The organism is Luteimonas aestuarii (assembly GCF_004357985.1).
In the GTDB taxonomy this organism is placed as follows: Bacteria; Pseudomonadota; Gammaproteobacteria; order Xanthomonadales; family Xanthomonadaceae; genus Luteimonas; species Luteimonas aestuarii.
In genome coordinates, this window is sequence record NZ_SMTF01000015.1 from 1 (window position 1) to 88772 (window position 88772).

Below are 88772 nucleotides of genomic sequence, written 5' to 3' on the forward strand. Positions count from 1 at the left end.
CGTGTCGAGGCCGAACGTGTCGAGGCCGAGGCGGCTTCCAGCGAACCCGTACCGGATGGGTCAGTCGACGAGGCAGTGGAGACCCTGCTGGCCACTGTCGCGGGGACGATCGACGATCCGGACGAGCCGCTCGATGTGACCGGCGTGGATACCGAACTGCTGGATATCTTCGTCGAGGAGAGCGGCGACCTGCTGGACCATTCGGATGGGCTGGTGGCATTGCTGCGCGAAGCGCCCGGCGAGCGCGAGCCGCTGGTGGGGCTGCAACGCGACCTGCACACCATCAAGGGCGGTGCGCGGATGACCGGCATGTTCGCCATTGGCGAGCTGGGCCATGCCATGGAAACCCTGCTCGAGGCGGTGGTGGACCAGCGCGTGGAGCTGGACCGTGCCGGCGTGAGTCTGCTCGAACAGGGTATCGATCGCCTGCACGCGATGGTGACCCGTGTCGGTGCGCGCCAGGCCGTGGGGATGCCACAGGCGCTGATCGACGGTTTCGACGCGCTGGCCGCGGGCCAGTCGCTTGCAGCCGAGGCGGCCCCGGAGGCGCATGCGGCCGCCGAGTCTGCGCCGGCACTGGCGTCGACGCCGAAGGTCCAGCTTGCACCGCTGTCCAGGCCGATCGAAGACAGCGCTGCGGACGATGACGATGTCGGGGTGCGCGCACCGCAGGAGCAGGTGCGCATCCGCGCCGACCTCCTTGACCGACTGGTCAACTACGCCGGCGAAGTGGCGATCTATCGCGCGCGCCTCGAACAGCAGCTCGGTGCGTTCCGCGCGGCGATGAACGAGATGGAGCAGACCAATGCGCGTCTGCGCGACCAGCTGCGTCGCCTCGATATCGAGACCGAGGCGCAGATCATCGCGCGCTACCAGCGCGAGCACGATACCGCCGACACCACGTTCGACCCGCTGGAACTCGATCGCTTCTCGACCCTGCAGCAGCTGTCGCGCGCGCTGGGCGAGTCCGCGGCCGACATGGGCAGCCTGCAGGGCACGCTTGACGACCTGACGCGCCAATACGAAACCCTGCTGTTGCAGCAGTCGCGCGTGAGTTCCGAGCTGCAGGAAGGCTTGATGCGCACGCGCATGGTGCCGTTCGATGCACTGGTGCCGCGCCTGCGCCGCGTCGTCCGCCAGGCCGCCTCCGAAACCGGCAAGCAGGTGCAACTGAAGCTCGATGGGGCGCAGGGCGAACTCGACCGCAACGTGCTCGAGCGCATGACCGCGCCGCTGGAACACATGCTGCGCAACGCCGTGGCGCATGGTGTGGAAGCACCGAGCGTGCGTCGCAAGGCGAAGAAGGCGGAGGAAGGGACGATCCACATCGCGGTGCGCCGCGAAGGCTCGGAAGTAGTGCTGGAAGTGGGTGACGACGGTGCCGGCCTGGACCGCGATGCGATCCGCAAGCGCGCCAGCGAGCGTGGACTGATCCGCCCCGGCGTTGCCTTGGGCGACAGCGATCTCGACCTGCTGATCTTCGAGCCGGGCTTCTCGACGGCGACCGAAGTCAGCCGACTGGCAGGTCGCGGTGTCGGTATGGACGTGGTGGCCAGCGAGGTCCGCCAGTTGGGCGGTTCGCTCGACATCAACAGCCGTGCGCAACAGGGCACGACTTTCACCTTGCGACTGCCGCAGACGCTTGCAGTCACGCAGGCGGTATTCGTGCGTATCGGCGATACCAGCTTTGCAGTTCCGATCGCATCGGTGCGCGGCGTCGGTCGCGCGGCACGCGAAGGCTTCGGCGTGGACGGTGCCAGCTACGAATATGGCGGCGAGCAGTACGCGCTGCACGACCTTGGTGAGTTGGTCGGCCAGCCACCGGCGAAGGCCGAAGGCCAACTGCAGATGCCGGTATTGCTGGTCCGTTCGGGCGACCTGCGCGTTGCGGTGGCGGTGGACGAGATCGTCGGCAACCGCGAGATCGTGGTGAAACCGGTTGGCCCCCAGGTGGCCTCGATCCCGGGCATTTTCGGCGCTACGGTCATGGGCGACGGCAGCGTGGTGGTGATCCTCGACGTTGCGCCGTTGGCGCGTCGCCATGCAGTGATGCCGCGCGATGAAACGCCGCAGCCGCAGCCAGAGCAGCGACGCGTGCCGCTGGTGATGGTGGTCGATGACTCGGTCACCATGCGCAAGGTCACCGGGCGTGTGCTGGAACGCCACAAATTCGAAGTAGTGACCGCGAAGGATGGCGTGGACGCGTTGGAGCGCCTCGAAGAACGCGTGCCCGACCTGATGCTGCTGGACATCGAGATGCCGCGCATGGACGGCTACGAACTGGCGACGCAGATGAAGGCCGATCCTCGCCTGCGCGACGTGCTGATCATGATGATCACCTCGCGCACCGGCGAGAAGCATCGCCAGCGCGCCTTCGACATCGGCGTCGAGCGTTACCTGGGCAAGCCATACCAGGAGAACGAACTGATCCGCAACGTCTACGAGTTGCTGAAGGTGGTGCCGGAAGATGAATGACGGCACGCTCCGAGTGGCGTTGCTGGCGCGTGCCGGCGATGCCTGCGACCGGATCGGGGAGGCGCTGCGTGGAGCGGGGGCTGATCTCGTACTGGTCGCGGACCCGGTCGATGCGGGTGAATCCGCAGTACGCGATGCCCGGCCGCAGGCGATCATGGTGGCGCTGGAGCCCGCCATCGAGGACGCGCTGGAAGCGTTCGACGACCTGCTGGCCGATCCTGCCTACCTCGTGATCTTCGAGGAAGCCGAACTGGCCGCGCAGCGCGCCGGCTGGGATGCGGCGCGCTGGATGCGACACCTGTCCGCGAAGCTGCATCGCCACGGCGACGTCCTGCCGCCAGGCGCAGAAGACGAGACGGATCTCCAGCCATCCCCCGGGCCGCTGCCCTCGCGTCGCGATGACGTGGACCTTGAGGAAGCGATCGTCGCGTTCGCCGACGAAGCGCAACAGCGCGCCGAGGAGGTGCCGCGTGACAGCGGTATCGAAGGCAGCGCGGCCAGCGGGGGTGTGGAGGCTGCGTCGCCGTTCGATCCACTGGCCTGGGAGACGGGTGGAGCGCCTGCAGAGGACCTCGGGACGACGATCGAGGCCAGTGCGGATACCGATGCCCCGCTACCCTTCGATCCCGTGGCGTTTGAACTGGCGGATGCCGATGCCGGCGCTCTGCCGCGCCCCCCGGCCGCGGAGCCGGCGGAGTTCGATCTGTCCGGTTTCTCGCTGGCCGGCGATGCATCCGGCGCAACGCCTGGAAACGATGCCGACGTCGACGGCATGGCGGAGGCTGGTGGCGCTGATGCCTCGGCGAACCCTGCTGTGGCGGATGCGGTCGAGTTCGATCTGTCCGGGTTCTCCCTGGTCGACGATGCGCCCGGGCCGTCCGCCGATGGCGAGAGTGATCGCGAGACGGGCGAAGCGGGGCAGTCCGAGGACGCCGGCGATGCCGCGGAAGTCGAGGAAGGCGCTTCGCAGGGTTTCGACACCGGCGGCCTGTCGCTGGCTGCGGATGAAGATATTCAGGTCGCCGCGCGCAACGATGGTGCGCCTGCGGTCGCCGAGCGGCTCGACGCGCGCATCTCCGGGCTGTCGCTGGCCGATCCGGAAAGCTATGGCCATGGTCCCGAGCGCGGCGCCGTGCTGGTGGATGCCGGACTGGGTGGACCGGATGCGGTGCGCCAGCTGCTGGCGGCGATGCCCCCGGGGTTCCCGCGCACGGTACTGGTGCGCCTGCAGCTCGATGGCGGGCGCTACGATCGGCTGGTCCGGCAGATGGAGCGCGCAGCCGCGCTGCCGGTGGAATTGGCCAGTGCCAACGCCGAAGCCGTGGCTGGACAGGTGTATTTCCTGCCGCCCGAGCTGGGCCTGCGCCGCGACAAGGGCCGCCTGTGGTTCGATGCAGACGCCGCGGGGCAGGCGCTGCCGGACGCACTGCCGGCCGGCGACAGCGCCCTGCTGCTGCTCAGCGGCGCGTCGCGCAGTCTCGCCGATGCCGCGGGCGCGGGCGAATGGTCCGCCGCGCTGGTGGCCGGCCAGGCGCCGGACGGCTCCTATGACCCGGACGCTTCGCTGGCGCTGATGGAACGCGGTGGCATCACCGGCACACCCGGCGAACTCGCGGCGATGCTGGCCGAACGCTGGCCACCGCCTGGCGCCGCCGGCCCCGATCTTGAAGAGCTGCAGCCATGAATACACCTTTGCGCGACATCCGTGGCGTGCTGATCCAGACTGAATCGGCGCGCTTGCTGCTGCCCAATGCCACCATTTCCGAGGTGCTGTCCTACGCCGACCCCGAGCCGGTGGAGAACGCGCCCGACTGGCTGCTGGGCCGCATCCGCTGGCGCGGTTGGCGCCTGCCGCTGGTGGCGTTCGCGCCGCTGGCCGGCCTGGGCAAGGAAGCCGGTGGCCTCGGCAGCAAGGTGATCGTGCTCAAGGCGCTGGGCGGCGAAGCGGCGATGCCGTATTTCGCCCTGCTGACCAAGGGCTTCCCGCGCCTGGTGACGGTATCCCGCGACGCGCTGCTGGAATCCCCGGGCGATGCGGATGCGGGCGATGATGGCAATGGTTTGCCGCAGGGCGTGAGCGCACGCGTGCGCTTCGGTGATGACGTGGCTTACGTGCCCGACATCGACGGTATCGAAGGCGCATTGCGCGAAGCACTCGCCGCCTGAACCTTCGCGCGCAAGGGCACGTCGCGCACTCGATCCCGGCTCACGTCGCCCCGCCCAGATCGCCGTGGATCGCCTGCAGCGCAGCGATCGCGGAGAGCCCTGCCGTTTCCGTGCGCAGGATGCGCGGGCCGAGGCGCAGGCCTTCGAAGCCGGCGGCTTCCAGGGCGGCGCGGTCGCGCGGCGACCAGCCGCCCTCGGGGCCAATCGCGACGGCAATCGTCGCCGGTGCACTGATCGAAAGTGCCGGCAGGCGATGCGTGCCCAGCGGGTCGAGCGTCAGTCGAAGCGATGCATCCGCCGCATTCGTGGCCACGTTGGTGATCGCCACCGGATCGTCGACGCCGGGTAGCCGCGCACGTCCGCACTGTTCGCAGGCCGAGGCGACCACGCTGTGCCAGTGCGCGACGCGCTTGCGCAGCCGCTCGCCCTCCAGCCGCACCTCGGTGCGTTCGGCGTCGACCGGGACGATGCGTGCCACGCCCAGTTCGGTCGCCTTCTGCAGGATCAGGTCCATCTTCTCGCCGCGCGCGATGCCCTGCAGCAACACGATGCGCAGCGGCGATTCGTTGTCCACCGCGCGTGATGTGCCGATCTCCGCCACCACGCCACGCTTGCCGGCCTCGACTAGGCGCGCGTCGTAGTCGTGGCCGTCGCCGTTGAACAGCACGCAGGGATCGCCCTCGCGCAGGCGCAGCACGCGTACCAGGTGGCCCGCGGCCGCCTCCGGCAGCGTCACGCGCGCGCCCGGCTCGAGCAGCAGGTCGACGTAGGCGCGGATCATGCGCACGCGGTGGCCTCCTCGATGGCGGCGGCGGTGGTTTCGGCCAGCAGCGCCAGCTGCGCGTCGTCGATGCGGTAGGGCGGCATCCAGTACAACACGTCGCCCAGTGGCCGCAGCAGCACGCCACGGTCCAGCGCGGCGCGATAGGCGCGCAGGCCGATGCGCAGCGATGGATCGAACGGCGTGGCCTTGTCGCCACCACGCGCCAGCTCGAAGGCGACGATCATGCCGGTCTGGCGCAGGTCGGCGACGTGGCGATGCGCGCCGATGGGCGCGGCCAGTGCGGCCATCTGCGCGGCGGTGTCGCGGTTGCGTGCCAACAGGTCGTCCTGGTCGAAGATGTCCAGCGAGGCCAGCGCCGCCGCACAGGCCAGCGGGTTGCCGGTGTAACTGTGCGAATGCAGGAAGGCGCGTTCGCGGGAATCGTCGAGGAAACCGTCGTAGATCGACTGCGTGGCCAGCACCGCCGCCAGCGGCAGGAAGCCGCCGGTGAGTCCTTTCGACAGGCACAGCAGGTCGGGCTGGATGCCGGCCTGCTCGCAGGCGAACAGCGTGCCGGTGCGACCAAAGCCCACGGCGATCTCGTCGGCGATCAGCAGGATGCCGTGCACGTCGCACAGTTCGCGCACGCGCCGCAGATAGACGGGATGGTGCATGCGCATGCCGCCGGCGCATTGCACCAACGGTTCCAGGATCAGCGCGCAGATCTCGCCGGCGTGTTCGTCCAGCAGGTGCGCCAGCGCATCGGCCGCTTCCTCGGCGCAGTCTTCGGCGGACTGCCCGTCGCGGGCGAGGTAGGCGTCGGGCGAGGGCGCGAACACCGGTTCCAGCAGCAACGGGGCATAGACGCGCCGGTACAGCGGGATGTCGCTGACCGAGAGCGCGCCGATGGTCTCGCCGTGGTAACCGTTGTGCAGGGCGACGAACTTCGTGCGCCGCGGCTCGTCGCCGCGGTTGCGGAACCAGTGGAAGGCCATCTTCAGCGCGACTTCAACGCCGGCCGAGCCGTTGTCGGCATAGAACACCTTGGCCAGCGGCGCTCGCCCGGCGTCGCGCGGCGCCAGTGCCAGCAGGCGTTCGGCCAGTTCGACGGCGGGCGGGTGCGAGCAGCCGGCCAGGATCACCTGTTCCAGCGTGCGCGCCTGCCGGGCGATGGCCTCGGCGATGCGCGGTTCGGCATGGCCATGCAGGGTGACCCACCAACTGCTGACGGCATCCAGGGTGCGGCGGCCATCGTGGCCGACCAGCCACGCGCCATCGCCGCGGGCGACCGGCAGCAGGGGCAGGGTATCGGGGTGCTCACGCATCTGCGTGCACGGGTGCCAGAGCACGGCGAGATCGCGCGAACGCCAATGGGCCGCGTCGTCTAGAATTGCGTCATCGTGACTTGCCATGCCGCCATTATCGCCCCTTGCGCGCCGGGAACCGTGCCGGCATGAGCCGTCGCCTGCCCACCATCCACGGCATCACCGAGCATGATGCCGGCCCGTACCGCATGGAGCGGCTGGACCTGGAGTTCGGCAACGGCGAGCGCCGCCTGTACGAGCGCCTGCACGGGCGCGGCCACGGCGCGGTGGCGGTGGTGCCGATGATCGACGACGACACGGTGCTGCTGGTGCGCGAGTACGCGGCCGGCGTGCATCGCTATGAGCTGGGCCTGGTGAAGGGCCGCATCGATGCCGGCGAAACCCCGCTGCAGGCGGCCGACCGCGAGCTGAAGGAAGAGGCCGGTTACGGCGCACGCCGGTTGGACATCGTGCGCACGCTGACGCTCGCGCCGACCTACATGAGCCACCTCACCACGGTGGTGCTGGCCCGCGACCTGTATCCAGAACGCCTGCCCGGCGACGAACCGGAGGAGCTGGAAGTGGTGCCATGGCGGCTCGATGCCCTGCACGAACTGGTGGAGCGCGAGGACTGCTCCGAGGGCCGTTCCATCGCCGCACTGTTCCTGGTGCGCGAGTACCTTGCCCGCCATGCCGGCTGATCGCGGGGTCGATGCCGCCTTGCGCGAAGGCGTGATCGCCATTGCGCGCGATGCCGCTGCGGCGATCCTTCGGGTGTACGAAAGCGATTTCGATGTCGAGCGCAAGGCCGACGCCAGCCCGCTGACCGAGGCCGACCTGGCCTCGCATCGCTGCATCGTCTCCGGCCTGGCCGCGTTGACGCCCGATATCCCGGTGTTGTCCGAGGAGTCCGCGCATGCCATCGCGGCATCCGAACGACGTGGCTGGCGGCGCCTGTGGGTGGTCGATCCGCTCGATGGCACCCGCGAGTTCGTCAAGCGCAACGGCGAGTTCTGCATCAACATCGCGCTGGTCGAGGATGGCGCGCCGGTCTTCGGGCTGATCCTGGCACCGGTGGGCGGTGCGCTGTGGCACGGCGCGCCAGGCGTGGGCGCATGGCGCCGCGATGGCGACGACGAACGCGCGATCGCTGCGCGGGTCCCTGCCACGTCGCCGCTGCGCGTGGCCGCCAGCCGCTCGCACCTCGATCCGCGCACGGCGGCGCTGATGCAGCGCATCGGCGACACGCAAGCCGTGGGCATGGGCTCGGCGCTCAAGTTCTGCCTGCTTGCCGAAGGCGGCATGGATGTGTATCCGCGCTTCGCGCCGACCAGCGAGTGGGACACCGCCGCGGGGCAGGCGATCGTGGTGGCGGCGGGCGGCGCGGTGCTCGACCCGCAGGGACGTCCCCTGCGCTACAACCAGCGCGACACGTTGCTCAACGGCGACTTCATCGCCCTGGGGGACGCATCGCTGCCGTGGACGACGTGGCTGTGAACGCGCGCGACGGCAACATGCCACGGCTGCTGGCGATCATGGCGCGCCTGCGCGACCCGGATGGCGGTTGCCCGTGGGACCTGGAACAGGATTTCTCGACCATTGCGCCGTACACCATCGAAGAGGCCTATGAGGTGGCCGATGCCATCGATCGCGGCGACCTGCCCGCGTTGAAGGACGAACTGGGCGACCTGCTGCTGCAGGTGGTGTTCCATGCGCAGATGGCCAGCGAGCAGGGCGCGTTCGCATTCGACGACGTGGCCGCCGCGATCTGCGAGAAGATGGAGCGGCGGCATCCGCATGTGTTCGGCGATGCCGCGGTCGCCGATGCCGACGCGCAGACCGAAAGCTGGGAAGCGATCAAGCGTGCCGAGCGCACGGCCGCGGGCGACCGGGACGACTCCGCACTGGCGGGCGTGTCGCGTGGCCTGCCGGAATGGCAGCGCGCGGTGAAGCTGCAGTCGCGTGCGGCGCGCGTCGGCTTCGACTGGCCCGGCCCGGCACCGGTCATCGAGAAGCTGCACGAAGAGATCGAGGAAGTGCGGGCCGAGTTTGCGGCGGTGGCGGAAAAGCCCGGCGATCCCGATGCGCAGCAGCGACTGCAGGAAGAAGTCGGCGACCTGCTGTTCGTCGCCGCCAACCTCGCGCGCCATGCCAGGGTCGACGTGGGCGCTGCCCTGCGCGGCGCCAACCTCAAGTTCGAGCGCCGCTTCCGCGCGATGGAAGCCATGGCGCAGGTCGACGGCGTGCGCCTGCAGGACCTGGCGCTGGACGCACAGGACCGCTACTGGGCGCGTGCCAAGGCCTTGGAGTGACGATTCACCCGGGGCGCAGCCCCTGTGCGAATTCCGACATGTCCAGGCCGATCCCGCGCGGCACCCGGCGCTTGGGAGCGTCGAACACGAACTGCAGGCGCAGCCGGCCACCCGGCCGGGTCAGGCGGATGAGGCATTGCACGAAGGCGCCGTGGCCATCGAAGACCAACGCGTCCCGCAAGTCGCGGGTCTTGCGCATCACATCGCCGGCCTCGTCCGGGGTGTCGGGGATGAAGTCGCCATCGGCCAGGTGGCGGAAGCCGGTCATCCTGCGCGTACCGCCTGACAGCGTCACCACCATGCCCAGTCCCACCCGGTCCGGTGGCTGGAACGCGGCATCGTCGGCAATCATCTCGCCGATCGTTGATGAGGGCGGCATGGGCTTCGGTCCCATATGCATCGTCCCGACGCGCCGTGCCTGACTCCGCATGTTCGCATGCGACGGTCCGGACGCGTGCAGACCGATCCTGCCAGGACCTGGCGGCGCCCGTCGTGGACCGTTGCGTTGGATGCCCTTCCGGAAAGCTGTGTACGCCCGGGCCGGCATTGCATGCCGATCACCGCAGGCGCGCAGTTGTACCGTGTCGGGATGACGGCCATCATGGCCCCGGGCAAGCAGGCATGGCGGAGGCCGGGCGATGAGCCGCTTCAACAGTTTTCGCGAGTTCTATCCGTTCTATCTCAGCGAGCACAGCCATCGCACCTCGCGCCGGCTGCATTTCATCGGCAGTTGCGTGGCGATCGTCTGCGTCATGCTTGCCGTCGCGCAGTCGAATGCATGGTGGGTGCTGGCGGCGCTGGTGTCCGGATATGCGTTCGCTTGGGTCGGGCACTTCTTCTTCGAGAAGAACCGGCCTGCGACCTTCAAGCACCCGTTCTATTCATTCGCGGGCGACTGGGTGATGTTCAAGGACATCCTGACGGGTCGAGTCAAGCTTTAGCGAGGCGCGTCAGCTTTGGTGTCAGTGCTGTTGGCCTCGATCCGCGATTGCGTCGTGGACGGGGTCCTGCCCGTCATTCGAGGAAGATCAGCCACGCCGCCACTGCAATCAGCGCGAACCCGGCCCAGTGGTTCCACTTCAACGCCTGGCCGAGGTAGCTCGTGGAGAACACGGCGAACACCAGCAACGTAATCACCTCCTGCATGCCCTTGAGCTGCGGCGCGGAGTAAAGGGCACTGCCGAGGCGGTTGGCGGGCACGGCCAGGCAGTATTCAAAGAACGCGATGCCCCAGCTGATCACGATCACGCCGATCAGCGGCGCCGACTTGAATTTCAGGTGCCCGTACCAGGCGAAAGTCATGAAGATGTTGGACGCCACCAGCAGGGCGACGGGGGTCAGGCGGTCGAGGAGGGTCGGCATGGCCGTGGCTCATGGGTGGTGGGCGAGCGAATTCTAGGCCCGTTCGGTGTGGTTTCGACGAAGTTGCGGCCGTTTGGCGCTGTTCCGGCGTCTTCACAAACCTTGCATGCGCTCCCCTGCAGTCTTCACAAAGTTGAAGATGACGCCCCGACGGGCAGGATTGATCGAATGCGCAGTGGACAGGAGACGGGTGGTCTGGTCCTCATCGTGGAGGACAACCGCAACATTTCGGAGATGGTGGGCGAGTACCTCGAAAGCCGCGGCTTCGAGGTGGACTACGCCCAGGACGGCCTGGATGGTTACCGGCTGGCCAGCGAGAACAGCTACGACGTCGTCGTGCTGGACCTGATGCTGCCGCGGCTGGACGGCATCGAGGTGTGCAAACGCCTGCGCCAGGAAGCGCGCAAGTCCACGCCGGTGCTGATGCTGACCGCGCGCGACACGTTGGATGAAAAGCTCACCGGCCTGTCGTCCGGCGCCGACGACTACCTCACCAAGCCGTTCGCGATCCAGGAGCTGGAAGCCCGGCTGCGTGCGCTGATCCGCCGCGAACGCCGGCAGGTGGGCTCGGAAGTGCTGAAGGTCGCCGACCTCGTGCTCGACCCGGCCAGCATGCGCGCCACCCGCAACGGGGACGAACTGCAGCTGTCGCCGATCGGCATGAAGCTGCTGACCATCCTGATGCGCGAATCGCCGCGCGTGGTGAACCGGCAGGAGATCGAGCGCGAGATCTGGGGCAATGGCTTGCCCGATTCCGACACCCTGCGCAGCCACCTGTACAACCTGCGCAAGATCATCGACAAGCCGTACGACAAGCAGCTGCTGCACACCGTGCAAAGCGCCGGCTACCGCATCGCCGACATCGAACAGTCGCCGGCCTGATGCGAAGCAGCGGGTAGTCGGGACATGCCACAGGGGTTGCCGAAGCGGATCCGCTTCGCTTTCGTCACGCAGGCGTTGCTGGCATCGGTCGCGATGGTGGTGGGCATCGTGGTCGTGGGCGCCTACGTCCGCGACACCCTGCTGGATCGATGGCTCGACACGGAAGCCGCCGCGTTCTGGGCCAACGGCGGGAACGCCGCGGAGCTGCCGCGATCGGCCTTGTTGCAAGCGTGGTTCGTCACGCCTGGCGACGACCCCGCGGCGGTGCCCCCCCGGATCCGGGAACTGGCCCCCGGCAAGCATGTTGCGCTTGGCGACGGCGAGCCACGCCACGTGTTGCTCGATCGTCGTGCCGAGGGGGATCTGTATCTCGCGATATCCACGCACATGGTGAACCGCATGGCCTGGCTGACGGCGCTGCTGCTCGGCGGGCTGGGCCTGCTGGGCATCGCCGTGATTTCCTGGCTGACCTATCGGCGCTCCAGGCTGATGGTGTTGCCGGTCAATCGCCTGTCCGACGTGGTGGCGCAGTGGAATCCCAACGACTGGGATGCGGCGATGCCGGTCGTGCTGCCGTATCCCCTGGCCGCCGATACCAGCAAGGAAATGCGTGCGCTTTCGAGTGCACTGGGTGGCCTGGCCACGCGCATGGCGGAGTTCGTGCAGCGCGAGCGCGACTTCACCCGCGATGCCAGCCACGAGTTGCGCACGCCGCTGACCGTGGTGCGGGTGGCCACCGACATGATGCTCGGCGATCCCGCTGTACCTGCGCACATGCAGCGATCGTTGTTGCGCATCCAGCGCGCCGTGCAGGACATGGAAACCCTGGTCGATGCCTTCCTGATCCTGGCGCGCGAGCGCCACGTGGCTCCCCAGACCGAGGAGTTCGCGCTGCGCGACCTGGTGGAAGAAGAAGTCGACAAGGCGCGTGCCCTGCTGCAGGACAAGCCGGTCGAGCTGCATCTTGTCGAGCATGCCTCGCCCCGCCTGCTGGCGCCGCCCCGGGTGCTGTCGGTGATGCTGGGGCACCTGCTCAGCAATGCCTGCACGTTCACCGAGCAGGGACGCATCGACGTGGAGATCGATACCGACGAGGTGCGCATCCGCGATACCGGCATCGGCATGTCCGAGGACACCCTGCGGCAGGCCTACGATCCGTTCTTCCGCGCGGACCAGTTCAACCCCATCGGCAAGGGGATCGGGCTGACCATCGTCCGCCGCCTGGGCGATCGCTTCGGCTGGCCGGTGACGCTGGAGAGCGAGCCGTCCCGCGGCACGCTGGCGACCATCCGTTTCGGCAACGCATCCGTCGCCTGAAGCCTGCCCGAGGGCGGGCCGTGGTCTGGTCCCATGGCTGTCAACTCGCGGCCGATCCATGCGTTAGCCTGATCCGAGTGAATCCATGAGCGACCGCATCCGCATGTCTTCCCCATCCAATGCCCCTGCATCTTCCAAGCCCACGTCCCGGCCAGGCGCCAAGCGGCGCCGCAGTCCGCTGCCGCGCATCGTGGTCGCGCTCGTCGTCGTTGCCGCGCTGGCGGCAGCTGGCTGGTACTGGACGCAGCGCGGCGCGGCCGACCAGGCCGGCGCATTCCGCACCACTGAAGTCGAGCGCGGCAACATCCGCGTCGCCATCTCCGCCACCGGCACGCTGAGCGCGATCTCGACGATCGTGGTCGGCAGCCAGATTTCCGGCCAGGTGACCGACGTGCTGGTGGACTTCAACAGCGAGGTCAAGCAGGGCGACGTGCTGGCGCGGATCGACCCGAGCACCTACGAGGCGCAGATCGAGCAGGGCAATGCGCAGGTGGCTGCGGCGCGCGCGTCGCAGGCGCAGGCGCAGGCCACCCTGCGCAACGCCGAGCTGGATTACCGCCGGAAGGCGGACCTGGGCACGCGGCAGCTGGTGGCGCAGGCCGACATCGACCAGGCGCGGGCCGCGTTCGAGCAGGCGCAGGCGCAGGTGAACTCCACGCAGGCGCAAATCCGCCAGCAGTCGGCATCCTTGCAGACCACGCAGGTCAATCTCGACCGCACCGTGATCCGTTCGCCGGTGGATGGCGTGGTGCTGACGCGCACGATCGAGCCGGGCCAGACCGTCGCCGCCAGCCTGCAGGCGCCGGAGTTGTTCACCATCGCCGAAGACCTGTCGAAGATGAAGATCGAGCTGGCGGTGGATGAGGCCGACATCGGCCAGATCCGCCCCGGCCAGACGGTGACGTTCAGTGCCGACGCGTTTTCGGACCGCCAGTTCCGCGGCGTGGTGGACCAGGTGCGGTTGGCCGCCACCACCACCAACAACGTGGTGACCTATCCGGTCGTGGTGAGCGTGGACAACGCCGATGGCACGCTGTTGCCGGGCCTGACCGTCAATGCCGAGATCGAGGTCAGCAACCGCGAGGGCGTGCTGAAGGTGTCCAATGCGGCCCTGCGCTACAAGCCGGTCGGCGACACCGCAATCGCTCCTGCTGCGGGCGGACGTGGCGGCGCGGGGATGTCCGAGGAATTCGAGCGCATCGCGTCCACGCTGGACCTCAACCCGGAGCAGCGCGCGGCGTTCGATGCCGCCGTCGCGGAGCAGCGCCAGCGCAGCGAGGCCGCGCGCCAGTCTATGGGCCAGCAGCAGCGGGGTGCGGCCGCCGGCGGTGGCGGACCGCCGCCGGGCGCGATGGTGATGCGCGCGGGTGGCGGCGGCGATGCCAACCTGCAGGCGCAGATCCGCCAGCGGATGCTGGAGCGCATGCAGCAGAACTTCGCCGACTTCACGCGTACGCTGGACGAGGGCCAGCGGCAGCGTTGGAACGCGGCGCTGGCGTCGTCGCTCAGTGCCACCCGTGCGACGCTGTACAGGCTGGTCGACGGGCGCCGCGAGCCGGTGCAGGTGCGCATCGGTGCCAGTGACGGCAGCAGCACCGAAGTCATCGGCAACCTGTCCGAAGGCGACGTGATCATCACCGGCGAGCGCGCGGCACGATGAGCGACGCCGCCTCCACTTCGGTGCCGGTCATCGAGACGCGGGCACTGCGCAAGGTCTATGCCGAGGGCAGCGAGGCGGAAGTCATCGCACTGCAGGGCGTGGACATGCGCGTCGACCGCGGCGAGTTCGTCGCCATCATGGGGCCGTCCGGATCGGGCAAATCGACGCTGATGAACCTGATCGGCTGCCTCGATACGCCCACCTCCGGCACTTACCACTGCGACGGCGTGGACGTGTCCACGCTGGACCGCGAGGAGCTGGCGGCACTGCGCCGCGACAAGATCGGGTTCGTGTTCCAGGGCTTCAACCTGCTGCCCCGGATGAGCGCCGAAGACAACGTGGCGATGCCGCTCGGCTACGCCCAGGTGCCGCCCGCCGAACGCAGCCGGCTGGCGATCGAGGCGCTGGAGGCGGTGGGCCTGGGCGGACGTACCTCGCATCGCCCGAGCGAGCTGTCGGGTGGCCAGCAGCAGCGCGTCGCGATCGCACGCGCGCTGATCAACCAGCCGCCGATCCTGCTGGCGGACGAACCTACCGGTGCGCTGGACTCGAAGACCGGCGAGGAGATCCTGGCGCTGTTCAAGCGCCTGCGCGACGACGGCCACACCGTCATCCTGATCACCCACGATGCCGAAGTGGCCGCGCACGCCGACCGCACCTACGTCATGCGCGATGGCGAGATGCATGAGGAAGGGGGCGAAGCATGAAGTTCTCCGACGTGTTGCGCACCGCCCTGTTCGCGCTGCGCGGCAACTGGATGCGCAGCGCGCTGACGTCGCTGGGCGTGATCATCGGCATCGCCTCGGTGATCGTGATGGTGTCGGTGGGGCAGGGTACGCAAGCGGAGATCGATCGCATGGTCTCGGGCCTGGGCTCGCAGCGGCTGGACATCTCCTCCAACGTGCCGCGCAGCAGCGGTGGCGTGCGCATGGCCGCCAGCAGTTTCTTCACCTTGAACACCGACGACATCGACGCGATCCGCGGCGAGGTGCCCGAGGTGCAGTACATCTCCGGTTCCCTGCGCGGCAACAGCCAGGTGGTGTTCGCCGAGCGCAACTGGAACGCCAGCTGGCAGGGCGTCGAACCCGATTACCTGACGATCTACGGCTGGGAGATCGCGGAAGGACAGGGCTTCGAGGAAGCCGGCGACGACATGGTGGTGCTGCTGGGTGAAACGGTGCGCCGCGAACTGTTCGGCGAAGAGACCGGCATCGGCGAAACCATCCGCATCGGCCGCGTGCCGCTGACCGTGATCGGTACGCTGGTACCCAAGGGGCAGAGCAGTTGGGGTCGCGACCAGGACGAGGTGGTGATGCTGCCGCTGGAGAACGCGCGGCGGCGGCTGATGGGTGCGATGGGCATGCCGCCAAAGGCGGTGATGGAGATCGCGCTGGCCGTGGGCAATCCCGACGACCTGACCTACGTGCAGGGCGAGATCGAATCGCTGCTCCGCCAGCGCCATCGCATCGCGCCGGGCGCCGAGGACGACTTCCGCGTGCGCAACATGTCCGAGATCGTGGCCACGCGTACCGCCACCACGCGCCTGATGTCCTGGCTGCTGGGCGCGGTGGCGACGATCTCGCTGATCGTCGGCGGCATCGGCATCATGAACATCATGCTGGTCTCGGTGACCGAGCGGATCCGCGAGATCGGCCTGCGCATGGCGGTCGGCGCGGGACCTTCCGATATCCGTCGCCAATTCCTGGCCGAGGCCATGCTGCTGTCGCTGGGCGGTGGCACGCTGGGCATCGTGATCGGGGTGATCGGGGCGCTGCTGGTGGGCCAGTTCAACAGCGAGCTGCCGGTACAGCTCAACGGCCAGGTGATCGGCCTTGCCGCGGGGTTCTCCATCGCCACCGGCCTGTTCTTCGGCTACTACCCGGCCAGCAAGGCCAGCCAGCTCGACCCGATCGAGGCGCTGCGCCAGCAGTAGGCGCGACTCGGACGCGAGACGTTTCCGGTTCGTGGCCCCGTCGAGGGAAAGAGGATCGGCCGGGGTTGCGCAGGTCCAATGCCACCGCAGGTCGCGGCCCGATATCCGCTTGGTTGCGGTGGCATCGGACCTGCGCGGACAGATCGTCGCAAGGTCGGTGGAAGCGCGAACGGCTTGTTCCCCGACTGGCCTTGTTGCCTGACGCATCGTCGATGTGGGGGGTGCCTGCCGGGGCCATGCCGACCAAGCGGATATCGGGCCGCGACTCGACATGGCCCCGGCAGGCGCGTCCGCGTATCGGGATCTGAAGAAGCACCGATCCCCAGGGTTGGTTTCTCGCGCTCCGTGCGAGGGTCGCGATACGCCCGTGATGGTGTGGGGCCAGTGCGGTCGGGCCATCGGTGTCCGGTCACGGGGTATCCTTGTGCTTTCCGCGCGGGGTTTGCTCGATGCGCTTGTTGATGACTCTGGTATTGGCAATGGTGGCCATGAACACGAATGCACAGGATGCAGCACATGAAGCGGGCGGCCGGTTCGCCCTGGTGATCCACGGTGGCGCGGGCGTGATCGAACGCGCCGACCTGTCCGCCGCCGACGAGCGCGAGATCCGCGCGGCGCTGGACGTGGCACTTGATGCCGGGCATGCCGTGCTGTCCGCCGGCGGCACCGCGCTCGACGCCGTGCAGGCCGCGGTGGTGGCGCTGGAGGAGTCCCCCCGGTTCAACGCCGGCAAGGGTGCGGTGTACAACGCCATCGGCCGGCACGAGCTGGATGCCTCGATCATGGAAGGCCATACCCGCCGTGCGGGCGCGGTGGCCGGCGTGACCACGGTGCGCAACCCCGTGACCCTGGCGCGCGTGGTGATGGAGCGCTCGCCGCACGTGATGCTGATGGGCGACGGCGCCGAGCAGTTCGCGGACCGGCAGCCCGACATCGAGCGTGTCGGCAACGACTGGTTCGACACCGAGACGCGCTACGAGCAGCTGCAGCGGGCACGCGAGCGCGAGCAAGCCGAAGCGCAGGCGGGCGAGGTCGATCCGCAGGACCTGAAGGGCAAGTATTTCGGCACCGTTGGCGCGGTGGCGCTGGACGTGCACGGCCACATCGCCACGGCCACCTCCACCGGTGGCATGACCAACAAGAAGTTCGGGCGCGTGGGCGACTCGCCGATCGTCGGTGCCGGTACCTGGGCGGACGAGCGCTGCGGCGTGTCAGGCACCGGCTGGGGCGAATTCTTCATCCGCAATGCGGTGGCACACGACATCTGCGCGCGCGTCGCCTATCGCGGCGACACCCTGCAGGCCGCGGCCGACGAAGTGATCATGAAGCGCGTCCCCGAGCTGGGCGGCGACGGCGGTGCCATCGCGCTCGACCGCGAGGGCAACATCGCCATGCCGTTCAATACCTCGGGGATGTACCGCGGCTGGATCAAGCCCGACGGGGATCGTGGTACGGCGATCTTCCGCGAAGAGTAGGCAACGTTGCTTTCTCCGTAGGGCTGCAGGCGCTGCGGACTTGTCTCACGGGGACCGAGTGCCCCCATCCGGCGCGTTGGGCCGCCTTCTCCCGCAGGCGGGAGAAGGGATGCCATGCGTGCGTCGGCCGCGAGTGCGCTACCGCTGCAGGTACGGCGCCACCACTTCGCGCCACAGCGCATAGGCCGCGGCATTGAGGTGCAGGCGGTCGCCGATGAACAGGTCCTCGCGCGGCCGGCCTGATGCATCGAGCAGCGGCGTGGCGACATCGATGAAGTCGACGCCGTCCTGCGTTTCCGTCCACTCGCGCACCAGGCGGTTGGCGGCCTGCTGGCGGGGCAACTGCTCGATGCGCGACGGACTGGGCTTGATCGCAAGGTAACCGATGCGCACAAGGGGTTGCTCGCTGCGCAGCCGGGTGACGAAGGCCTGGAAATCGGACAGCACCTGCGCCGGCGTGCGGCCTGCATTGATGTCGTTGTCGCCGGCATAGATCAGCACCTGGCGCGGGCGGTAGCGGAGGGCGACCTCATCGGCGTAGTGCACGGAATCGCGCACCTGCGAGCCGCCGAAGCCGCGATTGAGCACCGGTACCCCCGGGAAGTCGGCGGCCAGCGTGTCCCACATCCGCACCGAAGAGCTGCCGGTGAATACCACGGCATCGCGCGGTGGCGGGTTGGCGGCGTCCTCTGCCGCGAAACGGGCCATGTCCTGCACCCAGGCGGGGTCCGAGACGGGGTCGAGTGTGGTGGTGCGCGCCTCGGCGTCGGTCGCCGGTTGCAGCGCTGGGGCGGTGCTGCAGGCCGCCAGCAGCAGGCCCAGCAACATGGGCAGGAATGGAACGCGTGCGGGCAGGTCGCGGGCCGGCATGGGCATGTCCTCTCGGCGGGAGAAGGCAAGTGAACCAGCCCCGGCCCCGCCATGCAAACGTTTTCATGGCATAACGGGGTCCAGGTCATGGATGTGGCAAAATCCGCGCGCTGACACCCGGTGCCCGGGTCTGCAGAGGGTCCCATGCCAGCCAGTCCAATCGCCTCCTGCCTCCGTCGCGCCCGTCGCGCGATGCGCGCTGGTCGTGGGTGCAGGAGCGCGTAGGCCGCATGGCGGACGAGTTCGGCCATCTCCCGCGCCGCCCGGCGCGGATCTTCATGGCAACCGTGTGGTCCTTGCAGGGGCTGCGCGCGGCATGGCTGCACGAGTCCTCGTTCCGCCTCGAGGTGTACCTGCTGCTGGTGCTGGCGCCGCTGGCGCTGTGGCTGGGCAACGATGGCATCGAGCGCGCGCTGCTCCTGGGCAGCTGCCTGCTGGTGCTGGTGGTGGAGCTGCTGAACTCTGCGGTGGAAGCTGTGATCGCGCGGTACGGCGACGAGCGCCATGAACTGGCGGGGCGTGCGAAGGACATGGGGTCGGCCGCGGTGTTCGTGGCGATGGTGAATGTGTTGCTGGTGTGGGCGTTGGTGCTGGTCCCGCGCTGGCTGTGATCGATCAATCGAGGAAGCGTTTCAGATGATGGAGTTGTTGACCGATCCGCAGGTCTGGATCCTGCTGCTGACCCTGAGCACGATCGAGATCGTGCTGGGCATCGACAACCTGGTGTTCATTTCCATCGCAGTCAGCAAGCTGCCCGCCGAGCGCCGCGAGTTCGCGCGCAAGTTCGGCATCGCGGTGGCCTGCATCACCCGCATCCTGCTGCTGCTCACGCTGGCCTGGCTGGCGGGGCTGACCAACGACCTGTTCACCGTGTTCGGCCACGGCATCTCGGTGCGCGACCTGGTGCTTGTGCTGGGCGGCGTGTTCCTGCTGGTCAAGGGTGCGATGGAAATCCGCGACCTGGTGGTGGGCGAGCCCGAGTCCGAGGACGTGAACGCCAAGCCGAAGGTGTCGTTCGCGGGCGTGATCGCGCAGATCGCGGTCATCGACATCGTGTTCTCGCTGGATTCGGTGATCGCTGCCGTCGGGATGGCCGGCGATTACGTGCCGGTGATGGTGGCGGCGATCCTGATCGCGGTCGCGGTGATGCTGCTGGCGGCGCGCCCGCTGGGCCAGTTCATCGACAGCAACCCGACCATCAAGATGCTGGCACTGGCCTTCATCATGCTGATCGGCGCCTACCTGGTCTGCGAAGGCCTGGACGTGCACATCCCGCGCGGCTACATCTACGGTGCGATGGGCTTCTCGGCGGTGGTCGAACTGCTCAACCTGTGGGTCAAGCGGAATGCGCGCCGCCGTGGCGAAAAGCCCACGACGGGCGTGGACGTGCCGCTTTGACCAGGCCTGCCACCGCCAGTGTTGGTGCCGCACGCGCTCGGGCACAATAGGCGCACGCCCGTCGAGGATTGCCCGGCCCCATGATCCACCTGCACCAGATCGATCCGGTCGCGCTGTCGCTCGGCCCCGTCAGCATCCACTGGTACGGCCTGATGTACCTGCTGGCCTTCGTGGTGGCGTGGTGGCTGGGCAGCCGCCGTGTCCGCGCTGGCCGACTGCCGGGGGTGGATGCGAACGCGTTCGGCGACCTGCTGTTCTACGGCATGCTGGGCGTGGTGATCGGCGGGCGGGTCGGCTCGATCCTGTTCTACGACTTCGGCAGCTACCTGCAGAACCCCGTGCAGATGCTGAAGATATGGGAAGGCGGCATGAGCTTCCACGGCGGCCTCATCGGCGTGCTGGTGGCGGCATGGTGGTGGGCGCGCAAGCACAAGCTGCACTTCTTCGACGTCATGGATTTCATCGCGCCATGGGTGCCGCCGGGCCTGGGCCTGGGACGCTTGGGCAACTACATCGGTGCCGAGCTGTGGGGCAAGTACACGCAGGCCGGATGGGGCGTGGTGTTCCCGACCGACCCGGCGTTCATCGACCTGCACCGGCAGTTCCCGGAGCGCGCCGATTTCATGGCGCAGCTGCAGCAGCAATACGCCACCGGCGCGCTCGATGCCTTCGCCCGGCACCCGTCGCAGCTGTACCAGGCGTTCCTGGAGGGCGCGGTGATGTTCGCGGTGCTGTGGTGGTATTCGTCCAGGCCACGCCCGCGCTATGCGGTGAGCGGACTGTTCGCGCTGCTGTATGGCGTGTTCCGGTTCGTGGTGGAGTTCGTGCGCGTGCCCGATGCGCAGATCGGCTACCTCGCCTTCGACTGGCTGACGATGGGGCAGGTGCTGTCGCTGCCGCTGATCGCACTGGGGCTGTTCTGGCTGTGGAAGTCGCGCCACGCGCCGACGCTGCAGCCGGCACCGGCCGGGGCCGCGCAATGAAGCAGTACCTCGACCTGTTGCGCCACGTGCTGGAGAACGGCACGGAAAAGTCGGACCGCACCGGCACCGGCACCCGCAGCGTGTTCGGTTACCAGATGCGCTTCGACCTGGGCGAGGGCTTCCCGCTGGTCACCACCAAGAAGCTGCACCTGCGCTCAATCATCCACGAGTTGCTGTGGTTCCTGAAGGGCGAAACCAACATCGCCTACCTCAAGGACAACAAGGTCAGCATCTGGGACGAGTGGGCGGACGAGCACGGTGAGCTCGGCCCGGTCTACGGCAAGCAGTGGCGCAGCTGGGAAGGTGCGGATGGCAGGACCATCGACCAGATGCAATGGCTGGTGGACGAGATCAGGCGCAACCCGGATTCGCGGCGGTTGGTGATCAGTGCGTGGAACGTGGCCGAGCTGCCGCAGATGGCGCTGATGCCGTGCCATTCGCTGTTCCAGTTCTACGTGGTCGACGGCAGGCTCAGCTGCCAGCTCTACCAGCGCAGCGGCGACATCTTCCTGGGCGTGCCGTTCAACATCGCCAGCTACGCACTGCTCACGCACATGGTGGCGCAGGCGACCGGGCTGGACGTGGGCGACTTCGTGCACACGCTGGGCGACGCGCACTTGTACTCCAACCATTACGAGCAGGCACGCGAACAGTTGACGCGTAGTCCGCGGCCGCTGCCGACCCTGCGTCTGAATCCCGACGTCACCGACCTGTTCGCCTTCGCCTACGAAGACGTTGCCATCGAAGGCTACGACCCGCATCCGGCGATCAAGGCGCCGGTGGCCGTCTAGGCCGCGATGCGCGTCTCTTTGGTCGCCGCGCTGGACCGCAGCCGCGCCATCGGGCGCGACAACGACCTGCCGTGGCGGCTGCCGAACGACCTGAAGCGGTTCAAGGCACTGACGCTGGGCAAGCCGATCCTGATGGGCCGCAAGACCGCGCAATCGCTGGGCCGCGCGCTGCCGGGGCGCTTGAACCTGGTGCTGACGCGCACTGGGCAAGTACCATTCGATGGCATGCGCGCGGTGTCCTCGATGGACGAGGCGCTGCAGGTGGCGGCTGGCGAAGGTGGCGTTGAACTGAGCGTCGTCGGCGGGGCCGAGATCTACGCGTTGGCGCTGCCGTTTGCCGTGGCGATGCATCTCACGTGGGTCGACATGCTGGTGGACGATGCCGACGTGTTCTTTCCTGCGTTCGACGCCGCGCACTGGCTGGAAGTCGCCCGGGAGGAACACGCCGCGGATGCGCGCCACGCCTGCAGTTATGCCTTCGTGGACTACCTGCGGGTGGACGTGATGGATGGCGTTGGGCAACCCGTCCCTCGATGAGCTGCCTGATGCGGCCTAGGGAGGCGAAACGTCCCGGCCCGCGACCTGCACGACATTCAGGCCATCGGCATCAAGCTGCAGCGCGGTGAGCTTGCCGCCCCAGACGGCACCCGTGTCGAGCGCATGCACGCCATTGCCGATGAACAGCCCCAGCGTGGACCAGTGCCCGCAGGCAATCCTGAGGTCGCGCTGTGCGCGACCGGGCACGTCGTACCAGGGGTACAGGCCTGGCTGCTGGGTACCCGGCGCCCCCTTCTCGAGGAAGGCGATGCGGCCGCGCGGCGAGCAATAACGCATCCGCGTGAAGATGTTGATGATCGCGCGGTCGCGGTCGATGCCACGCAGCCCCGGCGACCAGGCGGGCTGGTCGCCGTACATGTGCTTGAGCAGCTTGCGCGCATCGTTGCCGCGCAGCTTCTGCTGCACTTCCTGCGCGTGCCGTTCGGCCATGGCGGTCGTCCATTTCGGTGCCAGGCCGGCGTGCACCATCATCCAGCCCAGCTCGCGGTCGGCGTGCAGCAGCGGCTGCTGCCGCAGCCAGTCGAGCAGCACGTCGCGGTCGTCGGCGAACAGCACGCCCTGCAGGTCCGGGTTGACCTTGCGCTGCTCGGGTTCGCGGCGCTCTGCAATGGCCAGCAGGGACAGGTCATGGTTGCCCAGCACCACGTGCACGTGCTCGCGCAACGAATGCACCAACCGCAGTGTCTGCACCGACTCGCCGCCGCGGTTGACCAGGTCGCCGCAGAACCACAGACGGTCGCGCGCGGGGTCGAAGCGGATCTTCTCCAGCAGGCGCTGGGTGGGGCCGTAGCAGCCCTGCAGGTCTCCGATCGCCCAGACGGCCATGCGTGTGCGGGCCTCAGTGCAGCGTGCGCGGCATCGACAGCGTGAACGGCGGGATCGGCGCGTCGAAACGCGTGCCGTCGTCGCCGAGCATGTCGTAGCTGCCCTGCATGGTGCCGACCGCCGTCTGCAGCACGGCGCCGGAGCTGTAGGTGAACTCGTCGCCGGGTTCGATCCGCGGCTGCTCGCCGACCACGCCCTCGCCGCGGACTTCCTCGACCTTGCCGTTGGCGTCGGTGATGATCCAGTGCCGCGACAGCAGTTGCGCCGGCAGCCGCCCCAGGTTGCGGATGCGGATGGTGTACGCGAACACGTAGCGATCCTGCTCCGGCTTCGACTCGTCGTCGAGGAACTGCGTGGCGATCTGGATCTCGAGGGTGTAGTCGGATTGCGCGGTCATCGGCACAGTGTACGCGGCGGGGCATGAAGCCTTCGACTATGCCGCGGCAGGATGGTTCGCCAGCTGGATGAAATCGGCGACCGCAAGCTGCTCGGCGCGGCGCTGCGGGTCGATGCCGGCGGCGCGGATCGCGTCCTCGTCGCAGAGGCGCGACAGCGCGTTGCGCAAGGTCTTGCGGCGCTGGCCGAAGGCATCACGCACGATGGCGGCGAAACGCGCGGGATCGTCGATGCCCACCTCGCCCGGCGCACGCGGTACCAGCCGCACCACGGCCGAGTCGACCTTCGGCGGCGGCCGGAACGCGCCGGGACCGATCGAGAACAGTGCGGTGACCTTGCACCAGGCCTGCAGCATCACGCTGAGGCGGCCATAGACCTTGCTGCCTGGCGCGGCGGCCATGCGGTCCACCACCTCCTTCTGCAGCATGAAGTGCATGTCCACGATGGCAGCCGCATGGTCCAGCGCGTGGAACAGGATCGGCGAGGACAGGTTGTAGGGCAGGTTGCCGACAAGGCGGATCGGCGTGCCCGCGGCCAGTGCGGTGAAGTCCACGTCCAGCACGTTGGCATGGACGAGGGTCAGCTCGCCGTGCGCACGCGCGGCGTCGGCCAGGGGTGCCAGCAGGTCTCTGTCGAACTCGATTGCGGTCAGCGCGCCGTGGCGGTCGAGCAGGGGAAAGGTCATCGCGCCCTGGCCGGGGCCGATCTCGACGATGCGCTCGCCCGGCCTGGGATCGACCGCGAGCACGATCTTGTCGACCACGCCGCGCTCGTGCAGGAAGTGCTGGCCGAGCGACTTCTTCGCGCGGTCTTGGAAGCGGGGCGTGTCCGTTGGGGGGGTCATGCGGAGCGGGCCATGGTGCTCGCCCGTGCCATGCGCTGGCGTGCGAGGGCGGTGCAGGTGTCGATGGCTGCAAACAGGCTGGACGGGTCGGCCTTGCCGGTCCCCGCGAGGTCGAAGGCGGTGCCGTGGTCGACAGCGACCCGTGGCCAGGGCAGGCCCAGGGTCAGGTTCACGGCCTGTTCGAAGCCGCTGTACTTCAGTACCGGCAGACCCTGGTCGTGGTACATCGCCAGCACGGCATCGAAGCCGCGCAACTTGTCGGGAAGGAAGGCCGTGTCAGCGGGCAGCGGCCCCTCGAGGCGCATGCCTTCCGCGCGCAGGCGCCCCAGCAGCGGCTCGATCACCTCGAGCTCTTCGCGCCCCAGATGCCCGGATTCACCGGCATGCGGATTGAGGCCGAGCACGGCGATGACCGGGTCCGGAATGCCGAAGTCGTGCTGCAGGGCCGTCTGCAGGATGCGCAGGGTGCGGTCGAGTCCGTTGGCGGTGATGGCATCGGCGACGGCGCGCAGCGGCAGGTGGGTGGTCGCCAGTGCGACGCGCAGGGTGTCGTTGGCCAGCATCATCACCACGTCGCAGCCCGCGTGCGCCGCCAGCAATTCGGTGGTGCCGGAGTAGGCGATGCCGCCGGCGTTGATGGTGGCCTTGTGCACGGGGCCGGTGACCAGGCCATCGCACTCGCCACGGTCGCAGGCCTGCATGGCGGCATGGAGTGCCGCAACGACGGCAGTCGCGTTGCGCGCGTCCGGCGTGCCGGGCGCGACGTCCACGGCGTTGTCGATGGGCAGGAGTCGGAGTACGCCAGGCGATACCCCAGCGGCATCCGGGGCGGCGAAGGCAAGGTCCAGGTCGAGGCGATCGGCGGCGCGGCGCAGGTCGCCGGGATCGCCGAAGGCGACAAGGTCGGCGTCCCAATGGCGGTGCGCGGCGCGCACGCACAGTTCCGGGCCGACGCCGGCCGGCTCACCCGGGACCAGCGCCAGCCGCGGGCGACTCATGGGTCAACCGCCAGTGGCAGTGCCACCGAGGCGGATATCGACATAGGCCTCGCCACGCATCTCGCGCAGGTAACGGTCCCACTCGTCTTCCAGCTTGCGCTGGCCGATGGCCTCACGCACCTGGGCGCGACGATTCTCGTCGCTCACCGAAGCCTGGCGGGTGCCAATGCGCTGTGCGATGTGCCAGCCGGCCTGGGTGCGGAACGGGGCGGAGACCTGCCCATCCTGCAGCGCGGCGACGGCACCACCGAATTCGGGGCCAAACTCATCCTGGGTGAACCACCCGAGATCACCGCCGCTGGCCTTGCTGGAGGTGTCGTCGGAATGCTCCGACGCCACCGCCGCGAAATCGGCGCCGCCGGCGATGCGTGCGCGCAGCGTGTCGATCCGGGACTTGGCCTCGGCGTCGCCGTTCGCGCCCTGGCCGGTGCGGATGAGGATGTGGCGCGCCTGGTATTGGGTCACGCTGCCACCGCCCAGTGCGCTGCCGTCGCGCACCTCGACCAGCTTGAGTAGCTGGAAACCGCTGGGGCCGCGCAGCGGGCCGATGACGTCGCCGGCCTGCATGGTGCGGATGGCGTTGGCGAACGCGGCCGGGATCTCGTCCAGGCTGCGCCAGCCCAGGTCCCCGCCTTCCAGTGCATTCGGGCTGTCGGAATAACGCACCGCTGCGGCGGCGAACTCCATCTCATTGCGGTCGAGCAGCGACTTCACGCCATCGACCTTGGTCTGGCCGAGCGCGGTCTGTTCAGGGGTCGCACCTTCCGGCAGCGCAACCAGGATGTGCGCCAGGCGGTACTGCGTTCCGCCCGACTGGGCGGCCATGGCCACGTCCACCTCGCCATCCGACACGCTGACGCGGGTCTGGGCGAAGCGCTGGCGCATGCGCTGGATCAACAGCTCCTCGCGCAGCGAGTTGCGGAAGTCGGCGAAGGACATGCCATCGGCCGCCAGCTGCTGGCGCAACTGGTCGGGCGACAGGTTGTTCTGCTGCGCGATCGCGGACACGGCGGAGTCGATCTCCTGGTCGCCGACGCGGATGCCGGTCGAAGCGGCGCGGGCGGTCTGCAGGCGCATCAGGATCAGGCGCTCCAGCACCTGGCGCTCCAGCACCGGACCGGGAGGCAACTGCTCCTGCCGGCCGGCGTATTGCGCGCGGATGTTGGCGACGGCGCGGTCGAGCTCGCTGCGCAGGATGAGGTCTTCATCGACCACGGCGGCGATGCTTTCCAGCGTCTGCACCTGCTGGGCGTGCGACGGGGCGCCGATCAACAGCGCGAGGGCGAGGGACAGGCAGGCAATCAGGGTCTTCATGGCAGGGTATCGAGGGGAATGGTGTCGTCCTGGGGAAGCCGGCTGCGGACTTCGGACGGCGGGACGAGGTAGAGGTCGTCTCGGTAATAGCCGAGAATAGCACGGCGCAGGCGGTCCCTTGTTTCCGGGCCTGCCGAGCCTAGCCCCTTGAACTCGATCTCCAGCTGAATGGCATTGTTCATGTCGCCCGAGCGATTGCGTACATAGCGGCGGGTCACGAGGCGTGCGGCCATGCAGCAGCTTTCCCACTGCACGCCGAAGATGCCTTCAAGCAGCTTGCTTTCGTTGAACGAGTAGTAGTAACGGCCGACAACGCTCCAGGTCGGGTTGATCGGGTACAGGAACGAGAAATCCCCATGCTCGACAAGGTCTTCGCGGGTCAGCGGGTTGCGTCGGTAACGGTAGGACAGGTTCACGATGCCGTCGTCGCCGACCAGATATCGCGTGCGGACGCTCGCCAGGTCCTCGCTGCGGCTGGTCGGGTTCCACTGGTAGCTGGCACCGATGGTCCAGCGGTCGTTGATGGCGTAGGTGCTGTCCGCAACCCATGCCGAGCGGCCATCGTCTACCGGGATCTCGCTGCCGACCACGGTGCGTGATTCGTCGAAATAGAAGATCTGCCCGATGCTCGCCGACAGCTTTTCCCGGCCGTCGCTCTCGCGGATCATGCGCGTGGTCATCGCCAAGGTGAGCTGGTTGGCATCGGCCTGGCGGTCGGCACCGGAATAGCGGTTGTCTCGGAACAGCTGCCCCCAGCTGAAGGAAAGCGGACCCGTGTCGAACAGCGGCATGTCGCGCTGGTCCTCGAACGGCGCATGCAGGTAGAAGATGCGAGGCTCGAGCGTGTTGAGGAAGGTTTCCCCGCGGAAGTCGACGTGGCGGTCGAAGAACAGCCCGGCATCGACGGTCGTGATGGGGATGCTGCTGGAAGGCGACGTGTTGGCGGTCGGGAAACCGTTACCGTCAGCGATGATCTGCGCGAGGGCATCGTCGATGCGATAGCCGGTGTAGCGCCACGCGAGCGTCGGGCGGACAAACCAGCTGGCGCCCTCGAAGGGCACGCTGACGTACGGTTTCACGAACAGGCGGCTCCCGCCCGGGCGTGACTGCCGATCCGCGTGCTCGAAGCGCGCCAGTTCCGTCTCGGCGCCGGCCACCAGCCAGCGTCCGAAGGGTTGTTCCCAGCGGAACACGGCGCGTGGAAGGCGGTGATAGGGCAGGTTTGCATCTGCGAGGTTGTAGTCGGACAACACCCAGTAGTCCGCCATCAGTGCGGCACTCCAGTGGCGGCTGCGCCCGTAGATGCCGACATCACTTTGCAGCGCGATATCGGACAACCCGTCCAGGCTGCTGCTGGCATCCTCGACCCAGCGCGGATCGCTGATCCAATTCAGTCGTGCCCGGGCTTGCCAGCGACTGTCGACGTCCTGGACGCCGCTGAAGCGGAAACTGCCACGGTTGTCCCTGCGCCAGTTATCGGGATTGATTCCGTTCGCGATCTCGTCGGCGCGGCCCGCCTCGGTCAAACGATCGGAAGGCAAGAACTCCACCTCGGCCACGCCACGCCCGGTTTCGGTGAGGTAGCGGAATTCGGTGCCCAGCTGGATGCCGCGGCGGCTCATCCAGCGCGGCTCCAGCGTCATGTCGTAGTTGGGCGCGAGGTTGAGGTAGATCGGCTGGGTGTAGTCGAAGCCGTTGCGGCCGGAGTAGCTGATGTTCGGATACAGCAGTCCGGTGCGGCGGCGATCGTCGATCGGGAACGCGGCCCATGGCACGTACAGCACCGGCACCTTGCCGATGTGCAGGGTGGCGCTGCGCGCCGTGCCCATGCCGGTGTCCGAGTCGACGTCGATGCGCTGCGCGCGCAGTTCCCACATGCGCTCGCTGGGCGGGCAGGTGGAGTAGGTCGAGCGCATCATCCGTCCCCGGGTGCCGGACATGTCGATCCGTTCCGCACCGCCGTTCCCGCGACGCTCGATCAGCTGGTAGCGCACGTTGTCGATCCGGTGCGAGTCTTTGTCCTGGTCGCCTTCCAGCCGGTCGGCGACGATGCGCATCCCCGAGTCCTGGTAGCGCACGTTGCCGGTCGCGGTGTAGATCCCGGTTTCCTGGTCGAACTGCAACGCGTCGGTACCGAGGAACTGGTCGCCGCGGCGCAGGGTGACGTTGCCAGTGACGTTGTACATCCCTCCGTCAATGCCATCGGTCTCATCACCATCGACAAGCGTCGGCTGGCTTTCTCGATCATCTGGCGAACTTGTCGGCGCCTGTGCGTCCGGGAACGCCGGCACCGCGTCCTCGATGGGACACATCGACCAGTCGGGCGGGATGTCGTCGTTCGCACTGGCTGCCAGGGACACGGCGATGCAGAAGGGCAGGGGCAGCAGGCGGAAAATGGCGCGCACGCAGGCATCCGGGGGGCGGAAAGACGCCTAGCTTGCCGCATGGCACCACGACCGGCAACGCGCACTGTTGACGTCCAGTTCATGCCCGGTTGCAGCTGGGCCAGCCCGTTTCCTCGCCAGCCGTCCGGCGACTGAACGCGACGCCGGCTCAGATGGGCGGGGCAGCGTGGTCGCGGGCCTGGAACAGCACCCCGACATGGGCCACGCAGCCCTCGCGCAGGCCATCGAGATCGTAGCCGCCCTCGAGCATCGACACCATGCGGCCACTGCAGTGGCGCCGGGCGAGGGAGGCCAGTTCGGCAGTCAGCCAGGCGAAGTCGGCGGGATCGAGCTGGAGTTGCGCGAGCGGATCGCGGCGGTCGGCGTCGAACCCGGCGGATACCAGCAGCAGCTGCGGGGCGAAGGCGTCGATCTCCGGCAGCAGCCGCGAGGACCACGCGCTGCGGAATTCCCGGCTGCCCGCACCCGAGGGCAGGCCCGCGTTGACGATGTTGCCGATCCCGCGCTCGTCCTCCGCCCCGGTGCCCGGGTACAGCGGCATCTGGTGCGAACTGAGGTACTGCACGCGTGGTTCCTGCTCGAAGATCGCCTGCGTGCCGTTGCCATGGTGCACGTCGAAATCGACGATGCTCACCCGCGACAGTCCATGGCGATCGAGCGCATGCGCAGCCGCCACCGCGATGCTGTCGAACAGGCAGAAACCCATCGCGATGCACGCGGTGGCATGGTGGCCGGGCGGGCGCACCGCGCAGAAGGCGACGTCGATCTCGCCGTGCAGCACTGCATCCACGGCCGCCACGCCGGCCCCGGCGGCGCGGAGCGCGGCTTCGGGCGAGTCGGGCGAAAGCACGGTGTCCGGGTCCAGCATGATCCGCGCGTCCGGCGCATCCAGCACGCGATCGATCAACGCATCGTCGTGCACGCGGGCCAGCTGGCCACGGGTGGCGCGGGGGGCATCCAGCCATTCGGCGGACGGGAAGGCTTCGCGCAGCGCATCCACCACCGCTTCCAGCCGCGCAGGCCGTTCGGCGTGCTGCGGGCCGGTATCGTGCGCCAGGCAGGCGGCGTGGGTGTAGATCGAGGCGCGGTGGTTCATGCAGCCGCAGTCTGCCGGTCAGCGCGTGCGCCGCTCGTGATGCCACAACACCTCGCCGTGGCCGCTGGCGCGCGCCAGCACCCGGGCCAGCACGAACAGCAGGTCGGAAAGGCGGTTGAGATAGCGGATCGCCTGCGGCCGGACCGCGTCGTGCCGGGCCAGGGTGACGGTGTCGCGCTCGGCGCGGCGTACCACGGTGCGCGCCACGTGGCAGCGCGCCGCGGCCTCGCCACCGCCGGGCAGGATGAAATCCTTCAGCGGCGGCAGGTCGTCGTTGTAGCGGTCGAGGTGCTGCTCGAGGCGCTCGATGTCCACATCCTGGATCGCGGCATGCCCGGGGATGCAGAGCTCGCCGCCAAGGTCGAAGAGCTGGTGCTGCACCGCGGTCAGCAGCTCGCGGATGTCATCCGGCACGTCGCTGGCCAGCAGCAGTCCAAGCGTCGAGTTGGCCTCGTCGACCGTGCCATACGCGGTGACTCGGGCCGAGTCCTTGGCGACACGCGAGCCATCGCCCAGCCCGGTGCTGCCGTCGTCGCCGGTGCGGGTGTAGATCTTCGAAAGCCGGTTGCCCATGGCGAGGCCGGGCGTCGGTCAGGGCGCGGCGGTGCGGGCGCCGTCGCGCCGGAGCAGGCCCGCCTGCACCAGTACGACATGCACCATCGCAGCGATCGCCACGTACATGGTCGCGACGCGCAGGTACGGCCCCAGCCAGTCGGTGTAGTTCTTCCACCAGCCCGCCAGCGTCGGCTCGGCCACGGCATTGGCGAGCCAGTAGAACCCGCCCTGCGCGAACAGGTGGCACGTGACCACCGACGCCGGCAGCACCACGGCCAGCAGGCCCAGGGCCTTCCAGCCGAGGCCGCCATGGTGGCGCTGCAGCCACCAGCCGCCGGCCCACATCGAGAAGTACGCCGGCACCAGCGCCCAGTAGCCGGGCGAGACGCAGTAATGGGTCCAGAAGTTCAGGCCTTGGCCGGTGATAACCACGTAATCCACCAGCACCGCCAGCGCCATCAGCGCCGGGAATGCCCAGCGGGTCCACTGCGACAGGTAGAAGCCGCCGACGAAGAACACCGCCCAGGTGGCGTCCGGCACCGGCGCGAAGTGGTGGACCCGGGTCGCGGCCAGTACGACGGCGAGCAGGGTCAGGATCACGGCGCGTTGCGGGACGGTCTTCATGCGGTGCGGGTCCGGGTGCGGAAGGACAGGCGGCCATTCTAGCGGACTGCGGCGCCGGGTCGGGCGCGTCGCCCGGGCCGCTATCATGCGCGGATGCAACACGACCACGAGGTGGCGATCATCGGAGGCGGGCTGGTGGGTGCCAGCCTGGCGCTCGCGCTCGATCGCGTCGGTGTCAGCACGGCGCTGGTGGAAGCGACCCCGCAAGGGGTGATGCCGCCGGTGTTCGACCAGCGCAACCTCAGCTTCGCCGAGGCCACGGTCAACGCGCTGACCGCGCTGGGCGTGATGCAGGCGCTGAAGGCGCGGCCGGGCAGCATCCGCCGGATCCATGCCAGCCGTGCCGGGGATTTCGGCAGCGTGCTGCTGGATGCGGCCGACCATGGGCGCGAATGCTTCGGTGCGGTCGTCGTGGCGCGTGATTTCGGCAAAGCACTGGAACTCAGGCTTTCGCAACTGCGCCACGGCGTGCGCCATCGGCCGGCGCGTTTCCTCGGGTTCGCCGAAGGCGGCGACGCGTGTCGCGCCATCCGCGTCGGCGACGAGGCTGGGGAACGCATCCTCCGCGCGAGACTGGTGGTGGGTGCCGACGGCGCGCACAGCTGGGTGCGCGATGCGCTGGGCATCGCCGCCGAGACCCACGACTACGCGCAACGCCTGTTCGTGGCACGGTTGCGCACGCAGCGTGTGCCCGACTGCACGGCCTACGAGCGCCTGCGTGACGACGGCCCTACCGCATTGCTGCCACGAGGCGATGGCCATTACGGCCTGGTGCACGCGGTCGCGGCGACCGATGCCGATGCGGTGGCGTTGCTCGATGACGCCGCGTTCCTCGCGCGGGTACAGGACGCATTCGGCTGGCGCGCCGGGCGTTTCGTCTCGGTCGGCGAACGCAGCGTGCATCCTGCGGTCCGTGTCGTTGCGCAGGCAACCACGGCGCCGCGCGCGGTGCTGGTGGGCAATGCCGCGCAGAGCCTGCATCCGATCGGCGCCCAAGGCTTCAACCTCGGCCTGCGCGATGCGCTGACGCTGGCCGAACTGATCGAAGGTGCGGACGATCCCGGCAGCGAATCGTTGCTGCAGTCGTATTCCGACCGCCGTCGCGAGGATCGCGAACGCACCCTGCAGTTCTCGCATGGGCTGGCGCGCGCCACCTCTAATCCGGCACCGTGGTTGCGGCCCCTGCGCAGCGCCGCGTTGCTGGCAGTCGGTGCGGTGCCGTCGCTGCAGTCGATGCTGGCCGGTGGCGCCATGGGTTACCGCGGCGAGGTGCCGGCGCTGTGCCGGTCGGATGCCCCCGAAAATGCAGCGTCGCAGGTGGTCACATGAGACGGCGTGGCGACCTGCGCGACGTGGTGGTCGTGGGCGGTGGCGTGGTCGGTGCGGCCTGTGCACTGGCGCTGTCGCGACTCGACCTTGACGTTGTACTTGTCGAAGCGGCACAGCCTCCAGCGTGGTCGGCCGAACGCCCGGACCTGCGTGTCTACGCCTTCGCGCCGGACAACGCCGCGCTGTTCGATGCGCTGGGCACCTGGCCGCCCGTGCGTGATGCGCGGGTGCAGCCGTATCGCCGGATGCAGGTCTGGGATGCCGCGGGCGGCGACGCGCTGGTGTTCGATGCCGATGCCCTCGCGCGATGCGAACTGGGCTGGATCGTCGAGCATGCATTGCTGGCCGATCGGCTGTGGACGGCATTGCAGCGCAGCCCGGTGGACCTGCGCTGCCCGGCGCGCGTTGAATCGCTGGCGCAGGATGATGCCGGCGTAAGACTGCGACTGGACGAAGGCAGCCAGGTGGCCGCGCGCATCGCCATCGCTGCCGATGGCGCGGCCTCCACCTTGCGCACCCTCGCCGGCATCGACGCGCCGGTGCACGACCATGGCCAGAAGGGCGTGGTCGCCTATGTCGATTGCCAGTATCCGCACGAGGCGACGGCGTGGCAGCGGTTCCTGCCGACCGGGCCGTTGGCGCTGCTGCCGTTCGCCGATGGCCGGGTGTCGATCGTGTGGACCCTGCCGGACGATGCCGCCGCGCGCGTGCTGGCGCTGGATGGCGAGGCCTTCTCGCGCGAACTCACCGCGGCCTCGGGTGGCAGGCTCGGCACGTTGCGCGTGTCGTCGCCGCGCGCCGCGTTCCCGCTGCGGCGGCAGCTGAGTGCGACCCAGTGCGCCGGCCGCGTGCTGGTGATCGGCGATGCCGCGCATGTGGTGCATCCGCTCGCCGGGCAGGGCGTGAACCTTGGGTTGCGCGATGTCTCGGCGTTGCAGGCGATGGTGACGGCGGCGCATGCGCGTCGCGCCGATTGGCATGCCCCCACGCGCCTCGCGCGCTGGGCGCGCACGCGGCGCAGCGAGAATGCGGTCGCTGCACATGCCTTCGACGGCATCAATGCGTTGTTCTCGAACGATGCCATGCCGACAACGCTGCTGCGCGGCCACCTGCTGGGCGCGGCGAACCGGTTGCCGATGGTTACCGCCGCGCTTTGGCGGCGTGCGGCTGGCCTCTGAAGCAAGGTGGATTCATCTGCCGGGATGGCGGGGTTCAGTTTTCCTTACACCTCCCATGCCCGGAGAGGGTGGGTGGTGGCGCAGTCCCGCTGCCGCCGCAAGTCGCGGCCCGATATCCGCTTGGTTGCGGCGGCACCGGGACTGCGCTGGAAAGTTCCGTTGCGCTTCCACATATGCAACAGCGCTTGATCTCGCCCTACGGATCGGTAGCGGCAGCGTTGGGGCCGCCTGTCGGGCACCGCGCCGACCAAGCGGATATCGGGCCGCGACTCGGCGCGGTGCCCGACAGGCGTACGCATAGGTCGGGGTGTTGGCGCGACGCCTGCGCAGAGCAAGACGATGCAAATGTCTGGACGTGGAAGGAAAACGAGGCCCGGAAGATACCCGGCCGCAGGTCAGCCGGACGCCTGCTGCGAACCGCCACGCAATCGACGCACCAGTCCCAGCAGGAGCACGACCAGCCCGCCTGCCACGATGCCCACCCCGGCGTTGATGAGCATCGGCGTCAGCGCGCCAAGCACTTCACCGACACCCGGGATCGTAGCCGCGTCCACGGCGGCATCGCGGATCCATTCGTCCACCGCGTGCACGCCATGGGTGAGGATGCCGCCGCCGACCAGGAACATCGCGGCCGTGCCGGCGATGGCCAGTGCCTTCATCAGCCAGGGCGCGGCGCGCACGATGCCGCGCCCGGACGCCGCCAGCGCCGCGTTCGCCTTGCGGCTCAGGTGCAGGCCAACGTCGTCCAGCTTGACGATGCCCGCCACCAGGCCATACACGCCGATGGTCATGATCGCGGCGATGCCGACCAGCACGCCCAGCTGCACCGCGAACGTGCGGTCGGCGACCGTGCCCAATGCGATCACGATGATCTCGGCCGACAAGATGAAATCGGTGCGGATGGCACCTTTGATCTTGTCCGCTTCCAGTGCCAGCAAGTCGACCTCCTGGTCGCGCACCGCCGCCACGTGCGCCTCGCGTTCGGCCAGGTCGACATGGCGGTTGTGGAAGAACTTGTGCCAGACCTTCTCGAAGCCCTCGTAGCAGAGGAACAGGCCGCCGAGCATCAGCAGTGGCGTGACCAGCCAGGGCAGGAAGGCACTGATCGCCAGCGCAGCCGGCACCAGGATCAGCTTGTTGCGCACCGAGCCCTTGGCGACGGCCCAGACCACCGGCAGTTCGCGGTCGGCACGTACGCCACTGACCTGCTCGGCATTGAGCGCGAGGTCGTCGCCGAGCACGCCGGCGGTCTTGCGGGTGGCGACCTTGGTCATGGCCGCCACGTCGTCGAGCACGGTGGCGATGTCGTCGAGCAGGACCAGCAGGCTGGAAGCCATTGGGGCGGTCGCAGGTGGGGTGGCGGCGGATTGTACGGGCGGCGCGGGCGCTTGGCGTCAACGCCTGCGTGGCGGCACGGCGAAGACGGTGATTTCCTCGCGGTCGTGGTAGAGCTGCCTGGCGCGGAGGTCGAGAGGCAGGCCCGCGCTGTCGCGGAACAGGTCCAGGCAATGGCGCGTTTCCTGCCAGCGCTTCTTCATCGGCAGCTTGAGGTTGAAGATCGCCTGTCGGCACCAGCCTTCGCGGAACCACTCGCCCATCCGCACCGCGACGCGCGCGGGCTGCTCGACCATGTCGCACACCATCCAGTCCAGCGGTCGCTGCGGCTGCCAGCGGAAACCGTCGGCGCGCAGGTGCTCGACAAGGCCGTGTTCCAGCACGTGCGGGCGCAGCGGACCGTTGTCGATCGCGGTCACGCGCAGGCCGTGGCGTGCCAGCACCCAGGTCCAGCCGCCGGGCGCGGCGCCGAGGTCGGCGGCGGTCTTGCCATCCTGCAGCTGGCGTTCGCGGGTGGTGTCGTCGACCAGGGTCAGCAGGGCTTCTTCGAGTTTCAACGCCGAGCGCGAGGGCGCGTCGGCGTGCACTCTCAGCCGCGGGATACCGAGTGGCCAGGGCGCGCTGTCGCCGGGCTGGCTGCGGGCGACGAACGCGTGGTCGCCGGCGACGAAGCACACGTGCAGTCGCGGCAGGCGCGGGTTGTCGGTCGCGGTGAGCAGGCCCTGCTTGCGCAGGGCCGGGCGCAGGGCATTGCCGAAACTGCGTGCCAGTCCGGACAGCGGCTTGCCGGCATCGGAGTCGGGATGTTCGACGATGAGTTCGCCATGGCGGGTGCCGCCGGCATCGGTGATCGCGGCCAGCAGTGGCGTGATGCGGTCCTTCGGATCCAGCCCGCGCAACTCCGCCAACAGCACGAGCTTCTGGCGCGCGAACACCAGTGCATCGAAGGGCAGCGCCTTCGACAGCGCATCGCCATCGCCGAGGAACTCGACGAAGCCGCTGTCGCGCTGCGCGCGTGCGTACCCGGCCTCGCCCGCTTCCGCGGCGCGGTCGGTCAGTTCCGCGGCAAGGTCCGGCTCGAAGCCGGCGCGGCAATGGCAAAGCAATCCGGTCGAAGTCATCGATGCATTGTAGGGCGGGCCCAGGCCCGCCATCCGTCGCTGGCTCAGTACCTGCCGCCTTCCGATTCGCCATAGGTGCGCAGTACCGCGCGGGCGTCGTCGCGATGCAGGTCGCGCACGACTTCGATGCCGCGGCGTTGCAGTTCGCCGACCCAGTCGGCCGGCAGCGGGCCCTCGTCGAACGCGGTCAATGCTTCCACGTCCTCGCTGCGCGCGCCGATCAGCAATCGGTCGATGCCGGCCCAGACGGTGGCGCCGTAGCACTGGCAGCAGGGCTGCGCCGAGGTGGCCAGCGTGTAGGGGCCGATGGCGCGATCCTGTTCGTCGCGGTTGAGCCGCGCGCGTTGCGTGCGCTGCTGCGCCAGCATGTAGGCCATCGTCTCCGCATGCGCGACCGAGCAGCTGTGCGGCAGCACGCGGTTCACGCCGACCGCGACGATCCGATCGTCCGGCCCGAACACCACCGCGCCGAACGGGCCACCGCTTTGTGCTTCGATGTTCCGCCGCGACAGTTCGACGGCCAGCGCCACTTTCGCGGCATCGTCGTCGTAGGTGCATGCCGCATCGACGGCATCGTGCACCCAGGCCGGCAAGGTCAGGTGGACCTGCGCGTACAGCATCAGCGGTCCACCTGCAGCGGGCCGGTCACGGCCTGGCATTGGCCCTGCACGCAATCGCAGGCCTGGATGTCCTGCCAGCCGCAGATCGAGCTGGTGCCGGTGCGTTCGCATTCGGCGCGCACGGCGTCGGGATCGACCGGACTGTCCTTGTTGACGCAGGCGGGGAAGTAGCCGCAGCAGTTGCCGACGTTCTTCACTTCGCAATCGCCGGCCACCTTGCACGACAGGTCGGGCGTGCCGGGTCCCGCCGCGACGACGCCCGCCGCAGGTGGCGGGCTGGCGTTCGGCGCGTCCTCGGCGGCGCCGTTGGGCGCGGCGCAGGCGGTGGCCAGCAGTGCGAGCAGCATGGCGACGACGAACGCATGCATGCGCATGGGCAGCCTCCTCATGCCTTCACCGCCCAGGTGTCGCGCAACGATACGCTGCGGTTGAACACCGGCGCATCGCTGCGATGGTCGCGGCGGTCGGCGACGAAGTAGCCGAGGCGTTCGAACTGGAACGACTGTTCCGGCGCCGCCTCCGCCGCGGCCGGCTCGACATAGCCGCGCACGCTGCGCTTCGACTCGGGGTTGAGGTGGTCGCGGTAGCTCTTGCCTTCGCTCTCGTCGTCGGGATCGGCGACCGAGAACAGGCGGTCGTACAGCCGCACTTCCGCCTCGACCGCGTGCTTCGCGCTGACCCAGTGGATCGTGCCCTTGACCTTGCGGTTGGCGCCTTCCATGCCGGGGCGCGACTCGGGATCGAGCCAGCCACGCAACTCGATGACGTTGCCGGCATCATCCTTCACCAACTCGTCCACGCGCGCGATGCCGGCGCCGCGCAGTCGCACCTCGCCGCCGGGCACCAGCCGCTTCCAGCCCTTCGGCGGCACTTCGGCGAAGTCCTCGCGTTCGATCCACAGTTCGCGCGAGAACGGCACCTCGCGCGTGCCGAAGGACTCGTCCTTCGGATGGTTGGAGAACGTCAACGATTCCTCGTGCGCCTCCGGCAGGTTGGCCAGCACGAACCTGAGCGGATCGATCACCGCCATGCGCCGCGGCGCGGCCGCGTCCAGGTCGTCGCGCAGCGCCCCTTCCAGCACCGAGAAATCGATCATCGAGTTCTGCTTGCTGATGCCGACGCGGTCCACCAGCAGCCGCAGCGCGCCCGGCGTGTAACCGCGGCGGCGCAGGCCCTGCAACGTCGGCATCCGCGGATCGTCCCAGCCGTCGACCAGGCCGTCGCCGACCAGCGCCACCAGCTTGCGCTTGCTCATCACCGTGTAGTTGATGTTGAGCCGCGAGAACTCGATCTGGCGCGGCTTGGCGGCCACGTTCGGCAGGCCCTTGGCGACCAGCGGCGCCAGCAGTTCGGGGGTGCCGGCCAGGTCCACCTTGTCCACGCACCAGTCGTACAGCGGCCGGTGGTCCTCGAACTCCAGCGTGCACAGCGAATGGGTGATGCCCTCGATGGCATCGCCCAAGGCGTGGGCGAAGTCGTACATCGGGTAGATGCACCAGCCGGCCCCGGCGATGGGGTGCGGCATGTGCTTGATCCGGTACAGGGCCGGGTCGCGCAGGTTGATGTTGCCGCTGGCCATGTCGATCTTCGCCCGCAGGGTGCGGCTGCCATCGGCGAACTCGCCGGCGCGCATTCTGCGGAACAGGTCAAGGTTTTCGTCGGGCGACCTGTCGCGGTAGGGCGAATTGCGACCAGGTTCGGTCAATGTGCCGCGGTACTCCCGGACCTGCTCGGCGCTCAGGTCGCAGACAAAGGCGTCGCCCTGGCGGATCAGCTTCTCGGCCGCCAGCACGTACACCTCGAAATAGTCCGAGGCATGGCGCAGTTCCGCCCAGTCGAAGCCCAGCCACTGCACGTCGTCGCGGATGGCGCGGACGAACTCCGGGTCCTCTTTGGCGGGGTTGGTGTCGTCGAAACGCAGGTTGCACAGCCCCCCGAACTCCTCGGCGATGCCGAAATCCAGGCAGATCGCCTTGGCGTGGCCGATGTGCAGGTAGCCGTTGGGCTCGGGCGGGAAGCGGGTGCGGATGGCCTGGTGGCGGCCGCTGGCCAAGTCGTCGCGGACGATCTGGCGGATGAAGTCCTGCTTGCCGCCGGGGGCGGGTTCGGCGGTCCCCGGAGGGGGTGGAAGGGTGGTCATTCGGCTTCAGGGGCGGGGAAACCGCCAGTTTAGCCGAGCTGGCGATGCGGGCCTGCCCGGGCGCGCGCCCGGGCCCATGTGAAGAGCGGCTTGCCCACGGGCGTGGCATGCTTTCCATAGCGTGACGCAGGTCCGTTTCGATGGCACGCGGTTTGCTTGCCGATATCGGCAGAAGGCTTCGATACGTCTGCGCACGGTGCTGGACGCAACCGGAGGCGCGCGCCACAGGGGGAGAGTCTGAATCCGTTCCGTACACCCGAGTCCGGCAAGCATGAGTGGCTGTTCGCTGGCTGCATGGCCGTGCTGCTGTCGCTGTTCGCCGCGGTCGTGACCGGGGCCGTCCCGCATGCCGGCGACGACCTGGGCGTTGCCGTGGGCGGGATGGGTGCCGAGGACGGCATGCCGGCATGGCAGGAGCGCAACGTGGTGCAGTTGCCGGGCGGCCATCGTCGCGAGACCACGGTCTGGCTACGGTTCTCGCTTCCACCGGTCGCGACCGACGAATCCCGCTGGGTGCTGCGACTGCCCCGGGACCCGGTGGATGGCATCGAGTTGCGACGCGACGGCTGGCGCAGTACGCGCTACGGCTTCTACACCCCACAGCGCGTCGAGGGCCTGCTGCCCGGGGGCTATGTTTTTCCCCTGCCACTGGCATGGCAGGGCGAAACGCAGCTGGTGATGCAAGTCGACAGCAGCCTGCGCGGTGCATTCACGCCCAAGCTGATGCGCGAATCGGACGCGATGCGCATCGAGCAGTACGGCGCGGCGACTGCAGCGATGGTCTATGCCAGCCTGTTCACGCTCGCCTTGCTGGCGCTTGCGTTGTTCTCCGCGGCGCGGGACCGCATGTTCCTGGTGTTCTTCGGGTTCTCGCTGTTGGCGTTGGTGACATTGGCCGGCGTCAACGGGCATCTGTACCAGCTGCCGGGCCTGCGGCTGTTCGCGGCATGGGGGGCCATGGGCCTGTGTGCACTGGCGTTCCTGTTTGGTGCCGGATGGCTGCAGGTGCTGGTGCGCTACGTCGGCCTGCAGGCCACGCATCCGTCCGCGCGCCGTGCGATCGATGGTTATTGCCTGGTGTTGGTGGGGGGCGCGGCGCTGTGCCTGCTCAACGTCGAACTGCTGGTGCCGTGGACGCAGCCGTTCGCCAGCGCCGCCCTCGCCGTGGTGGGGGTGCTCGGCGTATTGATGCTGGTCGACGCCGGACTGCGTCGTGTGCCGATGGCGTGGCCGCTGGCGGTGCTGTCGCTGGCGACCGGCATCGGTGCGTTGCTGATGGAGCTGTCCGCGCGCGGGCAGGTGCCTGAATTGCTGCTGGTGCGCTACGGCTATCAGTTGGGCCTGGTGGTCAGCATCGCCATCCTCGCCGTCGGGCTGATCGGTCGCATCAGCGAATATCGCTACCAGCGGGACCGCGAACAGCTGGCGCGTGCCGATACCGAGCGCCGGATGGAGCGGGAGGCCAGCCGTTCCAACCTGGCCGCCGAGCTGCAGACCGAACTGCGTGCGCTGCCGGTGGGCGACGTGGAATGGACGGCGTTCCGCCTGCTGCTCGACCACCTGTCGCGCCTGATGCCGCTGGAAAGTGCGTCGGCGGTTGTGCGCGGCTACCACGGCCAGGACCTGCTGCTGGTCGAACCGCTGGAAGCGAAGCAGCCGATACAGCAGAGCATCGAGAAGCGGCTGCTTGCGCTCAAGCGTCAGTGCGCCAACGGCCTGCCCCTGCAGCAGCCGGTGACGGCGGAAGGTGTGCGCGCGTCGCTGGGCATCGAGGCGCTGTTGCCGCTTCCGATCCGCGCGCCGGCATGGGGCGGGCTGCTGCTCCGGCGCAAGGGCGGCGACGGATTCACCACGGAGGAGTTGTCGCTCGCCGGTGAGCTGGCCCGCCTGACCCTGCTGCAGATCGACCAAGCGGTGGCGGCGATCCAGCTGCGTCGTTCGGCCGAGGTGGATGCACTGACCGGCAGCTTCAACCGCCGCACCATCGACCAGTGGATGACGCGCGCGTTCGACGACGCGCAGCGCGACGGCCAGCCGGTGTCGGTGCTGTTCATCGACCTGGACCATTTCAAGTCGGTCAACGACCGCTATGGCCATGCCTGCGGTGATTTCTGCCTGCGCAACGTGGCATCCACCCTGCGCGCCGCGCTGCCCGAAGGCGACCTGTTCGGGCGCTATGGCGGCGAAGAGTTCATCGCGGTGCTGCCCGGCAGGGGCGGGGCCGCGGCGCGGGTGATTGGCGAACAGCTGCGCGTCGCGGTGGAGAACATGCAGCTTGACTGGTCGGGCCAGGCCTTGCCGCTCACCGTCAGCGTGGGCGTCGCCACCCGGCGCGACAACGAGGACACGCCGGCGGCCACCCTGGACCGTGCCGACAAGGCGCTGTACGCGGCCAAGCGCAACGGCCGCAACTGCGTGCAGGTGGCGCCCGCCGTGTTCAGTTGATCCGTTTCAATCGCGCACCTTCGACGCATGGTGCATTGCCGGTCGGCGTGCACGGACTCGATAATCCTCGCTCCTCCTTGCTTCGGTCGCGTCATGCCCGCTTCCCCCGTGGACACCCGCGCGACGCTCTGGATGCTGCTGGGTGCAGCGCTGATCGGCACCAACGGGCTGATGGTGCGCTTCGCCGACGTTCCGCCCACGATCTCCGCGTTCTGGCGGATGGGCTTCGCGGGGCTGATGCTGTTGCTCATCGTGTTCGCCACCCGCAGCTGGCGGCCGCTGCCACTGCGTGCGTGGCTGTGGACGCTGGTGCCGGGCGCGGCGTTCGCACTGGACCTGTGGCTCTGGCATCGCAGCATCCTGCTGGTGGGTCCGGGGTTGGCCACGCTCCTCGCGAATGCGCAGGTGTTCTTCATGGCGCTGGCCGGCGCGTGGCTGTATCGCGAGCGCATCGGGCCGCGCTTCCTGGCGGGCATCGTGCTGGCCTTCATCGGGCTGTGGCTGCTGCTGGGCGGGCAATGGGCCACGCTGCCGGTCGAATATCGGTGGGGCGTATGGCTGGGACTCGCCACCGGCCTGGCCTACGCCGTCTACAACCTTGGACTCAAGCGCGCGCAGAGCGAGGCGCATGGCGCGGTGGTGGCGCGCCATGCCGGCGCGGACGCGCCGATTGCGCAGGTGCTGGCGCTGGCGTCGCTGTCGTGCGCAGTGCTGCTGGCCGTGGCCGGCGTGGCCGAGGGCGCGTCGTTCGTCATCCCGTCGTGGCGCTCGCTGGCCGTGCTGTTGCTGCTGGCCGGCGCGGGACACTGCCTGAGCTGGGTATTGATCTCGAAGGCGATGCCGCACCTGGCCGTGGCGATGGTGGGCCTGTTGCTGCTGTTGCAGCCGATCGTCGCTTTCCTGCTCGACGTGGCGCTGCTGGACCGCATGACCACGTCGCGCGAGTGGTGGGGCCTGGCGTTCAGCCTCGCGGGCATCTTCCTCGCGGGCCTCAAGGGCCGCCAACGGTTGCCGACGCAGCCGGTCTGAACGACCACGCCGCTTGATGTGGAGGCTCTGCGCCTCCACATCACGACCAACCCCTACGGAGTCGTCGCCATGCCTGGTATCGGTGCCTGGAAACAACGCCTGCCGCGACCGGAAGACGCCTTGCCCGGACGCGACACGCCGCTGCCGCTGCACAACGTGCACCACGTGCTGGGTGGCTCCTTGCGCGATGCGTTCACGGGCCTGGCGCGGGTGCAGTTCGGCATGGGCTGCTTCTGGGGCGCGGAGCGCAAGTTCTGGTCGCTGCCGGGCGTGGTGACGACGGCCGTCGGGTATGCCGGAGGTTCCACGCCGAATCCCACGTATCGGGAAGTCTGTTCCGGGCAGACCGGGCACACCGAAGCGGTGCTGGTTGTCTACGACCCGGCGAAGCTGCCGTTCGATGCGTTGCTCAAGACGTTCTGGGAAAACCACGACCCCACCCAGGGGATGCGACAGGGCAACGATGTCGGCACGCAGTATCGGTCGGCGATCTACTGCGAAACCGAGGCGCAGCACGCGGCGGCGCTGGCCAGTCGCGACCTGTTCCAGCAGCGCCTGCGCGACGCGGGGCATGGCGACATCACCACCGAGATCCCCTTCCCGGCGCCGACTTTCTACTACGCCGAGGACGAACACCAGCAGTACCTGTCGAAGAATCCGATGGGCTATTGCGGCCTGGGCGGTACCGGAGTGAGTTGCCCGATCGGGATCGACGCGTAGGGCGGGTCAAGACCCGCCCTGTTGCCGCTCGATTCGGCAGACGTAGACCACTTCGCACGCACCCGCGCCGCTGTCGTCGCGCTTGAGCGAGCTGATCCAGCGCCAGCCGTCCGGCGCATCCACCCGGACCAGCCAGCCGTCGATGCGCACATGGTCGTCGCGGCGGACCCGGCGCAGTTCCGCGGCGACGTCCGCGCTGGACGGGATCATGTGCATGTTGGCGCTGCTGCGCACGATCTCCGCCGGCGGCAGCGGCGGGCTGCCCTGCCAGCGGTAGTGGTACCAGCGCGAGGATTGAGAGATCGACAGTCGTGACAGCACTGCGTCCTGGCGCATGGGTCCCCAGCCCAGTGCGAGGTCTGTGGGCGAGAACGTGGCCTCGCGACCGAGGCTGTAGTCGCGTCGCGACAGCACGCGCGCCTCCAGGCTGAAGCCGGCCAGCGGTGTCAGCGTGCCGTCCTGCAATGCCACCTGTGCCATGCCCCGCGGTACCGGCGTCTGCAGGGGCGCGGCACCTGCGGCCACCGCGGGCGGGGGCGGACAGTGCACGCCCCCGCCATCGGCCGGCAGCGGCGGCGCCGGGACGCGCGGCGAGTACGGCGAACGCCACCAGCCGATGGCGGCCAGCAGCAGCCCAAGGATGGCAAGCGTGCGCAGCGACATGGTTGCGCGATGCTAGCCCGGCGACACGTCGAGCACGCGCAACTGCAGCGTGCGGCCACCAGGCAGGGTCCAGTCGATCGACTGTCCGGGCGACAGGCCCAGCAATGCGCTCGCCACCGGGGCGAGGATGGAGACGCGGCCCGCATCGATGTCGGCTTCGTGCGGATACACGGGCGTGATCGAGTGGCGCTCGCCACTGGCGTCGTCGACGCATTCGACACGGGAATGCATGCCGACCACGTCGGTCGGCATGGCGTCATCGTCGATGATCTCGGCCCGCGACAGTTCCGCCATCAGCGCATCCGCGGCCGGGTGCTCGCGCCACTGCGGCGCGTCCAGCAACGCTTCGAGGCGGGTGGCGTCACGATTGGAGATGCGGAGGGAAGGGGGCAGGCCGCTGGTGGGCTGGTCGTGCATGGTGGACTCCTGGTCGAATGGCGCGTGCCGGTGTGGCCGGGCACGCAAGAAAAAACGGGCGACGTGACTGGCGCGTCGCCCGCTGCGGGAGTGTCGACAGTACCGCCGCGACTGCACGCTTTCAAGCGTGTCGCGGCGGTCGTTCAGAGCATGTCCGGCGGTGTCGTTTGCCGTGGGTCGGCCGGATCGGTGCGCAGCAAGGCGTCGGGCAGCTGGCGGATGCTGGCGGCGAGGCGCTTGAGGAAGCCATCCATCGCCGTGCTGCGCCGCCAGTACAGCGCGATGCGCCGGCTGGGTTGCGGATCCTTGAACGGCAGCAGGCGGATGCTGGGTGGCTGCGCCACCGGCGGCTGCACGGCCAGGCTGGGCAGCAGGGTCATGCCGACGTTCGCCGCCACCATCTGCCGCAGGGTTTCCAGGCTGGTGGCGCGGAATTCGGTCTTCTCGCTGGCACCCGACAGGTGGCACACGTCGAGCGTCTGCTGGCGCAGGCAGTGGCCGTCCTCGAGCAGCAACAGGTCTTCGTTGGCCAGGTCGCCCACGGACAGCGAAGTACGCTGTGCGAACGCGTGGTGCGCCGGCACCGCCAGCACGAACGATTCCTCGAACAGGAATTCGCCATGCAACTGGTCGTCGTGGATCGGTTCGGCCAGGATCGCCGCGTCCAGCCGGCCGTCGCGCAGCCGCGCGAGCAGCAGTTCGCTTTTTTCCTCGACCAGCAGCAACTGCAGCTCGGGAAAGCGTTCGCGGATGCCCGGGATCACGTGCGGCAGCAGGTATGGCCCCAGCGTGGGGAAGATGCCCAGGCGCACGGTGCCGGCCTCGGGCGCCTGGCTGCGGCGCGCGGCTTCCTTCATCTGTTCGACGTCGCCCACGATGCGGCGTGCGCGTTCGGCGATGTCGCTGCCGACCGCGGTCAGCATCACCTTGCGCGGCGCGCGTTCGAACAGCGCCACGCCCAGTTCTTCCTCCAGCTTGCGGATCTGCGTGGACAGCGTGGGTTGGCTGACGAAGCACGCGGCCGCGGCGCGCCCGAAATGCCTGTGGTCGGCGAGCGCGATCAGGTAGTTGAGGTCGCGCAGGTTCATTGCAGCTGGATCAAACCGCTTCGGCTTCGGTCGTTAAGGTCTCGGCCGGCGCCGAGGTGCGGATCAGGTGGTCGAAGGCGGCCAGCGCCGCCTTCGAGCCTTCGCCCATCGCGATCACGATCTGCTTGTACGGCACCGTGGTGGCGTCGCCCGCGGCGAACACGCCCGGCACCGACGTGCGGCCGTGCGCATCCACTTCGATCTCGCCGCGCGGCGACAGCGCCACCGTGCCCTGGAGCCATTCGGTATTCGGGAGCAGGCCGATCTGCACGAACACGCCCTCCAGTTCCAGTCGATGCGCATCGCCGCCGACGCGATCGGTGTAGACGAGGCCTTTGACCTTCTGGCCATCGCCCAGCACCTCGGTGGTCTGCGCGCTGGTGATGATGCGCACGTTCGGAAGGCTGCGCAGCTTGCGCTGCAGCACCGCGTCGGCGCGCAGCGCCGCGTCGAACTCGATCAGGGTGACGTGGGCGACCAGGCCGGCCAGGTCGATCGCCGCCTCCACGCCGGAGTTGCCGCCGCCGATCACCGCCACGCGCTTGCCCTTGAACAGCGGGCCATCGCAGTGCGGGCAATAGGCCACGCCCTTGTTGCGGTACTGGTCTTCGCCGGGCACGCCCATCTGCCGCCAGCGCGCGCCGGTGGACAGCACCACGGTCTTCGACTTCAGCGACGCCCCGTTCTCCAGTTTCACTTCCACGAGGCCGTCGTCGCCCGCGGGCACCAGCTGCGTCGCGCGCTGCAGGTTCATCACGTCCACGTCGTACTCGCGCACGTGCTGTTCCAGCTGCGCAGCCAGCTTCGGGCCTTCGGTGTGCTGCACCGAGATGAAGTTCTCGATCGCCATGGTGTCCAGCACCTGGCCGCCGAAGCGCTCGGCCGCCACGCCGGTGCGGATGCCCTTGCGCGCGGCGTAGATCGCCGCCGCCGCGCCGGCCGGGCCACCGCCGACCACCAGCACGTCGAAGGCGTCCTTGCTTGCGATCTTCGCGGCTTCGCGCTTCGCGGCACCGGTATCGAGCCGGGCGACGATCTGCTCCAGCGTCATCCGGCCCTGGTCGAACAGCTCGCCATTGAGGTAGACGGTGGGCACCGACATGATCTCGCGCGCTTCCACCTCGTCCTGGAACAGCGCGCCATCGATGGCGACGTGCCTGATCTTCGGGTTGAGCACGGCGGCCAGGTTCAGCGCCTGCACCACGTCCGGGCAGTTCTGGCAGCTCAGCGAGTAATAGGTTTCGAACAGGAAGTCGCCATCGAGGTTGCGCACCTGCTCCAGCAGGTCGGCGGTGGCCTTCGACGGATGGCCGCCGACCTGCAGCAGGGCGAGCACCAGCGAGGTGAACTCGTGGCCCATCGGCAGCCCGGCGAAGCGCAGCGAGATGTCGTACCCGGGCGACGACAGCGCGAACGACGGGGTGCGTTCGCCATCGTCGCGGCGCACGTCGACGGTGATCCTGTCGGACTGCGCGCGGATGTCTTCCAGCAGCGCCAGCATCTCGTTCGACTTGTCGCCGTCGTCCACCGAGGCGGTGATCACGACAGGGCGTTGCAGGCGTTCGAGATAAGCCTTGAGCTGGGTCTTGAGGTCCTGGTCGAGCATGGCGACTCCTGTGGGGGTGGAGTGGCGGGAGCGGATCGGAGCCGACGCAGGCGGGCTGGCTGCGCAGGGGGAGGGATGCGTGGCGGGCAGGCCGGGCATCGGCTCCGATCCGCTCCCGCGCCGCAGGTGCGGCACGGGGGCGTGTGGTGCGATGGGTCGGTTGCGAACTGCCGGTCGCGCCGGATCAGATCTTGCCGACCAGGTCCAGCGACGGCTTCAGGGTCTTCTCGCCTTCCTTCCACTTGGCCGGGCAGACTTCGTTCGGGTGCGCGGCGGTGTACTGGGCGGCCTTGAGCTTGCGCAGGGTTTCGGAGATGTCGCGGGCGATCTCGTTGGAATGGATCTCAAGCGTCTTGATCACGCCTTCCGGGTTGACCACGAAGGTGCCGCGCAGGGCCAGGCCCTCTTCCTCGATGTGCACGCCGAAGGCGCGGGTCAGCTGGTGGGTGGGGTCGCCGACCAGCGGGAACTGGGCCTTGCCCACCGCCGGGGAGGTTTCGTGCCAGACCTTGTGCGAGAAGTGGGTGTCGGTGGTGACGATGTAGACCTCGGCGCCCAGCTTCTGGAACTCGGCGTAATGGTCGGCCGCGTCCTCGATCTCGGTCGGGCAGTTGAAGGTGAAGGCGGCCGGCATGAACACCAGCACCGACCACTTGCCCTTCAGGCTGGCATCGGTGACTTCAATGAACTCGCCATTCTGGTAGGCGGTGGTCTTGAACGGCTGGACGGGCGTGTTGATCAACGACATCTGCAAGATCCTCGGATGAATGGGGAGGGTTTCGGCAGAAGCAGATGCCCTGCCGACGCCGACAAGAATAGGCAGCATCGATCAATTTGTAAAAGTCATTAAATCTATACTAACAATAGTTGAAAACTATCGAACTGGTGCAAGAATCCTGTCGCCTGCCATTGGATAGTCCATCTGCGCCCGTGATCGCGCGCAGGGGTTGACAGGTTATTTTGCATTGCAGCATATTCGGTCCACGCCTTCCTGCAGCACGCTTCCCGCGGCAGGCAGGCAGGGTTTGTGGTCGGAGATCCGGCCCAACGCGTTCCGTATCCGTTTCCTCCCTCCCACACGTGATGCGGAATTTTGAAGGCGGCTTCGGCCGCCTTCATTTTTTTCTTCTGTGCCTGGCTGCGAGTGACGCCATCCGTGGCTGCGCAGATCCCGCATCGCCGAAAGTCGCGGCGCGATATCCGCTTGGTTGCGGCGGTACCGGACCTGCGCCGGTCGGACCATCGCGAGTCTCGTAAAGAAGCTGGCGACACGGTCGCTGGCGAGGTAGGTGCGGCTGCGTCGGTGCTGCGGAGGTGCCCGCCGAGCCTGAGCACACCGAGCGCGAATCGCGCCAGCGATTGTGCCCGTACATCGCATGCCAGCCTCCGGCGTGGCTGGCGCGGGGGGAATGAGCCTATTCCGGTTCGGGAGGCGCCGTTGACGCGTCCGCGCCGACGAAAGACGAAACCGCCAACAGCACTTTGGGGAAGCGCTCGGGCGAGTAGAACGCTGCGGCAGGTGCAAAGTGGCTGGCACCCGCCAACCAGACAATTCGCGAGGAGGCGCCAGCCTCCCTCAATGCGGCGTGCAGGCGACGGCTGTTGCCCGGTTCCACGGTACGGTCGCGGTCGCCGTGGATCAGCAGGAAGGGCGGCTCGTCACCGTCCACGAAGCGCACGGCCATGGCATCCGGCCATTGCTCAGGCGGGCCGAAGATGCGTTCAAGCTTGCCGCCGATGGCGAAGTCATAGGGGCCGGCCAGGCCGATCACACCCGCCAGGTCGCGCGGCGTCATGTCCACCCGCCCCAGATGACGAGCATCGGTTCCGAGCAGCGCGGCGATCTGCGCGCCGGCGGAATGGCCGGCAATGAAGATCCGGTCGGGATCCCCGCCATGCTCGGCGACGTGGTCGCGGGACCAGCGCACCGCGCGCGCAGCATCGTCGATGAAGTCAGGGAATCCTGCCGTCGGCCAGGTGCGGTAATCCGCCACGATGGCCACGACCCCGCGTTGCGCCAGTTGGCTGCCAACGAAGCCATACCGCGCGCGGTTGCCGCGCTGCCAGGCCCCACCGTAGAAGAACACGACCACCGGCATCGCGTGGATGGCGTGGCGCGGGCGGTAGACATCCAGCGCCAGCCCGCGACCGGGATCGTAGGTCACGCTGGCCACAGGCGGCGTGCTGTCGCGGTTGACGTAGCCGAAGAACACGCTCTGGCAGCCCGTGGCAAGCAGTGCGGCCAGGGCGATGGCGAGCGTGGTGCGCAGTGATCGCATGGGGTTTCCTGGGCGGTTGCCGCGCGCGAGCGGCTACGATGACGTCCCATGGATACGACCACAAGGCGCCGCGTGGATGCACTGCTGCGCAACGCTTGCGCCCGGGTGGCGCGCGAGGACGCGGAGTTGCTGCTCACGTTCGTGCTGGGGAAGCCGCGCAGCTGGCTGTTCGCGCATGACGACGCCGAGTTGGATGCATCGCAGGCGGCCCGCTTCGAAACGCTGCTCGCGCGGCGCGTCCAGGGCGAGCCTGTGGCTTACCTGGTCGGGTCGCGCGGCTTCTGGACATTCGATCTCGCGGTCACGCCGGACACGCTGATCCCGCGCCCGGAAACCGAACGGCTGGTCGAGGCAGCGCTGTCGCGACTGCCCGCCGACACGCCATTGCGCATCGCCGACCTGGGCACGGGCAGTGGCGCGATTGCACTGGCGCTGGCCAGCGAGTGCCCGCAGTCCATGGTGGTCGCCACCGACGCCAGCGAAGCGGCGCTTGCGGTGGCGCGTGGCAATGCCGATGCGGCCAGGGTTGCCAACATCCGCTTCCGCGTCGGCGACTGGTATGGCCCGCTGCGTGAGGACCGCTTCGATCTGATCGCCAGCAACCCGCCCTACATCGCCGGCGATGACGAACACCTGCAGCGCGGAGACCTGCGTTTCGAACCCGTGCAGGCGCTGACGCCGGGCGGCGACGGGCTGTCTGCGATCCGCGTGCTCGCCGCCGGTGCGCCGCGGCACCTGCTGCCAGGCGGTTGGCTGCTGCTGGAACATGGCCACGACCAGGGCGATGCCGTGCGCACCTTGCTGGTCAGCGCCGGGCTGGTGGACGTGGCGACGCTGCAGGACCTGGAGCATCGCGACCGGGTGACGCTGGGCCGTTGGCGGCCTTGAAGCAGGCGTTAGACTCTGGCGACTCGTACCTGCAAGGGACCGCCATGCGCACGCTGTACCCGGAGATCGCACCGTTCGACGTCGGCACGCTCAAGGTCGACGACCGCCATACGTTGTACTACGAACAGTCCGGCAACCCGAAGGGCAAGCCGGTCGTACTGTTGCACGGCGGTCCCGGCGGCGGCTGCAACGCCAGGATGCGTCGCTTCCACGACCCGGCGAAATACCGCATCGTGCTGTTCGACCAGCGTGGCGCCGGGCGCTCCACGCCGCACGCCGACCTGGTGGACAACACCACTTGGGACCTCGTGGCCGACATCGAAAAACTGCGTGAGCGGCTGGACGTCGAGAAGTGGCAGGTCTTCGGCGGCTCCTGGGGCTCCACGCTGGCGTTGGCCTACGCGCAATCGCATCCGCGCCGGGTGAGCGAACTCGTGCTGCGCGGCATCTTCATGCTGCGCCGGTGGGAGCTGCAGTGGTTCTACCAGGAAGGCGCCTCGCGCCTGTTCCCGGATGCCTGGGAGCATTACATCGCCGCGATCCCCGAAGCCGAACGCGGCGACCTGGTTGCCGCCTTCCACAAGCGCCTGACCAGCGACGATGAAGCCACGCGCCTGGCGGCTGCACGCGCGTGGAGCGTGTGGGAAGGCGCCACGTCGTTCCTGCGCGTCGATGGCGATTTCGCCGACAGCCACGCGGATGCGCAATTCGCGCTGGCGTTCGCGCGCATCGAGAACCATTACTTCGTCAACAAGGGCTTCTTCGAGGTCGACGACCAGCTGTTGCGCGACATGTACCGCATCGTCGATATCCCCGGGGTGATCGTGCATGGCCGCTACGACGTGGTCTGCCCGGTCCAGAATGCGTGGGACCTGCACAAGGCCTGGCCGAAGGCCGAACTGGCCATCACCCCGACCTCCGGCCACTCCGCGTTCGAGGAAGAGAACGTGGATGCACTGGTGAAAGCGACCGATTCGTTCGCGTAGGCATGCCTTGGCCCTGGCTTAGGCAGGGGCGGAGAGCCAAGGAGCCTTCAGCGGTCGCGCGAGGCGATGGACACCGTCGCAACCGCCTGGACATTGGCGTCAGGATCGTCGGAGGTGGTCAGCACGAACAGAAGCTCACTGTCGTCTTCCGGTCGGAACCATGCGCAGGCGAGCGTTCTGGACTGCTCGTCCACGGCAGTTGGCATCGTGCGCGGCTCCGCAAGCAGTGGCGGGTGTGCAGTGGAGACGAGTGATTGGAAGCCTGCGCGTGCAGCTTCGGCGATCGCACGCTGTGCGAACACGGCGCAGGTGCCGTCTTCGCGCAGCGAAACCACGAAGCGCCCTTCCTCCGCAAGGATGATCCACGCTGCACCTCCCTTGCCTCCGAGGAAGAACGAGGCGTTCCCGGCAGGGACATCCTGCCCGCCGTACGCGGTGATCGCCGCAGTCAATGCGTCCTGTGAGTCGTAATGCTGCATGCAGGTGGACGCGAACAGCGTCGAGAATGCATCAAGACTCCCGTCAACCGGTCCGGATGCCCGGCCATTGGTCATGCAACAGAGCGTGATCCAGGCGATCAACGCGGTGCGCAGTGATTTCAGGCTCATATCGGATCCGCGCGCGAACCATCCGGGTTGTACTCGATCATCCACAGCCCGGCCCAGAGCTTCAGGTCCAGCTCGTAGCCCTCGCGGTATTTCCGCATCAGCCACGCCGGCGCCTCGCTGCGCGGCACCGAGTGCACGGTGATGTCCTCGTCGTTGACGCCGCCACCATCGCCCACCTTGCGCAAGTCGCGGGCCCGCGCGAAGGCGATGCGCTCGTTGCTCATGCCCGACGACGTGGGGCCGGTCAGCAGTACGTCGACGCGGCCGGCCTCCCAGCCAGTCTCCTCGATCAGTTCGCGGCGGGCGGCGGCTTCCAATGAGTCGTCGTCGTGGTCGTCGCCAACCAGTCCCGCCGGCATCTCGATGGTCTTCGCGCCCAGCGGCACGCGGTACTGCTCGACGAACAGCACGTGGTCGTCGGGCGTGACCGCGATCACCAGCACCGCCAACCCGTCCTTGCCATGGGTGCGTTCGCACGATTCCCAGTGGCCGCGCCTGACCATGCGCAGCCACTCCCCTTGGTACAGCAGTTCGACGTCGCCGCCGGAGTCCTTGTCCATCGGGCGATGCTACCGCACCGTGGTGGCAAAGGCAGTGCGCCTCAGCCGGGGTTGTAGGGCAATCCGGCGGCCTCGTGCAGCCGCCGTCGCGTCATCGGCCCGAAGCGCAGCGATTCGGCAAGGGACGACAAGGCCTCGGCATCGGCGACGCCACGCCGGAGGGATGCGGCGTGCGTGGCCAGGGGCGCATCGAGTGCGATGGTGGTCAGGCGTCGGCAGAGCAGCGCCAGCTCGCGATGTTCGCGCAGCCGGTTCGCCGCCTGCGCGGCGCCGCGGAAGCGCAGGAAGGGCACTTCGTCCAGGCGCGCCAGCAGTGCATCGAGCGTACCGAAGTGCGCCAGCAGCACGGCGGCGGTCTTGGCGCCGATGCCGGGTACCCCGGGGATGTTGTCGATCGCGTCACCGCACAGCGCGAGGTAGTCGGCGATCTGCGCGGCCTCCACGCCATGCCGCGCCTTGACCCCGGCCGTGGTCCAGCGCTGGCCGCGGGCGTAGTCCCACTGCTCGTCGTGTTCCATCAGCAACTGCGAGAGATCCTTGTCGGCGGAGACGATCACGCCGCGCAGTCCCTCGGGACGCGCGCGATGCAGCGCACTGCCGATCAGGTCGTCCGCCTCGTATTCGCCGTGCGCCATGACGTTGAGCCCCAGCGCAGCGCACAGTGCCTTGCAGAGTACGAACTGGCGCTTGAGTTCTTCCGGGGCCGGCGGGCGGTTGGCTTTGTATTGCGGGTACAGCGCATTGCGAAAACAGGAATCGAGTGCCTCGTCGAAGGCGATGGCGATGTGTCGCGGCCGTTCGCGCTCCAGCAGTTCCAGCACGAACCGCGCGAACCCGTGCACGGCGTTGGTCGGCCAGCCTTCGGCGTCGTGGAACTCATCCGGCATGGAATGCCAGGCGCGGAAGACGTAGAGGCTGGCATCGACCAGGTACAACGGCTGCGGCATCGGGACGGCACTCACGTCGGTATCCAGTCGCCGAGCAGGGTGGCGGGGTCGGGCCGGTCGCGCTCCGGCACCTCCGTCTTCGGCGTACCGATGTGGATGAAGCCGGCGATGCGTTCGTCCTCGTCCAACCCCAGCAGCTGCAGGATGGCGTTGTCATAGGCGGGCCATCCGGTCAGCCACGTCGCGCCGAACCCCATTGCCTGCGCAGCCTGCAACAGCGCGAAGCAGACACAGCCGGCGGTCAGCAGGCGCTCCTGCCCGGGGATCTTGTCGTCGGAAGGATCGAGCACGGCGACCACGACGACCACGAGCGGCGCGTGGCTGAAGCGCATGCGGTCCTTCTCGATGGCGCCGTCGCCAGCGCCGGGGTCGCGCTGCATTCCCCGTTTGGCGACGGCCTCTCCCAGTGCGTGGCGCGCATCGCCATGGATGCGCAGGAACCGGAACGGCACGCGCTTGCCGTGGTCGGGGACGCGGACGGCGGACTCCAGCATGCGTGCCAACGCGGCGGGATCCGGCCCGGGCTCGCCCAATTGCTTCGCGGGCACGCTGCGGCGGGCGTCGAGCGCTGCAAGTGGTTGCGGGGATTGAGGATTTGCGGATGCAGTCACAGACATGGAGGTTCCGGTTGCTGGATTCTGGCGTGGGCCACTTCGCCCCGCGCATTCTCCCCCGAAATGACGCACGACCGTGATCCATCGCTGATGCTGCAAGGCAGGGCCACCGCTCCGCGATCGCCGGTGCGTGTTTTGGAAACGCTGCGCCGTGATGCCGTGACCGAGCTGGGCGGCGTGTTGTCGGGTTTCTGGAGTTCGATCGAGGAACAGGTGCGCCTGGCCGCACTCGCCTCGCATGACTTTGCCTCCGCGCAGGAAGACCGCGTCGCGGTGATGGCGCTGAGCCATCGCGCGCTGGAGCTTGCCACGAAGTTCCGCAGCGCAGTCGAAGCCGAGTTCGATCGCTGGGAGCAGGCCTCTGGCGACGACGATGATGCCAAGTCCAAGTCGCTGAGCCTGATGTCCGAGGGCGAACTGGAAGTCCATCTTGCCGGCCAGCAGATCACCGAATTGCTGGATCACCAGTTCCTGCATCCGCTGGCCCAGCTCGACGAGCGGCTGTCCGCACTGTCCGAGTCACTGGGCATCCGTCGTGGGCGATCGAACCCGATGCGCCCCGAGGTGGCCGTGAGCGCCTTCGTTGCGTTGTTCGGCGCGGACGACCTGACTCCGTCATTGCGTTCGATGGTGTTCCACCAGTTCGACAAGCGCCTGCCCAAGGTGCTTGGCGAACTGTACGACAAGGCGAACAAGGCACTTGATGCTGCGTCGTTCGGCACACAGCCTTCGGTCCGTGCCCAGGGATCCAGGGCCGCGCGGCCCGCGCAGCCTTCGAGCCTGCCGCCGGCACAGCAGGCGAATGGTGGCGAATGGGTGCCCGAGGGTGGCGTGGTACAGCACGTCCGGAGCGGAGATGCGGCAGGCGTACCGCTGACGCAGGGATATGCGCCAGCCGGCGGGCATGGGGTGCAGGAATCACACGCCACGGCGCAGATCCGGGCGCAGGTGGTGGCCGAGGCGCTGTCCAGCGGCCAGCCGATGCGGTATCGCGACCTGATGCGCGAGCAACTGCACGCCTGGCGCGCACGGGCCGGCGGCTCGCTGTTGGGCGGGCAAGCGGCCGATTCCGGCGAGGTGTCTCCGCCGCACGCAGCGCCCTTCGCATCACATCCCCGGATGTCAAACGCCCAGGTGCTGGGGACGTCGGAACTGCTCAGCGTGGCCAGCCTGCTCCAGGGCGAAGACCCGGAGCCCTACGCCCGCGCCCTGGCCGGCCAGGGTGAGCGGCCACTTGCCGACGTGCTTCGGCACCGGATCCTCAGCAGCCTGCGCGAGATCGGGTTCGATCCCGCGAAGACCCATTTCAGTACCGACGAAGAAGATGCGATCGACCTGATCGGCATCCTGTTCCAGTCGCTGTACGAAGCCAACGACCTGGTGGAGCAGGCGCGCGACATGTACGGTCGCCTGGTCGTGCCCTACCTCAAGGTGGCGTTGACCGACGATTCGCTGTTCAACCGCCGCACCCATCCGGCGCGGCAGCTGCTGGACGTGCTGACCGAGGCCTGTGATGGCAACAGCGGCGAGACCCCGCAGGACAAGGAAACGCTGGAGCGTGCCGAGCACGCCGTGGACCGTGTGGTCGATGAATACCAGGACGACCAGGCCATCTTCGAACTGGCGGCCGCCGAACTGCGCGACCAGCTGGAGCAGCAGAAGCGGCGCTCTGAGCTGTCCGAAAAGCGTGCAGCGGAAGCGATCCACGGCCGCGAGCGCCTGGCGCAGGCGCGTCGCGACGCCGATGGGCTGGTGGCCTCGCGCCTCGCCGACCGGCCCATGACCGCGGCCGTCGCGCACTTCCTCGATCGGCACTGGCGCCACCACCTCACCCAGACCTGGCTGCGCGACGGTCCGGATTCCGCGCGCCACCTCGCGGCGATCGGCACCGGTGATGCGATGGTGCAGGTGGATGCGGACGCGGCGGATGTCCGCGGCGTTGCCGTCGCCCAGCAACTGCTGGCGCTTCAGGTGCCGCTGGGCGAGTGTTATTCCAACTGCGGCATGGACGCCACGGCGGCGCGCGACGCCATGGCGCGCATCATCTCGGCGCTGGCGCTGCCGGATACGCCGCGCAAAATACACCAGCCCAATCCGCCGGATGCGGAGGAGGTTTCCCAGGATGCTTCCGACGACGCGTCGAGCCGCCTGCAACTGGCCGGGGGGACCGCGACGCTTGCGTTCGATCCCGCCATTGCCGCGCGCATGCGCCGGCTGCGCGTGGGCCAGGGGCTGCGCCTGATCGACGAGGACGGCCACGAAACCGCGTGCCGCATCGCCTGGGTCAGTCCGTTGACGTCGCGTTTCCTGATCGTGAACCGTCGCGGCGTGCGCAAGCTGGTGGTCTCGCCGGAAGAGTTGGCCTCGCTGGTGGCGACAGGGCGCGTCGTGCTGCGCGCGGTCGACGCCCCCTTCGACGAGGCGATGCGCCAATTGTGGCAGCGGCTCAATGCCGCCCCCGATGGCGAGGGTGCGCGAAAGGTTTCCTGACCGGGCTCCGTGCCCCGGTGCCGTGAACGAACTGAACGTGATGCCTTCGCGCGGCCGATCCGTCCACTATGCTATCGATGCATTTCAGGACGGATGGCGGGTCAGGCGTGCAAGATCCAGGTCAAGCCGGAGGGCGGGTCCCACCGGCCGATATCCTCGACAACCTGCGTAACGGGCTGGTCGCGCGGCTGATGCCGCTGATGCGCGACTCGCTCGACGCTGCCCTGCGGGAGCTGGACGGCCGTGCCGCGGCCAGCCCGCCGTCCCCCGCGCTGGTCGAGGACCGTACCGATATCGGCATGCTGTTGCGCGAGGTCCTGGCCTACGAAAAGCGCTGGCAGGAACAGATCGACACCATGCTGCGTGGCTGGCCGGCGCTGTCGCGGGCACGCACGGGCAAATTCGAACTGATGGCCGAGAGCGAGCTGCATGTGCAACTGGTGGGCGCGCCGGTCATCGACGCGCTGGAGCGGCGGTTCGGGGACATGGTGGACCTGCTGGACAGACGCCTCTACACCGTCGCCGCGCGCATGGGCTCGCGCGAGCGACCGCGCAATCCGTTCGGCCCGAGCGCGCTGGCCGAGACCTTCCTGCGTGCCTTCACCGTACTCGATTCCAGCGCACGCGTGCATGCGCTGGTGCTCAAGCATTTCGCAAGGCTGGCGTCGGAGCGGCTGGGCGCCATCTACCACTGGTGCAACGGCACGCTCGCCGAAGCCGGATACGAGATGTCGTCCGGCAATGAAGGCGTGCTGGTGCTTGGACTCGCGCCGGAACTGGCGCAGGCGCGCGTGGCCACCGGCCGGGACGACAGGGGGCAGCTCGACCGATTGCGCCGTGCGCTGGTGGGCATGGCGCGTGCGCAGCCAGCAGGCACGCGCGAAATGCTGGATGGGGAACTGCTGGCGGCACTGGACCTGCTGGGCGCCGACCGCGCAGCGACCGGTCAGGACGAATCCGCCCTGGGCGAGCAACTGCGGCTGCGCATCGATCGCGTGGCGGCGAGCATCGGGCTGGCCCCTGGTGAGGTCGTGCGTTCGCCGCTGCAGGAAGCCGCCATCGAGATCACCAGCCGGCTGTTCGAGCATTTGCGCGACCATGCGGTGCTGTCGGACGTCGCGGCGCGAACGCTTTCGCGCCTGGCAGTGCCCTGCACCCGGTGCGCGATGGAGGTGCCGGGGCTGTTCGACGACGCCGGACGCCCCCCCCTGCTGCTGCTGTCCACGCTGGTCGAGTTGTGGGATGGCAACGCGGGCAGGAATCCTGCCGAGGCCGTGCTTCATCGGATCGCCGACCAGGCGGCCGCGGACGTGCTGGCCGATCTGCACGGCGGCCTGGCGCTTGCGCCACGCCTGCTGGAGCACATCGAGTCGGAGGTCGGGCCGATCCGGCGCCGGGCGGACATGGCGGCGCGCAGGCTGTGGCAGTCGATGCAGGGCAAGGAGCGACTGGACGCGGCGCGTGCGGCCGCGGACCGGCAACTGGAGGCTCTGTTCGAGCGTGGCCCATTGCCGCCCGTGCTTGCTGCATTCCTGTCGGAGCATTGGCGTCAATGGCTGGCGCAGACATGGCTGCGCGACGGCGCGGGTTCCGACAGGTATATCGATGCCACCGCACTGGGCGAACGCTTGCTCGCGATCGATGGCGAGCGCGATGGCCGTCGCGTGGCGCAGTCGCTGCTGGAGGTGGAGCCGACGCTGCGCGAATGTGTCGCCAGCAGCGGCCTCCAGGGCGAGGCGTCGGTCGCGGCGCTGTCCGCGCTGGTGGCCGAGTTCGCGGACCCTGACCGCCGGCGACAGCCGGCCGAGGTCGAGCCGCTGGCGAAAGCAGGCGCCATGCCGGCCGTGGAAATGCCTTCCGGTGCGGAGGAATTGCAGGCGGGCGATCGCGTGCTCCATCGCCTCATGGATGGTGGACACCAGGCGCTGCACGTCGCCTGGCGCAGCCCGCTGACCGGTCGATGCCTGTTGGTCGATGCGCAAGGCGCGCGCGTGGCTGACATCGATGCGGTCACGCTGGAAGCCTCGGTGGCCCGCGGTGACTTGATCGTCCGGCAGGGAGACCCGGTGCGCAACGCGCTGTCGGCCATCGCTTCGGCCATTGCCGCGCATGTCCCGGCGGAACGATCGCCTGCCTGACGCCGGTCTGATCGCGCCGCCCCCCTGCATTCGCTAGGATGGCGCAGCATCCATCGGCGGAGCAGGGCATGGCGGTGACGATCGGAGTGGCGCGCGAGTCCGCGCAAGGCGAGGCGCGCGTGGCATTGACGCCGGAAACCACCAGGAAGTACGTGGCCGCGGGCGCCCGGGTGCGCGTGCAGCGCGGCGCAGGCGCTGGCGCGCACGTCCCCGACCAGGCCTATGCGGACGCCGGGGCAGAGCTGGTCGATGGCGATGCGCTGGCCGACGCCGACATCGTCCTGTGCGTACAGCCGCCGGCCGCCCATGCCATTGCAGGCATGAAGCCAGGCGCGGTGCTGGTCGGGGCGCTACAACCGCAAGCGGACGAATCGCGTGCCGAAGCGATCCGCAGCCACGGCATCGTCGCCTTTCCACTGGAACGCTTGCCGCGCACCACGCGCGCGCAGGCGATGGACATCCTCAGCTCGCAGGCCGGCATGGCCGGCTACAAGGCGACCTTGATCGCCGCGCAGCTGGCGCCGCGCTTCTTCCCGATGCTCACCACGGCGGCCGGCACCATCCGCCCGTCGAAGGTGCTGGTGGTCGGTGCCGGCGTGGCCGGGCTGCAAGCGATTGCCACGGCGCGCCGGCTGGGCGCACAGGTGGAAGGGTTCGACGTGCGTCCGGAGACGCGCGAGCAGATCGAGTCGCTGGGCGGCAAGTTCCTCGACCTTGGCGTAAGCGCCGCGGGCGAGGGCGGCTACGCGCGCCAGCTCACCGACGAGGAGCGCGCCGAGCAGCAGCGCCGGTTGGCCGAACACCTCAAGGGCGTGGACGTGGTGGTCTGTACCGCGGCCGTGCCGGGGCGACCGGCGCCGAAGATCATCAGCGCCGCCATGGTGTCCGGCATGAAGCCGGGCAGCGTGATCGTCGACCTTGCCGCCGAGACAGGTGGCAACTGCGAACTGACCCGGCGCGGCGAGACCATCGAATCCGGCGGCGTGCGCATAGCCGGACCGCTGGATCTCGCCAGCATGGGTGCGCTGCACGCCAGCGAAATGTTCGCCCGCAATGTCTACAACTTCGTATCGCTGCTGCTCGAGGGTGGCGGGCTAGTGTTCGACTGGGACGACGAGCTGCTGGCGAAGACGGTGTGGCCGGAACGGGGAGAAGACCCGGCTGTGGTTCCATGAGCGGGGCCCGGTTCACCTGACGAAGGGTGGACAAGTCCGGTTCTCTCCCTCCGCCCGGTGATCTTCGGGGCAAAGGCCGCCGCTCACCACGATATCGTCGAAACCACCACCCCTGCTTGCGATCAGGATGATCGGTCCGGAATGTGCCGACACGCAATGGCGGCGCGCTACGGATTGGTCGCCGGATTCGCTTCCACCCAGGCGCGACGCTGTTCCGGCGTCATTGCCTTCCAGCGGTCCACCATCGCCTTGCGTTCGGCCTCGGGCAGGTTGCGCATGTGCTGGTAGAGGGCGCGCGCGTGTTCGCGGCGCTCGGGCGGCATGTCGCTCCAGCGCTTGTGGCCCTGGCGTGCGCGCGTGCGCTCCTCGGGCGTCATCGCCTCCCAGCGGGCGGCGTGGTCCAGCATGTGCTGGCGGCGCTCGGGCGTGCTGTTGTTCCAGCGCTCGCGCACGGGCGCGGTGAGCTGTTCGCGCTGCTGCGGGGTGAGCTGGTCCCACGCCGGCAGCGATGGCGTGGCCGATTGCGCGGCGGCGATGCCGGGCGCGAGCAGGGCGAGGGACAGCAGGGTGGGCAGGATCATCTTGTGCATGACGGGTTACTCCATCGCCAGCAGGTTGGCATCGCTGGAGGCGAGCCAGAGGAAGAAATCGGGGTTTTCATCGAGCGCGGCGTATGCGTCGTCGATCTCGACGGCAGGCGTGCCCGCGGTGGCGAGGGGTGCCATCGTGGCAGGTGCGTCGGAGGTGGTCTGCAGGCCAAAGCCCAAGCCAATGGCAACCACCAGCAGCGACGCAAAGGCCGCCGCGGCCGGCAGGCCGAACCAGCGACGCGGCCTTGCGTCGCCCTGCAGGGCGGCGTGGCGACGACGGTGCAGCTGCGCCATGGTGCCGGCGGAGACGCCAGACACGGCCCGCGCATGCAGGGCACGCATGGCGTCGTCGAAACGCTGGTCTTCATGCGGGGTGGTCATCGGAAATCCTCCAGTCGTTTCTGCAATGCGTCGCGGGCGCGGAACAGGTGGGTCTTCACCGAGCCTTCGCCGCAGCCCATGACGCGGGCGGTGGTCTCGACGTCCAGCTCTTCCAGCACCCGCAGGGTGAAGGCCTCGCGTTGGCGCGCGGGCAGGTCGCGCAGCGCTTCGGCCAGCGTCGCGTAGGCTTCGCGGCCGTCATGGGCGCGGGACGGATCGGGCGTGTCCTCGTCGGCCCAGTCGATCTCGCCCCCGTCCGGCTCGCGCGCATCGGCGATCCAGCCCAGGCGGAAAGTGCGCCGCCGTTGCTGGTCGATGATGCGGCTGCGCAGTACGGTCCAGAACAGCGGGGTCCATTCCTGTGGCGGCCGGTCGCGGTAACCGAGCATCTTCGCCATTGCGTCCTGCACCGCGTCCAGCGCGTCCTCGCGGTGGCGCAGGCCCAGTTCGGCGAAGCGGAAGGCGCGCGCCGAGACGGTGCCCAGGAACTGCTCGAGCGTTTCAGGCACGGCGGCGGCGTTGGCGGGGCTGGCATCCACGGCCGCAAGCGTACCCGCCACGGCCGTGTGCCGGGCGTGGGCGGCCCGGGCCCGGGTGCTGCTGTCGAAACCGCTTCCGTCCATTGCCACCTCGCCCTCCTGACGCGGGGTTCGCAGAGGTCAACGCCCGGCGACCGGCGGGGTTGACGCGGCTGGCGGTGGATTCACGGGCGGTTATGATGCAGGCGACGCCTACGCGGGGAGCGGCCGGATGATCGACGGGTTCGTGGCGCTGTACATCTTCATGCTGGCGGCCATCGCCGGACACGTGATCATCTCGCGGGTGCCGGTGATCCTGCACACGCCGCTGATGTCGGGCAGCAACTTCATCCACGGGATCGTGCTGATCGGCGCGATGGTGGTGCTGGGGCACGCCGAGACGCCGCTGGAGAAGGCGATCGGCTTCATCGCGGTGCTGATGGGTGCGGGCAACGCCGCCGGCGGCTACGTCGTGACCGAGCGGATGCTGGAGATGTTCAAGTCGTCGAAGAAGCCGGGGGGCGGCAAGTGAGTGCGCTGCGGGCGGGCGCCGTGGACGGCATCCGGCAGCGGTGGACGGCGCGCGACGTGTTCCAGGCGATCAGCTACCTGCAGTACCCGATGCTGCTGGTCGCCGTGGGCTATGCCGGCAAGTCCGTCATGGCCATCGTGTCCGCCCGTGGCGAAGGTCTGTCGCCAGCTTACGGCGACTGGAACTACATCCTCCTGTATGCCGGCATCGGCATTGGCCTGTCGTCGTTGCAGGATCCACGCAAGGCCCAGAACGAGGTGTCGCGCAAGGTCTGGCAAGACCCGCGCAAGGGGCGCTGGATGCTGGCACTGCTCGCGGCGTATGCGTTCGGTGCGATGGCGACGGGACTGGCCGGCGCCTACCTGGCGGAGGACACGGCCATCAGCCAGTTGTCGCTGGGCTTGCTGGCACTCGGGCTGGGCATGCTGGGCCTGTTGAAGACGGTCATCGAAATGCGAGAGCACCATCGGCTGGACCGTCAGCCCGTGGTCGACACCGGCGTGACGCATGGAGGGCAGGCATGAGCGCCGCAGACGTCATCGACCTGCTGGTCAAGTCCAGTTACCTGGTCGCCGCCACGCTGTTCCTGCTGGGCCTGCAGCGCATGGCCTCGCCGGCCACCGCGCGCAGCGGCATCCGCTGGGCCGGGCTGGGCATGGTCATCGCCACCATCGCCACGTTCTTCCTGCCGGACCTGCACAACATTCCGCTGATCCTCGCGGCCACCGCCATCGGCACGGCGGTGGCGTGGATCTCCGGCAAGAAGGTGGCGATCACCGACATGCCGCAGATGGTGGCGCTGTACAACGGCCTGGGCGGCGGTTCGGCGGCGGCGATCGGCGGCGTGGAGCTGCTGCGCTGGTCGGCGGCGGGGCAGGCGCCGGGCGCGGTGGTGCCGGTGCTGGCGACGCTGGGCGCGCTGATCGGCTCGGTGGCGCTGTCGGGGTCGATCATCGCCTGGGCCAAGCTCGACGGGCGCATGGACAAGCGCTACGCGTTCCCGGGCATGCAGGTATTCAATTTCCTCGTGTTCGCCGCGGCCATCGTGCTGGGTGGGCTGGTGGTGTGGTCGCTGGGCGTGCACTGGATCGTCGCGTTCTTCCTGGTCGCGCTGGCGCTGGGCGTGTTGATGACGCTGCCCATCGGTGGCGCGGACATGCCGGTGGTGATCTCGCTGTACAACGCGCTGACCGGACTTGCGGTGGCATTCGAAGGCTACGTGCTGGGCAACGAGGCGCTGATCATCGCCGGCATGATGGTGGGCGCGGCCGGCATCCTGCTCACCCGCCTGATGGCGAAGGCGATGAACCGCTCCATCGGCAGCGTGCTGTTCTCGAATTTCGGCGGCGGGGGTGCGGAAGCGGCGGAGATCACCGGATCGCAGAAGCCGATCGAAGCGGCCGACGTGGCGGCGATGATGGCGTACGCCGAGCGCGTGGTGATCGTGCCGGGCTACGGCATGGCGGTGGCGCAGGCGCAGCACAAGATCTGGGAACTGACCCAGCGGCTGATCGAACGTGGGGTGAAGGTGAAGTTCGCCATCCACCCGGTGGCAGGGCGCATGCCGGGCCACATGAACGTGCTGCTGGCCGAAGCCGGCGTGCCCTACGACCTGATCGTCGACATGGACGACATCAACCCGGAGTTTCCCAACACCGACGTGTCGCTGGTGATCGGCGCCAACGACGTGGTCAACCCCGTGGCCAAGACCGACCCGGCCAGTCCGATCTTCGGCATGCCGATCCTCGACGTGGTCGATTCGAAGAACACCATCGTCATCAAGCGCGGCAAGGGCACGGGTTTCGCCGGCATCGAGAATGCGCTGTTCTATGCCGACAACACGCGCATGCTCTACGGCGATGGCGCGGAGATGGCGAGTGCATTGGTGAGCGAGCTGAAGGCGCTCGACGGCGGGCACTGACCGGCCTCGCGGCTTCGTCCCGGCTGGTCCCTCCATCCCGGCGCCAACTGGTGCCAGCGGGTTTTTGGATTCGTCCTCCAGGTCCGGGGTTACTGGGGGCGCCTGCCGGGGCCACGCCGAGTCGCGGCCCGATATCCGCTTGGTCGGCGCGGCCCCGGCAGGCGCCCCCACTTGTCCCGGCGGGCCGGACGGAAAGCCAAGGCAAGGACAGCACCGTTTCGCTCTTCTATCGAACGGGCGATGGTCTGTCCGGCGCAGGTCCGATGCCGCCGCAACCAAGCGGAGATCGGGCCGCGACTTGCGATGGCATCGGACCTGCGCAGCCACGGGTCGATATCTTTCCCTCGATCGGGAGAAAAACCTTTCCTGGGAGCTATCTCGACGCCCAGGCCGCCAGCAGCAGCCCTGCCACGAACCATCCCAGGTCGGCCGGCGTGGTGCCCAGTCGCACCAGCAGCCAGCCGAATTCCGGTCCCATCTTCAGCATCGACTCCCACGGCAGCAGGCCCATCGGCCCGCCAATGCGCGCGGCGGCGATCCCCCAGCAGGCCAGCGCGATCATCAGCCCGGTGGCCAGCACGCCCAGCAGGGCGCGCGTCCATCCGCGCGGGAAGCCGCCCAGGCGCAGCAGCAGGGCGGCATCCAGCGCCGCCAGCAGCGCCATCGCGGCCAGGCCATGGTCGCGCCAGGCCGACAGCAGGATCCATGCTGCGGCGAAGCCAACGCTGCCGAGCAGCAGCAGGGCGGCTGCGCCCAGGCGTGAACGCAGGGTGGGGGGGCTTGGCATCGCGACGACAAATGACCGGGAAGGTGCGCAGGATACCCGCAGCGCGCCGTTTACAATGCGCAGGTCTTGCACGGCGCGTCGTCGCCTCCATCTCCTCCCGCATGTATTCACGCAGCAGCGAACCGGTGCGCTTCGAGCGCGATTGTGACGTGGTCATGGTGCCCCAGGGCGAATCCGTGACCCTGCCCGCGGGCAGCGTCGGCTACATCACCCAAGGCCTGGGCGGAAGCTGGACGGTGTTCGTGGAGGGCAACCTGTTCCGCATCGCCGGCAAGGACGGCGACGCCATCGGCAAGGAACCGCCGCAACCACTCGAGCTGGCCGAGGACGCCGACGACGATGCCGTGGAGCGGCTGGTCTGGCAGCAACTGCGAACCTGTTTCGACCCGGAAATCCCGATCAACATCGTCGACCTCGGGCTGGTATACGAAGCAGCGGTGCAGCCGCGCGAGGCCGGCCGGCGGACGGTGGACGTGAAGATGACCCTGACGGCACCGGGCTGCGGCATGGGCGAAATCCTGGTCGAGGATGTGCGCAGCAAGCTGGAGTTGATCCCTACCGTCGACGAGGCCGACGTGGAGCTGGTGTTCGACCCGCCGTGGAACAGGATGATGATGTCCGAATCGGCGCGGCTCGAAACCGGCATGCTGTAACGCAGCGTAAACCGCTTACTGTTCGGTTCTGCTACGCGGCTCACATTTTCATGTGGACCATCGTCGAGTTTGACCCCTGTTCGCTGGGCTGACTGTCGCTTAGCGTCACATGGCGGACATTTTTGTCAGTCCGCGTTCTGCCGGACGACAACGTGGACAGGCCTGTTCCCCCGCCTCCTCCTGCCCTGCGGACCGCGTCCGGTCCTTGCCGCGCACTGCGGCGTTTTCCATCGCTTGGGGGTTATCTCGATGTCAGGAACCATGGATCGTCGCATGCGCAGGCATGTGCTGGCCGCCGCCACCGCGGCCGTGTTGTGCATGCCGGCTTCGCTGCTTGCCAATGACAGGCTCAACCTCAGTGGCCTGCAGGCCACCGAGCTGCACGACCGTTTCATCGTGAAGTACCGCGAGGGCAGCCAGGAGCGCGCCGACCAGGCCCGCGTGCGCGGCACGCTCGCGAACGCGGCCAGGGCCGTGCCGGCCTCGGCGTCGCGCAGGGCCGTGGCCATCGAGCACGTGCGCCGCATGACCGCCGGTGCCGACGTGGTGCGCACCGACCGCAAGCTGGATCGCGCCGAGGCCGAATCGCTGATGCGGCAGATCGCGGCCAACCCCGACGTCGAGTACGTCGAGGTCGACAAGCTCAATCGCCTGTTCCTGACCCCCAACGACACCAACTTCAGCCAGCAGTACGGCTTCGGCACGGGTGCCGGCGGCATCCGTGCCACCGAAGCCTGGGACAGCGCCACGGGTGCTGGCGTGGTGGTGGCGGTGCTGGACACCGGCATCACCAACCACAGCGACCTCAACGCCAACATCCTGCCCGGCTACGACTTCATCGTGGACACGTTCGTGTCCAACGACGGCAACGGGCGCGATGCCGACCCCAGCGATCCGGGCGATTGGGTCACCGCCAACCAGTGCGGTGGCGTGCATGCGGCGCAGTCGTCCAGTTGGCACGGCACGCACGTCGCCGGCACCGTCGCCGCAGTCACGAACAACGCCAAGGGCGTGGCGGGCACGGCATTCAATGCGAAGGTGGTGCCGGTGCGCGTGCTGGGGCGCTGCGGTGGCTACGATTCGGATATCGCCGACGCCATCATCTGGTCGTCCGGCGGCAGCGTCAGCGGCGTGCCCGCAAACGCCAATCCGGCGGAAGTGATCAACCTGAGCCTGGGTGGGCAGGGTGCCTGCGGCACCACCACGCAGAACGCGATCAACAGTGCGGTCGGGCGCGGGACCACGGTGGTGGTGGCGGCGGGCAACAGCAATGCCAACGTGTCCAACTTCTCCCCGGCCAACTGCAACAACGTGATTGCCGTGGCGTCGAACACCAGCACAGGCGCACGTTCGAGCTTTTCCAACTACGGCGCGTTGATCGATGTTTCCGCACCGGGGTCGTCGATCCTGTCGACGCTCAACAGTGGTTCGACCACGCCGGGTTCGGAAACCTACGCGTCCTACAACGGCACTTCGATGGCCGCGCCACACGTGGCCGGCGTGGTGGCGTTGATCCAGTCGGTGGCCAATCCTTCGCTCACGCCCGCACAGGTCGAGGCGTTGATCAAGAGTACGGCGCGCGCCTTCCCGTCCACGCCATCGCAACCCATCGGTGCGGGCATCGTCAACGCCAAGGCTGCGGTGGATGCGGCGGCCGGGACGCCCCCGCCGGGCGGTGGCGGCAACGTGCTGCAGAATGGCGTGCCGATCACCGGCATTTCGGGCGCGGCGGGCAGCCAGCAGTCCTGGACCATCGACGTGCCCGCGGGTGCCAGCAACCTGGTGATCGCCACCTCGGGCGGCACCGGCGATGCGGACCTGTACGTGCGATTCGGTTCCGCGCCCACCACCAGCACGTACAACTGCCGTCCCTACCTCAACGGCAACAACGAATCCTGCTCGTTCGCCACGCCGCAGGCGGGGACTTACCACGTCATGGTGCGCGGTTACTCGAGCTTCTCCGGTGTAACGCTGAGTGGCAACTATGCAACCGGTTCAGGTACCTCGCAGACCTACACCAATGGCACCGATTATCCGATCAACGACAACAGCACGGTCGAAAGCCCGATCACGGTATCTGGCCGCAGCGGCAATGCGCCCAGCAACACACCGGTGGCCGTGGATATCCGCCACACCTATCGCGGCGACCTGAAGGTGGATCTGCTCGCGCCGGATGGTACTGTCTACGTGCTGCACAACCGGACCGGCGGCAGTGCCGACAACGTGATCGGCACCTACACGGTCAACCTGTCAAGCAAGCCAAGGAATGGGACCTGGAGGCTGCGTGTCAACGACAACGCGAATGGCGACACAGGCTATATCAACAGCTGGAGCATCACCTTCTGATCATGCGGGGGTGTTGCACGCCAGCTGAACCACGCGACGGCACCCCGCTTCCCGGGGTGCCGTTCTTGTTTCCGGCGAAAGCCATGGGTGAGAGAGGAGAGTCGACGAATGAAAAGGACGATGGGATTGATCATTGCGGCCGCAATGGCGTGGGGGACGGCGGTCGCCGCACCAGGCGACGCGCGTCCGGCCGCGTTCGAGCACCGCCTGCCGGCCGAGCACACGGTCGAGATCAGGAGCATGCCAAGGGTGGACGTGGCACGGCTGCATGCCGAGGATGCGCGCGCCGCGGCAAGGCCCGGTGCAGCCCCCGTGCGTTTCGCGACGCCGCACGCGGTCGACATCACGCCCGCCAACGCCGGCAGTTGGGACGAACTGCCCAATGGCGACCTGGTGTGGCGGTTGCGCCTGGAATCCCGCGGCGCGCTGTCGCTCAATTTCGGATTCTCGGAGTACGTGATGCCGGAAGGCGGGCGCCTGCTGGTCTATCCCGCAGGGTTGAACCGCAATGCCGATCCGGAATTGATCCGCACCTTCACCAGCGCCGACAACAAGGCGCACCGGCAGCTGTGGACACCGGTCGTGAGCGGCGACGTGGCCGTGATCGAAGCCGTGGTGCCGAAGGCCAGCGCGGGCGAGCTCAAGCTGCGCCTGACCAGCGTCAACCATGATTACGTTGGCTTCGACCGGCTGACGCGCACGTCCCTGCTGCAGCCGCAGGGCGTTTCCGGCAGCTGCAACATCGACGTGGTCTGTCCTGCGGGCGACGGCTGGCGCGACCAGATCCGTTCCGTGGGCGCCTATTCACGCCAAGGCACGCTCTGGTGCAGTGGTTCGCTGGTCAACAACACCGCCAACGACCAGCGCATGCTGTTCCTTACCGCGCATCATTGCGGCATGAGCACGGCGGCCAACGCGGCCAGCATCGTGGTGTACTGGAACTACCAGAATTCGACCTGCCGTGCGCCAGGCAGCCCGGCCAGCGGCCAGGACGGCGATGGCAGCCTCGCGCAGAACCAGACCGGCTCGGTCGCACTGGCGACGTCGTCGACATCGGATTTCACGTTGCTCGAGCTCGATGCGCCCGCCAATCCCGACTTCAACCTGTACTGGTCGGGCTGGGACCGCCGCAACACCGCACCCGCTGGCGCGACCGGCATTCACCATCCGCGCGTCGCCGAGAAACGCATCACGCATTCGTCCAACCCGCTGCGGATCAGCGGATACGGCACGCCAACCGGCAGCACCCACCTGCATGTGTTCTGGGACCAGCCGGGCACGACCGAGGGCGGATCGTCCGGCTCACCGCTCTACAACCCGGATGGTCGCGTGATCGGCCAGCTGCATGGCGGCCTGGCCTCGTGCAGCACCAGCGGCGACGACCACAGCGACTACTACGGCCGCGTGTTCACGTCGTGGACCGGTGGCGGTTCGGACAGCACGCGCCTGAGCAACTGGCTCGACCCGGTGGGCACCGGTGCCGAATTCATCGATGGCCTCGATTCCACCCCGGTCGATCCCACGCTGCCGGTTGCCGGCTTCACCTGGGTGGCGGACGAACTGACCGTGACGTTCACCGATACCTCCACCGATGACGGCACGCTCACCCATGCCTGGGACTTCGGCGACGGCAACACGTCGACCGCAGCCAACCCGGTGCATGCCTATGCGGAGGATGGCACCTACAGCGTCACCCTGACCGTCACCGATGACGACGACAACACCGCCAGCCACACCGAATCGGTGACGGTGGCAACGGTGCCGGATGCCATCGACCTGGTGGACGGCGTGACGCTCGAAGGCCAGTCCGGCGCTGCCGGCGCCGGCACGCTCTATCGCATCGTGCTGGACGAGAACGCGACCGGGCCGCTGGTGTTCCGCACCTATGCCGGTACCGGCAACGTCACCCTGTACGTGAGCCACGACGCGGTACCTGCGCCTTCCTCGTACGACTACCGCTCGATGCGCCCGGGCAACAACGAAACCGTCAGCATCGCCAGTCCGCAGCCAGGCATCTACTACGTGCTGGTCCAGGGCGAGACGGCTTACAACGGCGTCAAGGTCGTGGCCACGCACGGCGAGGTGGTGACCTACACCAACAGCACGGCGTTCCCGATCCCGGACAATAATGCGACCGGCATCGAAAGCCCGATCACGGTGTCAGGCCGCAGCGGCAATGCCCTGGCGGAGACACAGGTGTCGGTGAACATCACCCACACCTGGATCGGCGACCTGATCGTCACCCTCGTTGCACCGGATGGCACCACGACCGTGCTGCACAACCGTACCGGCGGCAGTGCCGACGATATCGTGGCGACCTACACGGTGAACCTGGCGACCAAGCCGAAGAACGGCACCTGGCGCCTGCGGGTGTCCGACAACGCGGCGCAGGATACCGGCACGCTGAACAGCTGGAGCATCCGCTTCTGACGCAGGATTGAGTGACAGGCACCGGGCGTCATCATCGCGACCCTGGCCTCGGCCGGGGTCGCGTTCTGTTCACGTCCCATGTCGTGCAATCCGCTTACGTTGAACATCCAGATGCGAGGTGTCCCGATGCGACTGACTGCCTTTGCGACGCTGGCGCTGCTGCTGGCAATGCCGCAGCTCAGCGCATGCGCCGCCCCACAGGGAGCCAATGCCATGTCCCCGGATACCGCTGCGACCGTCCCTGCCGCGGGTCAGTCCCGCTTCATCGTGAAGTTCCGAGAAGGCTCCGCCCCATTGCAGGACACCCTGGCTGCGCGGTCCAAGCTGGCGTCCGTAGCGCCGGCGGGCGTGCAGCTGGAATGGCAGCGCCGGCTTGGCGTGCAGGCCGACCTGTTCTTCACCAGCCGGCCGCTGGATGCCGCCGAGGCCGAGGCGCTGATGCAGCGTTTCCGCGACGATCCCGACGTGGAATACATCGAACCCGATGGCCGGATGGGCATCGATCCGATCCGTGGCCCGGAACTGCCGACCGGCGACTAGCCAGCCGCCTCGAACCGGTTCGCGTCCACGTTCTTGCGGACCTTGGCCGGGTCCCAGATGCGGCCGTTCATGGCGATGTAGGCCCCCGGCGGCAGCGATTGCACCGCACCGACCGCGCAGCCGATGTTGAACTCCGCGTCGGAGCCGCGGAAGCGTGCCGGGCTGAGCGCGCCGGTCAGCACGATGGTCTTGCCGTCCAGCGTGGACAGCACCTTCGCGGTTTCGACCATCGAATCGGTGCCGTGCGTGATCAGCACGTGCCGTGCCGGCTGCGCGGCGACCGTGGCGCGGATCAACTCGCGGTCTTCCGCAGTGATGTGCAGCGAGTCCTTGCGGATGATCGGGATCACCGTATAGCGGAACGCCACGCCAAGCTCGTCGAGCATGCGCCCGATCTGTGGATCGCCGATCTGGTAGTCCGACTTGTCGTCGAAGTAGATCTTGTCGATGGTGCCACCGGTGGTGACGATCAGCAGCTGATCCATTGCGATGCCGGCATGCGCGGGAAGTGTGCCGCGGATTCTAACCCTTGCCGTCGCTGCGCCGGCCGCCCATGCGCGACTGCAGTGCCGGCCAGCTGACCGAGAACACCACCGCCAGCGACAGCACGATCAAACCCCAGGCCTGCAGGCGCGTCGCCGCCTCGGACCAGGCCTCCATCACGCCGTGGCAGAACCACAGCAGGGCAAGCACGCCGGACCAGAAGCGCGAGAGCCGTCCGCCCAGCAGAACGCCGGGGGCGAGCAGCAGCGGTGGCAACACCAGTACCAGCCACGCGGCGAAGCGCTGTGCGTCGTCGCGGAACCACCATGCATACAGGGCGGCGATGGCGAGCAGCGCACCGCCCGGCACGACGCGAGACGCCGGAAAGCGATTCATGACAGCCGCGCCGCCAGCAGGGCGATGCGCTTGCCCAGCGCGCGAGCGAGCAGGGCCTCGTCATCGCTGGGGCTGGGGTCGTCGCGTGGACCGGCCACGTGGCTCGCGCCGTACGGCGTGCCGCCGGTGCGGGTGGACGACAGCACCGGCTCGGTGTAGGGAATCCCCGCCAGCACGCAGCCGTGGTGCAGCAGCGGCACCATCATCGACAGCAGGGTGCTCTCTTGGCCGCCGTGCATGGTGGCCGTGGACGTGAACACGGCCGCGGGCTTGCCCACCAGCGTCCCGCTGGCCCATTCGGCGCCCAGGCCATCGATGAAGTGCTTCAGTGGCGCGGCCATGTTGCCGAACCGGGTCGGGCTGCCGAGCAGCAGGCCGGCGCATTCGGCCAGGTCCCGTCGGGACACGTAAGGCGCGCCTTCTTCCGGCACCGGCGGTGCCGCGGTTTCGGTCACCGGGGCGACCGGTGGCACCGTGCGCAGGCGCGCCGCCATGCCGTCGACTTCGCCCACGCCCCGCGCGATCTGCCGCGCCAGCGCGGCGACCGAGCCGTTGCGGCTGTAGTACAGCACCAGGATGTCCGCCACCTGCACCTCGTCGTGATCGTCGCTCAGGCGCAAGGGTAAGGGCTGGCATGACGGTTTGACAGCGTGCGTTTGCTACGCTTCGCGCATGGAGCCGCTGGATACGTTCTACCACTGGAGCGAACGGATGCGAGACCGGGCGCGGATGCGCTCATTCGCACGCTTCCTCGCCCGACGGTTCCTCGATGACGATCTGTTCCAGGCCGCCGCCGCCCTGGCCTACACCACCATCTTCGCGCTGGTGCCGCTGGCCATCGTGGTCTTCGGCGTGCTGTCGGCCTTCCCGGTGTTCGAGGAGTGGAGCGAGCAGCTGACCGAGTACGTGTTCGCCAACTTCGTGCCCAATGCCGCGGGCCCGCTGAAGCAGAGCATCGGCAGCTTCGTCGACAACGCCGGCAAGCTGACCGTCGCCGGCGTGATCGCGCTGGTGGTGTCGCTGCTGATCACGCTCAACAGCATCGAATCGACCTTCAACCGCATCTGGCGGGTGTCGGCGGCGCGTCCGCAGATCGGCCGTTTCCTGGTGTACTGGACGGTGCTGACGCTGGGGGCGCTGATGGCGGCCGCATCGTTCGCACTGTCGGCGTGGATCTTCGCGCTTCCGCTGTTCAGCACCAGCGAAGGCGTGTGGGTGTCCAACCTTGCCCTGCGAACCACGCCGATCCTGGTGGAGCTGGGTGCGATCACCGTGATCTACCGGGTGGTGCCGCATCGCAACGTCGACTGGCGCCATGCGTTCGCCGGGGGGTTGCTGGCGACCTTCCTGCTGGAGTTGGCGAAGTGGGGCATCGGCATCTTCCTGGCCAGCTTCGACGGTTACCAGCGGCTTTACGGGGCGCTTGCGGCGCTGCCGATCCTGCTGATCTGGATCTACCTGTGCTGGATCGCGGTGCTGCTGGGGGCCTCGCTGGCGTCGGCGGTGTCCGCGTTCCGCTACCAGCCCGCGGCGATGCGCCTGCCGTTGGGCTATGAGCTGTATGGCCTGCTGCGCCTGCTGGGCCGCTTCTCCCGCGCGCGCGAGCGTGGCCTCGGCCTCACCACCTCGCAGATGATGGACGCCGAGCCGCTGCTCACCGATACCCTGCTGCACGAAATGCTGACGCAGCTGTCGATGATCAACCTGGTCAAGCGTGCCGAGAACGGCGAGTGGCTGCTGGCACGCGACCTGGATGGCCTGACCCTGGCCGAACTCTACGAAGCCTGCCGGTTGCGCATCCCGATCGCGGAAGCGCATCTTCCCTGTCGCGACGATGCCCTTGGCGCTGCCGCGATGAGCGCGCTGGACGACCTGCGCGTCCCGCTGCGCGACCTGCTCAAGCGCAACGTCGCCGACCTGTTCCCCGAAGGATCCCCGAGATGATTCGACATGCCGTCCTGCCATCCCTGCTGGTGGCCGCCGCCCTCCTGCTGGCTGCCTGCAAGCCGCCCGCCGATACGCCCGCCGCGCAGGCCGATGCCGCACCCGAGGCGCCGCTCGATGGTGTCGTGGACAGTGGGGACGGCGCCCCGGACCCGGGCGTGGAAGGCCGGCCCGAGGTGCCGACGCTGCGCATCGCGACCATCGATGGCGACGAGTACGACCTGGCGGATCGGCGCGGCAAGTGGGTGGTGGTCAATTTCTGGGCCACGTGGTGCTCCCCGTGCCTGAAGGAGATGCCGGAACTTTCCGCGCTCGATGCGATGCGCGAGCATGTCGAGGTGATCGGCCTGGCCTACGAGGAGATCGAACCCGAGGCCATGCGCGCGTTCCTGGAAAAGCACCCTGTCGTCTATCCGATCGCGATCCTCGACGTGTACGACCCGCCGGCGGATTTCGCCACGCCGCGCGGACTGCCGATGACCTACCTCATTGCGCCCGACGGGAAGGTGGCGCGCCAGTTCCTCGGACCGGTCACCGCGAAGGAGATCGAAACTGCGATCGCCAACAACGGCGGGCCGTCGGTCGAAGCCTGATGGCCGCAGCGTACTTCCTCGTCGAAGGCAGGGTGCAGGGCGTGTTCTTCCGTGCATCGACCCGTGCGCAGGCCGTGTCGCTTGGTTTGCGTGGCTGGGCGAAGAACCTGGCGGATGGTCGTGTCGAGGTGGTGGCCGCGGGCGATCCGCACGCGCTGGATGCACTGGCACAGTGGCTGGAAGACGGGCCCCCGTCCGCGCGCGTGGATGCAGTGGTGCGTGAGGATGCACCCGGGCTGGACGTGCCGGGCGGTTTCGAGATCCGCTGACGCGGCATCGCGGCCTTGGGGTGGAGGAGTGGATGGTGAACCGACGCGTGCGGCACTGGCTGTTGGCAGTTGCACTGGCGTTGATCTGCACGATCGGCATGGCGCAGGCGCAACCAGGGGGCGCGAGCGATGCGGTGGCGAAGGACACCCCGCTGCAGCACTTGCCCGCGCTGCGCGGCGACTATTTCCTGCATGCGTCCGCCGCCGTGGGACGCAGTTTCCACATCTACGTGCGGCTGCCGGAGGGCTACGATCCCGATGCGCCGCAGCGCTATCCGGTCGTCTATCTGCTGGACGGGGATTCGCTGTTCCCGATCCTCGCGGCGAACCACCTGTTCCTGACCTACGACGATGGGCTTCCCGAGGCCATCGTGGTCGGCATCGCCTACGGAGGCTTCGAGTCATCGGTCAACCGCCGCGGTTACGATTTTTCCGCACCAGCCGCCGATGCGCGCGAGGACCAGGGCGGTGCGGACCGCTTCCTGGCCTTGCTGCGCGAAGAACTGCTGCCGGAGGTCGAGCGCCGCTATGCCGCGGACCCGATGCGTCGCATCCTGTTCGGGCAGAGCCGTGGCGGGTATTTCGTGCTGTATTCGGCATTCGTCGCGCCTGACCTGTTCTGGGGGCGGATCGCCAGCAATCCCGCGTTCGACCCCGGGCGTGGGCGGTTCTTTGCGGCGCCCCCTGCAGCGGTGCGCGATGACCTGGGGCTGGTTGTCACCAGCGGCGCGCGGGACTGGCCCGCGCTGCGGGAATCGGCGCTGGCCTGGTTCGATGCCTGGCGGGATCGGCAGGATGCGCCCTGGGCGGTGCACCTGCACACGGTTCCGGACGGAACGCACGCTGCCGACAGCGTCAACAGCTATCGAGCGGGCATGGGCTGGCTGTTCGGCAAGCGCGACGGTGGCGCGCGCTGAAAGCGCCGGTCAGGGCGATAGTGTCTGCCGGACCCGCATCGCGCGCTGGGCTTCTTCTTCGTCCAGCGGAGGTGGTCGCGCCGTGGCGCCCTGCACCTGGTGCTTCCATCCGGGCAGTTTCGTGACCTGCTGCGCGGCCATCAGCAGCCCCTGGTTGATCGCGATGTGGACGATGCCGCCCCGCATGCCGATCTCTTCGAGGCTTGGCGGTTCACGCCAGTCGCGCTGGAAGCGGGTGGCGGCGTAGTCGACCGGATTCTCCAGCGCGAACGGGTCGGCGGGCGGCTCGTAGACGCCGATGACGCGCACCGTGCCGAGGTCGCCGGTCGCGGCCCCGTCCGTGCCGGCCTCGTTCGCCGGTGGGGCGTCCTGCGCGACCGCGTGCAGCGGCAGCGAGGCGATGAGCATGATCGATGCTGCGCGAACAGCGGGAGGGAAACGCGCGCTAGCCGGCATCGAAGGGTGTGATCGGCTTGAGCATGCCGTAGCGTTCCCTGGCGGGCTCGCCGGGCAGTGGCGGGAAGTCGAGGGTGTCTTGTTCCAGCCGCGTGTCGGGTAATCGGTCCAGCAGGTCGCGGAGCAGGGTCAGCCGGCCCAGCCGCTGGTCGTTGAAATCGACCAGCGTCCACGGCGCGAACGGCTTGTGCGTGGCTGCGAGCATCGCTTCGCGCGCAAGCGTGTAGTCGTCATAGCGCTTGCGCGCCTCCAGGTCGATGGGCGAGAGCTTCCAGCGCTTGAGCGGATCCTCGTTGCGTTCGGCGAAGCGCTGCTCCTGCTGCGCCTGGTCGCAGCACAGCCAGTACTTGAACAGCAGGATGCCGTCGTCGACCAGTTGCTTCTCGAAGATCGGCGCCTGTTCCAGGAACGCCTGCACCTGCGCGTCGGTGGCGAAGCCCATCACCCGCTCCACGCCGGCGCGGTTGTACCAGCTGCGGTCCAGCAGCACGATTTCGCCTGCCGCCGGCAGGTGCGGCACGTAACGCTGGAAATACCACTGGCCGGATTCGCGTTCGGTGGGTTTGGACAGCGCCACCACATGGCACTGCCGCGGATTGAGGCGCTGCGACACCGCACTGATCGCGCCGCCCTTGCCCGCGGTATCGCGGCCTTCGAATACCACCAGCAGCCGCTTGCCGGTGCGCTGCAGCCAGCGCGCCAGCGCCTCCAGCTCCAGTTGCATGGGCTCCAGTGCGGCTTCGTAGTCCTTGCGCTTGATCGGCTTCATCGTGTCTTCCGTGGCTTGGCGGTGCCGGCCATGCTGCGCGACACCTCCAGCAGCGCACCCTGTTGCCGGGCATTGAGTGCGCGGTAGGCGGCCAGCAGCTCGTGCTCGCCTTTCGTCCGTGCCGGGTCGAGCGTGCTGGCCAGTTCCGCCAGCAAGGCGCCGGCGGGCACGCCGAAGGTGCGGGCGAGGGCGTCCAGTTGTTCCTTCGCCGGCAGTTTCTCGCCGCGCATCCACGCCGATACCGTGGCCACGCCCGCGCGCGGGATGGCGGTGGCGATGTCGGCGACGGTGAGGCCGCGTGACCTGGCGAGCAGGCGCAGGGTCTGGTCGATGCTCACGAGGCTTCCTTCAGGCGTGGCCGCAGGGTGGCGAGGTTGCAGGGCCGGGTACGCGCGTCGAGCTGCGCGCGGATGATCCTGTCCCACGCCGTGCGGCAGGCCGAGGTGGATCCCGGCAGCGCGAACAGGAAGGTCCCGTTGGCCAATCCCGCGAACGCGCGCGACTGCAGCGACGAGGTACCGATCTCCTCGAAGGAGACCGCGCGGAACAGCTCGCCGAAGCCGGGCATCTGCTTGTCCAGCAGCGGCAGCAGCGCCTCGGGCGTGGAATCGCGGCCGGTGAAGCCGGTGCCGCCGGTGACCAGGATGCCGTCCACGGCGGGATCGGCGATCCACTTCGAGACCAGCGCGCGCAGGGCGTAGCGGTCGTCGGGCAGCAGGGTGCGTTCGTGCAGGCGATGGCCTTCGGCCTGCAGCGCGTTGGCGAGGTGGTCGCCGGACGCATCGTCGGCCAGCGTGCGCGTGTCCGAGACGGTGAGGACGCAGAGGTGCAGCGGGATGAAGTCGGCATGTGCGCTCATGCCGCCAGTGTAGGGCGGGCCCCGGCCCGCCGCACCTGCCTGTTGCGTCAGCCAGGCGTCACTTCAATGCCAGCGAATACCACTGGGTATCGTCTTCCGACCAACCCGCGGCGCGATAGGTCGCGCGTGCCGCCTCGTTGCCGCGCCCGGTCTCGAGCGAAATCACGCCCGCACCGTCCTCGCGCGCGAAGCCGGCGGCGGCATCCAGCAGCGCCCGCGCCACGCCCTGGCGGCGCGTCGCTGGCAATACGAAAAGATCGTTGAGGATCCAGCTGCGCGCCATGCGCACCGACGAGAACGACGGATACAGCTGTGCGAAGCCGACGATGTCGCCGCCCTGTCGCGCCACGATCACCTTCGATTCGCCGAAGCGCAGGCGGTTGCGCAGCCAGTCGCGCGCGGCCTCGACGTCCGCCTGTTGCCCGTAGAACTGCCGGTAGGCGTCGAACAGCCGCGACAGCGCGTCGAGGTCGGCGGGCACGGCGTGGGCGATGGTGGCGGGCATGGTCAGGTTCCGTCGGTGAGTCGGGCGAGTTCGTCGGCCTGGTGTTCGCGCGAGAGGCGCTCGATCAGCGCATCGAGGTTGCCCTCCAGCACGTTGGGCAGGTCGTACAGGGTCAGGCCTTCGACGCGATGGTCGGTGATACGGCCCTGTGGGTAGTTGTAGGTGCGGATGCGCTGGCTGCGGTCGCCGCTGCCGACCTGCAGCTTGCGCGTCGCGGCGGTCGCGGCCGCGCGCTTCTCGGCCTCGGCTTCGGCCAGCATCGCCTTCAGCCGCTTCATCGCCTTGTCACGGTTGGCGTGCTGGCTGCGTTCGGTCTGGGATTCCACCACCACGCCGCTGGGCACGTGGGTGATGCGGATCGCCGAATCGGTCTTGTTGACGTGCTGGCCGCCGGCGCCGGACGAGCGGAAGGTATCGACCTTCAGGTCGGCGGGGTTGATCTCGATCGGTTCGCCGTCGTCCTCGACCGCGATGATCGCGACCGTCGCGGCGGAGGTATGGATGCGCCCCTGCGATTCGGTCTCCGGCACGCGCTGCACGCGATGGGTGCCGGATTCGAACTTCAGTTGCGCGTAGGCGCCCGTGCCCTCCACGCGCGCGATGATCTCGCGGTAACCACCATGCTCGCCGGGGTTGGCCGACTCCACCTCCACCCGCCAGCCCTGGCGTTCGGCGTGGCGGCTGTACATGCGGAACAGGTCGCCGGCGAAGATCGCCGCTTCGTCGCCGCCGGTACCGGCGCGGATCTCGAGGTACAGGCCGCCATCGTCGCGCGCGTCGCGCGGGACCAGCAGTGCCATCAGGGTGGCGTCGAGCGTCGCCAGCCGTGCCTGGCCGGCGGCCATTTCCTCGTCGGCCAGCGCACGCAACTCCGGGTCACCGCGCATCGCTTCGGCGGCGGCGAGGTCGTCGCGCGCCTGGCGTTCCCCGGCCAGCGCCACGGCCAGCGGTTCAAGCTGTGCGAACTCACGGGACAGGCTTCGGAACCGGTTGTTGTCGGCGGCAACGGCAGGATCGGCCAACAGCCGTTCCAGTTCGTCGCGGCGTTCGGCAAGGGCTTCGAGTTTGCGGCGCAGGGTGGGGAGCATGGGCGACTTCGGGAAGGAACGGACGGGAGGGTGCGGCGCAGATGGAGCGTCGCTACCCGAGCGTCGGATCCGTCGAGTCGTCGTCCTGCGAGGTGGCAGGCAGCAGCCGCGCAAGGCTGCGTGCGAAGGCATCGTCGCCGCCGCCCAGTGCGGCTTCACGCAAGGCGGCGGTGGGAGGGTGCAGCAGCCGGTTGGTGAGCGAGTGCGCCAAGGCTTCCAGCACGGCCTGCGGGTCCTGGCCTGCGGCCAGCTGCGCGCGTGCCCTGGCCAGCAGTTCGGCACGGGCGGCTTCGCCGTGCGCACGCAGGCGCTTGATCGGTTCGTTGCGCGCACCGGCGGCCAGCGCCTCGCTGTAGCGCGAGACCTGCAGGTCGACGATCGCCTCGGCATCGGCGGCGGCTTCGTGGCGGCCGCGGCGATTGTGCTCGACCGCGCGCTGCAGGTCGTCGACGGTGTAGACGAAGACGTCAGCGAGGTCGGCGACCTCCGGTGCGATGTCGCGCGGCACGGCAAGGTCCATCAGCAACATCGGCCGGTGCTTGCGCGCACGCATCGCGGCTTCGATCTGCGGCTTCGACAGGACCGGGTCGCGACTGGCCGTGGCGGAGAACACCACGTCCGCCAGGAACAGGTGGCGTTCGAGTTCATCCAGCGGCAATGCGACGGCGTTGTGTCGCGCAGCGAGTTCCTGCGCGTGCGCGTAGGTGCGGTTGGCGACCAGCAGTCGCTTCACCTTGGCCTGCGCAAGGTGGCGTGCGGCCAGTTCGATGGTCTCGCCGGCACCGATCAGCAGCACCACGGAATCCGAAGGCCGCGCGAACGACTCCTGCGCCAGCCGCACCGCCAGCGAGGCCACCGACACCGGGCTGTTGCCGATCCGGGTTTCGCTGCGCGCGCGCTTGGCGGTGACGAAGGCGTGCTGGAACAGGCGGTCGAGTTGCCCGCCCAGCGTGCCGGCGCCGCGCGCCATCGCCCAGGCCTGCTTCACCTGGCCGAGGATCTGCGGCTCGCCGAGCACCAGCGAATCCAGGCCGCTGGCGACGCGGAACAGGTGGCGCACGGCGGCATGGTCGCGGTGCAGGTAGAGATAGGCATGCAGGTCGCCATCGCCTTCGGGATGGGTGGCCAGCCAGTCGGCGAGCGCAGCGCCATCGCCCTCGGTGGAGGCGTAAAGCTCGGTACGGTTGCAGGTCGACAGCAGCGCCACCTCGCGCACACCTGGCAACGCGCGCACCGCCGCCAGTGCCCCCGGCACCGCGCTGTCGCCGAACGCGACGCGCTCGCGCAGGGCGACCGGCGCGGTCTGGTGATTGATGCCGATGGCGTGCAGGGTCATGGCTGGCGGGCGGCCCGGGCGGGAGGCAGGACGGCTTCCGGCCCGTTCAGGCGCTTGCGATAAGCTTCCGGTCGATCCCCCATTTTATGCCGCCCGTGCCGCAGATGCCCGCCCGCCGCCGTTCCTGTCGTGCCGCCCGCCTGGCCTTGCTGTTTGGATTGGCCGTGGCTCTACCCGCCTGGGCACAGCCTGCGCCGGACGATCCGCTGCGCGATGACGTGCTGGGTGCCACGATGGCCGGCGAGTACGCCGCGCAGGCGGGGCGGCTGGACGAGGCCATCGACTGGTACCTGGCGGCGGCAAGGGCGTCGGGCGATGACATCGCCCTCGCGGCGCACGCCACCCGACTGGCGCTGCTGGGCAACGACGATCGCCGCGCCGCGCAGGCGCTGGCGCTGTGGCAAGCGCGGGCGCCGCGTACGCTGGACATGCAGGCGGCCCAGGCCGCGCTGGCGATCCGGAACGGCCGCGTGCGTGATGCCCGGCGCACGCTCGAAACCATGCTGCAGGACCCGTCCGGCGCGGGCTGGCGCTTCCTTGGCCCGGTGCTCGCTGCGGCGCGGGATCCGGCGGTATCCGCGCGGGTCCTGCGACAACTGGTTGCCTCCGGCAGCGTGCCGGACAGCCTGCCGGCGTGGCTGTCCCTTGGCGAGATGGCCCAGCGCCTCGACCAGCCGGCGCTGGCCGACGAGATCGGGGCGCGCATCGTGCAACGCTTCCCGGGCGAACCGCGCGTCGCCCTGCTGCGGGCGCGGCAGTTGCGCCTGGCGGGCGACATCGACGGCGCACGCGCCATCCTGGTCGACACCCGCGATGCCGCTCGCCTCGTGCCCGAGCTGCGCTATGCGATTGCGATGGAATACGAGGCGCTCGACGAGCCGCTCTCGGCCGAGCAGGTGCTGGCGGAGGGGCCGCAGGATCCCCGCACCCAGGCGTTGCGCGCCTCGCTGCTGGCGCAGGGCGAGGACAAGGACGCATTGGGCGCGCTGTACGAGGAACTCAAGCGCGGCGCGGGCGATCCCAACCCGATGCAGCGCCTGCTGCTGGGCCAGGTGGCCGAGTACCTCGAGCATCACGGCGAGGCGCTGGACTGGTACCAGAGCGTGCCGGGGGGCGACCAGCGCTGGCAGGCGCGCCTGCGCGCCACCCGCATGTTGCACAAGCTCGAGCGCGGCGACGAGGCCTACGCCGCATTGCGTGCGCTGCAGAACGATGCGTCCGCCATCGAGGAGTTCCGTCGCGTCGCCTACCTGATGGAGGCCGAGCTGCGTGCCGAGGATGGGGATGTCGAAGGCGAGTACGACGCTTATACCCGCGGCTTGGCCGCCTGGCCTGACGAGCCGTCGCTGCTGTACTCCCGCGCACTGATGTGGGAGCGCCGCGACGACATCCCGCGCGCCGAGGCCGACCTGCGCATGATCCTGGTGGCCGATCCCGAGAACGTCGCCGCGCTCAATGCGCTGGGCTATACGCTGGCCGATCGCACCACGCGCTACGAGGAGGCGCTGGAGCTGATCGATCGCGCACGCATCGCAGAGCCGGACAATGCCGCGATCATCGATAGCTATGGCTGGGTGCTGTACCGCCTGGGCCGCAAGGAGGAGGCGCTGGTGCACCTGCGGCGCGCGTACACGATGCAGAAGGACGCCGAAATCGCCGCGCACGTCGCCGAGGTGCTGTGGGAACTGGGTCGCCGCGACGAGGCGCGCAAGTACTTCGACGAAGCGCGCAAGCTCGATCCCGACAACCGCTCGCTGCTGCGGGCGCTGGCGAATACCGGCGCATGAATCGGTTGTTTCCTCGTTTCGCCATCACGTGCGTCGTTGCGATGGCCCTGTCGGCCTGCGCGACGCAGCCGCGACGCCCCGCCGGCCCGGCCGACGAGGCGGCCGCGCGCATGCACGACCAGCAGCGCGCGGCGATCACCGGCTGGCAGCTGTCGGGCCGGCTTGCGGTGTCGAGCGGATCGCAGGGCGGAAGCGGGCGCATCGAGTGGTCGCAGGACGGGGATCGTTACGTCATTTCGCTGAGCGCGCCGGTCACGCGCCAGAGTTGGCGGCTGACCGGCGATCCGACGGGTGCACGGCTCGAGGGCGTGGAGGGCGGTCCGCTGGAAGGCGACGATTCCGAAAGAATGCTGCTGGCTGCGACCGGCTGGCGCATCCCGGTCCGGGCCATGGTGGCCTGGGTGCGGGGGATCGCGGCCAGCGAGGACATGGCCGCGCCAGCGCGCGTAGTGCATGGCGCCGACAACTTGCCGGCCAGCCTGGAGCAGCTTGGCTGGCGGATCGATTATCGCGACTGGCACCCTGCTGCGACGGACCGGCCGGCGCTGCCGCGCAGGATGGACGTGGTGGACGCGGCGCGCGGCGATGCCCGGGTGCGACTGATCGTCGACCAATGGCAGGTCACGCAGGCGCAGGCCGTGCAGCCCGGTATCGGAATCGAGATGCTCGACGCGGCGGGTGAGCTGGCGGCAGCGCTGGCCAGGCTGGACCTGGAGGATCCCGCCGCCGACCTGCGACGGCAGGTGGCCGGAGGTGACCTGCGCCCACTGGTGGTCTGCGGGTTCGCTTGCCTTGCCCCGGGCGATCCGGAGGGGGTGTTGCCCGAGGGCGAGGTCCGCATCCTCGATGGCAGCGGCGACGTGGTGCTGGGCGACCGGCACCTGCGGTTGAAGCACAAGGCCGAGGCCTATGCGCGGGCGTACAACCAGGCGCTGGTCGCCTGGCATACCGAGGCCGAGGGCGCGCCCGTCGCCCGGCCCGGACGCGTGGACTGAGATCGATGACGGCGGCAAGCGAGGGCGGCTGGACCACGTGGCCGGCGCCGGCCAAGCTGAACCTGTGCCTGCAGGTCGTGGGTCGCCGGGCCGACGGCTACCACCTGCTGCAGACCGTATTCAGGCTGCTCGATTGGGGCGATCGCATTCGTCTCCGGATTCGCAGCGATGGCATGATCGAGCGCGTTGGTGCCTCCGCGCCCGGCGTCCAGGCAAGCGACGACTTGACCATTCGTGCAGCCAAATTGCTGCAAGCATCTACAAATTGTGGGCAAGGTGCAGACATCTGCATCGAAAAGCATGTTCCCGCGGGAGGGGGGTTCGGCGGAGGCTCGTCGGACGCAGCCACAGTGCTGCGTGCGCTGGACCGGCTGTGGGGCCTCGATCTTGGCGACGAGCGACTGGCCGAGCTGGGGCTGGCGCTGGGCGCGGACGTGCCGGTGTTCGTGCGCGGGCGCAACGCCTGGGCCGAAGGCGTGGGTGAGCTGCTGGAGCCGCTGGACCTGCCTCCGGCCTGGTACGTGCTGGCCGACCCCGGTGTCCACGTGCCCACCGCGGCGCTGTTCCAAGCACCTGAATTGACGAGGAATGCTGCACCCGCGACAATATCCGACTTCGTTTCGGGTGCTCCGCTCGGCAATGCGTTCGAGCCGGTGCTGCGCTCCCGCGAACCGGCCGTCGAGGCCATGTTCGCGGCATTGTCGCAGGTCGGTTCGCCACGCCTGACCGGGTCGGGCAGCGGCTGCTTCGTCGAATTCGCCACGCGCGAGTCCGCCGAAGTCGCGCTTGCGACGTTGCCGGCCGGCGTGAACGCGTGGCTTGCGGCGGGCGTGGCGCGGTCGCCGCTGCTGGACGCACTCGACGCGAAGACGCTGTAGGGGCGTCGCCAAGCGGTTAAGGCACCAGGTTTTGATCCTGGCATGCGTAGGTTCGAATCCTTCCGCCCCTGCCACACACCATGCAACGTCTGCGCGGCATCCTTTGCGCAGCGCTGCCAACCGCACGGTCAGAGCGAAGCGGAGTCGTCGAAATGAAGGAAGATCGCAACCTGTTGATCTTCTCGGGCAATGCGAACAGGCCGCTGGCACAGGCGATCTGTCGCGAACTCGGGGTCAGGCAGGGCAAGGCGCTGGTGTCGACGTTCTCGGACGGCGAGGTCCAGGTCGAGATCGAGGAGAACGTGCGCCGGCAGGACGTGTTCGTGGTGCAGTCCACGTGCGCGCCCACCGCCGAGCACTTCATGGAGCTGATGGCGCTGGTCGATGCGCTCAAGCGCGCGTCGGCGTCCAGCGTCACCGCGGTGGTGCCGTACTTCGGCTACGCGCGGCAGGACCGTCGCCTGCGCTCGTCGCGGGTGCCGATCACGGCCAAGGTGGCGGCGAAGATGTTCGATGCGGTCGGGACCGACGGCGTGCTGACCGTGGACCTGCACGCCGACCAGATCCAGGGCTTCTTCGACATCCCGGTCGACAATGTGTATGCGTCGCCGCTGTTGCTCGCCGATGTCTGGCGCGCGCACGGCACCGACAACCTGATCGTGGTCTCGCCGGACGTCGGCGGCGTGGTGCGCGCCCGGGCGATCGCCAAGCGCCTCGACGACGCGGACCTGGCGATCATCGACAAGCGCCGTCCACGCGCCAACGTGGCCACGGTGATGAACATCATCGGCGACGTGCAGGGCAAGACCTGCGTGCTGGTGGACGACATCGTCGATACCGCCGGCACGTTGTGCGCGGCAGCCGCGGCGCTGAAGGCCGAGGGCGCGACCAAGGTGGTCGCGTACTGCACGCACCCGGTGCTGTCGGGTGCGGCGATCGACAACCTGAACAAGTCGCAGCTCGACGAGCTGGTGGTGACCGACACCATCCCGCTCTCCGAAGCCGCCAAGGCCTGCGGACGCATCCGCCAGCTCAGCGTCGCCGAGCTGCTGGCCGAAACCATCCGCCGGATCGCATTCGGCGAATCCGTCAGTTCGCTGTACCTGGACTGACACTTCCACTCACCTGGTCGCGGGTGAGTGTCATCGACCGCCGCGAGGCGGTTCCATTGCAAGCAAAGAGAGACAAGCAACATGGCAACGACACATGAAATCAAGGTCGAGCGCCGCGAAGACGAAGGGAAGGGTGCGAGCCGCCGCCTTCGTCACGCCGCCAAGATCCCCGCCATCGTCTACGGTGGCGAACTCAAGCCGGTCAGCATCCAGCTCGACCACGAAACCGTCTGGCTGGCCAGCCAGAACGAATGGTTCTATTCGTCGATCCTCGACCTGAGCCTGGGCGGCGACGTGCAGAAGGTCCTGCTGCGCGACATGCAGCGCCATCCGTACAAGCAGCTGATCATGCACCTGGACTTCCAGCGCGTGAACGACAACGAGACGCTGCGCACGTCGGTGCCGCTGCACTTCCTCAACGAGGACACCTCGCCCGCCGGCAAGTCCTCCGACGTGGTGGTGATGCACGAGCTCAACGAAGTGGAAGTCGAGTGCCTGCCGAAGGACCTGCCGGAGTACCTCGAGATCGACCTGGCGGCGTTGTCGGTCGGTGACATCGTGCACCTGTCGGACATCAAGCTGCCGAAGGGCGTCGAGATCCCGGCGCTGAAGCAGGGCAAGGAGCACGACGTGGCGGTGGTCATCGCCAAGCACGGCCAGGAAGACGTGGTCGAGGACGAAGCCGCCGAAGAGGGCGCCGAAGTCCCGGCCAGCAAGGTCGCGAAGGACGACGACAAGTAATCCGTGCCGGCCTGCGGCCCCGGAACGGAGCCGCGGGTCCGCATTCCTGCGATGGATGGATTGCGACTCATCGTCGGCCTGGGCAACCCGGGCCGGGAGCATGAACGGGACCGGCACAATGCCGGTTTCCGTTTTGTGGACACGCTTGCGGACAAGGCGGGTGTGCGTTTCGCCGTGGACGCCAAGCTGTTCGGCGAGGTGGCGAAGGTGGACGTGGCCGGTCGGGCGCTGTGGCTGCTGAAGCCGGCGACCTACATGAACCTCAGCGGCAAGTCGGTCATGGCCGCGCTGCGCTTCTGGAAGATCGAGCCGGAACAGGCGCTGCTGGCGCATGACGAGCTGGACCTGCCGCCGGGCGTGGCGCGCCTGAAGTTCGATGGCGGGCATGGCGGCCAGAACGGCCTGCGGGACACGATGAAACTGCTGGGGCATGGCCGGTTCCACCGGCTGCGCATCGGCATCGGCCACCCGGGGCACAAGGACCGCGTGACCGGATGGGTGCTGGGCAAGCCGGGCACGGATGACGAGATCATGATCGGACGCGCCATCGACGACGCGATCGACGTGCTGCCACTGGCGATGCAAGGCGATTTCAACGAAGCGATGAAGCGGTTGCACACGGGCAAGCCTTGATTCGTGATTGGTGATTGCCGGTTCTGCGAGGCGCGGCCTCGCTTCTTCGAATCGGCAATCACGAATCACCAACCCGGACTCCCATGGGCATCCAATGCGGCATCGTCGGCCTGCCGAACGTCGGCAAGTCGACCCTTTTCAACGCACTGACCAAGGCGGGCATCGCCGCGGCCAACTTCCCGTTCTGCACCATCGAGCCGAACGTGGGGGTGGTGCCGGTGCCCGACCCGCGGCTGGGTGCGCTGGCCAGCATCGTCAAGCCCGAGAAGGTGGTGCCGACGGCGGTCGAGTTCGTCGACATCGCCGGGCTGGTCGCGGGTGCCGCCAGCGGCGAAGGCCTGGGCAACAAGTTCCTGGCGCACATCCGCGAGGTGGACGCGATCACCCATGTGGTGCGCTGCTTCGAGAACGACGACGTGATCCATGTCGCCAACAAGGTCGACCCGATTGCCGACATCGAGACGATCGATACCGAGCTGGCGCTGGCCGACCTGGATTCGGTGGACAAGGCCATCGCGCGCTACGAGCGCGTGGCCAAAAGCGGCGACAAGGATGCCAAGGGCCGCATCGAGGTGCTGCAGAAGCTGCGTGCGGTGCTGGACGACGGCAAGCCGGCGCGTTCGGTGGCGCTGACGGACGAGGAACGCGTACTGGTGCGCGAACTGTTCCTACTGACCATGAAGCCGGTGCTGTACATCGCCAACGTGCTCGAGGACGGCTTCGAGAACAATCCGCACCTCGACGCCGTGCGCGCACGTGCCGCGGGCGAGGGTGCCGAAGTCGTGCCGGTGTCGGCGGCAATCGAGGAAGAACTGTCGCAGCTGGACGATGCCGACCGCGACGAGTTCCTCAAGGACCTCGGCCTCGAGGAGCCGGGCCTGAATCGCGTGATCCGTGCGGCCTACACGTTGCTCGGGCTGCAGACCTATTTCACCGCCGGGGTGAAGGAAGTGCGGGCCTGGACGGTGAAGGCCGGCGCGACCGCGCCGCAGGCCGCTGCGGTGATCCATACCGATTTCGAGAAGGGCTTCATCCGCGCCGAGACCATCGCCTACGACGACTACATCCGCCTCAAGGGCGAGGCCGGTGCGCGCGAAGCCGGTCGCCTGCGCCTGGAGGGCAAGGAGTACCGCGTGCAGGAAGGCGACGTGCTGCATTTCCGGTTCAACGTCTGAGGCCACCGGCATGAAACCTGCATCCGACACCATGGTGACGCCGTCGACGGGCCTGCGCGCACGCGTCGCGCTGTGGGTCGAATCCGCGGCGGTGCAGCGGTTCGTGATCGCAGTGATCGTGCTGAACGCCGCGATCCTGGGCATGGAAACCTCGCCGGCCCTGCGCGCGTCGATCGGTCCATGGCTGCTCCTGCTGGACCATGCCTGCCTGGCGATTTTCGTGGTGGAGCTGGCGTTGAAGCTGTGGGGCCATGGCCCGCGCTTCTTCCGCAGCGGCTGGAACGTGTTCGACCTGCTGGTCGTCGGAATCGCGCTGGTCCCGGCATCCGGTCCGTTCGCGGTGCTGCGGGTGCTGCGGGTGCTGCGGGTGCTGCGGCTGGCATCGATGATGCCGCAGCTGCGTTTCGTGGTGGAGGCGCTGCTGCGGGCGATCCCGGGCATCGGTGCCATCGCGGGGCTGATGATGATCCTGTTCTACGTGGCCGCGGTGGTGGCCACCGGCATGTTCGCCGCCAGTTTCCCGGACTGGTTCGGCAGCCTGGGCAAGTCGCTGTACACGCTGTTCCAGATCATGACCCTGGAAAGCTGGTCGATGGGCATCGTGCGCCCGGTCATGCAGGCCTATCCCTGGGCCTGGGCGTTCTTCGTGCCCTTCATCCTGCTGGCCACGTTCACCATGTTGAACCTGTTCATCGCCATCATCGTCAACACCATGCAGACCCTGCACGACGGGGAAGCGCCGTCCGGTGAGGGTGCCCAGGCGGGCGCAGTCGCGGCGCCGCTGGCCCCGGCCGCCAGCGTCGAGCAGGGGCAGGCCCTCGAGGCGCTGCGACATGAAATCCATCGGTTGCGGCAGGACGTGGCCGCCCTTCGTGCCCCCGTCGGGAACGAAGGTGGCGATGCGCGTTGACAGGGCCGCGGGCCGCCCTCAAAATAACGGGCTGTTTGACGGGTTTGCGACGACCGGAGGGATACCCAAGCGGCCAACGGGGGCAGACTGTAAATCTGCTGGCTTACGCCTTCGGTGGTTCGAATCCACCTCCCTCCACCAGTCCGCACACCTGCAAGCGTTCCGCCCGGTGCGGGAGTAGTTCAATGGTAGAACTGTAGCCTTCCAAGCTACTAGCGCGGGTTCGATTCCCGTCTCCCGCTCCACCATTGGTTGTTCCAGCATTGCAATTGGGCACCACGCACCACACATCACCGCTCACGTAGCTCAGTCGGTAGAGCACCTCCTTGGTAAGGAGGAGGTCGATGGTTCGATTCCATTCGTGAGCACCACCTTCGCCGCGCAAGCGGCACCCCGCAACAATCCAACCGATCCGAGACAGATAGCCATGGCAAAGGGTAAGTTCGAGCGCACCAAGCCCCACGTGAACGTGGGCACGATTGGCCACGTGGACCACGGCAAGACGACGCTGACGGCGGCGCTGACGAAGATCGGCGCGGAGCGTTT

Annotated in this window: 90 protein-coding genes, 4 tRNA genes and 2 pseudogenes; 53 read left to right on the top strand and 43 right to left on the bottom strand. The window is 68.4% G+C overall.

Features of this window, described 5'->3' with window-relative positions; translation table 11 throughout:
* From E2F46_RS14210 to E2F46_RS14220, 3 genes are all read left to right on the top strand, one after another.
* The coding region (locus E2F46_RS14210; RefSeq protein WP_133323227.1) for a response regulator at nt 1-2475 on the top strand (2475 nt) is incomplete at its 5' end.
* Nucleotides 2468-4159 (top strand): chemotaxis protein CheB, encoded by a 1692-nt coding sequence (locus E2F46_RS14215; RefSeq protein WP_133323229.1) that lies wholly within the window; start codon nt 2468-2470, stop codon nt 4157-4159. The genes E2F46_RS14210 and E2F46_RS14215, both read left to right, overlap by 8 nt.
* A complete protein-coding gene (locus E2F46_RS14220; protein WP_133323231.1) occupies nt 4156-4641 on the top strand; it encodes a chemotaxis protein CheW in 486 nt (161 codons plus the stop codon). Before E2F46_RS14215 ends, E2F46_RS14220 begins: the two co-directional genes overlap by 4 nt.
* Nucleotides 4642-4681: 40 nt before the next feature.
* Here E2F46_RS14220 and E2F46_RS14225 read toward each other — a convergent pair whose 3' ends face one another.
* Both E2F46_RS14225 and bioA read right to left on the bottom strand, forming a co-directional pair.
* Nucleotides 4682-5428: a 16S rRNA (uracil(1498)-N(3))-methyltransferase gene (locus tag E2F46_RS14225; RefSeq protein ID WP_133323233.1), complete on the bottom strand. Its 747-nt coding sequence runs from the start codon at nt 5426-5428 to the stop codon at nt 4682-4684.
* A complete protein-coding gene (bioA, locus tag E2F46_RS14230) occupies nt 5419-6816 on the bottom strand; it encodes an adenosylmethionine--8-amino-7-oxononanoate transaminase (RefSeq protein ID WP_133323235.1) in 1398 nt (465 codons plus the stop codon). Before bioA ends, E2F46_RS14225 begins: the two co-directional genes overlap by 10 nt.
* A gap of 41 nt (nt 6817-6857) precedes the next feature.
* Here bioA and nudE point away from each other — a divergent pair, with 41 nt between their 5' ends.
* The 3 genes from nudE to mazG are packed head-to-tail and all read left to right on the top strand — an operon-like array spanning nt 6858 to nt 9020.
* Nucleotides 6858-7409 carry an ADP compounds hydrolase NudE gene (gene nudE / locus E2F46_RS14235; protein ID WP_133323237.1) on the top strand — a complete coding sequence of 184 codons (552 nt, stop codon included), beginning with the start codon at nt 6858-6860 and terminating at the stop codon, nt 7407-7409.
* Nucleotides 7399-8205, top strand: coding sequence for a 3'(2'),5'-bisphosphate nucleotidase CysQ (cysQ, locus tag E2F46_RS14240; protein ID WP_133323239.1), 807 nt, complete (start codon nt 7399-7401; stop codon nt 8203-8205). Before nudE ends, cysQ begins: the two co-directional genes overlap by 11 nt.
* A gap of 17 nt (nt 8206-8222) precedes the next feature.
* On the top strand, nt 8223-9020 hold the full coding sequence (mazG, locus tag E2F46_RS14245; protein WP_133323331.1) for a nucleoside triphosphate pyrophosphohydrolase: 798 nt from the start codon (nt 8223-8225) through the stop codon (nt 9018-9020).
* Nucleotides 9021-9024: 4 nt separating this feature from the next.
* On the opposite strand, the gene E2F46_RS14250 is transcribed toward mazG, so the two are convergent.
* Entirely contained in the window at nt 9025-9399 is a 375-nt protein-coding gene (locus E2F46_RS14250; protein ID WP_133323241.1) for a hypothetical protein, read from the bottom strand.
* Nucleotides 9400-9658: 259 nt separating this feature from the next.
* Here E2F46_RS14250 and E2F46_RS14255 point away from each other — a divergent pair, with 259 nt between their 5' ends.
* A complete protein-coding gene (locus E2F46_RS14255) occupies nt 9659-9961 on the top strand; it encodes an Mpo1-like protein (protein WP_133323247.1) in 303 nt (100 codons plus the stop codon).
* A gap of 73 nt (nt 9962-10034) precedes the next feature.
* Here the strand turns inward: E2F46_RS14255 and E2F46_RS14260 are convergent, their stop codons facing one another.
* Nucleotides 10035-10382 (bottom strand): DMT family protein, encoded by a 348-nt coding sequence (locus E2F46_RS14260; protein WP_133323249.1) that lies wholly within the window; start codon nt 10380-10382, stop codon nt 10035-10037.
* Between the two features lie 168 nt (nt 10383-10550).
* On the opposite strand from E2F46_RS14260, the gene E2F46_RS14265 reads away from it, so the two are divergent.
* The 6 genes from E2F46_RS14265 (at nt 10551) to E2F46_RS14290 (ending at nt 17649) form a co-directional block, all read left to right on the top strand.
* Entirely contained in the window at nt 10551-11264 is a 714-nt protein-coding gene (locus E2F46_RS14265; protein WP_133323251.1) for a response regulator transcription factor, read from the top strand.
* A 24-nt stretch (nt 11265-11288) separates the two neighbouring features.
* Nucleotides 11289-12581 carry a sensor histidine kinase gene (locus E2F46_RS14270; RefSeq protein ID WP_133323254.1) on the top strand — a complete coding sequence of 431 codons (1293 nt, stop codon included), beginning with the start codon at nt 11289-11291 and terminating at the stop codon, nt 12579-12581.
* 85 nt (nt 12582-12666) lie between these two features.
* Nucleotides 12667-14241 (top strand): efflux RND transporter periplasmic adaptor subunit, encoded by a 1575-nt coding sequence (locus tag E2F46_RS14275; protein ID WP_243720449.1) that lies wholly within the window; start codon nt 12667-12669, stop codon nt 14239-14241.
* Nucleotides 14238-14948, top strand: a complete 711-nt coding sequence (locus tag E2F46_RS14280) for an ABC transporter ATP-binding protein (RefSeq protein WP_133323256.1) — start codon at nt 14238-14240, stop codon at nt 14946-14948. Before E2F46_RS14275 ends, E2F46_RS14280 begins: the two co-directional genes overlap by 4 nt.
* Nucleotides 14945-16174, top strand: a complete 1230-nt coding sequence (locus E2F46_RS14285; protein ID WP_133323258.1) for an ABC transporter permease — start codon at nt 14945-14947, stop codon at nt 16172-16174. The genes E2F46_RS14280 and E2F46_RS14285 overlap by 4 nt, the downstream gene beginning before the upstream one ends.
* Nucleotides 16175-16662: 488 nt before the next feature.
* Entirely contained in the window at nt 16663-17649 is a 987-nt protein-coding gene (locus E2F46_RS14290) for an isoaspartyl peptidase/L-asparaginase family protein (protein WP_243720450.1), read from the top strand.
* A 138-nt stretch (nt 17650-17787) separates the two neighbouring features.
* On the opposite strand, the gene E2F46_RS14295 is transcribed toward E2F46_RS14290, so the two are convergent.
* On the bottom strand, nt 17788-18519 hold the full coding sequence (locus E2F46_RS14295; protein ID WP_243720451.1) for an SGNH/GDSL hydrolase family protein: 732 nt from the start codon (nt 18517-18519) through the stop codon (nt 17788-17790).
* Between the two features lie 230 nt (nt 18520-18749).
* Between E2F46_RS14295 and E2F46_RS14300 the strand changes: the two genes are divergently transcribed.
* From E2F46_RS14300 to E2F46_RS14320, 5 genes are all read left to right on the top strand, one after another.
* Entirely contained in the window at nt 18750-19130 is a 381-nt protein-coding gene (locus E2F46_RS14300) for a diacylglycerol kinase (protein WP_133323262.1), read from the top strand.
* A gap of 25 nt (nt 19131-19155) precedes the next feature.
* Nucleotides 19156-19917, top strand: coding sequence for a TerC family protein (locus E2F46_RS14305; RefSeq protein WP_133323263.1), 762 nt, complete (start codon nt 19156-19158; stop codon nt 19915-19917).
* An 80-nt stretch (nt 19918-19997) separates the two neighbouring features.
* The gene (gene lgt / locus E2F46_RS14310) at nt 19998-20900 is read left to right on the top strand and encodes a prolipoprotein diacylglyceryl transferase (protein ID WP_133323264.1); all 903 of its coding nucleotides are present in this window, start codon (nt 19998-20000) and stop codon (nt 20898-20900) included.
* The gene (locus E2F46_RS14315; protein WP_133323265.1) at nt 20897-21691 is read left to right on the top strand and encodes a thymidylate synthase; all 795 of its coding nucleotides are present in this window, start codon (nt 20897-20899) and stop codon (nt 21689-21691) included. The genes lgt and E2F46_RS14315 overlap by 4 nt, the downstream gene beginning before the upstream one ends.
* A gap of 6 nt (nt 21692-21697) precedes the next feature.
* Nucleotides 21698-22228: a dihydrofolate reductase gene (locus tag E2F46_RS14320; RefSeq protein WP_133323266.1), complete on the top strand. Its 531-nt coding sequence runs from the start codon at nt 21698-21700 to the stop codon at nt 22226-22228.
* A 15-nt stretch (nt 22229-22243) separates the two neighbouring features.
* On the opposite strand, the gene E2F46_RS14325 is transcribed toward E2F46_RS14320, so the two are convergent.
* The 9 genes from E2F46_RS14325 to E2F46_RS14365 all read right to left on the bottom strand — a co-directional run bounded on the left by E2F46_RS14325 (nt 22244) and on the right by E2F46_RS14365 (nt 31306).
* Nucleotides 22244-23074 (bottom strand): symmetrical bis(5'-nucleosyl)-tetraphosphatase, encoded by an 831-nt coding sequence (locus E2F46_RS14325; protein WP_133323267.1) that lies wholly within the window; start codon nt 23072-23074, stop codon nt 22244-22246.
* Nucleotides 23075-23087: 13 nt separating this feature from the next.
* Nucleotides 23088-23471 carry a Co2+/Mg2+ efflux protein ApaG gene (gene apaG / locus E2F46_RS14330; RefSeq protein WP_133323268.1) on the bottom strand — a complete coding sequence of 128 codons (384 nt, stop codon included), beginning with the start codon at nt 23469-23471 and terminating at the stop codon, nt 23088-23090.
* 36 nt (nt 23472-23507) lie between these two features.
* Entirely contained in the window at nt 23508-24314 is an 807-nt protein-coding gene (rsmA, locus tag E2F46_RS14335) for a 16S rRNA (adenine(1518)-N(6)/adenine(1519)-N(6))-dimethyltransferase RsmA (RefSeq protein ID WP_133323269.1), read from the bottom strand.
* Entirely contained in the window at nt 24311-25312 is a 1002-nt protein-coding gene (pdxA, locus tag E2F46_RS14340; protein ID WP_133323270.1) for a 4-hydroxythreonine-4-phosphate dehydrogenase PdxA, read from the bottom strand. The genes rsmA and pdxA overlap by 4 nt, the downstream gene beginning before the upstream one ends.
* Before the next feature lie 3 nt (nt 25313-25315).
* Nucleotides 25316-26626 carry a peptidylprolyl isomerase gene (locus tag E2F46_RS14345; RefSeq protein WP_133323271.1) on the bottom strand — a complete coding sequence of 437 codons (1311 nt, stop codon included), beginning with the start codon at nt 26624-26626 and terminating at the stop codon, nt 25316-25318.
* A complete protein-coding gene (gene lptD / locus E2F46_RS14350) occupies nt 26623-29031 on the bottom strand; it encodes an LPS assembly protein LptD (RefSeq protein ID WP_133323272.1) in 2409 nt (802 codons plus the stop codon). The genes E2F46_RS14345 and lptD overlap by 4 nt, the downstream gene beginning before the upstream one ends.
* A gap of 148 nt (nt 29032-29179) precedes the next feature.
* Nucleotides 29180-30127: a histone deacetylase family protein gene (locus tag E2F46_RS14355; protein WP_133323273.1), complete on the bottom strand. Its 948-nt coding sequence runs from the start codon at nt 30125-30127 to the stop codon at nt 29180-29182.
* A gap of 18 nt (nt 30128-30145) precedes the next feature.
* Nucleotides 30146-30700, bottom strand: coding sequence for a cob(I)yrinic acid a,c-diamide adenosyltransferase (locus tag E2F46_RS14360; RefSeq protein ID WP_133323274.1), 555 nt, complete (start codon nt 30698-30700; stop codon nt 30146-30148).
* 18 nt (nt 30701-30718) lie between these two features.
* Nucleotides 30719-31306 carry a hypothetical protein gene (locus E2F46_RS14365; protein ID WP_133323275.1) on the bottom strand — a complete coding sequence of 196 codons (588 nt, stop codon included), beginning with the start codon at nt 31304-31306 and terminating at the stop codon, nt 30719-30721.
* A gap of 93 nt (nt 31307-31399) precedes the next feature.
* Between E2F46_RS14365 and ubiH the strand changes: the two genes are divergently transcribed.
* Nucleotides 31400-32635 carry a 2-octaprenyl-6-methoxyphenyl hydroxylase gene (gene ubiH / locus E2F46_RS14370; protein WP_133323276.1) on the top strand — a complete coding sequence of 412 codons (1236 nt, stop codon included), beginning with the start codon at nt 31400-31402 and terminating at the stop codon, nt 32633-32635.
* Nucleotides 32632-33813, top strand: coding sequence for an FAD-dependent oxidoreductase (locus E2F46_RS14375; protein ID WP_133323277.1), 1182 nt, complete (start codon nt 32632-32634; stop codon nt 33811-33813). The genes ubiH and E2F46_RS14375 overlap by 4 nt, the downstream gene beginning before the upstream one ends.
* Nucleotides 33814-34208: 395 nt before the next feature.
* On the opposite strand, the gene E2F46_RS14380 is transcribed toward E2F46_RS14375, so the two are convergent.
* The 5 genes from E2F46_RS14380 to E2F46_RS14400 are packed head-to-tail and all read right to left on the bottom strand — an operon-like array spanning nt 34209 to nt 39029.
* Nucleotides 34209-35150, bottom strand: coding sequence for a DUF808 domain-containing protein (locus tag E2F46_RS14380; RefSeq protein WP_133323278.1), 942 nt, complete (start codon nt 35148-35150; stop codon nt 34209-34211).
* A gap of 57 nt (nt 35151-35207) precedes the next feature.
* Nucleotides 35208-36269, bottom strand: a complete 1062-nt coding sequence (rlmM, locus tag E2F46_RS14385; RefSeq protein WP_133323279.1) for a 23S rRNA (cytidine(2498)-2'-O)-methyltransferase RlmM — start codon at nt 36267-36269, stop codon at nt 35208-35210.
* A 44-nt stretch (nt 36270-36313) separates the two neighbouring features.
* The gene (locus E2F46_RS14390; protein ID WP_133323280.1) at nt 36314-36889 is read right to left on the bottom strand and encodes a nucleoside deaminase; all 576 of its coding nucleotides are present in this window, start codon (nt 36887-36889) and stop codon (nt 36314-36316) included.
* Nucleotides 36889-37263 (bottom strand): hypothetical protein, encoded by a 375-nt coding sequence (locus E2F46_RS14395; RefSeq protein WP_243720453.1) that lies wholly within the window; start codon nt 37261-37263, stop codon nt 36889-36891. Before E2F46_RS14395 ends, E2F46_RS14390 begins: the two co-directional genes overlap by 1 nt.
* Nucleotides 37264-37274: 11 nt before the next feature.
* On the bottom strand, nt 37275-39029 hold the full coding sequence (locus E2F46_RS14400; RefSeq protein WP_133323282.1) for a glutamine--tRNA ligase/YqeY domain fusion protein: 1755 nt from the start codon (nt 39027-39029) through the stop codon (nt 37275-37277).
* A gap of 294 nt (nt 39030-39323) precedes the next feature.
* On the opposite strand from E2F46_RS14400, the gene E2F46_RS14405 reads away from it, so the two are divergent.
* The 3 genes from E2F46_RS14405 to msrA all read left to right on the top strand — a co-directional run bounded on the left by E2F46_RS14405 (nt 39324) and on the right by msrA (nt 43223).
* The gene (locus E2F46_RS14405) at nt 39324-41474 is read left to right on the top strand and encodes a sensor domain-containing diguanylate cyclase (protein ID WP_133323283.1); all 2151 of its coding nucleotides are present in this window, start codon (nt 39324-39326) and stop codon (nt 41472-41474) included.
* 93 nt (nt 41475-41567) lie between these two features.
* Nucleotides 41568-42503: a DMT family transporter gene (locus E2F46_RS14410; protein ID WP_133323284.1), complete on the top strand. Its 936-nt coding sequence runs from the start codon at nt 41568-41570 to the stop codon at nt 42501-42503.
* Nucleotides 42504-42572: 69 nt separating this feature from the next.
* Nucleotides 42573-43223, top strand: a complete 651-nt coding sequence (gene msrA, locus E2F46_RS14415; protein WP_133323285.1) for a peptide-methionine (S)-S-oxide reductase MsrA — start codon at nt 42573-42575, stop codon at nt 43221-43223.
* A 6-nt stretch (nt 43224-43229) separates the two neighbouring features.
* Here the strand turns inward: msrA and E2F46_RS14420 are convergent, their stop codons facing one another.
* The 6 genes from E2F46_RS14420 to E2F46_RS14445 all read right to left on the bottom strand — a co-directional run bounded on the left by E2F46_RS14420 (nt 43230) and on the right by E2F46_RS14445 (nt 49276).
* Complete coding sequence (locus E2F46_RS14420) at nt 43230-43886, bottom strand: hypothetical protein (protein WP_133323286.1); 657 nt, start codon at nt 43884-43886, stop codon at nt 43230-43232.
* 12 nt (nt 43887-43898) lie between these two features.
* Nucleotides 43899-44303: a nucleoside diphosphate kinase regulator gene (gene rnk, locus E2F46_RS14425; protein WP_133323287.1), complete on the bottom strand. Its 405-nt coding sequence runs from the start codon at nt 44301-44303 to the stop codon at nt 43899-43901.
* A 143-nt stretch (nt 44304-44446) separates the two neighbouring features.
* Nucleotides 44447-45391 carry a LysR substrate-binding domain-containing protein gene (locus E2F46_RS14430; protein WP_133323288.1) on the bottom strand — a complete coding sequence of 315 codons (945 nt, stop codon included), beginning with the start codon at nt 45389-45391 and terminating at the stop codon, nt 44447-44449.
* A gap of 10 nt (nt 45392-45401) precedes the next feature.
* On the bottom strand, nt 45402-46997 hold the full coding sequence (gene ahpF, locus E2F46_RS14435) for an alkyl hydroperoxide reductase subunit F (protein WP_133323289.1): 1596 nt from the start codon (nt 46995-46997) through the stop codon (nt 45402-45404).
* 184 nt (nt 46998-47181) lie between these two features.
* On the bottom strand, nt 47182-47745 hold the full coding sequence (ahpC, locus tag E2F46_RS14440) for an alkyl hydroperoxide reductase subunit C (RefSeq protein ID WP_133323290.1): 564 nt from the start codon (nt 47743-47745) through the stop codon (nt 47182-47184).
* A 667-nt stretch (nt 47746-48412) separates the two neighbouring features.
* Nucleotides 48413-49276 carry an alpha/beta hydrolase gene (locus tag E2F46_RS14445; protein WP_133323291.1) on the bottom strand — a complete coding sequence of 288 codons (864 nt, stop codon included), beginning with the start codon at nt 49274-49276 and terminating at the stop codon, nt 48413-48415.
* 48 nt (nt 49277-49324) lie between these two features.
* Between E2F46_RS14445 and prmC the strand changes: the two genes are divergently transcribed.
* Nucleotides 49325-50164, top strand: coding sequence for a peptide chain release factor N(5)-glutamine methyltransferase (prmC, locus tag E2F46_RS14450; protein WP_133323292.1), 840 nt, complete (start codon nt 49325-49327; stop codon nt 50162-50164).
* A gap of 44 nt (nt 50165-50208) precedes the next feature.
* On the top strand, nt 50209-51150 hold the full coding sequence (gene pip, locus E2F46_RS14455; protein ID WP_133323293.1) for a prolyl aminopeptidase: 942 nt from the start codon (nt 50209-50211) through the stop codon (nt 51148-51150).
* A gap of 47 nt (nt 51151-51197) precedes the next feature.
* On the opposite strand, the gene E2F46_RS14460 is transcribed toward pip, so the two are convergent.
* The 4 genes from E2F46_RS14460 to E2F46_RS14475 are packed head-to-tail and all read right to left on the bottom strand — an operon-like array spanning nt 51198 to nt 53882.
* Complete coding sequence (locus tag E2F46_RS14460) at nt 51198-51731, bottom strand: NMCC_0638 family (lipo)protein (RefSeq protein ID WP_133323294.1); 534 nt, start codon at nt 51729-51731, stop codon at nt 51198-51200.
* A gap of 23 nt (nt 51732-51754) precedes the next feature.
* On the bottom strand, nt 51755-52318 hold the full coding sequence (locus E2F46_RS14465) for an NUDIX hydrolase (protein WP_133323295.1): 564 nt from the start codon (nt 52316-52318) through the stop codon (nt 51755-51757).
* Nucleotides 52319-52359: 41 nt separating this feature from the next.
* Nucleotides 52360-53265: a 5'-3' exonuclease gene (locus tag E2F46_RS14470; protein WP_133323334.1), complete on the bottom strand. Its 906-nt coding sequence runs from the start codon at nt 53263-53265 to the stop codon at nt 52360-52362.
* 11 nt (nt 53266-53276) lie between these two features.
* On the bottom strand, nt 53277-53882 hold the full coding sequence (locus tag E2F46_RS14475; RefSeq protein WP_133323296.1) for a nitroreductase family protein: 606 nt from the start codon (nt 53880-53882) through the stop codon (nt 53277-53279).
* Nucleotides 53883-54005: 123 nt separating this feature from the next.
* Between E2F46_RS14475 and E2F46_RS14480 the strand changes: the two genes are divergently transcribed.
* From E2F46_RS14480 to E2F46_RS14490, 3 genes are all read left to right on the top strand, one after another.
* A complete protein-coding gene (locus E2F46_RS14480; RefSeq protein ID WP_165967485.1) occupies nt 54006-56369 on the top strand; it encodes a DUF1631 family protein in 2364 nt (787 codons plus the stop codon).
* 107 nt (nt 56370-56476) lie between these two features.
* Complete coding sequence (locus E2F46_RS14485; protein ID WP_165967486.1) at nt 56477-58507, top strand: DUF1631 family protein; 2031 nt, start codon at nt 56477-56479, stop codon at nt 58505-58507.
* A gap of 68 nt (nt 58508-58575) precedes the next feature.
* Entirely contained in the window at nt 58576-59682 is a 1107-nt protein-coding gene (locus tag E2F46_RS14490) for an NAD(P) transhydrogenase subunit alpha (protein ID WP_133323299.1), read from the top strand.
* A 167-nt stretch (nt 59683-59849) separates the two neighbouring features.
* Here the strand turns inward: E2F46_RS14490 and E2F46_RS14495 are convergent, their stop codons facing one another.
* From E2F46_RS14495 to E2F46_RS14505, 3 genes are read right to left on the bottom strand one after another with little or no spacing between them, the layout of a single operon-like run.
* On the bottom strand, nt 59850-60272 hold the full coding sequence (locus E2F46_RS14495) for a DUF3106 domain-containing protein (RefSeq protein WP_133323300.1): 423 nt from the start codon (nt 60270-60272) through the stop codon (nt 59850-59852).
* 6 nt (nt 60273-60278) lie between these two features.
* Nucleotides 60279-60653, bottom strand: a complete 375-nt coding sequence (locus E2F46_RS14500; protein ID WP_133323301.1) for a hypothetical protein — start codon at nt 60651-60653, stop codon at nt 60279-60281.
* On the bottom strand, nt 60650-61276 hold the full coding sequence (locus E2F46_RS14505; protein ID WP_133323335.1) for an RNA polymerase sigma factor: 627 nt from the start codon (nt 61274-61276) through the stop codon (nt 60650-60652). The genes E2F46_RS14500 and E2F46_RS14505 overlap by 4 nt, the downstream gene beginning before the upstream one ends.
* Nucleotides 61277-61403: 127 nt before the next feature.
* On the opposite strand from E2F46_RS14505, the gene E2F46_RS14510 reads away from it, so the two are divergent.
* From E2F46_RS14510 to E2F46_RS14520, 3 genes are read left to right on the top strand one after another with little or no spacing between them, the layout of a single operon-like run.
* Nucleotides 61404-61703, top strand: a complete 300-nt coding sequence (locus E2F46_RS14510; protein ID WP_133323302.1) for an NAD(P) transhydrogenase subunit alpha part 2 — start codon at nt 61404-61406, stop codon at nt 61701-61703.
* Nucleotides 61700-62227, top strand: coding sequence for a hypothetical protein (locus E2F46_RS14515; protein ID WP_133323303.1), 528 nt, complete (start codon nt 61700-61702; stop codon nt 62225-62227). Before E2F46_RS14510 ends, E2F46_RS14515 begins: the two co-directional genes overlap by 4 nt.
* Nucleotides 62224-63624 carry an NAD(P)(+) transhydrogenase (Re/Si-specific) subunit beta gene (locus tag E2F46_RS14520; protein WP_133323304.1) on the top strand — a complete coding sequence of 467 codons (1401 nt, stop codon included), beginning with the start codon at nt 62224-62226 and terminating at the stop codon, nt 63622-63624. The genes E2F46_RS14515 and E2F46_RS14520 overlap by 4 nt, the downstream gene beginning before the upstream one ends.
* A 373-nt stretch (nt 63625-63997) precedes the next feature.
* Here E2F46_RS14520 and E2F46_RS14525 read toward each other — a convergent pair whose 3' ends face one another.
* A complete protein-coding gene (locus E2F46_RS14525) occupies nt 63998-64411 on the bottom strand; it encodes a hypothetical protein (protein WP_133323305.1) in 414 nt (137 codons plus the stop codon).
* Between the two features lie 101 nt (nt 64412-64512).
* Between E2F46_RS14525 and sufT the strand changes: the two genes are divergently transcribed.
* The 5 genes and pseudogenes from sufT (at nt 64513) to E2F46_RS14545 (ending at nt 70380) form a co-directional block, all read left to right on the top strand.
* Nucleotides 64513-65064 (top strand): putative Fe-S cluster assembly protein SufT, encoded by a 552-nt coding sequence (gene sufT / locus E2F46_RS14530; RefSeq protein ID WP_133323306.1) that lies wholly within the window; start codon nt 64513-64515, stop codon nt 65062-65064.
* Nucleotides 65065-65313: 249 nt separating this feature from the next.
* Nucleotides 65314-67050 (top strand): annotated as a pseudogene (locus E2F46_RS14535) (S8 family peptidase); the annotation flags it as partial.
* Nucleotides 67051-67185: 135 nt separating this feature from the next.
* Nucleotides 67186-67410, top strand: a pseudogene (locus E2F46_RS17725) (proprotein convertase P-domain-containing protein); the annotation flags it as partial.
* A 120-nt stretch (nt 67411-67530) separates the two neighbouring features.
* The gene (locus E2F46_RS14540; RefSeq protein ID WP_165967487.1) at nt 67531-69840 is read left to right on the top strand and encodes a proprotein convertase P-domain-containing protein; all 2310 of its coding nucleotides are present in this window, start codon (nt 67531-67533) and stop codon (nt 69838-69840) included.
* Between the two features lie 126 nt (nt 69841-69966).
* Complete coding sequence (locus E2F46_RS14545) at nt 69967-70380, top strand: hypothetical protein (protein WP_133323309.1); 414 nt, start codon at nt 69967-69969, stop codon at nt 70378-70380.
* Here E2F46_RS14545 and E2F46_RS14550 read toward each other — a convergent pair.
* From E2F46_RS14550 to wrbA, 3 genes are read right to left on the bottom strand one after another with little or no spacing between them, the layout of a single operon-like run.
* Nucleotides 70377-70865: an asparaginase domain-containing protein gene (locus tag E2F46_RS14550; RefSeq protein ID WP_133323310.1), complete on the bottom strand. Its 489-nt coding sequence runs from the start codon at nt 70863-70865 to the stop codon at nt 70377-70379. The genes E2F46_RS14545 and E2F46_RS14550 overlap by 4 nt on opposite strands.
* Before the next feature lie 37 nt (nt 70866-70902).
* Entirely contained in the window at nt 70903-71259 is a 357-nt protein-coding gene (locus E2F46_RS14555) for a DUF2069 domain-containing protein (protein WP_133323311.1), read from the bottom strand.
* On the bottom strand, nt 71256-71846 hold the full coding sequence (gene wrbA, locus E2F46_RS14560) for an NAD(P)H:quinone oxidoreductase (RefSeq protein ID WP_133323336.1): 591 nt from the start codon (nt 71844-71846) through the stop codon (nt 71256-71258). Before wrbA ends, E2F46_RS14555 begins: the two co-directional genes overlap by 4 nt.
* A gap of 85 nt (nt 71847-71931) precedes the next feature.
* On the opposite strand from wrbA, the gene E2F46_RS14565 reads away from it, so the two are divergent.
* Genes E2F46_RS14565 through E2F46_RS14580 form a run of 4 tightly spaced genes read left to right on the top strand, consistent with a single transcriptional unit; the run spans nt 71932 to nt 74982 of the window.
* On the top strand, nt 71932-73203 hold the full coding sequence (locus E2F46_RS14565) for a YihY family inner membrane protein (protein ID WP_133323312.1): 1272 nt from the start codon (nt 71932-71934) through the stop codon (nt 73201-73203).
* A complete protein-coding gene (locus E2F46_RS14570) occupies nt 73200-73796 on the top strand; it encodes a TlpA family protein disulfide reductase (RefSeq protein ID WP_133323313.1) in 597 nt (198 codons plus the stop codon). Before E2F46_RS14565 ends, E2F46_RS14570 begins: the two co-directional genes overlap by 4 nt.
* Nucleotides 73796-74065 (top strand): acylphosphatase, encoded by a 270-nt coding sequence (locus tag E2F46_RS14575; RefSeq protein ID WP_133323314.1) that lies wholly within the window; start codon nt 73796-73798, stop codon nt 74063-74065. Before E2F46_RS14570 ends, E2F46_RS14575 begins: the two co-directional genes overlap by 1 nt.
* 35 nt (nt 74066-74100) lie before the next feature.
* Nucleotides 74101-74982, top strand: a complete 882-nt coding sequence (locus E2F46_RS14580) for an alpha/beta hydrolase (RefSeq protein ID WP_207949591.1) — start codon at nt 74101-74103, stop codon at nt 74980-74982.
* Between the two features lie 9 nt (nt 74983-74991).
* On the opposite strand, the gene E2F46_RS14585 is transcribed toward E2F46_RS14580, so the two are convergent.
* From E2F46_RS14585 to hemA, 7 genes are read right to left on the bottom strand one after another with little or no spacing between them, the layout of a single operon-like run.
* Nucleotides 74992-75390 carry a hypothetical protein gene (locus E2F46_RS14585; protein ID WP_133323316.1) on the bottom strand — a complete coding sequence of 133 codons (399 nt, stop codon included), beginning with the start codon at nt 75388-75390 and terminating at the stop codon, nt 74992-74994.
* A gap of 37 nt (nt 75391-75427) precedes the next feature.
* On the bottom strand, nt 75428-76207 hold the full coding sequence (gene ppk2, locus E2F46_RS14590; RefSeq protein WP_133323317.1) for a polyphosphate kinase 2: 780 nt from the start codon (nt 76205-76207) through the stop codon (nt 75428-75430).
* Nucleotides 76204-76545, bottom strand: coding sequence for a helix-turn-helix domain-containing protein (locus tag E2F46_RS14595; RefSeq protein WP_133323318.1), 342 nt, complete (start codon nt 76543-76545; stop codon nt 76204-76206). Before E2F46_RS14595 ends, ppk2 begins: the two co-directional genes overlap by 4 nt.
* Nucleotides 76542-77066 (bottom strand): molybdenum cofactor biosynthesis protein B, encoded by a 525-nt coding sequence (gene moaB, locus E2F46_RS14600; protein ID WP_133323319.1) that lies wholly within the window; start codon nt 77064-77066, stop codon nt 76542-76544. The genes E2F46_RS14595 and moaB overlap by 4 nt, the downstream gene beginning before the upstream one ends.
* Nucleotides 77067-77124: 58 nt before the next feature.
* A complete protein-coding gene (locus E2F46_RS14605) occupies nt 77125-77571 on the bottom strand; it encodes a GNAT family N-acetyltransferase (protein WP_133323320.1) in 447 nt (148 codons plus the stop codon).
* A 2-nt stretch (nt 77572-77573) separates the two neighbouring features.
* Nucleotides 77574-78659, bottom strand: a complete 1086-nt coding sequence (gene prfA / locus E2F46_RS14610) for a peptide chain release factor 1 (protein WP_133323321.1) — start codon at nt 78657-78659, stop codon at nt 77574-77576.
* A gap of 52 nt (nt 78660-78711) precedes the next feature.
* Entirely contained in the window at nt 78712-79995 is a 1284-nt protein-coding gene (gene hemA, locus E2F46_RS14615; protein ID WP_133323322.1) for a glutamyl-tRNA reductase, read from the bottom strand.
* Nucleotides 79996-80099: 104 nt separating this feature from the next.
* Here hemA and E2F46_RS14620 point away from each other — a divergent pair, with 104 nt between their 5' ends.
* The 13 genes from E2F46_RS14620 to E2F46_RS14680 form a co-directional block, all read left to right on the top strand.
* Nucleotides 80100-81782 (top strand): tetratricopeptide repeat protein, encoded by a 1683-nt coding sequence (locus tag E2F46_RS14620; protein ID WP_133323323.1) that lies wholly within the window; start codon nt 80100-80102, stop codon nt 81780-81782.
* Nucleotides 81779-82777, top strand: a complete 999-nt coding sequence (gene lolB / locus E2F46_RS14625) for a lipoprotein insertase outer membrane protein LolB (protein ID WP_133323324.1) — start codon at nt 81779-81781, stop codon at nt 82775-82777. The genes E2F46_RS14620 and lolB overlap by 4 nt, the downstream gene beginning before the upstream one ends.
* A 5-nt stretch (nt 82778-82782) precedes the next feature.
* Nucleotides 82783-83655 (top strand): 4-(cytidine 5'-diphospho)-2-C-methyl-D-erythritol kinase, encoded by an 873-nt coding sequence (gene ispE / locus E2F46_RS14630; RefSeq protein WP_133323325.1) that lies wholly within the window; start codon nt 82783-82785, stop codon nt 83653-83655.
* A tRNA-Gln gene (locus tag E2F46_RS14635) sits at nt 83654-83729 on the top strand. Before ispE ends, E2F46_RS14635 begins: the two co-directional genes overlap by 2 nt.
* 78 nt (nt 83730-83807) lie before the next feature.
* A complete protein-coding gene (locus E2F46_RS14640) occupies nt 83808-84767 on the top strand; it encodes a ribose-phosphate diphosphokinase (RefSeq protein ID WP_133323326.1) in 960 nt (319 codons plus the stop codon).
* An 81-nt stretch (nt 84768-84848) separates the two neighbouring features.
* Nucleotides 84849-85508 carry a 50S ribosomal protein L25/general stress protein Ctc gene (locus E2F46_RS14645; protein ID WP_133323327.1) on the top strand — a complete coding sequence of 220 codons (660 nt, stop codon included), beginning with the start codon at nt 84849-84851 and terminating at the stop codon, nt 85506-85508.
* 51 nt (nt 85509-85559) lie between these two features.
* Entirely contained in the window at nt 85560-86141 is a 582-nt protein-coding gene (pth, locus tag E2F46_RS14650) for an aminoacyl-tRNA hydrolase (RefSeq protein ID WP_133323328.1), read from the top strand.
* Between the two features lie 83 nt (nt 86142-86224).
* Nucleotides 86225-87316 carry a redox-regulated ATPase YchF gene (gene ychF / locus E2F46_RS14655; RefSeq protein ID WP_133323329.1) on the top strand — a complete coding sequence of 364 codons (1092 nt, stop codon included), beginning with the start codon at nt 86225-86227 and terminating at the stop codon, nt 87314-87316.
* Between the two features lie 10 nt (nt 87317-87326).
* Nucleotides 87327-88226: an ion transporter gene (locus E2F46_RS14660; RefSeq protein ID WP_207949592.1), complete on the top strand. Its 900-nt coding sequence runs from the start codon at nt 87327-87329 to the stop codon at nt 88224-88226.
* A gap of 55 nt (nt 88227-88281) precedes the next feature.
* Nucleotides 88282-88367: transfer RNA gene (locus E2F46_RS14665), tRNA-Tyr, on the top strand.
* Nucleotides 88368-88397: 30 nt separating this feature from the next.
* Nucleotides 88398-88471 (top strand) — tRNA-Gly (locus E2F46_RS14670).
* 50 nt (nt 88472-88521) lie between these two features.
* Nucleotides 88522-88597, top strand: a tRNA-Thr gene (locus E2F46_RS14675).
* On the top strand, nt 88588-88772 hold a 185-nt coding region (locus E2F46_RS14680; protein ID WP_133323330.1), incomplete at its 3' end, for a GTP-binding protein. The genes E2F46_RS14675 and E2F46_RS14680, both read left to right, overlap by 10 nt.

Excerpts from the sequence above, each read along its gene's own strand:
- E2F46_RS14215 (WP_133323229.1), top strand. The coding sequence starts at position 2,468 with ATGAATGACGGCACGCTCCGAGTGGCGTTGCTGGCGCGTGCCGGCGAT.
- E2F46_RS14220 (WP_133323231.1), top strand. The coding sequence starts at position 4,156 with ATGAATACACCTTTGCGCGACATCCGTGGCGTGCTGATCCAGACTGAA.
- bioA (WP_133323235.1), bottom strand. The coding sequence starts at position 6,816 with ATGGCAAGTCACGATGACGCAATTCTAGACGACGCGGCCCATTGGCGT.
- nudE (WP_133323237.1), top strand. The coding sequence starts at position 6,858 with ATGAGCCGTCGCCTGCCCACCATCCACGGCATCACCGAGCATGATGCC.
- cysQ (WP_133323239.1), top strand. The coding sequence starts at position 7,399 with ATGCCGGCTGATCGCGGGGTCGATGCCGCCTTGCGCGAAGGCGTGATC.
- mazG (WP_133323331.1), top strand. The coding sequence starts at position 8,223 with ATGCCACGGCTGCTGGCGATCATGGCGCGCCTGCGCGACCCGGATGGC.
- E2F46_RS14250 (WP_133323241.1), bottom strand. The coding sequence starts at position 9,399 with ATGCCGCCCTCATCAACGATCGGCGAGATGATTGCCGACGATGCCGCG.
- E2F46_RS14255 (WP_133323247.1), top strand. The coding sequence starts at position 9,659 with ATGAGCCGCTTCAACAGTTTTCGCGAGTTCTATCCGTTCTATCTCAGC.
- E2F46_RS14260 (WP_133323249.1), bottom strand. The coding sequence starts at position 10,382 with ATGCCGACCCTCCTCGACCGCCTGACCCCCGTCGCCCTGCTGGTGGCG.
- E2F46_RS14265 (WP_133323251.1), top strand. The coding sequence starts at position 10,551 with ATGCGCAGTGGACAGGAGACGGGTGGTCTGGTCCTCATCGTGGAGGAC.
- E2F46_RS14270 (WP_133323254.1), top strand. The coding sequence starts at position 11,289 with ATGCCACAGGGGTTGCCGAAGCGGATCCGCTTCGCTTTCGTCACGCAG.
- E2F46_RS14275 (WP_243720449.1), top strand. The coding sequence starts at position 12,667 with ATGAGCGACCGCATCCGCATGTCTTCCCCATCCAATGCCCCTGCATCT.
- E2F46_RS14280 (WP_133323256.1), top strand. The coding sequence starts at position 14,238 with ATGAGCGACGCCGCCTCCACTTCGGTGCCGGTCATCGAGACGCGGGCA.
- E2F46_RS14285 (WP_133323258.1), top strand. The coding sequence starts at position 14,945 with ATGAAGTTCTCCGACGTGTTGCGCACCGCCCTGTTCGCGCTGCGCGGC.
- E2F46_RS14290 (WP_243720450.1), top strand. The coding sequence starts at position 16,663 with ATGAACACGAATGCACAGGATGCAGCACATGAAGCGGGCGGCCGGTTC.
- E2F46_RS14295 (WP_243720451.1), bottom strand. The coding sequence starts at position 18,519 with ATGCCGGCCCGCGACCTGCCCGCACGCGTTCCATTCCTGCCCATGTTG.
- E2F46_RS14300 (WP_133323262.1), top strand. The coding sequence starts at position 18,750 with ATGGCGGACGAGTTCGGCCATCTCCCGCGCCGCCCGGCGCGGATCTTC.
- E2F46_RS14305 (WP_133323263.1), top strand. The coding sequence starts at position 19,156 with ATGATGGAGTTGTTGACCGATCCGCAGGTCTGGATCCTGCTGCTGACC.
- lgt (WP_133323264.1), top strand. The coding sequence starts at position 19,998 with ATGATCCACCTGCACCAGATCGATCCGGTCGCGCTGTCGCTCGGCCCC.
- E2F46_RS14315 (WP_133323265.1), top strand. The coding sequence starts at position 20,897 with ATGAAGCAGTACCTCGACCTGTTGCGCCACGTGCTGGAGAACGGCACG.
- E2F46_RS14320 (WP_133323266.1), top strand. The coding sequence starts at position 21,698 with ATGCGCGTCTCTTTGGTCGCCGCGCTGGACCGCAGCCGCGCCATCGGG.
- E2F46_RS14325 (WP_133323267.1), bottom strand. The coding sequence starts at position 23,074 with ATGGCCGTCTGGGCGATCGGAGACCTGCAGGGCTGCTACGGCCCCACC.
- apaG (WP_133323268.1), bottom strand. The coding sequence starts at position 23,471 with ATGACCGCGCAATCCGACTACACCCTCGAGATCCAGATCGCCACGCAG.
- rsmA (WP_133323269.1), bottom strand. The coding sequence starts at position 24,314 with ATGACCCCCCCAACGGACACGCCCCGCTTCCAAGACCGCGCGAAGAAG.
- pdxA (WP_133323270.1), bottom strand. The coding sequence starts at position 25,312 with ATGAGTCGCCCGCGGCTGGCGCTGGTCCCGGGTGAGCCGGCCGGCGTC.
- E2F46_RS14345 (WP_133323271.1), bottom strand. The coding sequence starts at position 26,626 with ATGAAGACCCTGATTGCCTGCCTGTCCCTCGCCCTCGCGCTGTTGATC.
- E2F46_RS14355 (WP_133323273.1), bottom strand. The coding sequence starts at position 30,127 with ATGAACCACCGCGCCTCGATCTACACCCACGCCGCCTGCCTGGCGCAC.
- E2F46_RS14360 (WP_133323274.1), bottom strand. The coding sequence starts at position 30,700 with ATGGGCAACCGGCTTTCGAAGATCTACACCCGCACCGGCGACGACGGC.
- E2F46_RS14365 (WP_133323275.1), bottom strand. The coding sequence starts at position 31,306 with ATGAAGACCGTCCCGCAACGCGCCGTGATCCTGACCCTGCTCGCCGTC.
- ubiH (WP_133323276.1), top strand. The coding sequence starts at position 31,400 with ATGCAACACGACCACGAGGTGGCGATCATCGGAGGCGGGCTGGTGGGT.
- E2F46_RS14375 (WP_133323277.1), top strand. The coding sequence starts at position 32,632 with ATGAGACGGCGTGGCGACCTGCGCGACGTGGTGGTCGTGGGCGGTGGC.
- E2F46_RS14380 (WP_133323278.1), bottom strand. The coding sequence starts at position 35,150 with ATGGCTTCCAGCCTGCTGGTCCTGCTCGACGACATCGCCACCGTGCTC.
- rlmM (WP_133323279.1), bottom strand. The coding sequence starts at position 36,269 with ATGACTTCGACCGGATTGCTTTGCCATTGCCGCGCCGGCTTCGAGCCG.
- E2F46_RS14390 (WP_133323280.1), bottom strand. The coding sequence starts at position 36,889 with ATGCTGTACGCGCAGGTCCACCTGACCTTGCCGGCCTGGGTGCACGAT.
- E2F46_RS14395 (WP_243720453.1), bottom strand. The coding sequence starts at position 37,263 with ATGCGCATGCATGCGTTCGTCGTCGCCATGCTGCTCGCACTGCTGGCC.
- E2F46_RS14400 (WP_133323282.1), bottom strand. The coding sequence starts at position 39,029 with ATGACCACCCTTCCACCCCCTCCGGGGACCGCCGAACCCGCCCCCGGC.
- E2F46_RS14405 (WP_133323283.1), top strand. The coding sequence starts at position 39,324 with ATGGCCGTGCTGCTGTCGCTGTTCGCCGCGGTCGTGACCGGGGCCGTC.
- E2F46_RS14410 (WP_133323284.1), top strand. The coding sequence starts at position 41,568 with ATGCCCGCTTCCCCCGTGGACACCCGCGCGACGCTCTGGATGCTGCTG.
- msrA (WP_133323285.1), top strand. The coding sequence starts at position 42,573 with ATGCCTGGTATCGGTGCCTGGAAACAACGCCTGCCGCGACCGGAAGAC.
- E2F46_RS14420 (WP_133323286.1), bottom strand. The coding sequence starts at position 43,886 with ATGTCGCTGCGCACGCTTGCCATCCTTGGGCTGCTGCTGGCCGCCATC.
- rnk (WP_133323287.1), bottom strand. The coding sequence starts at position 44,303 with ATGCACGACCAGCCCACCAGCGGCCTGCCCCCTTCCCTCCGCATCTCC.
- E2F46_RS14430 (WP_133323288.1), bottom strand. The coding sequence starts at position 45,391 with ATGAACCTGCGCGACCTCAACTACCTGATCGCGCTCGCCGACCACAGG.
- ahpF (WP_133323289.1), bottom strand. The coding sequence starts at position 46,997 with ATGCTCGACCAGGACCTCAAGACCCAGCTCAAGGCTTATCTCGAACGC.
- ahpC (WP_133323290.1), bottom strand. The coding sequence starts at position 47,745 with ATGTCGTTGATCAACACGCCCGTCCAGCCGTTCAAGACCACCGCCTAC.
- E2F46_RS14445 (WP_133323291.1), bottom strand. The coding sequence starts at position 49,276 with ATGCGATCACTGCGCACCACGCTCGCCATCGCCCTGGCCGCACTGCTT.
- prmC (WP_133323292.1), top strand. The coding sequence starts at position 49,325 with ATGGATACGACCACAAGGCGCCGCGTGGATGCACTGCTGCGCAACGCT.
- pip (WP_133323293.1), top strand. The coding sequence starts at position 50,209 with ATGCGCACGCTGTACCCGGAGATCGCACCGTTCGACGTCGGCACGCTC.
- E2F46_RS14465 (WP_133323295.1), bottom strand. The coding sequence starts at position 52,318 with ATGGACAAGGACTCCGGCGGCGACGTCGAACTGCTGTACCAAGGGGAG.
- E2F46_RS14470 (WP_133323334.1), bottom strand. The coding sequence starts at position 53,265 with ATGCCGCAGCCGTTGTACCTGGTCGATGCCAGCCTCTACGTCTTCCGC.
- E2F46_RS14475 (WP_133323296.1), bottom strand. The coding sequence starts at position 53,882 with ATGTCTGTGACTGCATCCGCAAATCCTCAATCCCCGCAACCACTTGCA.
- E2F46_RS14490 (WP_133323299.1), top strand. The coding sequence starts at position 58,576 with ATGGCGGTGACGATCGGAGTGGCGCGCGAGTCCGCGCAAGGCGAGGCG.
- E2F46_RS14495 (WP_133323300.1), bottom strand. The coding sequence starts at position 60,272 with ATGCACAAGATGATCCTGCCCACCCTGCTGTCCCTCGCCCTGCTCGCG.
- E2F46_RS14500 (WP_133323301.1), bottom strand. The coding sequence starts at position 60,653 with ATGACCACCCCGCATGAAGACCAGCGTTTCGACGACGCCATGCGTGCC.
- E2F46_RS14505 (WP_133323335.1), bottom strand. The coding sequence starts at position 61,276 with ATGGACGGAAGCGGTTTCGACAGCAGCACCCGGGCCCGGGCCGCCCAC.
- E2F46_RS14510 (WP_133323302.1), top strand. The coding sequence starts at position 61,404 with ATGATCGACGGGTTCGTGGCGCTGTACATCTTCATGCTGGCGGCCATC.
- E2F46_RS14520 (WP_133323304.1), top strand. The coding sequence starts at position 62,224 with ATGAGCGCCGCAGACGTCATCGACCTGCTGGTCAAGTCCAGTTACCTG.
- E2F46_RS14525 (WP_133323305.1), bottom strand. The coding sequence starts at position 64,411 with ATGCCAAGCCCCCCCACCCTGCGTTCACGCCTGGGCGCAGCCGCCCTG.
- sufT (WP_133323306.1), top strand. The coding sequence starts at position 64,513 with ATGTATTCACGCAGCAGCGAACCGGTGCGCTTCGAGCGCGATTGTGAC.
- E2F46_RS14540 (WP_165967487.1), top strand. The coding sequence starts at position 67,531 with ATGGGATTGATCATTGCGGCCGCAATGGCGTGGGGGACGGCGGTCGCC.
- E2F46_RS14545 (WP_133323309.1), top strand. The coding sequence starts at position 69,967 with ATGCGACTGACTGCCTTTGCGACGCTGGCGCTGCTGCTGGCAATGCCG.
- E2F46_RS14550 (WP_133323310.1), bottom strand. The coding sequence starts at position 70,865 with ATGGATCAGCTGCTGATCGTCACCACCGGTGGCACCATCGACAAGATC.
- E2F46_RS14555 (WP_133323311.1), bottom strand. The coding sequence starts at position 71,259 with ATGAATCGCTTTCCGGCGTCTCGCGTCGTGCCGGGCGGTGCGCTGCTC.
- E2F46_RS14565 (WP_133323312.1), top strand. The coding sequence starts at position 71,932 with ATGGAGCCGCTGGATACGTTCTACCACTGGAGCGAACGGATGCGAGAC.
- E2F46_RS14570 (WP_133323313.1), top strand. The coding sequence starts at position 73,200 with ATGATTCGACATGCCGTCCTGCCATCCCTGCTGGTGGCCGCCGCCCTC.
- E2F46_RS14575 (WP_133323314.1), top strand. The coding sequence starts at position 73,796 with ATGGCCGCAGCGTACTTCCTCGTCGAAGGCAGGGTGCAGGGCGTGTTC.
- E2F46_RS14585 (WP_133323316.1), bottom strand. The coding sequence starts at position 75,390 with ATGCTCATCGCCTCGCTGCCGCTGCACGCGGTCGCGCAGGACGCCCCA.
- ppk2 (WP_133323317.1), bottom strand. The coding sequence starts at position 76,207 with ATGAAGCCGATCAAGCGCAAGGACTACGAAGCCGCACTGGAGCCCATG.
- moaB (WP_133323319.1), bottom strand. The coding sequence starts at position 77,066 with ATGAGCGCACATGCCGACTTCATCCCGCTGCACCTCTGCGTCCTCACC.
- E2F46_RS14605 (WP_133323320.1), bottom strand. The coding sequence starts at position 77,571 with ATGCCCGCCACCATCGCCCACGCCGTGCCCGCCGACCTCGACGCGCTG.
- prfA (WP_133323321.1), bottom strand. The coding sequence starts at position 78,659 with ATGCTCCCCACCCTGCGCCGCAAACTCGAAGCCCTTGCCGAACGCCGC.
- hemA (WP_133323322.1), bottom strand. The coding sequence starts at position 79,995 with ATGACCCTGCACGCCATCGGCATCAATCACCAGACCGCGCCGGTCGCC.
- E2F46_RS14620 (WP_133323323.1), top strand. The coding sequence starts at position 80,100 with ATGCCCGCCCGCCGCCGTTCCTGTCGTGCCGCCCGCCTGGCCTTGCTG.
- lolB (WP_133323324.1), top strand. The coding sequence starts at position 81,779 with ATGAATCGGTTGTTTCCTCGTTTCGCCATCACGTGCGTCGTTGCGATG.
- ispE (WP_133323325.1), top strand. The coding sequence starts at position 82,783 with ATGACGGCGGCAAGCGAGGGCGGCTGGACCACGTGGCCGGCGCCGGCC.
- E2F46_RS14640 (WP_133323326.1), top strand. The coding sequence starts at position 83,808 with ATGAAGGAAGATCGCAACCTGTTGATCTTCTCGGGCAATGCGAACAGG.
- E2F46_RS14645 (WP_133323327.1), top strand. The coding sequence starts at position 84,849 with ATGGCAACGACACATGAAATCAAGGTCGAGCGCCGCGAAGACGAAGGG.
- pth (WP_133323328.1), top strand. The coding sequence starts at position 85,560 with ATGGATGGATTGCGACTCATCGTCGGCCTGGGCAACCCGGGCCGGGAG.
- ychF (WP_133323329.1), top strand. The coding sequence starts at position 86,225 with ATGGGCATCCAATGCGGCATCGTCGGCCTGCCGAACGTCGGCAAGTCG.
- E2F46_RS14660 (WP_207949592.1), top strand. The coding sequence starts at position 87,327 with ATGAAACCTGCATCCGACACCATGGTGACGCCGTCGACGGGCCTGCGC.